94 protein-coding genes, 1 tRNA gene and 3 pseudogenes (1 of these 98 only partly in view) are annotated in these 90,700 nt (G+C 66.4%); 51 read left to right on the top strand and 47 right to left on the bottom strand.

The features are described from left to right. Positions 1-795: 3-hydroxyacyl-CoA dehydrogenase family protein (locus ACZY0B_RS11295; protein WP_463764180.1), on the top strand; the 795-nt coding region annotated here is incomplete at its 5' end. On the opposite strand, the gene ACZY0B_RS11290 is transcribed toward ACZY0B_RS11295, so the two are convergent. From ACZY0B_RS11290 to ACZY0B_RS11280, 3 genes are all read right to left on the bottom strand, one after another. Continuing rightward, entirely contained in the window at positions 792-1,028 is a 237-nt protein-coding gene (locus tag ACZY0B_RS11290; protein WP_463764179.1) for a hypothetical protein, read from the bottom strand. The genes ACZY0B_RS11295 and ACZY0B_RS11290 overlap by 4 nt on opposite strands. Positions 1,029-1,118: 90 nt before the next feature. Further along, positions 1,119-1,736, bottom strand: coding sequence for a TetR/AcrR family transcriptional regulator (locus tag ACZY0B_RS11285; protein WP_463764178.1), 618 nt, complete (start codon positions 1,734-1,736; stop codon positions 1,119-1,121). A gap of 3 nt (positions 1,737-1,739) precedes the next feature. Beyond that, positions 1,740-2,510, bottom strand: a complete 771-nt coding sequence (locus ACZY0B_RS11280) for an SDR family NAD(P)-dependent oxidoreductase (RefSeq protein ID WP_463764177.1) — start codon at positions 2,508-2,510, stop codon at positions 1,740-1,742. 61 nt (positions 2,511-2,571) lie between these two features. Between ACZY0B_RS11280 and ACZY0B_RS11275 the strand changes: the two genes are divergently transcribed. From ACZY0B_RS11275 to ACZY0B_RS11260, 4 genes are read left to right on the top strand one after another with little or no spacing between them, the layout of a single operon-like run. After that, positions 2,572-3,816: an alkyl sulfatase dimerization domain-containing protein gene (locus ACZY0B_RS11275; RefSeq protein ID WP_463764176.1), complete on the top strand. Its 1,245-nt coding sequence runs from the start codon at positions 2,572-2,574 to the stop codon at positions 3,814-3,816. Then, positions 3,813-4,562 carry an SDR family NAD(P)-dependent oxidoreductase gene (locus ACZY0B_RS11270; RefSeq protein ID WP_463764175.1) on the top strand — a complete coding sequence of 250 codons (750 nt, stop codon included), beginning with the start codon at positions 3,813-3,815 and terminating at the stop codon, positions 4,560-4,562. The genes ACZY0B_RS11275 and ACZY0B_RS11270 overlap by 4 nt, the downstream gene beginning before the upstream one ends. Positions 4,563-4,565: 3 nt before the next feature. Continuing rightward, entirely contained in the window at positions 4,566-5,750 is a 1,185-nt protein-coding gene (locus tag ACZY0B_RS11265) for a sulfotransferase family protein (RefSeq protein ID WP_463764174.1), read from the top strand. Next, positions 5,747-6,763 carry a zinc-dependent alcohol dehydrogenase gene (locus tag ACZY0B_RS11260; RefSeq protein ID WP_463764173.1) on the top strand — a complete coding sequence of 339 codons (1,017 nt, stop codon included), beginning with the start codon at positions 5,747-5,749 and terminating at the stop codon, positions 6,761-6,763. The genes ACZY0B_RS11265 and ACZY0B_RS11260 overlap by 4 nt, the downstream gene beginning before the upstream one ends. A 7-nt stretch (positions 6,764-6,770) precedes the next feature. On the opposite strand, the gene ACZY0B_RS11255 is transcribed toward ACZY0B_RS11260, so the two are convergent. Continuing rightward, on the bottom strand, positions 6,771-8,189 hold the full coding sequence (locus ACZY0B_RS11255) for a phytoene desaturase family protein (protein ID WP_463764172.1): 1,419 nt from the start codon (positions 8,187-8,189) through the stop codon (positions 6,771-6,773). 105 nt (positions 8,190-8,294) lie between these two features. On the opposite strand from ACZY0B_RS11255, the gene ACZY0B_RS11250 reads away from it, so the two are divergent. Next, on the top strand, positions 8,295-8,870 hold the full coding sequence (locus ACZY0B_RS11250) for an HdeD family acid-resistance protein (RefSeq protein ID WP_463764171.1): 576 nt from the start codon (positions 8,295-8,297) through the stop codon (positions 8,868-8,870). A gap of 66 nt (positions 8,871-8,936) precedes the next feature. Here the strand turns inward: ACZY0B_RS11250 and ACZY0B_RS11245 are convergent, their stop codons facing one another. Beyond that, positions 8,937-9,455 (bottom strand): hypothetical protein, encoded by a 519-nt coding sequence (locus ACZY0B_RS11245; RefSeq protein WP_463764170.1) that lies wholly within the window; start codon positions 9,453-9,455, stop codon positions 8,937-8,939. A gap of 251 nt (positions 9,456-9,706) precedes the next feature. On the opposite strand from ACZY0B_RS11245, the gene ACZY0B_RS11240 reads away from it, so the two are divergent. Then, the gene (locus ACZY0B_RS11240; RefSeq protein WP_463764169.1) at positions 9,707-10,591 is read left to right on the top strand and encodes a cyclopropane mycolic acid synthase family methyltransferase; all 885 of its coding nucleotides are present in this window, start codon (positions 9,707-9,709) and stop codon (positions 10,589-10,591) included. Positions 10,592-10,614: 23 nt separating this feature from the next. On the opposite strand, the gene ACZY0B_RS11235 is transcribed toward ACZY0B_RS11240, so the two are convergent. Next, positions 10,615-11,463, bottom strand: a complete 849-nt coding sequence (locus ACZY0B_RS11235) for an SDR family oxidoreductase (RefSeq protein ID WP_463764168.1) — start codon at positions 11,461-11,463, stop codon at positions 10,615-10,617. Between the two features lie 161 nt (positions 11,464-11,624). On the opposite strand from ACZY0B_RS11235, the gene ACZY0B_RS11230 reads away from it, so the two are divergent. Together ACZY0B_RS11230 and rsrA are read left to right on the top strand one after the other, a co-directional pair. Beyond that, positions 11,625-12,416, top strand: a complete 792-nt coding sequence (locus ACZY0B_RS11230; RefSeq protein ID WP_463764167.1) for a sigma-70 family RNA polymerase sigma factor — start codon at positions 11,625-11,627, stop codon at positions 12,414-12,416. Beyond that, the gene (gene rsrA, locus ACZY0B_RS11225; protein ID WP_463764166.1) at positions 12,413-12,709 is read left to right on the top strand and encodes a mycothiol system anti-sigma-R factor; all 297 of its coding nucleotides are present in this window, start codon (positions 12,413-12,415) and stop codon (positions 12,707-12,709) included. The genes ACZY0B_RS11230 and rsrA overlap by 4 nt, the downstream gene beginning before the upstream one ends. 30 nt (positions 12,710-12,739) lie before the next feature. On the opposite strand, the gene ACZY0B_RS11220 is transcribed toward rsrA, so the two are convergent. Further along, the gene (locus ACZY0B_RS11220) at positions 12,740-12,814 is read right to left on the bottom strand and encodes a 50S ribosomal protein bL37 (RefSeq protein WP_116645811.1); all 75 of its coding nucleotides are present in this window, start codon (positions 12,812-12,814) and stop codon (positions 12,740-12,742) included. 215 nt (positions 12,815-13,029) lie between these two features. On the opposite strand from ACZY0B_RS11220, the gene ACZY0B_RS11215 reads away from it, so the two are divergent. Continuing rightward, entirely contained in the window at positions 13,030-13,245 is a 216-nt protein-coding gene (locus ACZY0B_RS11215) for a biotin/lipoyl-binding carrier protein (protein WP_108921016.1), read from the top strand. Between the two features lie 49 nt (positions 13,246-13,294). Further along, positions 13,295-14,797 (top strand): sensor histidine kinase, encoded by a 1,503-nt coding sequence (locus ACZY0B_RS11210; RefSeq protein WP_463764165.1) that lies wholly within the window; start codon positions 13,295-13,297, stop codon positions 14,795-14,797. 62 nt (positions 14,798-14,859) lie between these two features. Here ACZY0B_RS11210 and whiB1 read toward each other — a convergent pair whose 3' ends face one another. Further along, complete coding sequence (gene whiB1, locus ACZY0B_RS11205; RefSeq protein ID WP_313862944.1) at positions 14,860-15,114, bottom strand: transcriptional regulator WhiB1; 255 nt, start codon at positions 15,112-15,114, stop codon at positions 14,860-14,862. Between the two features lie 274 nt (positions 15,115-15,388). Then, positions 15,389-16,354, bottom strand: coding sequence for a diacylglycerol/lipid kinase family protein (locus tag ACZY0B_RS11200; protein ID WP_463764164.1), 966 nt, complete (start codon positions 16,352-16,354; stop codon positions 15,389-15,391). 118 nt (positions 16,355-16,472) lie between these two features. Between ACZY0B_RS11200 and ACZY0B_RS11195 the strand changes: the two genes are divergently transcribed. Then, the gene (locus ACZY0B_RS11195; RefSeq protein WP_463764192.1) at positions 16,473-16,901 is read left to right on the top strand and encodes a hypothetical protein; all 429 of its coding nucleotides are present in this window, start codon (positions 16,473-16,475) and stop codon (positions 16,899-16,901) included. On the opposite strand, the gene ACZY0B_RS11190 is transcribed toward ACZY0B_RS11195, so the two are convergent. Genes ACZY0B_RS11190 through ACZY0B_RS11180 form a run of 3 tightly spaced genes read right to left on the bottom strand, consistent with a single transcriptional unit; the run spans position 16,853 to position 19,040 of the window. After that, positions 16,853-17,335 carry an N-acetyltransferase family protein gene (locus tag ACZY0B_RS11190; protein ID WP_463764163.1) on the bottom strand — a complete coding sequence of 161 codons (483 nt, stop codon included), beginning with the start codon at positions 17,333-17,335 and terminating at the stop codon, positions 16,853-16,855. The genes ACZY0B_RS11195 and ACZY0B_RS11190 overlap by 49 nt on opposite strands. Further along, on the bottom strand, positions 17,332-18,432 hold the full coding sequence (locus ACZY0B_RS11185) for an isochorismate synthase (protein WP_463764162.1): 1,101 nt from the start codon (positions 18,430-18,432) through the stop codon (positions 17,332-17,334). Before ACZY0B_RS11185 ends, ACZY0B_RS11190 begins: the two co-directional genes overlap by 4 nt. After that, complete coding sequence (locus tag ACZY0B_RS11180) at positions 18,429-19,040, bottom strand: acid phosphatase (RefSeq protein ID WP_463764161.1); 612 nt, start codon at positions 19,038-19,040, stop codon at positions 18,429-18,431. The genes ACZY0B_RS11185 and ACZY0B_RS11180 overlap by 4 nt, the downstream gene beginning before the upstream one ends. Positions 19,041-19,124: 84 nt before the next feature. Between ACZY0B_RS11180 and ACZY0B_RS11175 the strand changes: the two genes are divergently transcribed. Beyond that, entirely contained in the window at positions 19,125-19,925 is an 801-nt protein-coding gene (locus ACZY0B_RS11175) for a ParA family protein (RefSeq protein ID WP_463764160.1), read from the top strand. Between the two features lie 93 nt (positions 19,926-20,018). Here the strand turns inward: ACZY0B_RS11175 and ACZY0B_RS11170 are convergent, their stop codons facing one another. After that, positions 20,019-21,239, bottom strand: coding sequence for an Rv3212 family protein (locus tag ACZY0B_RS11170; protein WP_463764159.1), 1,221 nt, complete (start codon positions 21,237-21,239; stop codon positions 20,019-20,021). A gap of 24 nt (positions 21,240-21,263) precedes the next feature. Further along, the gene (locus ACZY0B_RS11165) at positions 21,264-22,763 is read right to left on the bottom strand and encodes a DEAD/DEAH box helicase (RefSeq protein WP_463764158.1); all 1,500 of its coding nucleotides are present in this window, start codon (positions 22,761-22,763) and stop codon (positions 21,264-21,266) included. A 247-nt stretch (positions 22,764-23,010) separates the two neighbouring features. Here ACZY0B_RS11165 and ACZY0B_RS11160 point away from each other — a divergent pair, with 247 nt between their 5' ends. Continuing rightward, positions 23,011-23,706 carry a ferritin-like fold-containing protein gene (locus ACZY0B_RS11160; protein ID WP_463764157.1) on the top strand — a complete coding sequence of 232 codons (696 nt, stop codon included), beginning with the start codon at positions 23,011-23,013 and terminating at the stop codon, positions 23,704-23,706. A 3-nt stretch (positions 23,707-23,709) separates the two neighbouring features. Here ACZY0B_RS11160 and ACZY0B_RS11155 read toward each other — a convergent pair whose 3' ends face one another. After that, positions 23,710-24,477, bottom strand: a complete 768-nt coding sequence (locus tag ACZY0B_RS11155; protein ID WP_463764191.1) for an MmpS family transport accessory protein — start codon at positions 24,475-24,477, stop codon at positions 23,710-23,712. Between the two features lie 205 nt (positions 24,478-24,682). Between ACZY0B_RS11155 and ACZY0B_RS11150 the strand changes: the two genes are divergently transcribed. Continuing rightward, entirely contained in the window at positions 24,683-24,955 is a 273-nt protein-coding gene (locus ACZY0B_RS11150) for a DUF3107 domain-containing protein (RefSeq protein WP_463764156.1), read from the top strand. On the opposite strand, the gene ACZY0B_RS11145 is transcribed toward ACZY0B_RS11150, so the two are convergent. After that, a complete protein-coding gene (locus tag ACZY0B_RS11145; protein WP_463764155.1) occupies positions 24,942-25,628 on the bottom strand; it encodes a TetR/AcrR family transcriptional regulator in 687 nt (228 codons plus the stop codon). The two genes, ACZY0B_RS11150 and ACZY0B_RS11145, sit on opposite strands and share 14 nt — an antisense overlap. Positions 25,629-25,827: 199 nt before the next feature. Here ACZY0B_RS11145 and ACZY0B_RS11140 point away from each other — a divergent pair, with 199 nt between their 5' ends. The 3 genes from ACZY0B_RS11140 to ACZY0B_RS11130 all read left to right on the top strand — a co-directional run bounded on the left by ACZY0B_RS11140 (position 25,828) and on the right by ACZY0B_RS11130 (position 29,033). Beyond that, positions 25,828-26,856 carry a DUF3152 domain-containing protein gene (locus ACZY0B_RS11140; RefSeq protein ID WP_463764154.1) on the top strand — a complete coding sequence of 343 codons (1,029 nt, stop codon included), beginning with the start codon at positions 25,828-25,830 and terminating at the stop codon, positions 26,854-26,856. Positions 26,857-26,943: 87 nt separating this feature from the next. Next, a complete protein-coding gene (gene moeZ, locus ACZY0B_RS11135) occupies positions 26,944-28,122 on the top strand; it encodes an adenylyltransferase/sulfurtransferase MoeZ (protein WP_463764153.1) in 1,179 nt (392 codons plus the stop codon). A gap of 56 nt (positions 28,123-28,178) precedes the next feature. Next, positions 28,179-29,033 carry a TIGR02569 family protein gene (locus ACZY0B_RS11130; protein ID WP_463764152.1) on the top strand — a complete coding sequence of 285 codons (855 nt, stop codon included), beginning with the start codon at positions 28,179-28,181 and terminating at the stop codon, positions 29,031-29,033. Here ACZY0B_RS11130 and ACZY0B_RS11125 read toward each other — a convergent pair. Then, positions 29,030-29,332 carry an MGMT family protein gene (locus tag ACZY0B_RS11125; RefSeq protein WP_463764151.1) on the bottom strand — a complete coding sequence of 101 codons (303 nt, stop codon included), beginning with the start codon at positions 29,330-29,332 and terminating at the stop codon, positions 29,030-29,032. The two genes, ACZY0B_RS11130 and ACZY0B_RS11125, sit on opposite strands and share 4 nt — an antisense overlap. Positions 29,333-29,334: 2 nt before the next feature. After that, on the bottom strand, positions 29,335-30,120 hold the full coding sequence (locus ACZY0B_RS11120; RefSeq protein ID WP_463764150.1) for an alpha/beta fold hydrolase: 786 nt from the start codon (positions 30,118-30,120) through the stop codon (positions 29,335-29,337). An 80-nt stretch (positions 30,121-30,200) separates the two neighbouring features. Between ACZY0B_RS11120 and ACZY0B_RS11115 the strand changes: the two genes are divergently transcribed. The 4 genes from ACZY0B_RS11115 to nudC all read left to right on the top strand — a co-directional run bounded on the left by ACZY0B_RS11115 (position 30,201) and on the right by nudC (position 38,757). Then, on the top strand, positions 30,201-33,329 hold the full coding sequence (locus tag ACZY0B_RS11115; RefSeq protein WP_463764149.1) for a PD-(D/E)XK nuclease family protein: 3,129 nt from the start codon (positions 30,201-30,203) through the stop codon (positions 33,327-33,329). Continuing rightward, positions 33,326-36,616: an ATP-dependent helicase gene (locus ACZY0B_RS11110; RefSeq protein ID WP_463764148.1), complete on the top strand. Its 3,291-nt coding sequence runs from the start codon at positions 33,326-33,328 to the stop codon at positions 36,614-36,616. The genes ACZY0B_RS11115 and ACZY0B_RS11110 overlap by 4 nt, the downstream gene beginning before the upstream one ends. An 89-nt stretch (positions 36,617-36,705) precedes the next feature. After that, entirely contained in the window at positions 36,706-37,776 is a 1,071-nt protein-coding gene (locus ACZY0B_RS11105) for a potassium channel family protein (RefSeq protein ID WP_463764147.1), read from the top strand. Between the two features lie 57 nt (positions 37,777-37,833). Next, complete coding sequence (gene nudC, locus ACZY0B_RS11100; protein ID WP_463764146.1) at positions 37,834-38,757, top strand: NAD(+) diphosphatase; 924 nt, start codon at positions 37,834-37,836, stop codon at positions 38,755-38,757. 4 nt (positions 38,758-38,761) lie between these two features. On the opposite strand, the gene ACZY0B_RS11095 is transcribed toward nudC, so the two are convergent. Both ACZY0B_RS11095 and mrx1 read right to left on the bottom strand, forming a co-directional pair. Continuing rightward, positions 38,762-39,349: a sensor domain-containing protein gene (locus ACZY0B_RS11095; protein WP_463764190.1), complete on the bottom strand. Its 588-nt coding sequence runs from the start codon at positions 39,347-39,349 to the stop codon at positions 38,762-38,764. 130 nt (positions 39,350-39,479) lie between these two features. Then, positions 39,480-39,734, bottom strand: coding sequence for a mycoredoxin Mrx1 (gene mrx1, locus ACZY0B_RS11090; protein ID WP_463764145.1), 255 nt, complete (start codon positions 39,732-39,734; stop codon positions 39,480-39,482). Positions 39,735-39,850: 116 nt separating this feature from the next. Between mrx1 and ACZY0B_RS11085 the strand changes: the two genes are divergently transcribed. From ACZY0B_RS11085 to ACZY0B_RS11075, 3 genes are all read left to right on the top strand, one after another. Next, positions 39,851-41,947 (top strand): ATP-dependent DNA helicase UvrD2, encoded by a 2,097-nt coding sequence (locus tag ACZY0B_RS11085; RefSeq protein ID WP_463764144.1) that lies wholly within the window; start codon positions 39,851-39,853, stop codon positions 41,945-41,947. A 120-nt stretch (positions 41,948-42,067) separates the two neighbouring features. Then, the gene (locus tag ACZY0B_RS11080) at positions 42,068-42,220 is read left to right on the top strand and encodes a hypothetical protein (RefSeq protein ID WP_463764143.1); all 153 of its coding nucleotides are present in this window, start codon (positions 42,068-42,070) and stop codon (positions 42,218-42,220) included. Positions 42,221-42,353: 133 nt separating this feature from the next. Beyond that, positions 42,354-42,623 carry a WhiB family transcriptional regulator gene (locus tag ACZY0B_RS11075; RefSeq protein ID WP_463764141.1) on the top strand — a complete coding sequence of 90 codons (270 nt, stop codon included), beginning with the start codon at positions 42,354-42,356 and terminating at the stop codon, positions 42,621-42,623. Here the strand turns inward: ACZY0B_RS11075 and ACZY0B_RS11070 are convergent. The 5 genes and pseudogenes from ACZY0B_RS11070 to ACZY0B_RS11050 form a co-directional block, all read right to left on the bottom strand. Further along, positions 42,620-43,963 (bottom strand): macrolide-binding ATPase MABP-1, encoded by a 1,344-nt coding sequence (locus tag ACZY0B_RS11070; protein WP_463764140.1) that lies wholly within the window; start codon positions 43,961-43,963, stop codon positions 42,620-42,622. The two genes, ACZY0B_RS11075 and ACZY0B_RS11070, sit on opposite strands and share 4 nt — an antisense overlap. Before the next feature lie 102 nt (positions 43,964-44,065). Continuing rightward, positions 44,066-44,926, bottom strand: coding sequence for a cyclodehydratase (locus ACZY0B_RS11065; RefSeq protein WP_463764139.1), 861 nt, complete (start codon positions 44,924-44,926; stop codon positions 44,066-44,068). Between the two features lie 86 nt (positions 44,927-45,012). Then, positions 45,013-46,263 carry a PPE family protein gene (locus tag ACZY0B_RS11060; RefSeq protein ID WP_463764138.1) on the bottom strand — a complete coding sequence of 417 codons (1,251 nt, stop codon included), beginning with the start codon at positions 46,261-46,263 and terminating at the stop codon, positions 45,013-45,015. 148 nt (positions 46,264-46,411) lie between these two features. Beyond that, a pseudogene (locus ACZY0B_RS11055) lies at positions 46,412-46,627 on the bottom strand (cyclodehydratase); the annotation flags it as partial. A 154-nt stretch (positions 46,628-46,781) separates the two neighbouring features. Next, positions 46,782-48,005, bottom strand: coding sequence for a PPE family protein (locus tag ACZY0B_RS11050; protein ID WP_463764137.1), 1,224 nt, complete (start codon positions 48,003-48,005; stop codon positions 46,782-46,784). Between the two features lie 369 nt (positions 48,006-48,374). Between ACZY0B_RS11050 and ACZY0B_RS11045 the strand changes: the two genes are divergently transcribed. After that, on the top strand, positions 48,375-48,785 hold the full coding sequence (locus ACZY0B_RS11045; protein ID WP_463764194.1) for a hypothetical protein: 411 nt from the start codon (positions 48,375-48,377) through the stop codon (positions 48,783-48,785). A 32-nt stretch (positions 48,786-48,817) separates the two neighbouring features. Here ACZY0B_RS11045 and ACZY0B_RS11040 read toward each other — a convergent pair. Beyond that, positions 48,818-48,892: pseudogene (locus ACZY0B_RS11040) on the bottom strand (zinc-dependent metalloprotease); the annotation flags it as partial. Between the two features lie 865 nt (positions 48,893-49,757). Here ACZY0B_RS11040 and ACZY0B_RS11035 point away from each other — a divergent pair. Continuing rightward, positions 49,758-50,258: a DUF6941 family protein gene (locus ACZY0B_RS11035; RefSeq protein ID WP_463764136.1), complete on the top strand. Its 501-nt coding sequence runs from the start codon at positions 49,758-49,760 to the stop codon at positions 50,256-50,258. Here ACZY0B_RS11035 and ACZY0B_RS11030 read toward each other — a convergent pair. From ACZY0B_RS11030 to ACZY0B_RS11020, 3 genes are all read right to left on the bottom strand, one after another. Beyond that, positions 50,242-50,385, bottom strand: coding sequence for a hypothetical protein (locus ACZY0B_RS11030; protein WP_463764193.1), 144 nt, complete (start codon positions 50,383-50,385; stop codon positions 50,242-50,244). The genes ACZY0B_RS11035 and ACZY0B_RS11030 overlap by 17 nt on opposite strands. Positions 50,386-50,438: 53 nt before the next feature. After that, entirely contained in the window at positions 50,439-51,143 is a 705-nt protein-coding gene (locus tag ACZY0B_RS11025; RefSeq protein WP_463764135.1) for a C39 family peptidase, read from the bottom strand. Between the two features lie 177 nt (positions 51,144-51,320). Beyond that, positions 51,321-52,706, bottom strand: a complete 1,386-nt coding sequence (locus tag ACZY0B_RS11020; RefSeq protein ID WP_463764134.1) for a zinc-dependent metalloprotease — start codon at positions 52,704-52,706, stop codon at positions 51,321-51,323. 78 nt (positions 52,707-52,784) lie between these two features. On the opposite strand from ACZY0B_RS11020, the gene ACZY0B_RS11015 reads away from it, so the two are divergent. Together ACZY0B_RS11015 and ACZY0B_RS11010 are read left to right on the top strand one after the other, a co-directional pair. Further along, the gene (locus ACZY0B_RS11015; protein WP_463764133.1) at positions 52,785-53,807 is read left to right on the top strand and encodes a YlbL family protein; all 1,023 of its coding nucleotides are present in this window, start codon (positions 52,785-52,787) and stop codon (positions 53,805-53,807) included. Between the two features lie 70 nt (positions 53,808-53,877). Continuing rightward, the gene (locus ACZY0B_RS11010) at positions 53,878-56,859 is read left to right on the top strand and encodes a UPF0182 family protein (protein ID WP_463764132.1); all 2,982 of its coding nucleotides are present in this window, start codon (positions 53,878-53,880) and stop codon (positions 56,857-56,859) included. A gap of 10 nt (positions 56,860-56,869) precedes the next feature. Here ACZY0B_RS11010 and ACZY0B_RS11005 read toward each other — a convergent pair whose 3' ends face one another. Beyond that, complete coding sequence (locus ACZY0B_RS11005) at positions 56,870-57,841, bottom strand: GlxA family transcriptional regulator (protein ID WP_463764131.1); 972 nt, start codon at positions 57,839-57,841, stop codon at positions 56,870-56,872. A 105-nt stretch (positions 57,842-57,946) separates the two neighbouring features. Here ACZY0B_RS11005 and ACZY0B_RS11000 point away from each other — a divergent pair, with 105 nt between their 5' ends. The 4 genes from ACZY0B_RS11000 to ACZY0B_RS10985 all read left to right on the top strand — a co-directional run bounded on the left by ACZY0B_RS11000 (position 57,947) and on the right by ACZY0B_RS10985 (position 60,051). After that, on the top strand, positions 57,947-58,597 hold the full coding sequence (locus ACZY0B_RS11000) for an HD domain-containing protein (RefSeq protein WP_463764130.1): 651 nt from the start codon (positions 57,947-57,949) through the stop codon (positions 58,595-58,597). Positions 58,598-58,614: 17 nt separating this feature from the next. Continuing rightward, the gene (locus ACZY0B_RS10995; RefSeq protein ID WP_463764129.1) at positions 58,615-59,310 is read left to right on the top strand and encodes a nitroreductase family protein; all 696 of its coding nucleotides are present in this window, start codon (positions 58,615-58,617) and stop codon (positions 59,308-59,310) included. A 47-nt stretch (positions 59,311-59,357) separates the two neighbouring features. Next, positions 59,358-59,894, top strand: a complete 537-nt coding sequence (locus ACZY0B_RS10990; RefSeq protein ID WP_463764128.1) for a cupin domain-containing protein — start codon at positions 59,358-59,360, stop codon at positions 59,892-59,894. A gap of 83 nt (positions 59,895-59,977) precedes the next feature. Beyond that, a tRNA-Met gene (locus ACZY0B_RS10985) sits at positions 59,978-60,051 on the top strand. Positions 60,052-60,103: 52 nt separating this feature from the next. Here the strand turns inward: ACZY0B_RS10985 and ACZY0B_RS10980 are convergent. Further along, complete coding sequence (locus ACZY0B_RS10980) at positions 60,104-60,592, bottom strand: glutathione peroxidase (protein WP_463764127.1); 489 nt, start codon at positions 60,590-60,592, stop codon at positions 60,104-60,106. A 136-nt stretch (positions 60,593-60,728) separates the two neighbouring features. Here ACZY0B_RS10980 and ACZY0B_RS10975 point away from each other — a divergent pair. The 8 genes and pseudogenes from ACZY0B_RS10975 to ACZY0B_RS10940 all read left to right on the top strand — a co-directional run. After that, a pseudogene (locus ACZY0B_RS10975) lies at positions 60,729-62,762 on the top strand (ABC transporter ATP-binding protein); the annotation flags it as partial. 24 nt (positions 62,763-62,786) lie between these two features. Further along, entirely contained in the window at positions 62,787-63,623 is an 837-nt protein-coding gene (locus ACZY0B_RS10970; protein ID WP_463764189.1) for an energy-coupling factor transporter transmembrane component T family protein, read from the top strand. Between the two features lie 67 nt (positions 63,624-63,690). Beyond that, positions 63,691-64,734, top strand: a complete 1,044-nt coding sequence (locus tag ACZY0B_RS10965; protein ID WP_463764126.1) for an alpha/beta fold hydrolase — start codon at positions 63,691-63,693, stop codon at positions 64,732-64,734. An 80-nt stretch (positions 64,735-64,814) separates the two neighbouring features. Then, positions 64,815-65,471: a class I SAM-dependent methyltransferase gene (locus ACZY0B_RS10960; protein WP_463764125.1), complete on the top strand. Its 657-nt coding sequence runs from the start codon at positions 64,815-64,817 to the stop codon at positions 65,469-65,471. A 222-nt stretch (positions 65,472-65,693) separates the two neighbouring features. Then, positions 65,694-67,073 carry an OFA family MFS transporter gene (locus tag ACZY0B_RS10955; protein WP_463764124.1) on the top strand — a complete coding sequence of 460 codons (1,380 nt, stop codon included), beginning with the start codon at positions 65,694-65,696 and terminating at the stop codon, positions 67,071-67,073. Further along, positions 67,070-67,207: an MFS transporter small subunit gene (locus tag ACZY0B_RS10950; RefSeq protein ID WP_463764122.1), complete on the top strand. Its 138-nt coding sequence runs from the start codon at positions 67,070-67,072 to the stop codon at positions 67,205-67,207. Before ACZY0B_RS10955 ends, ACZY0B_RS10950 begins: the two co-directional genes overlap by 4 nt. A 38-nt stretch (positions 67,208-67,245) precedes the next feature. Beyond that, positions 67,246-67,674 (top strand): pyridoxamine 5'-phosphate oxidase family protein, encoded by a 429-nt coding sequence (locus ACZY0B_RS10945; protein ID WP_463764121.1) that lies wholly within the window; start codon positions 67,246-67,248, stop codon positions 67,672-67,674. Between the two features lie 132 nt (positions 67,675-67,806). Beyond that, entirely contained in the window at positions 67,807-68,031 is a 225-nt protein-coding gene (locus ACZY0B_RS10940) for a deoxyribodipyrimidine photolyase (protein ID WP_463764120.1), read from the top strand. Positions 68,032-68,067: 36 nt separating this feature from the next. Here the strand turns inward: ACZY0B_RS10940 and ACZY0B_RS10935 are convergent, their stop codons facing one another. Both ACZY0B_RS10935 and ACZY0B_RS10930 read right to left on the bottom strand, forming a co-directional pair. After that, positions 68,068-68,754 (bottom strand): PAS and ANTAR domain-containing protein, encoded by a 687-nt coding sequence (locus ACZY0B_RS10935; RefSeq protein ID WP_463764119.1) that lies wholly within the window; start codon positions 68,752-68,754, stop codon positions 68,068-68,070. 235 nt (positions 68,755-68,989) lie between these two features. Then, positions 68,990-69,439: an Hsp20/alpha crystallin family protein gene (locus tag ACZY0B_RS10930; RefSeq protein ID WP_463764188.1), complete on the bottom strand. Its 450-nt coding sequence runs from the start codon at positions 69,437-69,439 to the stop codon at positions 68,990-68,992. A 142-nt stretch (positions 69,440-69,581) separates the two neighbouring features. Here ACZY0B_RS10930 and ACZY0B_RS10925 point away from each other — a divergent pair, with 142 nt between their 5' ends. Beyond that, complete coding sequence (locus ACZY0B_RS10925) at positions 69,582-69,938, top strand: MerR family transcriptional regulator (RefSeq protein ID WP_463764118.1); 357 nt, start codon at positions 69,582-69,584, stop codon at positions 69,936-69,938. A 127-nt stretch (positions 69,939-70,065) separates the two neighbouring features. Here ACZY0B_RS10925 and ACZY0B_RS10920 read toward each other — a convergent pair whose 3' ends face one another. Both ACZY0B_RS10920 and ACZY0B_RS10915 read right to left on the bottom strand, forming a co-directional pair. Next, positions 70,066-70,383: a hypothetical protein gene (locus ACZY0B_RS10920; RefSeq protein ID WP_463764187.1), complete on the bottom strand. Its 318-nt coding sequence runs from the start codon at positions 70,381-70,383 to the stop codon at positions 70,066-70,068. Positions 70,384-70,494: 111 nt separating this feature from the next. Next, on the bottom strand, positions 70,495-71,655 hold the full coding sequence (locus tag ACZY0B_RS10915; protein ID WP_463764117.1) for an NAD(P)/FAD-dependent oxidoreductase: 1,161 nt from the start codon (positions 71,653-71,655) through the stop codon (positions 70,495-70,497). A gap of 112 nt (positions 71,656-71,767) precedes the next feature. Here ACZY0B_RS10915 and ACZY0B_RS10910 point away from each other — a divergent pair, with 112 nt between their 5' ends. From ACZY0B_RS10910 to ACZY0B_RS10895, 4 genes are all read left to right on the top strand, one after another. Continuing rightward, positions 71,768-72,949, top strand: coding sequence for a zinc-dependent alcohol dehydrogenase (locus ACZY0B_RS10910; protein WP_463764116.1), 1,182 nt, complete (start codon positions 71,768-71,770; stop codon positions 72,947-72,949). A gap of 83 nt (positions 72,950-73,032) precedes the next feature. After that, positions 73,033-75,207, top strand: coding sequence for a glycogen debranching protein GlgX (gene glgX, locus ACZY0B_RS10905; RefSeq protein ID WP_463764115.1), 2,175 nt, complete (start codon positions 73,033-73,035; stop codon positions 75,205-75,207). A 161-nt stretch (positions 75,208-75,368) separates the two neighbouring features. Next, positions 75,369-77,162 carry a diguanylate cyclase domain-containing protein gene (locus ACZY0B_RS10900; RefSeq protein ID WP_463764114.1) on the top strand — a complete coding sequence of 598 codons (1,794 nt, stop codon included), beginning with the start codon at positions 75,369-75,371 and terminating at the stop codon, positions 77,160-77,162. A gap of 144 nt (positions 77,163-77,306) precedes the next feature. After that, entirely contained in the window at positions 77,307-78,074 is a 768-nt protein-coding gene (locus tag ACZY0B_RS10895; RefSeq protein WP_463764186.1) for an SDR family oxidoreductase, read from the top strand. A gap of 1 nt (position 78,075) precedes the next feature. Here the strand turns inward: ACZY0B_RS10895 and ACZY0B_RS10890 are convergent, their stop codons facing one another. Together ACZY0B_RS10890 and ACZY0B_RS10885 are read right to left on the bottom strand one after the other, a co-directional pair. Next, positions 78,076-79,047, bottom strand: coding sequence for an aldo/keto reductase (locus tag ACZY0B_RS10890; RefSeq protein WP_463764113.1), 972 nt, complete (start codon positions 79,045-79,047; stop codon positions 78,076-78,078). Between the two features lie 38 nt (positions 79,048-79,085). Then, positions 79,086-80,120 (bottom strand): sensor domain-containing protein, encoded by a 1,035-nt coding sequence (locus ACZY0B_RS10885; RefSeq protein WP_463764112.1) that lies wholly within the window; start codon positions 80,118-80,120, stop codon positions 79,086-79,088. 211 nt (positions 80,121-80,331) lie between these two features. On the opposite strand from ACZY0B_RS10885, the gene ACZY0B_RS10880 reads away from it, so the two are divergent. Together ACZY0B_RS10880 and ACZY0B_RS10875 are read left to right on the top strand one after the other, a co-directional pair. Further along, the gene (locus tag ACZY0B_RS10880; protein WP_463764111.1) at positions 80,332-80,892 is read left to right on the top strand and encodes a hemerythrin domain-containing protein; all 561 of its coding nucleotides are present in this window, start codon (positions 80,332-80,334) and stop codon (positions 80,890-80,892) included. 185 nt (positions 80,893-81,077) lie between these two features. Next, entirely contained in the window at positions 81,078-81,353 is a 276-nt protein-coding gene (locus tag ACZY0B_RS10875) for a DUF3349 domain-containing protein (protein WP_463764110.1), read from the top strand. A gap of 16 nt (positions 81,354-81,369) precedes the next feature. On the opposite strand, the gene ACZY0B_RS10870 is transcribed toward ACZY0B_RS10875, so the two are convergent. Genes ACZY0B_RS10870 through ACZY0B_RS10850 form a run of 5 tightly spaced genes read right to left on the bottom strand, consistent with a single transcriptional unit; the run spans position 81,370 to position 85,220 of the window. Further along, positions 81,370-82,134 (bottom strand): endonuclease/exonuclease/phosphatase family protein, encoded by a 765-nt coding sequence (locus ACZY0B_RS10870; protein ID WP_463764109.1) that lies wholly within the window; start codon positions 82,132-82,134, stop codon positions 81,370-81,372. A gap of 24 nt (positions 82,135-82,158) precedes the next feature. Then, entirely contained in the window at positions 82,159-82,779 is a 621-nt protein-coding gene (locus ACZY0B_RS10865) for an SAM-dependent methyltransferase (RefSeq protein ID WP_463764185.1), read from the bottom strand. Between the two features lie 2 nt (positions 82,780-82,781). After that, positions 82,782-83,552: a PIG-L deacetylase family protein gene (locus ACZY0B_RS10860; protein WP_463764184.1), complete on the bottom strand. Its 771-nt coding sequence runs from the start codon at positions 83,550-83,552 to the stop codon at positions 82,782-82,784. A 1-nt stretch (position 83,553) separates the two neighbouring features. Next, positions 83,554-84,498, bottom strand: coding sequence for an acyl-CoA dehydrogenase (locus ACZY0B_RS10855; RefSeq protein WP_463764108.1), 945 nt, complete (start codon positions 84,496-84,498; stop codon positions 83,554-83,556). Continuing rightward, complete coding sequence (locus tag ACZY0B_RS10850) at positions 84,495-85,220, bottom strand: glycosyltransferase family 2 protein (RefSeq protein ID WP_463764107.1); 726 nt, start codon at positions 85,218-85,220, stop codon at positions 84,495-84,497. Before ACZY0B_RS10850 ends, ACZY0B_RS10855 begins: the two co-directional genes overlap by 4 nt. Positions 85,221-85,317: 97 nt before the next feature. Between ACZY0B_RS10850 and ACZY0B_RS10845 the strand changes: the two genes are divergently transcribed. Beyond that, entirely contained in the window at positions 85,318-85,878 is a 561-nt protein-coding gene (locus ACZY0B_RS10845; protein WP_463764106.1) for a nucleotidyltransferase, read from the top strand. Positions 85,879-85,892: 14 nt separating this feature from the next. Here ACZY0B_RS10845 and ACZY0B_RS10840 read toward each other — a convergent pair whose 3' ends face one another. The 3 genes from ACZY0B_RS10840 to ACZY0B_RS10830 all read right to left on the bottom strand — a co-directional run bounded on the left by ACZY0B_RS10840 (position 85,893) and on the right by ACZY0B_RS10830 (position 87,805). Next, entirely contained in the window at positions 85,893-86,150 is a 258-nt protein-coding gene (locus ACZY0B_RS10840) for a DUF7218 family protein (protein ID WP_463764105.1), read from the bottom strand. Positions 86,151-86,223: 73 nt separating this feature from the next. After that, positions 86,224-87,279: a DNA topoisomerase IB gene (locus tag ACZY0B_RS10835; protein ID WP_463764104.1), complete on the bottom strand. Its 1,056-nt coding sequence runs from the start codon at positions 87,277-87,279 to the stop codon at positions 86,224-86,226. A 127-nt stretch (positions 87,280-87,406) separates the two neighbouring features. Further along, on the bottom strand, positions 87,407-87,805 hold the full coding sequence (locus ACZY0B_RS10830) for a heme-binding protein (RefSeq protein WP_463764103.1): 399 nt from the start codon (positions 87,803-87,805) through the stop codon (positions 87,407-87,409). A 366-nt stretch (positions 87,806-88,171) separates the two neighbouring features. Between ACZY0B_RS10830 and ACZY0B_RS10825 the strand changes: the two genes are divergently transcribed. Beyond that, a complete protein-coding gene (locus ACZY0B_RS10825; RefSeq protein ID WP_463764102.1) occupies positions 88,172-88,606 on the top strand; it encodes an SRPBCC family protein in 435 nt (144 codons plus the stop codon). 30 nt (positions 88,607-88,636) lie between these two features. On the opposite strand, the gene ACZY0B_RS10820 is transcribed toward ACZY0B_RS10825, so the two are convergent. Continuing rightward, positions 88,637-88,984, bottom strand: coding sequence for a hypothetical protein (locus ACZY0B_RS10820; RefSeq protein WP_463764101.1), 348 nt, complete (start codon positions 88,982-88,984; stop codon positions 88,637-88,639). 97 nt (positions 88,985-89,081) lie between these two features. Here ACZY0B_RS10820 and ACZY0B_RS10815 point away from each other — a divergent pair, with 97 nt between their 5' ends. After that, entirely contained in the window at positions 89,082-89,936 is an 855-nt protein-coding gene (locus tag ACZY0B_RS10815) for a helix-turn-helix transcriptional regulator (RefSeq protein WP_463764100.1), read from the top strand. A gap of 25 nt (positions 89,937-89,961) precedes the next feature. Here ACZY0B_RS10815 and ACZY0B_RS10810 read toward each other — a convergent pair whose 3' ends face one another. Beyond that, positions 89,962-90,700, bottom strand: the 3' portion of a protein-coding gene (locus ACZY0B_RS10810; protein WP_463764099.1) for a flavin monoamine oxidase family protein. Its footprint extends 608 nt past the window's final position; 739 of the gene's 1,347 nt are visible here — the last part of the coding sequence; its start codon lies beyond the right edge, outside the window — the gene reads right to left on this strand; it ends in the stop codon at positions 89,962-89,964.

Here is a 90,700-nt window from a genome sequence, read left to right as displayed (position 1 = left end):
CTGGGACGCCGCATCGCCCTGATGTTCGCCACCCGCGGCGGAACCGTGCGAATTTACGCGCGGCGCGCCGAACAGCGTGACGAAGCAACGCAGTTCGTGACCCAGGCGCTACCAAAGCTGTTGGCCGACCGAGGATTTGGCGAAGTCGGCCTCGTGACCGCCACCGGGTCACTCGACGAGGCGTTGGACGGCGCATGGCTGGCCGTGGAGTCGGTACCGGAAAAGCTCGAGGTCAAGATTCCACTGTGGGGCGAGATCGACCGGGCGGCGCCGGCGGGCACCATCTTCGGGACCAACTCGTCGTCCCTGCCGTCGCGGCTGATGGGCGAAAACATCAGGGACAAAACACGTTTGTGCAACACGCACTTCTACATGCCGCCGGAAATCAGCGCCGTCGACCTGATGTCGAACGGTCAGACCGACCGCGGCCTGCTCGACACGCTGTTGACCGTCCTGCCCGAATTCGGCGTCCATCCCTTCGAAGCGCGCAAGGAAAGCACCGGCTTCATCTTCAATCGCATCTGGGCGGCCATCAAACGCGAGTCGCTGGCGGTGGTCGCCGAGGGCGTGGCCCGCCCGGAGGATGTGGACGGGATGTTCAAGGTCAACTGGCGCGTGCCGGCAGGGCCGTTTCAGATGATGGACATGGTCGGCCTCGACGTCGTGCTCGATATCGAAAACCACTACGCCGCAGAGTTTCCGCACCTGCCGAAGAACGTCCGCGACTTGCTGCAGTCCTATATCGACGCAGGCAAGCTCGGTATCAAGACCGGCGAGGGCTTCTACACGTACTAGTTGCTCAGAACCAGCTTCCAGTTGCCGTTGACGTTACGGTCCGGGACGCACCAGAAGTTGTTCCAGCCACCCGGCGTCGAAGCCTTCACGCCCGGGCCGGCGTCCTGACAGGCCTGCCGAGTCGGGTAGTTGCCCTCGGTCTGAATCGTGTCGGCGTTGCTGACACCCAGTCCGGCCGTCATCAACCCCGCGAAGGCCAGCACACCAGCGGCGATAAATCGCTTCATTTCCATCCCATCCTCGTGTGGTGCTCCAGCATGGATACCAACCGAGGACAACGTTAGGCCTCGTCAGACGACCGCATGGGTGTTTTCGCCGCGAAACTACGCGCGCTGCAGCGACACCGCGGTGGCCACGGCCTCGAGCAGTCGGGTGAGTTGCTCCGCGTTGCTGATCGTGCGGTCTCCGCCGGCAAGCCGGGTGAACACACCGGCGATGAACGTGGTGACGGCCGTGGTCTGCGCGTCGAGCAGCGCGGCATCGTCGGTGCCGGGTTGCAGGTGAGCGATCGCCTCGTGGGCCATCGCGTTGATCCGCGCGACGAACGCTTGTGACGTCTCGGCGAGACCGGGATCGCGCACCGCCCCCAGCAGCAATTCATGCCGCGCCCGATTCAGCATCAGTCCGGGCCCGTCGGCCTGCGTCATGGTCAGCTCCGCCAGGTGGGCGAATGGCGAGAGCGGGTCGAGCGGCGCGTCGATCACCGATTGCAGGTTGGCGACATCGATTTCGGCCATCCGCCAGCCGACGCCCCGCAACAGCGCCGCTCGGGTGCGGTAGTAGTACGACGTGGTGCCATCCGGCACGCCCGCGCAGCGATCGACCTGCCCGTGCGTCAGCCCGCGAGATCCCTGCTCCGCGAGCACCTGGATTGCGGCGTCACACAGTTCGCGCCGGCGTTCGTCACCGTTGCGCTTGCGGGATCGTGAGTTGGCTGCCATGAGTCACCGAAGGACGGTGCCGCCGTCGATGTTGACGACCTGACCGTTGATCCATTCGCCTTCCTCGGACAGCAGGAAGGCGACCAGCGCGGCGATGTCTGCGGGATCGCCGACCCGTGTTCCGCGAATGCGCTTGAGCGCGCCGGCCTGAAGTTCCGGCCATTGTGGAACCGACCGGATCGCCTCGGTCGCGGTGAACCCCGGCGCGACCGCGTTGCAGCGGATGCCCTCCTTGCCCCACCGGGAGGCGACATGGCGGGTCAGGGCGCCGATTCCGGCTTTCGCGGTGGCATAGGCCGGTCGCGCGGGCTCGCCCTGGAAGGCCGCCGCCGAGGACATGTTGACGATCGCTCCGCCACCGCGTTTGAGCATTTCCGGGATGGCGTATTTCATCGCGGCGACGTAGCCGCGCAGGTTGACGGTCATCACGCGGTCCCACACGTCGAAGTCGATATCGACCACATCGGTGTCGGCGCGGATCGTGCTCATGTCCGCACCGACGTTGAACAGCAGGTCGACCCCGCCGTAAGTCGTTGCGGCGGAGTCGATCAGACCGGAGACCGACGCGGGATCCGCGAGGTCGAAGGCGACGTGGGATGCCGTGCCGCCGGACCCGACGATTCCCGCGGCGGTCTGCTCCGCGGCATCCGCCGCGACGTCGCCGACGACGACCCGGCAGCCTTCCGCCCCGAGCCGGGCGGCCGTCGCGGCACCGATGCCGGTGGCGCCGCCGACCACAACCGCAACTCGTTCGGCCAGGCCGCGTAGTCCCATGAATCACCTCTCGCGTCGAGGATATTGACTTTACCTCTAGAACTGTAGAGGATCGCCAGTCATGGCTGGAATTCACCGGGAGCGTCCCGGGGCCGCCGATCTGGCGGTGGCAACCGACACTCCTGCGACGCCGCTTGGCAACGACATCTGGATGTCGCCCGGCGTCTCCAATTCCTACGCCGTCGCCACCGACGAGGGGCGGGTGATCGTCAACGCCGGACTGGTGTTCGAGGGCCCGTTACACCGCAAGGCTTTTGCCGACGTCCCGGGCCCGGCCCGGGCCATCGTGATCACCCAGGGGCACGCCGACCATTGGGGCGGGGTGCACACGCTGCGCGACGACGGCACCGACGTACTGATGCACCGCAACTACCGGTACTGGCGCGACGACAACAATCTGTTGATGGGCTACCGCGTGCCCAAGACATCGTTCGCCTTCCAGAAGTTCTCCGACGCGGTCCTCGAGCACTTCAAGACTATCGATCCTGCGACGATCGACTTCTCCTTTCCCGAGCCGACCACGACGTTCGACCGCCACCACAAAATGGCCGTCGGTGGCCGGATCTTCGAGCTGGCCTGGACGCCGGGCGGTGAGACCACCGACGCGCTGGTGGTGTGGCTGCCCGAGGATCGAATTCTGTTCAGCGGCAATCTGTTCGGGCCGCTGTTCGGCCACGTGCCGAATCTGATGACGATCCGCGGCGACCGGTACCGCGACCCCATCCTGTACATCGAGTCGCTGAACACCGTGCTGGACTTTTGCCCGCAGCGACTCATCACCGGTCACTTCGCGCCGATCGAGGGTGCCGATCGCATCGCCGAGGAAGTCACCGCGATGCGCGACGCCATGCAGGCCGTACACGATCGCACCGCGGAGCTGATGAACTCCGGCACCGACATCCACACGGCGATGCGCGACGTCAAGGTGCCCGAGCAGCTCGACGTCGGCGAGGGCTACGGCAAGACGGCGTGGAACGTGCGCGCCATCTGGGAGATGTACACCGGATGGTTCCGGCATCGTTCCACCACCGAGCTCTACGGCGTGGCACCGGATTCCGTTGCGGCCGACGTGGTCAATGCCGCCGGCGCCGACGCGCTGGTCGAGGCGGCGCGCGGCCATGTCGACAATGGGCGGCCGCTACAGGCGATACACCTGACCGACCTTGTCCGCACCGCCCACCCCGCGCATCCCGGGGCGCGTGCCGTTGCCGCCGACGCGCACGAGGCGCTGCTCGCCGACACCGAAAACTTCTGGGAAAAGGCCTGGCTCACCAAATCCATCAACGAATTGAGGACCGAGGTATGAACACCATCAGGTTCGACTTCACCGGCGCCAATGTGCTGGTGACGGGCGGCACCAGCGGCATCGGCAATGCGATTGCCGCCGAATTCACCAAGGCGGGCGCCGCCGTCACGGTGACCGGCACCCGCGGATCGACCGCCGACTATCCCGAGACGGACCTGAGCGCATTCACCTACCGCCAATGCCAGATCCAGGATCCCGACGCCGTCGACGCGTTGGCGGGCTCGCTGGGTGAACTCGACGTCTTGGTCAACAACGCCGGTGGTCCTTACCCCGCCGGCGACGAATACGACCCGGACGGCTACGTCGCGTCGGTGACGCAGAACATGTTGGGCCCCATGCGGTTGACGATGCGCTGCCACGACCGTCTGAAGGCGAGCAATGCGCCCGGCGGCGCGAGCGTCGTCAGCGTTGTCTCGATGTCCGCGTTCCGCTCGGCGGTCTTCGTCCCGGGCTATGCCTCCTCGAAGATGGGCCTGATCGCGTTGACGATGAACCTCTCGCGTCGATGGGCCGACGACGGAATCCGGGTCAACGCCATCGCGCCCGGGCTGATCGACACCCGAATGACGCATCTTGCCATGGGAATTCCCGAGGTCATGGACGTCGAGATCGGTTTCCACACACCGTTGGGCCGACCCGGAACACCCCAGGACTGCGCCGGTGCAGCGCTGTTCTTGTGTACCGATGCCGCCTCGTACATCACCGGCACCACCATCGCCGTCGACGGCGGATACCTGACGGTCTGAAACATGAGCGACTACGACAACATCGCGACCGCCGACGACGTCCTCAAGCTGGCGTCGCAACGCACCGGGCTCACCGAAATCGATTCCGACTCTTGGCGTGCCGGACTGCGGCTCATCCTCGACGACCTCAACAACTCGCCGGCGTTCACGCAGTTCGGCCGGGAACGCATCCTCGACGACGCCACCAACGCGCTGGGCCGGCGGCTGCAGGTGCATGGCTACATCCAGGAACATCCCGACGTGCTCGACGCGCCCGTCGAGCGGCCACTGATCGTGCTCGGCATGCCGCGCACCGGCACCACCGTGATCAGCTACCTCCTCGATCAAGACCCGGCCCGCCGCTCGCTGCTGCACTGGCAGTGCGTGGACCCGATCCCGCCGGCGCCCACCGAGTCGCTGCGCACCGACCCGCGCTGCCTGGCCCTGCTGGACGAGCAACGCAAGATCCTGGAGATGGTCACGCAGGCGAAAGTGCCACTGCCACATTGGGAAGACGCCGACGGGCCCACCGAGGACATGTTCATTCACAACCAGGACTTCAAGGGACTGTCCTGGGACTCGTTCCTGTCGAGCGCGCGCTACTCCGAATGGCTGTTCGACGAGACCGATATGGCGAGCACCTACGAGTACCAGAAGCGCTACCTGCAGGTGCTGCAGTCCACCGCGCCGGGCGCCTGGAGCCTGAAGATGCCCTCGCATTCGGTGCACATCGAGGCGTTGCTGAAGGTCTTCCCCGACGCCCGGCTGGTGTGGGCGCATCGCGACCCCTACAAGGCAACCGGGTCGCTGGCCAACCTGTGGAAGCTGCCGAAGGGGATGACACACAACCCCGAGGCCATCGACTCCGAAGCCATGGGACGCAACGCGATGTGGCAGATGCGCTACCACGTGGACCGGCCACTGCGGACCCGCGAGCGCATCGGCGACGACCGCTTCTTCCACATGTACTACCACGAGATGATGCGCGACCCGATGGACGTGATGCGCCGCATTTACGAGTGGGCCGGCGATCCGCTGACCCCCGAAGCCGAAGCGCGCATGCGCAATTGGCTCGCAGCGCATCCGCAGGACCGGTTCGCACTCAATTCGTACAGCCTCGACCAATACGGCCTGAGCGTCCAACAACTCGAGCCGGTCTTCGCCGAATACCTTGACACCTTCGACATCGAACTCGAGGCTGCGCCATGAAAATGTCCATTGTCACCGGACCGGGTAAGGCAGAGGTCATCGACGCCGAGCGCCCACAAGCCGGTCGCAACGACGTCCTCATCCGGATGCGTGCCTGCGGCATCTGCGGTTCCGACGCGTTCTACATCACGATCGGCGGCATCCCGCCGCGCCAGGGACACACGCCGCTGGGGCACGAGCCTGCCGGCGAAGTCGTCGAGGTCGGCGATCTGGTGTCCGGCATCGCGGTCGGGGATCACGTCGTGATCAATCCGATGGCCGCGCCCGGCGGCATCATCGGCAACGGGGGAGCGGCCGGAGCGCTCGCGGATTACCTGCTGATCGAAAACGCCGTGCGCGGAACCAGTCTCGAAGTCATTCCCAGCCACATCCCGTGGGAAGTCGCCGCGCTCAACGAGCCGATGGCCGTCGCCCGCCACGGAGCCAACCAGTGCAGACCCAAGCCGACGGACAAGGTCGTCGTGTTCGGTGCCGGGCCGGTCGGGCTGGGCGCCGTACTGGCCTTCAAATCCCTTGGCGTAAGCCATGTCGTGGTCGTGGACCTGATCCCCGCCCGGCTGGAGAAGGCGCTACAGATCGGCGCCGACGCCGTGATCAACGCCGCCGACGAGAGAGTCGTGCGGCGCCTCATCGAACTGCACGGTGAGGGTGAGACTGTAGTTCCTCGGTCCCCGGGCGCGGCCGGCACCGATATCTACCTGGACGCCGCTGGGGCGTCCGCGGTCGTCGACACCGCGCTGGCCGCCGCCAAGAAGGGCGCCACCCTGGGAATCGTTGGCGTGCACAAAGAGCCGGTGCCCGTCGAGTTCGTCAACATCATGAGCAACGAGATCACCATCGTCGGATCGATGGGATATCCCGACGAGATCTTCGAGGTGACCAAGGACATCGTCGCGAACTGGGAGAAGTATGCGCTGATCATCAGCCACACCATCCCGTTCGACAGTATCGGCGAGGCGCTCGAACTCGCCAGCACGCCCGGCGCCGCCGACAAGGTGGTGGTGACTTTCTGAGCTCGCGCTACTTGGTGCCCAGGTGGTCGAGGGCGAGTTGGGCGGCGTTGGCGCCGCACATGCCGTGCGCGCCGGGTCCGGGCGGGGTTGCCGCCGAGCAGATGTACATGCCCGGCACACCAATGGTGTAGGGCGAAAACGTGATTCGCGGGCCGAATGTGAGCTGGCGAATATCCTTGGCGCCGGTCATGATGTCGCCACCGGCGTAGTTGGCGTTGAAGGTGGCCATCTGCGTCGTCGTGCGAACGGTGTGGCCGACGATGCGCTCGGTGAATCCGGGCGCGAATCGCTCGATCTGGGCGATGATCACCTTTGTCGCATCGCCGGTGTACCCGTTGGGGACGTGTGCGTAGCTCCACACCGGGTGGGTATTGCCCACCGACCGTTGCGGATCGGCCAGGTACTGCTGACCGATCAGCACGAACGGCCGCTCGGGCATCCGACCGGCGTGCACGTCCCGCTCCGTCGCCGCGAGCTCCGCGTAGCTGCCGACCAGATGCACGGTGCCGGCCCGACGCGCGTCCGGGTTAGTCCAGGGCACGCCGCCCTCGACGGCGAAGTCGACTTTGAACGCGCCGGGGCCACGCCGAAACCTGGTGAAGGCGGCCGAAATGCGGCGGGGCAGCCGATCCCCGAGGATGCCCGCGACCGCGCTCGGTGCCAGATCGAACATCGTGACGTCTGCAAGCGGCAGCTGCGACGAATTCTGCACCCGGACACCGGTTTCGATCTTGCCGCCCAAGTCGGTCAGCAGCGTGGCCATCGCGTTGGCGATCGACTGCGATCCGCCCTCGGCCACCGCCCAGCCGTGCCGGTGCCCGGCCGCGAGCAGACCCATCCCGATGGCCGAGGTCATCGGGTAGTGCAGCGGCCGAAAGGCGTGGGCCGCAACACCTCCGAACAACGCCCGCCCTTCATCGGTGCGGAACACCCGCGCGAACGTCGACCCGGGAAGCAGGGTGGGTGCGCCGAACCGGGCCAGCATCAGCGGATGATGCGGGACCCGTAGTAGCGGCCCCATGATGTCGTCGCTCAGCGAGTCGAAATGGGCGGCCGGGTACCCGAACGCGAGGCGCCACAGCGCCCCGTCGCGACCCAGGCCGGCCGCCGTCTGCTCCACCGAGCGGTGCAGCACACCGGCGCTGCCGCCGTCGAGCGGGTGCACGCAATCAATCTCCGGCCAGCGCCACGACAACCCGTACCGCTGCAGATTGAAGCTGCTCAGGAATGGCGAGCCGACGGCCATCGGGTGAATCGCCGAACACTGGTCGTGCAGCAGGCCGGGAATGATCGCCTCGGTGCTGCGCATGCCACCGCCGATTTCGTCGGCGGCCTCGAGCACCGTGACCTGCACGCCCTTGGCGGCCAGGCAGATGGCGGCCGCGAGCCCGTTGGGGCCACTACCCACCACCACTGCGGTACTCATGTTCACTGTGCACGTTACCGCGAGCGTTATGAATACCCGTGCGCGATACTGAATTGTGTCGCCACGGACATATCCTTTTCACCAATTGTGGCTAATGATATTGGGATGACTATTCGCGACGACACCGTTTTCGAAGGTCCTCTTCGGCAGCTTGCCCGCAGTGCATGGCAAGTGCTCCTCCTCACCGGCATCCTGGCGGTCGCGCTGGGTGTCATCGTCCTGGCCTGGCCGGGCCGGACACTGTTCGTGGCAGGTGTCCTGTTCGGCATCTACCTGGTAGTTTCCGGAATCGGCTACGTGTTCGCCTCTTTCGGCTCGCACGCCGGAGCCGCGATGCGAGTGTTGACCTTTATCACCGGCATCGTGTCTCTGGTTCTTGGATTCTTCTGCTTTCGTGAAGAATTCGAGGCGGTCACGCTTTTGGCGATCTGGATCGGCATCAGCTGGCTGTTCCGCGGGATGACGCTGCTCGCCGCGGCGTTGTCTTTGGACCACATGCCCGGCCGCGGCTGGCAGATACTGTCCGGGTTGGTCATTGTGATCGGCGGCGCAGTACTGATCGTCTCGCCGCTTCGCTCCATCGCCGTCCTGGCCCTGGTCGCCGGCTGCTGGCTGATCGCCATCGGCGTCGTCGACGTGATCAGTGCCCTTCAGGTTCGCAGCCGGACCAAGGCTGCTTGACCTGGCAACGAAATCTTTTGGAACACAACGTCGGTCGCCACGCGGCCGACGTTGTGTGTTGACGGCTCACCCCGCGGTGCAGTTGCCGTGCAGACCATCCAGCAGGCCGTAGACGTCGTTCTTCTTCTGGTTCGCGTAATCGATGCTGTCCCAGGTGCTTTGGGTCGGCATGGCCACGGATCCACCAGTTCCACCCGCGGACCAGCCAAAAGAGGTCAGGACTGCTTCCTTTGCATCGCCGGCGGCGACCGCTAAGCGATCGAGCAGAGGCGCCAGCCCGGGCACGGGTGTGCCGGTGTTGATGTCTTGGATGACGTGAACACCATGGTTGACCATGTTGAGCCTGTCTGCGGCGTCCCGCTGTTGGAGCCGCCCGATGCCGTATGGGGAGCTGATAACGGTCCGCACGCCATCGAGGCCGGCGGAGACGTCGTTGTCGAGGCTGCCCCGAATTTGGTCGAGCACGCCGCAGGGGACCGTCGGTTGCGCCGCGGCATGCGGTGCCGATACCGCGCAGGTCGCCAGCAGCGCGACCGCCGCCCAGCCGACGCGTGCCGTGCGCAAAGCAGACCTGGTCCTCGTCACGTGCTGTCCTTCGCTATCTTCTCGTTTGCTGGACGTAGCGGCCGGTGGCCCGGCCTTCGGTGGTGTCCGGCCTGATCGTAGCGATGACCGAGTCCCCCTGGGGTGGTTATCGACGCGGTCGCTCCCGTTCGCTGAGCATGGGCTGGGCTAGGCGCTCCGACGGGCTATATAGACTGGCACACGCAGAAAGTCGACCGAGTTCGATCGCATGCCGCAAAGTCCAGTTAAGCCCCGATATCAAAGGTTGTGCCTTGTCCTCAAAGCAAAGCGAAACTCCTGGCCTGAAGCCGCATTTCGAGGATGTGCAGGCACACTATGACCTCTCCGACGACTTCTTCGCGCTTTTCCTGGACCCGACGCGCACCTACAGCTGCGCCTATTTCGAGCGCGAGGACATGTCGCTCGAAGAGGCGCAGTTCGCCAAGGTCGACCTCTCGCTGGGCAAGCTCGGGCTGCAACCGGGCATGACGTTGCTCGACATCGGCTGTGGCTGGGGCACCACGATCGTCCGGGCGCTCGAACGTTACGACGTCAACGTCGTCGGCCTGACGCTGAGCCGCAATCAGCAGGCACACGTCCAGCGGCGTCTTGACGACCATCCCTCCGCGCGAACCAAGCGGGTGCTGCTGCAGGGCTGGGAGCAGTTCGACGAGAAGGTCGACCGCATCGTGTCAATCGGCGCCTTTGAGCACTTCGGACGCGACCGGTACGACGACTTCTTCAAAGCTGCTTACGAGGCGCTCCCCGCCGACGGCGTGATGATGTTGCACACCATCATCAAGCCCAGCGACGAGGAATTCGCCGAGCGCGGCCTGCCCATCACCATGACCAAGCTTCGGTTCATGAAATTCATCATGGACGAGATCTTCCCGGGCGGAGACCTGCCCAACGCCAAGTCCGTCGAAGAGCACGCCAAGCGCGCCGGTTTCACCGTCAAGCTGGTCCAGCCGCTGCGCCTGCACTACGCCCGCACCCTCGACACCTGGTCGGCCGCGCTCGAGGCGCAGCGTGAGCAGGCCATCGCAATTCAGTCGCAAGAGGTCTACGACCGGTACATGAAGTACCTGACCGGTTGCGCGGACCTGTTCCGCGAGGGTTACACCGACGTCGCGCAGTTCACCCTCACCAAAGGCTGATCGCTAGGCACCCTGGCCAGGGCCTACGGTTGGACGTAGCCCGGCGGGTTGACGCCCTCGACCCAGAAGTCTTCGCCCAGCTGCGAACCGGGGATGCAGTCGTACACCGACAAGTCGGTGACACCCGATTCCAGCAGCACGTCCTCGCACAGCAGCGAATTGCCGGTGTACTCCTTGGACGGCTTGTTGAGGATGACGTAGGCCGCGTCGGAGTAGATCTCGGGTTTGCGGGCCCGGCCCATCGCCTCGTCGCCGCCGAGCAGGTTCTGCACCGCTGCGGTGGCGACCAGTGTGCGCGGCCACAGCGTGTTGGACGCGATGCCTTCGTCGCGCATCTCCTCGGCGATTCCCAGCGCGCACAGCGTCATGCCGAACTTGGCCATCATGTATGCCGTCGGCTTCAGCCATTTGCTCTCCAGCAGCACCGGCGGGGACAGCGTCAGGACGTGTGGGTTCTCCCGGCCCTTCATGTGGGGGAGACACGCCTGGGAGACGGCATACGTGCCGCGCACCTGGATGCCGTTCATCAGGTCGAATCGCTTCATCGGCACCTCGGCGATGGAGCCCAGGTTGATGGCCGACGCGTTGTTGACGCAGATATCGATGCCGCCGAACTGCTCGACGGTCTTGGCCACCGCGGATTCGACGGAATCCGGGTCGCGAACGTCCCCAACGATCGGCAGCGCCTGGCCGCCGGCCTCTTCGAGTTCCTTGGCGGCGGTGTACACCGTTCCCGGCAGCTTCGGGTGCGGCTCGGCGGTTTTGGCGATCAGGGCGATGTTGGCGCCGTCCTGTGCGGCGCGTTTGGCGATTGCCAGGCCGATACCGCGACTCGCGCCGGAGATGAACATGGTCTTGCCATTCAGGGACATGGCGTCACAGTAACGCCACCCGCGATCCGGCCGGATTGCGGGACCGCGCCGGAAATAGCCCGTCGGCTAGCGCTGTTGATTCAAGCGGTCTCTGATGCAGGTGTGGGCGACCCGGCAAACCAATGTCGGCCCCAGCCTCTAGATTGGGAGGAGGGAGTCGGGTGTCAACGGCGACGATTTTGTTGGGCGAAGAGCGGCTGGATCGCTTCTTTGTTGATTCGCTGTCGTTAGCGGTGCTGTCCGGCGCCACCGCAACAGAAGGGACCGTGTTAATCGAGATGGACGACTCAGAACATGGCCCAGCCGAAGCGACCGGTTCAGAAAAGGCTGACCTCGACGGCCAAGTCGAGCTGCCCCGCGAAACCGATGCGGAGCTGACGGCACGCTTCGAGCGCGACGCGATTCCGCTGCTGGATCAGCTCTACGGCGGCGCGCTGCGCATGACGCGCAACCCCGCGGACGCCGAGGACCTGCTGCAGGAAACCATGGTCAAGGCCTACGCGGGATTTCGGTCGTTCCGGGCCGGCACCAACCTCAAGGCATGGCTGTACCGGATTCTGACCAACACCTACATCAATAGCTATCGCAAGAAGCAGCGCCAGCCGGCGGAGTATCCGACCGAGGAGATCACCGACTGGCAGTTGGCGGCCAACGCCGAGCATTCCTCAACCGGGCTGCGTTCGGCGGAGGTCGAGGCCTTGGAGGCCTTGCCGGACACCGAGATCAAAGCCGCCTTGCAGGCGCTGCCGGAGGAATTTCGGATGGCGGTGTACTACGCCGATGTCGAGGGTTTCCCCTACAAGGAGATCGCCGAAATCATGGACACTCCCATCGGAACGGTAATGTCTCGGCTGCATCGGGGTCGACGCCAGCTGCGCACCCTGCTGGCCGACGTGGCCAAGGAGCGCGGTTTCACCCGGGGGCAGCAGACGCACGAGGAGGTGTCGTCATGAGCGAGTTTTCGCCCGATGTCCCCTCGGCAGGTGCGGATCCCCGGACGAAGGCCGAGTGCGCCGAATTGATCGCCGAGGTATGGACGCTGCTCGACGGTGAATGCACACCCGAAACTCGGCAAAAGCTGAAGCAGCACCTCGACGAATGCCCGCCGTGTCTGCAGCTCTTCGGGATCGAGGAACAATTCAAGGCGCTGATCGCGACCAAGTGCAGCGGTGACAAGGCTCCAGAGGGCTTGCGGGAGCGCCTGCGGCTCGAGATCCGCCGCACCACGATCATCCGCGACGTATAGGAACACCCCCGCGAGCGCGGTTACCAGGCGTTACGCGTTGGGACGCTTGCCGTGATTGGCCTTGTTGTGCTTGCGGTCACGCTTCTTGCGGCCACGCTTGGCCATGGGGAGAACCTCCGTCGTTCGTTCATGATCTCCGGCGCTGGGCGCCGTCAGGTTGCCATCCAGTCTCTCACGGCGGGCGCCCCTGCTATTTCACCCCTCCGGCGCGAGCCCGCGCGCCGCTGTGCTCGATGATGTTGTGGTTCGATATACATGAGCTTGATAGAAGCCCGGACCAGCAGCCAGCATGCGGAATGGCCAAAACGAGTGGGGTGAAGATGGCCGAGGATGTTCGAGCCGAGATCGTGGCCAGCGTGCTCGAGGTTGTTGTCAACGAGGGCGACCAGATCGGCAAGGGCGACATCGTGGTGCTGCTGGAGTCGATGAAGATGGAGATTCCGGTCTTGGCCGAAATCGACGGCACGGTCAGCAAGGTGAGTGTGTCGGTCGGCGACGTCATACAGGCGGGCGACCTCATCGCCGTGATCAGCTAGCCGTTCGGCGCTTCGTACCTACCGCCGTGGCACGACACGGGAGTATTTGATGTCCACGCTCGGTGATCTTCTTGCCGAACACACAATGTTGCCCGGCAACGCGGTAGACCATCTGCATGCGGTGGTCGGGGAGTGGCAGCTGCTGGCCGACCTGTCGTTCGCCGACTACCTGATGTGGGTTCGCCGCGACGACGGGGTGCTGGTCTGTGTGGCGCAATGCCGGCCGAACACCGCGCCGACGGTTCTGCAGAGCGATTCGGTGGGGAGCGTGGTGGCCGCCGAGCGGCTACCGCTGGTCGCCGAGACCTTCGCGTCGGGCACCGCCCAGCTGGAAACCGGTGCAAGACAACATGATTCGTGGCAACTGCCCGGGCCGCACGTCGCGGCCTCCCCGGTGCGCTATGCCGATCAGGTGGTGGCGGTGCTCACCCAGCACCAAACCTCGCTGACGGACCACCAGAACCCCGGGCAGCTGGAGACCGCCTACCGCGAATGCGCCGCCGATCTCGTTCACATGCTGTCGGAGGGCACCTTTCCCGACGTGCGCGACGTCGCCATGTCGCGCTCCACGCCACGAGTCGGCGACGGATTCATCCGCCTCGACGTCGACGGCGCGGTCGCCTACGCCAGCCCCAACGCCCTGTCCGCGTATCACCGCATGGGGCTGACGAGCGAGTTGGAGCGCCACAACCTCATTCGGATCACGCGGCCGCTGATCTCCGACTCGTTTGAAGCGCAGGAGATGGCCGAGCATGTGCAGGACCTGCTGGCCGGCGGCAAGAGCATGCGGATGGAAGTCGACGCCGGCGGCGCGACGGTGCTGCTGCGGACCTTGCCGCTGGTCGTGCACGGCGCCAGCACCGGTGCCGCGGTGCTGATTCGCGACGTGACCGAGGTCAAACGCCGCGACCGGGCCCTGATATCCAAGGACGCCACGATCCGCGAGATCCACCACCGGGTGAAGAACAACCTGCAAACGGTGGCGGCCCTGCTGCGCCTGCAGGCCCGCCGGACGGCCAACGCCGAAGGTCGCGAGGCCCTTATCGAATCGGTGCGGCGGGTGTCGTCGATCGCCCTGGTCCACGACGCGTTGTCGATGTCGGTCGACGAGCAGGTGAATCTCGATGAAGTCATCGACCGGATCCTGCCGATCATGAACGACGTGGCCTCGGTGGACCGGCCGATTCGAATCAACCGGGTCGGCGATCTGGGCGTGCTGGACTCCGACCGCGCAACGGCACTGATCATGGTGATCACCGAGCTGGTGCAGAACGCGATCGAGCATGCGTTTGACCCCGCTGCTCCGGAAGGGTCGGTGACGATCCGCGCCGAGCGCTCGGCCCGCTGGCTGGATGTGGTGGTGCACGACGACGGGCGGGGACTGCCCGCCGGGTTCAGCTTGGAGAAATCCGACAGCCTGGGCCTGCAGATCGTGCGCACCCTGGTGGCGGCGGAGCTGGACGGCACGCTGGGAATGCGTCAAGCGCCCCGCGGCGGCACCGATGTGGTGCTGCGGGTGCCGATCGGCCGTCGGTCCAGAATGCCGCTGTAATTGCCCACGCAACAGCGCGGCCCCGACAAATTGTCGGGGCCGCGCTGTCTAGAGAGACTGGATCAGACTCCGCTGCGGGCCTTCGTCCGGGCGTTGCGGCGCTTGAGTGCGCGCCGCTCGTCTTCGCTCATACCGCCCCACACCCCGGAATCCTGACCTGTGTTCAGGGCCCACCCGAGGCAGTCTGTAGTCACAGAACACCGATTGCAGACCAGTTTCGCGTCAGCGATCTGCGCGAGCGCCGGGCCGCTGTTCCCTACCGGGAAAAACAGCTCCGGGTCCTCGTCACGACAGACCGCCTTGTGGCGCCAATCCATAAGTAGTTACTCCTCACTATGTGCGCAGCATCGCGCACTGGCGTTATTTCTTCGGCTCTTAACGCTTGCATCAGTAGGGGTCCGCTCGGTACCCCCACAAATCGCTGCATGCAACCTTTCGATCGTTTCACAGGCACAACAGATGTCAATAGCGTGAGTTAGTGCGTGGTCTATCTCACTTTGATTAAGGCTTCGCCGAGCCCTTACTCCGTTGTACTACACTCGCCGGTTACTCTAGCGAGAATTTCGGGCCGATCCGGCGTATTTTCGCAGCTCAGTGCGCTTTGTTTTGGGGCGGCGCGGCCACCGGAAGCGCATCGCGCACCGCTCGGAACGTCATGGAATCGCGCAGCCCGAGGTACTCGCCGTCGTACTGACTGGCGACGGGCTCGCCGCTGCAAGTGATTCGCAGGCAAGCCGTGTCGTCGTCGCGGACAAGTTGTTTCGCTTCCGGGTTCGGCCGCTTCGAGAGAATCTGGCGCAGTAATCGAAGCGTGGGAATCACCTTCATGCTGGTGACCGCGAACACGCCAAGGCCCGACTCGAAGCTGCAACCCGGGTTGGTCACCATCGGCCGGCTGTTGCTGTAGGTCCACGGAGTCGTGTTGGACACCCAGGCGAATTGCACGCCCGAAACGGGATCGCGGCCAGGCAGCTCCAGCGTCATGTCGGGTGCGTGGCGGCTATAGCGCACCGTGGTCGGCACCGCCACCCGCCAATAGCGCAACGGCGTGACCTTGACGCCCTTGTTGCGTTGGGCTTCCACCGCGGCGACCACCTCGGCATCGACGCCCATTCCGGCGTTGATCACCGCCCACTGCTCGACGCAGTCGATCAGGCTGATGCGCCGCCAGGTCTGGTGGTGTCGGTAATCGTCGATCAGCTGGATGAGCTGGTTGGTGGCGGCGACCGGATCCCGGGCGATTCCCAGCGACCTCGCCAGCACATTCGCCGAACCGCCGGGCACCACCGCGACAGCGGGGACGTGCCCCGACCGCGTCGCACCGGGACGGCCCAGCAGGCCGTTGACGACCCCGCTCACCGTGCCGTCGCCGCCGTGTACGACAACGAGGTCCACCCCGTCCTCGGCGGCCGCGTGGCCGAGTTCGGTGCCGTGACCGTGGTGGTTGGTGTGCTCGACGGTGAGCTCGAGGCGGCTCTTGAGTGCATGCGCCAGCAGATCGCGGCCGGCCGGTGTAGTGGAAGTTGCTGCGGGGTTCACGATCAGCACGGCTCGCATGACGCACGAGCTTATGCGGGACGGTTAAGGCTCCGCTGTGGGGGAACTGCCGCTCCGAGGGTGACGAGGCGGGCGTGGCTACGCTGACGCTGTGAACCGCGGCCCCCGTCACCAGGAGATACCACCGCCCCCGTCCGCCGTTCGTCGCGCGGGATTCATTGTCGCGGCGCAGGGTCTGGCCGCGCTGGTGATGGCCGCGGTCCTGGTGGTGCGCGCGATCGCCGGAGCCGACCAGCGGGTGGTCAACGGGATGGGTACCGCGCTCTGGTTCCTGCTGCTCGGCGGCGCGGTGCTGGCTGCCGGACGCGCGCTGGTGATCGGCAAGCGCTGGGGGCGCGGACTGGCGGTGTTCACCCAGCTGCTGCTGTTGCCGGTGGCCTGGTACCTGGCGGTGGGCTCGCATCGGCCGGCCTTCGGCGTCCCGGTGGCCGCGTTGGCGCTCGCCGCGCTGATCCTGCTTTTCAGCCCCTCAGCGCTGCGCTGGGTCGCCGGTGACGATCACCGCGGGCCGGCCAACTCGCCCAGCGCCGGCCCGGACAGCCGATAGGTGGTCCACTCTGTCTGCGGTTGCCCGCCGACCTCGTCGTAGAGCGCGATCGCGTCGGTGTTCCAGTTCAGCACCGCCCAGGACAACCGCGTGTAGCCGTTGTCGACACACTCGGCCGCCAGAGCGGCCAGCAGTCTGCGGGCCAGGCCGCGGCGACGAAACCTGTTGCGTACGAACAGGTCTTCGAGGTATATGCCCGAGACGCCGTCCCATGTGGAGAAGTTGACGAACCACAGCGCCATCGCGGCGATTTCGCCGTCGACTTCGGCGACGTGTGCGTACGCCGTCGCGGGATGGCCGAAAAGCGCTGCAGAGATTTGCTTTTCGGTGACCGTGCATTGATCGGCGGAGTGTTCGAATTCGGCCAGCGCGTGGATCATGTCGGTGATGTCGGCGGCGTCATCGGGTGTGGCGCGGCGGATTTCTTCGCTCACTGCTCAACTCCCAGCGCGTTGAGTATCGTGGCGAATTTTGTTGTGGTTTCTTCAACTTCGTCGTCGGGATCAGACTCGGCGACAATGCCGCCGCCGGCGCGGGCCAGGGCGCTGCGCCGATCGGCCGACAGCTGCGCGCAGCGGATGGAGACCACCCAATAGCCGTCGCCGTTGGCGTCGCACCAGCCCACCGCCCCGGCATAGAAACCGCGGTCGCCTTCGAGCTCGGCGATGAGTTCGGATGCGGCCTTGGCCGGCACCCCTCCGACCGCCGGGGTGGGATGCAGCGCCAACGCCAGATCGATTGCGGTAGTTGACTTATCACGCAGCTTGCCGCTGATCGGCGTGCACAGATGCCATACCGCCGCGGTGCGGCTCAACTGCGGCTCGGGCGCTATCGTCAGCTCGTCGCACAGCGGCTCCAGGGCGGCTCGCATCGTGTCGATCACCAGCTGATGCTCGTGCCGGTCCTTGGCCGAGGCGGCCAGTGCGGCGCCGTTAGCGGCGTCCCGGTCCGGATCGGCGGCGCGTGGCGCCGAACCGGCGAACGGCTGGCAGGTAACCCGGTCGCCGGAGCGCGCGACCAGAAGTTCCGGGCTGGCACCCACCAGTGCCGCACCCGCGTACTCGGCGCCGGCAGCCGTCAAGTCGACCAGATAGCAGTAGGCCGCCGGGTCCTTGGCGATCAGCCTGCTGAGGATGACGCGGGCGTCCAGGGCGCCATCGGCCGCGAGCTGCAACGCCCGGGCCAGCACCACCTTGCTCAGCGCGGTGTGCGGCGCGGTCAGCTCATCACGGGCTCGGCTGATGCGGGCGCGGTAGTCGGCCGGTGGCGGTACGGCGGCCGTGATCCGCACGCCGGGCACTGGGCCCGTCGGCCAGTCGGGCGGCGAATCACTGCGCTGCACCGTGTCCGGTACCAGTAGCGCGGCGGGTCGTTGCACGTCGAAAGGCAACGCGCCCAAGATGATTGGGGCCGAACCCGACGTCAGCGCGGCTTGCGCGACGCTCACGTCGCAGTAGCGCGTTCGAACCCCTTCGCCGATCAGGGTGCCCCGCGGCCCGCACAGCGCGAATGGCGGCTCGGCGGCGCTCACCCGGGCGCGATCGCCTGCAGCTGGCCGGTCAATCCGAGCGCAGCGAGCTGGCGCACGCCATGCTCGAATCCGCACGCGGCGATCGAGCCGGGGAGCATCCAGAAGCGGCTGCCCTCGACGAGCGGCAGCTCTACCCAGCGGGTGATGACCGAACGGGAGAAGTGGCTGTGGCCCACGAACACCACGTCGCGCGTGCTCATGTTCTCTAACGCCAGTGCGACGGCCCGATCGGCGCGGTCGCTGACCTGCGCCACACTCTCACCGCCGGGGCATCCGTGCGTCCAGACCAGCCAATCGGGATCCGATTCCCGGATCTGCGCGGTCGTCAGCCCCTCGTAGGAACCGTAGTCCCACTCGGCGAGCAGCTCGGATACCTCGTCGACGGCGAGGCCGGCCAACTTGGCCGTGGTCAGGGCACGTATCCGCGGGCTGCTGATCACCAGCGGGTCGGCGAGGTCCAGCTCACGGAACACACGCCCGGCAAGCTCGGCCTGGACCCGGCCGCTATCGGTCAGTTCGATGTCGGTACGTCCGGTGTGCTGGCCGGATTTGGACCACGCGGTTTCGCCGTGGCGGAGTAGGACCAATCGATGGTCGTGTAAGCCCATGTCGACTGATTCTGCCCGACGACATGCCGTCCCCGAAGAGAGGAAGCCGTTAGCGCCCGGCCCCGAACGTGCCAGGATGGCAGGGTGAGTGAGATGCGGGTTTTGGCGGTGGCCAACCAGAAGGGCGGAGTCGCCAAGACGACAACAGTTGCCTCGCTGGGCGCGGCGATGGTGGAAAAGGGCCGCCGAGTGCTGCTTGTCGATCTGGATCCGCAGGGTTGTCTGACGTTCTCCCTCGGGCAGGATCCCGACAAGTTGCCAATGTCCGTGCACGAGGTGTTGCTCGGCGAGATCGAGCCGAGCGCCGCGCTGGTCACCACGATGGAGGGAATGACGCTGCTGCCGGCCAACATTGACTTGGCGGGCGCCGAGGCGATGCTGCTGATGCGGGCCGGCCGGGAGTACGCGCTCAAGCGCGCGCTGGCCAAAGTCTCCGACCAATTCGACGTCGTCATCATCGATTGCCCGCCGTCGCTGGGGGTGCTGACCCTCAACGGGTTGACGGCCGCCGACGAGGTGATCGTGCCGCTGCAGTGCGAGACGCTGGCACACCGCGGCGTCGGCCAATTCCTGCGCACCGTCGCCGATGTCCAGCAGATCACCAACCCGAATCTGCGGCTGCTGGGCGCGCTGCCGACGTTGTACGACTCGCGTACCACCCACACCCGCGACGTGCTGCTCGACGTCGCGGACCGCTACGAGTTGCCGGTGCTCGCACCGCCGATCCCGCGCACCGTGCGTTTCGCCGAAGCCAGCGCGTCGGGCTCGTCGGTCATGGCCGGGCGCAAGAACAAGGGCGCGGTGGCCTACGCCACCCTCGCGCAGGCGTTGCTCAAACACTGGAAGTCCGGCAAACCGCTGCCGACGTTCGCCGTCGACGCGTAGGCGCCGTTCGGTGTGCGGTGACGGCGCCGCTGGTCGGCGTGTCGCCGCCCTGAGCGCACACCGGACCACCATGGGTGCACAGTTGGCCGAGATCTAGCCGAGGGCCACCACGGTGTTGTCCCGCTGCTCGAACACCCTGGAGCCGGACACGGCGGGGACGATCGCGTGGTTGCTCGGCGCTCGGTCCACCGGGATGTAGCGCTCGTTGGCTCCCGTCACGGGGTCGTAGACACCGATCGCGCCGGTGACCGGAATGAGCAGCTTGCCCGCCATCATGGTGCCGGGGCCCAACGGGACCGTCCGCTCGCCCGCGGCGATGGTGTAGCGCAGGGTCAGGCTGCTCGCGTCGAAGACCAGCACGGAATCGCCGGTCCACCAGGTCAGCAGGTTGCCGGCCTGCGACACCGCCGAGTTCGACGGCGCCTTGGGCAGCAGGGTGCTCGCCACCGTGGTGCCCATGTCATCGATCACGTCGACCCTGGGCTGCGCGCCGGATATTCCGGGCAGGTAAACCGCCGTGTTGGTCTCCCAGACGGTCAGCACGCGAGCGCCCGAGTTCGTACCGATCCCGGGCTCGGCGACGAAGTGCTGCTGCGGTTCGTCTTCTTCCTTGCCCGGGCGCAACAACGCGAGTCGCAGGTCGGCCTGGTTCGCGCAGCTCTCCAGCACCGAAACCGCCAAGGAGCTGGCCGCTCCCGATGCCAGCTTGCATCCGGCGTGCAGTCCGCGCGAGGACGGCTTCACCCGGGCGTCGGTCTCGCCGTAGGCGAGCATCCGGACCATGTCCGAGCGCCACAGCTCCAGGCGGGTATCGCCGACCGACAACACCGTCGTGCCGTCGGAGGACAGGCGCACTTGCGGGTCGGCGTAGCTACTGCGGGCGGCCCCGCGGCGACCGGTGGACCCGTCGATGGTGCTGACCTGGCCGCAACCGCGGTCGTCGCGGTAGACCGCGACCGCGTAGTGGTAGACCCAGGACAGGCCGCACAGGTCGGTGTCGCGGGAGTAGCTCCAGCGCGTCTGGCCGGTGCCGGCGTCGCGCCCGTCGACCTCGCGGCCGTCGCCGGTGGTGACCGTTCCGCCGACGATCACGGGTGCCGTGGTGGCCGAACTTGCGGCGGTCCACAGTTGCTTCAAGCTGGCCGGCACCTCGTGGGCCAAACTCGGGTTGGGCGCCGGTGTCGCGGCGGGGCGGCTGATCGTGGCCCGGGCGTCACTGGTCCACCAGATCAGCGACGCGATTGCGGCGACGACGACCGCGATCGCCGCGGCGGCCAACAGATCGCCTTTGGTGCGGCGTTCGGGTTTGACCATGCCTGGGCTGTCGCTTTAGGTGGCTCAGTTGGCGTTGGTGGTGGCTTCCGCCGGCTTGCGGCGACGACGGCGACGACGATTGTTCGTGCCGTTACTGCCATTGCTGGACGCCGAACCCGTCTCCGCCGCGGCTTCGCCGTCGGTGCCGTTGCCGGACGGGTGGCCGCTCACCGGCTCGCCGCCGCGGGTTCGCCGCCGGGGGTTACCCGAGCGGGCCCGCGCCGGCTTCTCCGACGTGGTGCTGCGTTCGGTGTCGCGGCGCTTGACCGGCGACTTGCGCGGCGAACCGATCATGCCGCTGGCCTCGCCCGGAATCCCCATCTCGGTGTACAGGTGCGGCGAGTTGGAGTAGGTCTCGGCCGGATCGGGGGAGCCCAGGTTCAGCGCCTTGTCGATCGCCGTCCAGCGGGGCAGTTCGTCCCAGTCCACCAGGGTGACGGCGATACCGGTCTTACCGGCGCGACCGGTACGGCCGATCCGGTGTACGTAGGCCTGTTCGTCCTCGGGGATCTGGTAATTGATGACGTGGGTGATGTCATCGATGTCGATACCGCGGGCGGCCACGTCGGTGGCTACCAGCACGTCGACGTCGCCGGCCCGAAAAGCCTTGAGTGCCTTCTCGCGGGCGATCTGCCCGAGGTCGCCGTGCACGGCGCCGACCTTGAAGCCGCGCTCGGCCAATTCGTCGGCGACCTTCTGCGCGGTGCGCTTGGTGCGGGTGAAGATCATCGTCGCGCCGCGGCCGTCGGCCTGCAGTATCCGGCTGACCATCTCCACCTTGTCCAGCGCGTGGGCGCGGTAGACGAACTGCTCGGTGGTGTCGTGGGTGGCCGCCGAATGCGGCGCCTCGGCCCGGATGTGGGTGGGCTGAACCATGAACGTGCGGGCCAGCGTGATGATCGGGTCCGGCATGGTCGCCGAGAACAGCATCGATTGCCGGTCGGCCGGTATCTGGCGCAAGATGCGCTCGATGTCCGGCAAGAAGCCCAGGTCGAGCATCTCGTCGGCTTCGTCGAGGACCAGCACCGACAACCCGCCGAGCTGCAGGTGGCCCTGCTGGGCCAGGTCGAGCAGCCGGCCCGGTGTGCCCACCACGACGTCGGCGCCGGTGCGCAGCGCGTCGATCTGTGGCTCGTAGGCCCGTCCGCCGTAGATGGAGACCACCGACAGCCGGCGGCCCTCTTCGGCGATCAGATGTTTGGCAGCGCCGGCCAGGTCCTCGGTGACCTGGAGGCAGAGCTCGCGGGTGGGCACCACGACTAGGGCGCGCGGCGTGCCATTGAGCGGCCGCACCCCGACGCCATTGGTGATGCGCTGCAGCAGCGGGACGCCGAAGGCGAGCGTTTTACCCATGCCGGTGCGGGCCTGGCCGATGACGTCGTCACCGGCGAGGGCCATCGGCAGGGTGAGTTCCTGGATGGCGAAGGCGTGCTCGATGCCCTTTTCGGTTAGCGCCCGGACGATCTCGTCGCGGACGCCGAGCTCGGCAAAGGTCGGTTCAGTTTTGCTGGTCAATGCAGTCATGCGTGGGTGCTGTACCTTTCGGTGACTATTCGGTTGGGGTCGGTATTTCTCTCGCGGTCACGCGCGCACGAGTTCCGACTCCAAGTCGCCGAGTCGCCAGGCCCTGCTGAGATTGGGTGGGCCAGCGGTGCACGCACATTTCGCCGATAGCAGCATTCGAAGAAATACAGCCGCTATCTATCTGCATGATAGCCGGTCGACGGCGCAGACCCATCTTCTTCCAAGTCCGCCTACTAGAGTGATGTGCATGACTTCGGCCTCCTCTGCCGACCAAGTGGACGATTCGCCATCCCCAGCACCGAGCGCGGACCATCCGGGTGTCAACGAACTGTTCGCCGTGCTCGCCTACGGCGAGGTGGCCGCGTTCTACCGGCTGACCGACGAGGCCCGTATGGCGCCTGACCTGCGGGGACGGATCTCAATGGCGAGCATGGCGGCCGCCGAGATGCAGCACTACGAGCTGCTGCACGAGGCCCTGGAAAAGCGCGGCGTCGACGTCGTTTCGGCCATGTCGAGGTACGTCTCCGCGATCGAGAACTACCACCGGTTGACGATGCCCAGCACCTGGCTGGAAGCACTGGTGAAGACCTATGTCGGCGACGCGCTGGCCGCCGATCTCTACCTCGAGCTCGCCGACGGGCTGCCCGACGAGGTCGCCGACGTGGTGCGCGAGGCCCTGTCCGAAACCGGGCACTCGCAGTTCGTCGTCGCCGAAGTTCGCGCCGCGGTGACCGCGAGTGGCAAACAGCGCAGCCGGTTGGCGCTGTGGGCTCGCCGGTTGTACGGCGAAGCATTCACCCAGGCCCAATACCTGCTGGCCGACCATGACGAGCTGGTCGATCTGGTGGTGTCCGGCACCGGAGGCCTGGGGCAGCTCGGCGCGTTCTTCGAGCGTCTGCAGCAGACGCACGACCGGCGAATACGCGAGCTCGGCCTGAGCTGACCTCTATTTCGTGCAGGTCGCCAGGTTCGAGTTGTTGGCCGACGCCACCTCGACCTGACCCTGCGCATTGACGATCGCGCAGTTGAGCCGGCCCACGATGCTGGTCGCGACCACGGATTGGGTCGTCACGCCCGGGTTCAGCACGACCACCTTCGTCCAGGGCAGCGCCACGTTGAACTCGGTCTGCGGGTAGCCACGTGCATCGGTGTAGACGACGTTCACCAGGTCCAGGAGCTGCTTCGTCCCGGTCACGCTGTAGTAGACGGTGCCCGGATTCACTGTGGCCGTTGGTGGTACGAGCGCGGGAGCCGGTGCGGCCAGCGGCGGTCCCGTCGGCGCCGCGCTCGGCGGGGTCAGCGTGGTGACGGTCTCGGGCGGTAGCTGGGGCGCCCGCGAGGTGCTCGGTGTGCTTGTCGAGGGGCGCTGCGACGCGCCCGGCGGGCTGGTGGTTCGCGGTGCGGACGTCACGGAGGTGGGAGCCGGTGCCCCCACCGTGGCCTTCGTCGAAGCGCTGTCGCCGCTGTTGATGATCACGGCAGTCGCGATCGCGCCGATCGCCACCACCGCGCCGAGCACCGCGACCGCCGGGCGCCATCCGCCGAAGGGCCACAGGAGTTCCTTGTACTCGTCGTACTCGTCGTCGGCGTACTCGTCGTAGCCGTCGTAGCCGTCGTAGCCGTCGTAGTCGGCTCCGTCGTACGTCGCATCATCGGGGTGGTCGTGGACGAGGCCGTCGACCAGGCCGGCGCGATCATCGAGCGTGTTTCTGATGATACCGATGTTACGGACGTGAAAGTGCCCGAGCCGGCGACGGGCGCCACCTTGATCTAGCTGGGAGCCAATCGTTATCTGCCGTTAGAAACGGTTTCGCTCACCGCGAACTCGCGTCGGTCACCCTGCACTCGGAGCGAACCGGCCGCGTCCACTAGCCTGCTGCTGACACGCTTGCGACGGAATATCAACGGAAGGGGCCATCGTGGAGGTCAAGGTCGGTATCACGGACAGCCCGCGCGAGCTGGTCTTCTCCAGCGCGCAGACGCCTGCGGAGGTCGAAGAGGCCGTGAGCGCCGCACTGCGTGACGGCTCGGGTCTGCTGAGCCTGAGCGACGAGAAGGGCCGCCGCTTCCTGATCCACACAACCAGCATCGCCTACGTCGAGATCGGTGTCGCCGACTCCCGTCGGGTCGGCTTCGGAATCGGGGCCGATGCCGGTGCGAAGTCCGGCGGAAAGGCCGCTAAGAGCGAGTAAGCGGCACGTGTGACAGCCCGCCCCACGCGAACGCAACGGTGCCGTCGACGGCGTCCGCCTTGGAGATCGGACGGTCGGAGTCCAGCCAGTACCTGGCGCAGTCGACGCTGATGCCGACCAGTCCCACCGCGATCATCCGGGCGCGGTGCGGGTCCAGGCCGGAATCGGCACTGATCAGCGCGAAAACCGCGTCAATGCACGATTCGGTGGCCGCCCGCACCTGCGCGGCGACCTCGGGCTCGGTGACGTAGTCGTTTTCGAAAATCAGCCGGTAGCCCTGGCTGTCGTGCTCGATGAAGTCGAAGAATGCCTGGACCGCCGAATGCAGCCGCTGCCGGTTGTCGGTGGTGGTGCTCAGCGCGTTCTGCACGCCCGAGACCAGGTTCTCGACGTGCCGATCAAGCACCGCCAGATACAGCTCCAGCTTGCTGGAAAAGTGTTGATACAGAACGGGTTTGCTGACTCCCGCCCGGTCGGCGATCTCATCCATGCCGGCCGCGTGGTAGCCGTGGTCGACGAAGACGTCGCTGGCCACGATCAGCAATTGGCCACGACGCTCGTCCCGCGGTAGCCGATTGCCCCGCCGGTTGGAGGTCGCTATGCCGTCACTGGGCCGACCGCGGTCAGTCGATCTGACGGCACGCCGTGCCGCTGCCTTGGCGAGATCGCTCACTTGGTCCTCATTTGAATTGTGGCGGCTGACCATCGGAATATCGACGGGCCAGCCGCGCGCCGCTCGTCGCACAGACACTACTACCCATGGTGTACCTGCGACCGGCATCGGCGCCGTCGGCGCAGGCTGAACCGGCGTCGTGGGGTGTGCTCGGGCGCGCCAGGGACGCCCTCGGTCCCCGCTGTGCCATCCTGGGGCGATGACGTCCGAGCCGCCAGTGCCCGGCACCGGTCGAGTGCCCGTGCTGCGTGACGAGTGGCGAGAACCGCTTCGGGCGCTGCGTGATCCGATCGGGCGAGGCGCCGGACGGCCCCGGGCCGACCGCGAACGTCCCCGCCGGTGGCGAAAGCAATCATGGCTGGGCCGGTTTATCTCCACCTACGGCTGGCGCGCGTATGCGCTGCCAGTGCTGGTGGCGCTGACCGCCGTCGTCATCTACCAGACGGTGACCGGCGTCGGAGCGCCGCAACCGACGGCGAGCAAGCCGTCCATCCAAAGCCCGCCGGCGATCGGGGCGGTGGGCACGGCCATCCTCGACGCACCGCCGCGCGGCCTGGCCACCTTCGACGCCAACCTGCCGGCCGGGACGCTGCCGGACGGCGGGCCGTTCACCGAGGCCGGCGATAAGACCTGGCGTGTCGTGCCCGGCGTCACGCCGCAGATCGGTCAGGGCACCGCCAAGGTATTCAAGTACAGCGTCGAGGTCGAGAACGGTCTGGACCCCGCGATGTTCGGCGGTGACGACGCATTCGCGACGATGGTCGATCAGACGCTGGCCAATCCCAAAGGCTGGACGCACAACCCGCAATTCGCCTTCGTCAGGATCGACAACGGGAAACCCGACTTCCGGATTTCGCTGGTGTCTCCGGTGACGGTGCGCGAGGGGTGCGGCTACGAATTCCGGCTGGAGACCTCCTGCTACAACCCGGTGTTCGGACCGGACCGGGAGGCCCGGGTGTTCATCAACGAGGCGCGCTGGGTGCGCGGGGCGGTGCCCTTCGAGGGAGACATCGGCTCGTACCGGCAGTACGTCATCAACCACGAGGTGGGCCACGCCATCGGCTATGTGCGCCACGAGCCCTGCGACAAGCAGGGCGGTTTGGCGCCGGTGATGATGCAGCAGACGTTCTCCACCGCCAACGACGACGCCGCGAAGTTCGACCCCGAGTACGTCAAGGCCGACGGTAAGACCTGCCGCTTCAACCCCTGGCCGTATCCGATCGCCTAGCTCTGCGGCGGTATGCACCGGGAAGCAATGCCGGCGATCGAAGCGTTGACTGTAGTTGAGTCGCGAAGCTGACCGAGGAGATATCCGGTGTCCCCATCGTTGCCGCCACTGGTTGAGCCAGCCGGCGAGCTGAGTCGCGACGAAGTGGCGCGCTACAGCCGCCATCTGATCATTCCCGACCTGGGTGTCGACGGGCAGAAGCGGCTGAAGAACGCGCGGGTGCTGGTGATCGGTGCCGGCGGACTCGGAGCACCGGCGTTGCTGTATCTGGCCGCGGCCGGCGTCGGGACGATCGGCATCGTCGACTTCGACGTCGTCGACGAGTCGAACCTGCAGCGCCAGATCATCCACGGCGTGGCCGATGTCGGACGTTCCAAGGCGCAGTCGGCGCGCGACTCCATTCGCGCGATCAATCCGCTGGTGCAGGTGCGACTCCATGAATTCCGGCTGGAGGCGAGCAACGCCGTTGAGCTGTTCAGGCAGTACGACGTGATCGTCGACGGCACCGACAACTTCGCCACCCGGTACTTGGTCAACGATGCCGCGGTGCTGGCCGGTAAGCCCTACGTCTGGGGATCGATCTACCGCTTCGAAGGTCAGGTCTCGGTGTTCTGGGAGGACGCCCCCGACGGCCTGGGCCTGAACTACCGCGACCTGTACCCGGAACCGCCGCCGCCCGGCATGGTGCCGTCCTGCGCCGAAGGAGGCGTGCTTGGCATCGTCTGTGCTTCCATCGCGTCCGTGATGGGCACCGAGACGGTCAAGCTGATCACCGGCATCGGCGAACCGCTGCTGGGCCGGCTGATGATCTACGACGCGCTGGAGATGAGCTACCGCACGATCAGGATCCGCAAGGACCCGTCGACTCCGAAGATCGCCGAACTGATCGACTACGAGGAATTCTGCGGTGTGGTGTCGCAGGATGCGGTCGAGGCCGTCAACGGCTCGACGATCACGCCGCAAGAGCTGCGCGCGTTGCTGGACTCGGGCACCAAGCTGGCCCTGATCGACGTCCGCGAGCCGGTCGAGTGGGACATCAATCACATCGACGGCGCGGAGCTGATTCCGACGTCGTTGATCAGCTCAGGTGAGGGTCTGGCAAAGCTGCCGCACGACCGCAGGGCGGTGCTGTACTGCAAGACGGGCGTGCGCTCGGCCGAGGCGCTGGCCGCGGTGAAGAAGGCCGGTTTCTCCGATGCCGTCCACTTGCAGGGCGGAATCGTGGCGTGGGCGCAGCAGATGCAACCCGACATGGTGATGTACTAAACCGCCCATCAGCGCGTCGTAACGACGCGCATCGCCGCCCGGCTAGGCTAACCCCCGTGACTGTCGAACCACCGCCGGAGCACGTGCTTTCGGCGTTTGGTTTGGCCGGTGTCAAGCCCATCGCGCTGGGCGCCAGCTGGGAGGGTGGCTGGCGATGCGGCGAAGTCGTTCTCTCGATCGTGGCCGACCACGCGCGCGCGGCCTGGTCTGCGCGGGTGCGCGAAACGCTGTTCGTGGACGGGGTGCGGCTGGCCCGGCCGGTCCGCTCGACCGACGGGCGCTACGTGGTCTCGGGATGGCGAGCGGACACGTTTGTCGCCGGCACGCCTGAGCCCAGACACGACGAAGTCGTCTCGGCGGCGGTGCGGCTGCACGAGGCCACCGGCAAACTGGAGCGCCCCCGCTTCCTGACCCAGGGACCGACCACGCCGTGGTCAGATGTCGACGTGTTCATCGCCGCCGACCGCTCCGCGTGGGAAGAACGGCCGCTGCAGTCGATTCCGCCCGGCGCCCGCACGGCCCCGCCGAACGCCGACGCCGAGCGGTCGGTCGAGCTGATCAGTCAGCTCGCCACGCTACGCAAGCCGACCAAAAGCCCCAACCAGCTGGTGCACGGGGATCTCTACGGCACGGTGCTTTTCATCGGCACCGCCGCCCCGGGCATCACCGACATCACGCCGTACTGGCGGCCCGCGTCGTGGGCGGCCGGCGTGGTCGTCGTCGATGCGCTGTCCTGGGGTGAGGCCGACGACGGGCTGATCGAACGCTGGAACGCCTTGCCGGAATGGCCACAGATGTTGTTGCGCGCGTTGATGTTTCGTCTGGCGGTACATGCGCTGCATCCGCGGTCGACGGCGGAGGCTTTCCCGGGTCTGGCCCGCACGGCGGCCCTGATTCGGCTGGTGCTTTAGTCCCCAAACGCGTAGCGCACGTCGCCGAGCGCGATCTTGCCTTCGACGGAAAGCACTCCTTCGGCGCGCAGTAGTTCCAGCTGCCGGGTGGTCAAATGCCGTGCCGGGCGTCCCGATGCGGTGATCACCCGGTGCCAGGGCAGGTCGGAGGAGTCGGTGCGCATGATCCATCCGACGATCCGCGGGCTGGAAAGCCCTGCGACAGCGGCGATATCGCCGTAGGTGCAGACTCGGCCGGAAGGGATCGCGGCCACCAGCGCGCGCACCCGCTCGACTTGCTCGTCGGTCACCGGCGCCACGGTCAGCGGGCCTGCAACTGCTTGCGGATCAGCGCGGCGACCTCCGTCGGCTTGGCGCCGGGCACCATGTGGTTGCACTCGAAATCGAGCAGCTCGAAATCTGGTCCCAGGCGTTCCTGCAGTCCGGCGATGAGCTGATCGGTGACATACGGCGGCGTCGTCCACTTCGCCCGCACCAGCGTCGTTGCCGTTCCCGCCGGCGGTAGCACGGTGGGACGGGCCAGCTCGCTCCAGTAGGACATCATCGCCGGCACGCTGACCCGCCAGCCGTAGCGTCCGCTGGGCAGCCGGACCAGATGTTCGTCGAGTTCGGCATCGAGCACGCCCGCATCAACGTCCGCCCAAGAGCCGGTGGCCTTTTCCATGCGAGCTTGGCCGGGATCCGGGTAGTCGGGCGACGAAATCATCGCCTCGGCGATCTCGCGCATCCACCCGCCGTCCAAACCGACGGCGGGGTCGAGCAGGAGCAGCGCCGCCACCAAGTCCGGTCGGACCGCGGCCAAATGCATTGCCAGACCACCGCCGAACGAGTGCCCGACAACCAGCACCGGGGCCTCGGCCACCTCATCGAGCAGCGCGCCCAGCGCAGCGACATTCGCGTCGATGGTCCACGGCGCGGCCCACGACGACCTGCCATGGCCCAGCAGATCAGGGGCGGCGATGGAGATTTCGGGCACATAATCGCCCAACTGTTGCCAGCGCTGGCCGTGTCCGGTCAGTCCGTGCAGGGCGAGCATTTGCACCGGGCCAGACGGACCGAAGCGGTGCACGTGAAGGTCGGTGGTCACGCGTCGATGATGCCAGGCCCCGCGGACACCGCCGGTCGTAGCCGGACCGACTTGTCAGACCCTCGTGATGTCATGCCGGTATGTCATTGACCTGGGGCGCCGAGGCGGGTGCCGTGCTGGCGCCGGGTGCCCGCGGGCTGATCCGTATCCTGGGCGGCCCGGGCACCGGGAAGAGCAGCCTGCTGGTCGATGCCGCGGTCGCCGCGGTCGACGCCGGGGTCGACCCGGAATCGGTTCTGCTGCTTACCGGTTCGGGCCGAATGGGGGTTCGGCAGCGCAGCGCGTTGACGATGGCACTGCTGCGGTCGCGCGGCGGCGACTCGTGCCGGACGGCGATCCGTGAGCCGTTGGTCCGCAGCGTGCACAGCTACGCCTACGCCGTCCTCCGGCGGGCCGCCGAGCGGGCCGGGGACGCGCCGCCGCGGCTGGTCACCAGCGCCGAAACCGACGCCATCATCCGGGAGCTGCTGGCCGGGGACCTCGAAGACGCCGGAACCAGCGCGTGGCCGGCGCATCTGCGGCCCGCCCTGAGCACCGCGGGCTTTGCCACTGAGCTGCGAAACCTGTTGGCGCGCTGTGCAGAACGCGGTGTCGATCCGCAGGAACTGCAGCGTATTGGGCGTCGGTGCCGGCGACCGGAGTGGACTGCGGCGGGCCGGTTCGCCCAACAGTACGAGCAGGTGATGTTGCTGCGCGCGGCGGTCGGGACCGCGGCGCCGCAGGCGACGACGCCGGCGCTGGGCGCCGCCGAACTCGTGGGTGCGGCCTTGGAGGCTTTCGCGGTCGACGGCGAGCTGCTGGCCGCCGAGCGCGCCCGGCTCCGGGTCTTGTTGATCGACGACGCCCAGCAGCTCGATCCGCAGGCGGCCCGCCTGGTCCGGGTGCTGGCGGCCGGCAGCGAACTGGCGCTGATCGCCGGGGATCCCAACCAGGCGGTGTTCGGCTTCCGGGGCGGCGAGCCGGCCGGGCTGTTGGACGGCCAAACGCCCTCGGTGACGCTGATGGAGTCGCATCGGTGCGCGCCGGCCGTGGCGCGCGCCGTCAGCGGCATCGCGCGACGGCTGCCGGGCACCAGCGACGGCAGGCAGATCGACGGCACCGGCGCCGAGGAGGGATCGGTCCACGTGCGGCTCGCGGCCTCGGCGCACGCCGAGGCCGCGATGATCGCCGACGCGCTGCGGCGTGCCCACCTCGTCGACAACGTGCCGTGGTCGCGGATGGCGGTGATCGTGCGGTCGGTGCCACGAGCCGGGGCCCGGTTGCCCCGGGCGCTGGCGGCCGCCGGAGTACCGGTGGCCGCACCCGCGGTCGGCGAGGCGCTGGCCGAGGAGCCCGCGGTGCGCGCGCTGCTCACGGTGCTGGCGGCGACCGCCGAGGGTCTGGACGGCGATCAGGCGCTGGCGCTGCTGACCGGGCCTATCGGTCGCGTCGACCCGGTCTCACTGCGCCAGCTGCGCAGGACGCTGCTGCGCGGCAAAACCGCCGACGTGGCAGGCAGTTTCGGCGACCTGGTGGTGGCCGCGCTGGGCGGGGCGCCGACCTCCGGGTCTCGCCCGCTGCAGCGGGTGCGTGCGGTCCTGGACGCGGCCGAGCGCTGCCATCGCGGCGGCCAAGATCCGCGCTACACGCTGTGGGCGGCGTGGAGTCGGTCCGGCCTGCAGCGCCGCTGGCTGACGGCCAGCGAGCGCGGCGGCACCGCCGGCGCGCAGGCCACCAGGGACCTGGAGGCAGTGACCGCGTTGTTCGACGTCGCCGACCAGTACGTGTCTCGCACGCCCGGCGCGTCGTTGCGCGGTCTCATCGAGCACGTCGCGGCGCTGCAGCTGCCGAGCGTCAAGACCGAACCGCCCTCGCCGGCCGAACAGGTCCAGGTGCTCAGCGCACACGCCGCCCTGGGACATGAATGGGATGTGGTCGTCATCGCCGGCCTGCAGGATGGGCTGTGGCCCAACACCGTTCCGCGCGGTGGAGTGTTGGCCACGCAGCGACTCCTCGACGTCATGGACGGCGTCTTTGGGGACGCCTCGGTGCGTGCGCCGCTGCTCGCCGAGGAACGACGGCTGCTGGTGGCCGCGATGGGCCGGGCCCGGCGCCGACTGCTGGTGACCGCCGTCGACAGCGACACCGGCGGGGCGGACCAAGGAGCCGCACTGCCGTCACCGTTTTTCTTCGAGGTCGCGCAGTGGGCCGACGACGATGTCGATCACGTTGCGGTGCAGCCGGTCTCATCCCCACGTGTGCTGTCGACGGCGGCGCTGGTCGGCCGGTTGCGCGGGGTCGTCTGTGCCCCGGACGGGGCGGTCGACGTTGCCGCACGCCATTGCGCGGCAACGCAATTGGCCCGACTGGCCAATGCGGGCGTGTCGGGCGCCGACCCGTTGAGTTGGTACGGTCTGACCGCGGTCAGCACCAGCGATCCGCTCTGCCAAAGCGGTGATCCCGTCACATTGACGCCATCGACCCTGCAAACCCTCAACGACTGCCCGTTGCGCTGGTTGGTCGAACGGCACGGCGGAACCAACCCACGTGAGCTGCGGTCCACGATTGGCTCGGTGCTGCATGCCCTGATCGCCGAACCGGACAAGAGCGAAGCGCAACTGATGGCCGAGCTCGAACGTGTCTGGGAGCACCTGCCTTTCGACGCTCGATGGCATTCGGCCAACGAGCTGACCCGGCACCGCGCCATGATCGAGGCATTCGTGCAGTGGCGAGCGCAGACGCGGGGCGAGCTGCGGGAGGTTGGCGTCGAGGTCGGCGTCGACGGAGTCCTTGCGACGCCGCGCGATGACGGGGGCCAAGTCCGGTTGCGTGGCCGGGTCGACCGGCTGGAACGCGACGCGGCCGGCCGGCTGGTGATCGTCGACATCAAAACCGGCAAAACACCGGTCAGCAAGGACGATGCCCAACAGCACGCTCAGCTGGCGATGTATCAGCTCGCGGTGGCCGAAGGCCTGATACCCGAAGGTGCGCCCGATATGGAGCCCGGGGGCGCACGACTGATCTACATCGGCAAGAGCGGAGCGGCGGGCGCCACCGTGCGAGAACAGGATCCACTGACACCGGCGGCCCGCGACGAATGGCGCGACCTCGTCATGCGGGCGGCCGACGCCACCGCCAGTCCGCAGTTCGTCGCCCGGCGCAACGACGGCTGCTCGCACTGCCCGATCCGGCCGTCGTGCCCCGCCCACGGCGAAGGGTCCGCGCCATGACCCCGCGCTACAGCCCGCACGAATTAGCCGATGCGCTGGGGCTTTTCCCGCCCACCGCCGAGCAGGCCGCCGTTATCGCCGCGCCGCCGGGTCCGCTCGTCGTCATCGCGGGAGCGGGCGCGGGCAAGACCGAGACAATGGCTGCGCGGGTGGTCTGGCTGGTCGCCAACGGGTATGCCGATCCCGGCCAGGTGCTGGGATTGACGTTCACCCGCAAGGCCGCCGGACAGCTGCTGCGCCGGGTCCGCTCCCGGCTGGCCCGGTTGGCCGGCGTCGGGTTGGGCGCCGCCAGCCCGGGGGCGCTCGAATCGGCGCACACCCCGACGGTCAGCACCTATCACGCGTTCGCCGGCTCGCTGCTGCGTGACTACGGGCTGCTGTTGCCGGTCGAACCCGACACCCGGTTGCTCAGCGAGACCGAGCTGTGGCAGCTGGCCTTCGACGTGGTCAACCGGCATGGCGGGCAGCTGCGCACCGACAAGACGCCGGCCGCGGTCACCTCGATGGTGCTGCGACTGTGGGGCCAGCTGACCGAGCACCTGGTCGACACCGGCCAGCTCCGCGATACCCACCTGGAGCTGGAGCGGCTGGTCCACGCCCTGCCTGCCGGCCCCTACCAACGCGACCGTGGACCGAGCCAATGGTTGCTGCGGCTGCTGGCCGCCCAGACCGAGCGCACCGAACTGGTGCCGCTGCTCGACGCGTTACAAGACCGCATGCATACCGACAAGGTCATGGACTTCGGCGCGCAGATGGCTTCGGCGGCACGGCTTGCCGCGAACTTCCCGCAGGTCGCCGACGACCTGCGCAACCGCTACCGGGTGGTGCTGCTCGATGAGTACCAGGACACCGGTCATGCCCAGCGGGTCGCGCTGTCGGCGTTGTTCGGCGGCGGCGTCGACGACGGGCTGGCCTTGACGGCTGTCGGCGACCCGATTCAGTCGATCTACGGCTGGCGCGGCGCCTCGGCAACCAACCTGCCCCGGTTCACCACCGACTTCCCGCAATCCGACGGCACGCCCGCGCCGGTGCTGGAGCTGCGCACCAGTTGGCGCAACCCGCCCAGCACGCTGCATATCGCCAACGCCATATCGGCGGAGGCGCGACGCCGATCCGTGGCCGTGCACGCGTTGCAACCCCGCCCGGACGCCCCGCCCGGCACCGTCCGAGCCGCGCTGCTCGCCGACGCCCAGGCCGAACGCGGGTGGATCGCCGACCACCTGCACGGCCATTACCAACGTGCGCATGCCGACGGCGTCAACCCGCCGACCGCCGCGGTGCTGGTGCGCCGCAACGCCGATGCCGCACCCATCGCCGATGCGCTTCGCGCGCGCGGAATCCCCGTCGAGGTCGTCGGGCTTGCCGGCCTGTTGTCGATCCCGGAGGTGGCCGAACTAGTGGCCATGCTGCGCCTGGTCGCCGACCCCACCGCCGGCGCGGGGGCGATGCGGGTATTGACCGGCCCGCGCTGGCGACTGGGTGGCCGGGACATCTCCGCGCTCTGGCAGCGCGCGTTGGCTCATGGTGCGGGGCGCTCCGCCGACGCGTCCTGCGCCCAGGCGATCGCGATGGCGGCCGGTCCCTCCAACCTCGAAGCCGACACCGCGTGCCTGGCCGACGCGATCGGTGATCCCGGCCCGGCCGCCGCGTATTCGGCTGCGGGATATCAACGCATCGCCGCGCTGGCCGCCGAGCTGAGCGCCCTGCGCGGCCATCTCGGTCATTCGCTGCCCGATCTGGTCGCCGAGGTGCGACGCATGCTGGGCGTCGACTGCGAAGTCCGCGCCGCCGCGGGCCACGGCGGCTGGGCCGGCGCCGAACACCTCGACGCCTTCGCCGACGTCGTCGCGCGCTACGCGGAAAGAACCAGCGCGACGGACGCGTCCGCGGCGTCGGTCATGGGGCTGCTGGCCTACCTTGACGCGGCCGAGGTGGTCGAAAACGGTCTGGCGCCAGCGCCGTTGACGGTCGCGCGGGATCGGGTCCAGGTGCTCACCGTGCACTCCGCAAAGGGCCTGGAATGGGAAGTGGTCGCCGTGGCGCACCTGTCCGGCGGAACATTCCCGTCGACCGCCTCGCGCAGCAGCTGGCTCACCGATGCCGCCGAGCTGCCGCCGCTGCTGCGCGGCGATCGCGCCTCAGAAGGCGCGCTGGGCATCCCGGTGTTGGACCTCTCGGACGTCAGCAATCGAAAGCAGCTGTCGGACAAGATCTCCGAACATCGCCGCCAACTGGATCAGCGGCGCGTCGACGAGGAGCGCCGGCTGCTGTACGTCGGCATCACCCGGGCCGAGGACACACTGCTGGTCTCCGGTCATCACTGGGGTCCCACCGGGATCAAACCGCGCGGGCCGTCGGAGTTCCTGTGCGAGCTCAAGGACGTCATCGATCGGTCCACGGCGGCCGGTCATCCCTGCGGGGTGGTCGAAGAGTGGGCTCCCGCGCCCGCCGATGGGGAACGGAACCCATTGCACGACAATGTTATCGAAGCGGTCTGGCCCGCCGATCCGCTGTCCGGGCGCCGCGCCGGGGTCGAACGCGGGGCGGCGCTGGTGGCCGAGGCGATGGCAGCGGATACGACGCAGGACTATGTCGACGTCGACGGCTGGGCTGCCGACGTCGACGCGCTACTGGCCGAGCGCGCGCGGTCCGACCGCCGGGTCGCCCGCGTGCTGCCCAGTCAGTTGTCGGTCAGCGGTCTGGTGGACCTGGCCCGCGACCCCGAGGGCGCGCTGCAGCGGTTGGTGCATCGCTTGCCGACCCGACCAGATCCACATGCATTGCTGGGCAATACCTTTCACTCCTGGGTGCAGCAGTTCTACGGAACCGAGGGGTTGTTCGACCTTGGCGACCTGCCCGGTGCGGCGGACTCCGATCTCGGCCGCACCGACGAATTGGCCGCGCTGCAGGAGGCGTTCACCAAATCGCAGTGGGCGGCCCGCACCCCCGTTGCCGTCGAGGTCCCCTTCGAGATGCCCATCGGCGACACCGTGGTGCGCGGGCGTATCGACGCGATATTCGGCGAACCAGACGGCGGCGCCACGGTGGTGGACTGGAAGACGGGCGAACCCCCGCGCGGGCCCGAGGCGATGCGACAGGCCGCTGTCCAGCTCGCCGTCTACCGCCTGGCGTGGGCGGCGTTGTCCGGATGCCCGGAATCCTCGGTGCGAACCGCGTTCCATTACGTGCGCACCGGCGTCACCGTCGTCCCCGAGGTACTGCCCGATCCCACCGAGCTGGCCGGGCTGTTGACCGACTCCGCGGGCGAGCGCGAAGTTGCCGTCTGAGGCGATCAAGTGTCTGCCGACCGGCGATCGTGGTTACATGTGAGTCGTGGGTGCGGCGTGCGGTGGTGTTTTCCCGATGACGGGCCGCTGTGGCCGAGGGTAGGTTGCGACAGCTGAGGGGTCTCGACGAGACACTGACCGCCCAGCCCGGACATCTGCTGGTCGGCGTGCTGCGCATCCCCGAAGACCACGGCAGCCCGGGTCGTGTCATCACCCGCAGGCTGGTCATTGCGCTGGTGCTGTTGCTCGCCGCCGCCGTCACCGTGTACCTGGACCGCACCGGCTATCGCGACGTGCGCGGCGAACCGCTGACCTTCCTGGACTGCCTCTACTTCTCGGCCGTGTCGCTCTCGACGACCGGATACGGCGACATCACGCCGTATAGCGAAGTGGCGCGGCTGGTCAACACCGTGGTCTTCACGCCGTTGCGGATCGCGTTCCTGGTGGTGTTGGTCGGCACCACGCTCGAGCTGCTCTCCGAGCGGTCCCGGCAAGGATGGAAGATCCAGCGTTGGAGGAACAGAGTGCGCAACCACACCGTCGTGATCGGCTACGGCACCAAGGGCAAACGGGCCGTGGCAGCCATTGTCAGCGATGAGGCTGCCCAAGGCGAGATCGTCGTCGTCGACACCGATCGCGGCGCTCTCGAGCATGCCGCGACGGCCGGTCTGGTCACCGTGCACGGCGACGCCACCAAATCCGACGTGCTGCGGCTGGCCGGGGCCCAGCACGCATCGTCGATCATCGTCGCCACCAACCGCGACGACACCGCCGTGCTGGTGACCCTGACGGCGCGAGAGATCGCGCCCAAGGCCAAAATCGTGGCGGCCATCCGGGAAGCCGAGAATTCGCACCTGCTGCAGCAATCGGGCGCGGACTCGGTGGTGGTCTCCTCGGAGACCGCCGGACGGCTCCTCGGCCTTGCCACCACCACGCCCAGCGTCGTGGAGATGATCGAGGACCTGCTGACTCCGGACGCCGGCCTGGCCATCGCCGAACGCGAAGTGGAGCAGAGCGAAGTCGGCGGATCCCCGCGACATCTGCGCGACATCGTGCTCGGCGTGGTGCGCGACGGACACCTGATTCGCATCGGCGCACCCGAAGTAGACGCGATCGAGGCCACCGACCGGCTGCTCTACATCCGAGACGCGGGGCACTAGTGGCGATCGCAAGCGCGGCGAAGCCGGGCGCCGCGGGTCGGCACCGGGAGGCATAGCGTGGACTTTCAGCTGCGGAGCATTCCGTTGCTCTCGCGCGTCGGCGCCGACCGGGCCGATCAATTGCGCACCGATGTCGATGCGGCCACCGTCGGATGGGCGGATGCGGCGCTGCTGCGGGTGGATTCGCGCAACCAGGTGCTGGTCGCCAACGGCCGCGTAGTACTCGGCTCGGCAGCCGAACTGGGCGATAAACCACCGAAGGACGCGGTGTTCCTCGGCCGCATCGAGAACGGCCGGCACGTCTGGGCCGCCCGGGGAGCGCTGCAAGCACCCGAGGACGCGGGAGTTCAGGCCGAAGTGGTGAACCTGCGCAGTCTCGGCCCGATCTTCGACGACACCAGCAGCCAACTCGTGTCGTCGGCCGTCGCACTGCTGAATTGGCATGAGAGAGCACGGTTTAGCGCAGTAGACGGCTCCCCGACGAAGCCGGCCCGGGCGGGCTGGTCTCGCGTCAACCCGGTCACCGGACACGAGGAGTTCCCGCGCATCGACCCGGCGGTCATCTGTCTGGTGCACGACGGCGGCGACCGTGCGGTGCTGGCCCGCCAGGCGGTGTGGCCCGAGCGAATGTTCTCGCTGCTGGCCGGATTCGTCGAAGCCGGTGAGTCTTTCGAGGTCTGCGTGGTCCGGGAGATCCGTGAGGAAATCGGTCTCACCGTGCGCGACGTTCGTTACCTGGGCAGCCAGCCGTGGCCTTTCCCGCGTTCGCTGATGGTCGGCTTTCATGCCCTGGGTGACCCCGACGAGGCCTTCTCGTTCAACGACGGTGAGATCGTCGAGGCGGCCTGGTTCACTCGCGACGAGGTGCGCGCGGCGCTAGACGCCGGTGATTGGAGCAGTTCCACGGATTCGAAACTGCTTCTGCCCGGTTCGATTTCGATCGCGCGGGTCATTATCGAATCCTGGGCAGCGCTCGACTGAGACGTTAACCGACGTGATCGGTGATGATCTGCAAGACGGAGTTCGCGATCTGATCCGCCGAGTCAAGACCCACCACGCCGACCGACACGATCACCGACGATTTGATGCGGTACAGATGGCTCCACTGGTGCGCGCCGATGCTCAGCGTCGATGGATCCGGTTTGTCGAGGGTGAAGGCGTAGTTGGGATCATGCAGATCAAAGCACCCCTGCAGCGACGTCGCCAGCTCACGGAATGCGCCCTGCGCCGCATCGGAGTTCGCATATCGCGCCACCGCCTGAGTAACTCCGTTGATCATGGCCCGGCCCAGCGGCTCTATGTCGTCGGTGACGCCGTGATAGCCGGCACTGCGAAACTCGGTCCAATTGCTACCGAAGGTGAGCTCGTTGTGTCCCACCACCCCGCACGGGCCGGGGGCAGAGGCGTCCGACGGCACGGGTTTATGCAAGTTGGCCTCGGGGTGCGGGGCGAGATCGTCCGCTTTGGCGATTCGCCGGACATCGTCGAGCCCGACGATCATGTCGTCGATACGTGTGACGGTGCTGGGCGCCTTGGCCGGTGTGCTCGAATGCGAGCAACCCGACATCAGCATCACCGCGCAGCAAGCCCAAGCGCATAGCGCCCTACGAATTGCGCCGCTTTTTTGCCACCGCAAATTCGACGCCATGGTAGGTATCGTAAAGCGCTCGAGACGCATCGTTCAGGGTCAAATTTTGCCGCTCTTAGCCGGCGACCTGCGCCAGCTTCGCTTTTACGTCGGCCGCACTCGGGTTGGTCAGTGTCGATCCGTCGGCAAATTTCACCGTCGGCACCGTCCGGTTGCCGCCGTTGACCGAACCCACGAATTCCGCGGCCGCCGAGTCGTGTTCGATGTCGACCGTTTCGTAGGGGATTCCGTTGGACTTCAGCACAGTCATGAGCCGGTGGCAGTAACCACACCATGACGTCGTGTAGACGGTAATCGGAGCGTTGCTCATAACTCGATAACGTAGCCCGGCCGCGATGCGTTCCGGACCCGGGGAGCCAGCCCCGCGCTAGGTTCGGGCGTGGCGAAACACCCGGTTTGTCGGCGACCGCTGCCAAGATGGACGGCATGCCGATGGTCGCTGACCCACTGACCGCCGGACTGGACGACGAACAGCGCGAAGCCGTGCTGGCGCCGCGCGGACCAGTTTGTGTGCTTGCGGGAGCCGGAACGGGCAAGACCCGCACCATCACCCACCGCATTGCCCAGCTGGTGGCCAGTGGTCATGTCGCCGCCGGACAGGTGCTTGCGGTCACGTTCACCCAGCGCGCGGCGGGGGAGATGCGCTCCCGATTGCGGACGTTGGACGCCGCCGCGCAGTCCGGATCGGGCGTCGCCGCCGTGCAGGCCCTGACCTTTCACTCGGCCGCACACCGTCAGTTGCGGTATTTCTGGCCGCGGGTGGTCGGTGACACCGGCTGGCAACTACTGGACACCAAGTTCGCCGTCGTGGCCAGGGCGGCCAGTCGCATCAGGCTCAATGTCAGCACCGACGACGTGCGCGACCTGGCCGGCGAGATCGAGTGGGCTAAAGCATCGCTGATCAGCCCCGAGGCGTACCCGGGTGCGGTGGCCGGCGCGGGCCGCGACATCCCACTGGACGCCGCCAAGATCGCCGACGTCTATACCGCCTACGAGGCCCTCAAGGTCCGCGACGAATCGGTGACGCTGCTCGACTTCGACGACCTGCTGCTGCACACGGCGGCCGCGATCGAGAACGACGTCGCGGTCGCCGAGGAATTCCGCGACCGCTACCGCTGCTTCGTCGTCGACGAGTACCAGGACGTCACCCCGCTGCAGCAGCGGGTGCTGTCGGCATGGCTGGGGGATCGAGACGACCTGACGGTCGTCGGCGACGCCAACCAGACCATCTACTCGTTCACCGGGGCCTCACCGCGCTTCCTGCTCGACTTCTCGCGGCAGTTTCCGGACGCCACGGTGGTGCGCCTGGAGCGCGACTACCGCTCCACCCCGCAGGTCGTCTCGCTGGCCAACCAGGTGATCGCCGCGGCACGCGGCCGGGTCGCCGGCAGCAAGCTGCAACTGTCCGGCCAGCGTGTGCCGGGTCCGGTCCCGACGTTTCACGAGCATCCCGACGAAACCGTCGAGGCGGCCGCGGTGGCGAAGGCGATCGCCGGGCTGATCGAATCCGGCACCGCGCCATCAGAGATCGCGGTGCTCTACCGCGTCAATGCGCAGTCCGAGATCTACGAGGAAGCCCTGACCGAGGCCGGCATCGCCTACCAGCTTCGCGGCGGCGAGGGCTTCTTCAACCGCCAGGAGATCAAGCAGGCGATGGTGGCCCTGCGTCGCGCCGCCGAGCGCGACGCCGAGGGCCCGTTGCCCGAGGTGGTGCGCGCGGTCCTGGAACCGCTGGGACTGACGGCCTCCGAACCCGTCGGCACGCGTGCCCGGGAGCGTTGGGAGGCGCTGACCGCATTGGCCGAGTTGGTGGACGACGAGGTGGCGCAGCGTCCGCAGCTGGAACTTCCTGCTCTGGTGGCCGAGCTGCGGATCCGGGCCGATGCGCGGCACCCACCGGTGGTGCAGGGCGTCACGCTGGCGTCGCTGCACGCCGCCAAGGGGCTGGAATGGGATGCGGTGTTCCTGGTCGGATTGGCCGACGGCACCCTGCCCATCTCGCACGCATTGGCGCACGGCGCCGAGAGCGAGCCGGTTGAGGAAGAGCGTCGCCTGCTCTACGTCGGAATCACAAGGGCCCGAGTGCATTTGGCGCTCAGCTGGGCGCTGTCGCGCAGCCCGGGCGGTCGGCAGAGCCGCAAGCCGTCGCGGTTTCTCAACGGTATTGCGCCACAGACGCGGGCCGACTCGGCGCCGGGTAAATCTCGGCGCAAACAAGGCGCGACCCGCTGCCGGATCTGCAACAAGAACCTGACGACGCCGGCGGCCGTCATGCTGCGGCGTTGTGAGACGTGTGCAGCCGACATCGATGAGCAGTTGTTGTTGCGGCTCAAGGAGTGGCGCCTGGACGTCGCCAAGGAGCAGAAGGTGCCCGCGTATGTCGTGTTCACCGACAACACGCTGATCGCGATCGCCGAACTGCTGCCCGACGACGAAGCGGCCCTGATCGCGATCCCGGGTATCGGCGCACGCAAACTCGAGCAGTACGGGCCGGACGTATTGGAGCTGGTTCGCGGCCGCTAGGGCCAAACGCGCAGGTCAGAAAATCGGTTGTCAGCGCCGTCGGCTAACATTTATTCTCGGATACGCATTCCGCCGCCGGCTGCAGGCCGGCGCATGTCTAGGTGAGAGGAGGTGGCCACGATGATCAACGACGTGTTCGAGGTAGTAGTGGCCGGCGCGGTGCTGACCGCGGGGACCTCCCACGCCGCCCACGCCGCCGCTACGCCAGCGGCCGCGGTCAAGCATCGCGCCGCCGCCACGACTGACGCGTCCGTGGATTGGGGTCTTACCTAACTACCCCGTTTACACCACATGGCCACGGACCCGAAGTCACAAGGATCCGTGGCCATAGTTTTGGGTCGGCAGCCCGCAACCTGGTCCGGATCACCGAAAAAGGACACCCAACCAGGAAGCAGGTGAGCAGGACATGTCGGCACTGACAGTCCCCAGACAGCCGCAGCCGGTGTTGCCATGTCACACCGGCGATCCCGACCTATGGTTCGCCGAGACCCCGGCCGAACTCGATCGCGCCAAGACACTCTGCACGGATTGCCCAGTCCGGCGGCAATGCCTGACGGCCGCGCTGGACCGTGCCGAACCGTGGGGTGTCTGGGGCGGCGAGATATTCGAGCGAGGCTCGGTCGTGAGCTACAAACGTCCGCGCGGACGCCCCCGAAAAGGTGCGGTCGCCGCCTAGATAGCCGCTGTGTCGGGCTCGGCGAAGCCGGGGATCAGCTCTTCGGACAGCGCCCTGATCGGCACGTGGGCGTCCAACTGGCACAGGATCGCGGCCACCGACATGATCACCCGCATCGGGATGACCAGCTTGGGTGGCAGGTCCATCTGCCGGGCCGTCCGGATCTGCGACACCGACCGATCAATCTCGATGGTGGACATCTTCTGCAGCCATTTGCGCGTGTAGTGGAAGACCTCGACCTCGACCGGTTCGACGTACTGGCGCAGCATGTCGTCGATGTCGCGCACCGACACCTGTTGGCCTTTCTGGATGAAACCGGCCTTCTCCATCGTCGGCAATAGCAGGTCGTAGTTCTTCTCGCGGGCCAACCGAATCGTCATCCCGAGCTCGATCGGAAAACCACCAGGCATGGGCGCGACCGCACCGAAGTCGATGACGGCCATCCGACCGTCGGGCAACAGCATGAAATTGCCCGGGTGCGCGTCGCCGTGCAGCATCTGCAGTCGGCGCGGCGCGTCGAAGGTGAGCTCGAGGAGCCGGGTGCCGATCAGGTCCCGTTGTTCGGGGGTCCCATCGCGGATGATCTCGGCCATCGGCACGCCCTGAATCCATTCCTGGACTACCACTTTGGGAGCGCTGGCCACCACGCGCGGCACCGCGAAGTGTGGGTTGTCGTGATACGCCTTGGCGAATGCGCGCTGGTTGTCGGCCTCCAGCCGGTAGTCGAGCTCCATCTCGGTGCGCTCGATCAGTTCGTCGACCACGCCTTTGACGTCGGCGCCGGGTGCGAGCTGTCTGGCCACTCCGACCAACCGCTGCATGGTCTTGAGGTCGGCCCGCAGTGCCTCGTCGGCGCCCGGGTACTGGATCTTGACAGCCACCTCGCGACCGTCGGACCACTCCGCCTTGTGCACCTGGCCGATGCTGGCCGAGGCCACCGGGGTGTCGTCGAACGAGCTGAACCGGTCGCGCCACTTGGTGCCCAGCTGCGCGTCGAGCACCCGGTGCACCTTGTCGGCGGGCAGCGGCGGGGCGTCCTTCTGCAGCTTTGTCAGCGCTTCGCGGTAGGGCTCGCCGAACTCCTCGGGAATGGCGGCTTCCAGCACCGACAAGGCCTGGCCGACCTTCATCGCCCCGCCCTTGAGCTCGCCAAGCACGGTGAACAGCTGGTTGGCGGCCTTCTCCAATAATTCGGCCTGGACGTCGTCTTTTGACTTACCAGTCAGCCGCTTACCGAAGCCCAGCGCCGACCGCGCGGCAAAGCCGACCGGGATGGTGGCCAGCTTCGCATTGCGCGCCGCCCGGCCCCGCTTGATGTCTGCCACACACCCATCATCCATGACGCCGCGCCGGTGCCGGGGTTGATCTAGGCAACAGTGCGGTGAGAGCGCGACCGAGGGTCACATCGAGCCGGGGTTTGGCGGCCACTCGGGTAGTGCGCGTCAACACGGACACAGCGGATGCCTGGTCCACTGCCGCGTGACAATCGCGCCGGCGTTGAGGTCGAACTCCAGGGTGGCGTTCAGCGCCTGGGGCGGCTCGGCGTCGGGCCCCGCATCGTGCCCGCGCACCGCGGCGATCACCCGATTCACCTGGCTGAGCGCCAGTGCCGCGGTAGCCAGCAGAGTGGCTCGATCGGCCACCCCGACGGTCTCGCGCAACTGGGCAGCGACCGCCGGCCATGCGGCGTCGCGGTCGCTGCGGTGTAAGTCGGCGCAGCCCAGGCAGCTGGTGACCCCGGGGATGACCAGTGGCCCCACCAGCCCGGTGCCGTCTCGCACCCGAACCGCCAGGTGCGCGACACCCTGGCTGTGCAGGTCGCGCACTGTGCGCGGGTCGGCGATCAGGTAGTCGGCCAACACCACCAGATCCACCGCCGCGCGCGACACCGTGGCATGCGGCTGGCTGCTGTGCGCGATGCGAGCGCCCGAGCAGCGCAGCGATTCGACGAGCAGGTCCGAGAGCGGTCCGCGACCGTGCACCCGGATCGACGCCGCCCGGCCACCGGATTGCCGGTGCCCGCGGGTCGCCACGCCCGCGGTGACCAGCTTCGTGACGAGGTGCCTCAGGCCGTCGGTGTCGGTCAATCCGCGTTCGACGGCTTGGTGCTGCAGCTCGGTGATCGGCAGGGGTGATCGCATCGAACGCAGCAGCGCCGCCAGCGCCGCGGCGCCCAGGCCGCGCGGTGGACGGACCAGCACCGCCCGGCGGGGATCCCAGCCCACTTGTACGGCGCCGTCAGGGCGCAGTAGCACCGGCATGGCCGGGTCCAGCACATACAGAGGAGACGCGGTCGGCGGCATGAGTCCAGACTGTGCCACGACCGGGGCCACCACCCCGTTCAGTTATCCACAGCACCGCCGTCTGAACCGGGGGTAGCGGCGAAACCTTAGCCGGCCGCCCCCGCCGTTACGTTGGCAGCGAGGTCAGCCCCGGATACGCTGCGAGCCAATTCCAGAAGCCCATCCACGCTGAGCTGAGGTTGGATTCCTGCGGTTCCCGCCAGGCCTGGTGAGCTGCTCGTCGCGGCTGCTGCACCCAACCCGCCGGGGACGCTGGGGACGATGGGGACGACTGGGGTGACGACGGTAGGGCCGGTAATGACGGCGCCGCTGTTGATAGCAGTGACAAGGCCGGCGGCGTTTTCGGTGACCATAGCGCCGCCGCCGCCGGCGGTAATGGCGCCGCCGGGGACGGTGACAGTCGCCCCAACAATGGTGGGGGAATCGTACGTGAAGCTGCCGCTCACGAAGGCGCCGGTTCCGGTTTGAAAAGTAATCAAATAAGTAGTGTTGCCGGAAAGGGCGAAAGGGATTCCGTTGAGGATGCCGGTCGCTCCGGTGTTGCCGGTAGTGATTTCGACACCGCTGGTGAAGGTGACGGGGTAACCGCTGCCGACGGTGACGGTCGCGCCTACGTTGACGGTGGCGCCGCCGGATGCCACGTTGACGGTGCCGCCGGCCGGGATAGCGGGGTCGACGCCGGCGGTGGCGGAGTTGACGGTATGCATTGTGGTGTTGGTCGACGCCTGCTGCACTAACGATTGGGTGCGGGCGCTGGTGGTGTTGCCCGCGTTCTGGGCCATCGCGCGAGTCTGAGCGCCTTGCCCGTCCTCGTTGGTCGTGCGGGGCGGCTCGTTTTGGGGAGTCAGTGTGCTCGCAACCTCGGAGTCCGCGGCGTAGGTGTACATGGCGGTGGCGTCTTGGACCCACATCTGCATGTACTGGGCTTCGGTGGCGGCGATGGCCGGGGTGTTTTGCCCGAAGAAGTTGGTGGCGATCAGCGCCATCAACAGTGTCCGGTTGGCCACGATGACCGGCGGGGGCACCGTCATCGCAAACGCCGCCTCATAGGCCGCGGCCGCCGCATACGCCTGGGCGGAGGTTCGTCCGGCCTGGGCAGCGCTGGCCTGCAGCCACACCACATACGGTGCGGCGGCCGCTGCCATCCGCATGGACGACGGCCCGAACCACAGCTGCCCGGCTAGGCCCGAGATTTCTGAGGAGTAGCCGGCGGCAGCGGATTCGAGCTGGGCGGCGATCGCGTCCCAGCTTGCTGCGGCCGCCAGCATCGGCCCCGCTCCTGGCCCCGAATACATCCGCGCGGAGTTGATCTCCGGCATCAGCAACCCATAATCCACGGCGGGATCCTCCAGATTGAGCACACGTCAGTAAGGAGATTAAACGCCGGTTGCGTAACGTTTTCGCAACATCTAGCTGAAAGTCCACTCGGAACCAGGCCTTCTCGGCCCTTGCCGCGGTTACCGGTGGTTCCGGTTAGTGCCAGCTCAGGCAGCTCGTCACCCTAGGTATGACCAGCGGCCCCGCCAGTCCGGTGCCGTCGCGCACCCGGACCGCCAGATGCGGAACGCGCTGGCTGTGCAGGTCGCGCACCAGACGCGGGTCGGCGACCAGGTAGTCGGCCAGCACCACCAAATCCACTGCGGTGCGGGAGATCGCGGCGTGCGGCTGGCTGCTGTGCGCTATCCGGGCACTCGAGCAGCGTGTCTATCCGCGCCGTATGTGGCGTGCGACCTTCTGCCTTCCGCGTCATGCTGCGAATCGCGAGCAGCAGTCCGAGTTCGGAGTCGATCTCCTCGATATCACGCACGTTTGAAGCGTAGGGGCCAGGCCCGGTTCGATCATCGAGCCGGGGTACTTAACCGGCTGCCACCGTCACGTCAGCAACGAGGTCAGCGCCGGATGCGGTGCGAGCCAATTCCAGAAGCCCATCCACGTCAAGCTGGGGTTGAATCCCTGCGGTCCCCGCCAGACCTGGTGAGCTGCTCAGCGCGGTTGCCGCGGGCGCCGCCGCCAACCCGCTAGACGCGCTCGGGACGACGGGGACGACGGGGACGACGACAGGCCCGGTAATGACGGCGCCGGTGTTGATAGCAGTCACTGCGCCGGCGGCGTTGAGGGTGACGTTGACGCCGCTCCCAACGGCGGTCACGGCGCCGCCGGGAACGGTGAAAGCGCCACCGATAGCGGTAAAGGTGCCGCTAGTAATCGTGCCGCTGGAGAAAAATGTATTGCCGCCGGCAGGTAGGTTAAGGCCGACTCCGAAGATGATCACGTGCAGCGGGGTGAGGGCGTTCACCGAGGCGCCAGAGGTGAAGGTGATGGGGTAGCCGTTGCTGGCGGTAGCGGTGACGCCTAAGTCGAGGGCGGCGCCGGGTGCCACATTGGCGGTGCTGCCCGCTGGCAGGGGCGGGTCGACGCCAGCGGCGGTGGTGGAGTTGACGGTATGCGCGGTGGTGTTGGTCGAGGCGAGTTGCACCACGGATTGGGTGCGGGCGCTGGTGGCGTTGCCCGCGGACTGGGCTACCGCGCGGGCCTGATCACCCTGCCCGGCCTGGTCGGTGGTCTGCGGTGGCTCGTTATACGGGGTTAGAGTGCTCGCGGTCGAGGCAGCAGCGGCATAGCCATACATGGCGGTAGCGTCTTGCGCCCACATCGCCAGGTACTGGGCTTCGGTCGCGGCGATGGCCGCGGTGTTCTGGCCGAAGAAGTTGGTCGCGATCAGCGCCATCAACAGTGACCGGTTGGCCAAGATGACCGGTGGGGGCACCGTCATCGCGAACGCCACCTCGTAGGCGGCGGCCGCCGCGTAGGCCTGGGCGGAGGTTTGCGCGGCCTGGGCGGCGCCGGCGTTCAGCCACGCGATATATGGCGCCGCCGCGCCAGACATCGCCATCGACGACGGCCCGAACCAGGCCAGTCCGGTCAGGTCGGAGATTTGCGAAGAGTAGTCCGCCGCAGCGGATTCCAGCTGGGCGGCGATCGCGTCCCAGGCCGCCGCAGCCGCCAGCATCGGCCCCGATCCGGGGCCGGCATACATGCGACCGGAGTTGACCTCCGGCGTCAGCAACCCATAATCCATAGCCGTTTCGCCCCATTTGGCGTGAGCGCAGTAGTGAGAATCCTCACTACGCTAACTCAAATACCGAGTGACGGCACCCTATTGCCAGGCTCTTCGGGGAGCGCTCATGTAACGGCTTGAAAGTGCCCGTCCCCAGATCAAAGTGATCCCACTTAAGAATTTCCCAGGCAGCTCGTCACGCCGGGGATGGCCAGCGGCCCAACCAGCCCGGTGCCAACTCTAAATCCCCAGTGCCATAGGCACTTTCGCGGGTCCGGCATGTTCAAACCCATCAAACCCATCGACCCACTTTCGCGGCCGCCATGACCTCACAGCGGATCGATAACGAGCGCCCAGGCTGCGGCTAACAATGAGCGACAAACATGATGTATGACAACGACGATCGACCACCAACGCCATGAAATCTACCCAGCCGAGGCTGGGCGTCGACAAATCCGCCTGATGCAAGTGATTTTCGCCGGGGCCGCGACGATCGCGACGCTCGCGCTATTCAGCGCTGCGCAGCCGGGTCACGCCGAAAGCGCTGTCGCATCGGGGTCGTCGGTGCGCCTGGTAGACCAGGCCACTGACCTACCGGCGCCGGCCACTGCTCCCTTGGACCCCCAGTTCCCCCAGGCCGCACCGGACATGGTCGGTAACGGCGGCCTGGCCACCGACGACAACACCAGCACCTCCAACGGTGGCGGCGACGACTACACCCCCGGCAACTACAGCGGCGGTTGGGTCAACAACGATTTTCCTACGGTTGACTCCCCACCTCCCCCGCCGGATTCGCCGTAGTTCTTGAAAGCCTGGCCGATAGTCCCGTGTCTGGCCGGATCGTCGAGATCCTCCGAATCGGGCAGTAGGTCAGGGTGCTGCCACATCGCATCGCGGGCATCGACACCGGCCTGGGTCACGCCGTCCTCGGCGATTGTACCGGGTATCGGAACGCCGTCGAGGATCATGAGCCCGGACGTTGCCGTCAACCTTGAACTGGCCGTGACCTTTTAGTGTTATTCAGCCGGTGCCGGCGGCGGTGGACACGGGTGTGTGTAACGCCATGCCATGATCGTTCCAAACTGCGCGTGCGTATTTACCGGTCCGAACGTGTATCCACAGGGCCAGTTGCGCGTTTCGCCGGGATCGTCCGGATCCGGATCAGCGTGCGCGATTCCAGCACCGAACGCCAGGGCCACTAGCGCCGATCCCGCAGCGATGATTGGTCGTCTGCGCATTTCCCTCACCTCGATCTGTCGTCCGTGGCCAGCATCGCGTTCCTGGCCTAGTGCATCGGGCCGATGCGATCGACCTCTCCGGACGCATACCCACGCTGCCCGTCGATTTTGCATCGATGCCGTGAACAGCGCGCAAATTATCTTGTGCGCGCTAGCGTTTCGTTGTTCGAGCTGGCCGCGACGGCGGCAGCTTGCTGGGCCGGGGTGAGGATGTCACCGCGTTGGGATTCCCGGTTGCGGTTGCAATCTCACGGATCGGACGGCTGCTTCATGTTGTCCGCCGGATGCGGTCGAAGCGTGCCGGGCGTCACTTCACCAAGAGTGGTCCCACTCAAGCGCAGCCCAGACATGTAGTGAAGCCCGGTGGCGTTATAGCTCCCGCCGGGACCGATGCTGACCGACTCCCCGAAGCCGACGGTAACGCGCGGTAACACATCGGGCGGAGTTCTGAGTTCGGCGCGCCACGTCGCGAGGCCTGCTACCGTGTGGCCACCCCGGCCATCAGGTCCCTCTTCCTTGGAGTAGGCGAGCGGTTATGGAGTTGGCAGCCCTGCTTTGCAATCACGTGGAGGTTCAGAACAACCGGCTCTTCCTCATGGGAGGCGGGATTGATCAATCCGTGATTCCGGCGGGCCAGCCCGGCCCTTGGTCGGTGTCACTGGCACTGGGACTGAGCATTGAAGTCCCGTGGATCGAGGCGAACCACGACCACACGATTCACATCGCTTTGCTGGACGCTGATGGCAACGCGGTTGAGGTGCAAACGAATCCGACCGATCGCAGGGCGTTCGGCGTCGACCTCCGGTTCAACGTTGGCCGTCCGCCCCACCTCGAAGCCGGCGCGAGCCAGAATGTTGCGTTAGCCCTTAACGTGCCGATTCTCCCGTTTGAGAAGCTCGGGTCCTACACATTCGCCGTCAGCATCAATGGCACCGAAATGCGGCGCCTGCCATACCGGCTGGTCGGTCAGCAAGGCATGACAATCGCGCCCAGCGGCCCAGACGGCCAAAGTAGGCGTGTCATTCCATCGGTGTAAGTCCGGCGTGGTCGCGGTGGACGGACAGCACCGCCCGGCGGGGATCCCAGCCCACTTGTACGGCGCCGTCGGGGCGCAGCAGCACCGGCATCGCCGGGTCCAGCGCATACACAACGGCCCGCGACATGAGTCCAGACCCTGCCACGGCCGGGGCCTACGCTCCGATCAGTTATCGACAGGTCAGCTGGCCGGCGCTGTAACGATGATCGTTTGCTGCCCGGCTTTCCAAGCGGTCATGAATCTCGTGATGCTGACCTTCGTATCGCCGTAGTCGGCGTAGGGGTCGTTGAGGTGAACGGTCTCATTGTCGGTGTCGATCCCGGTGACAACGAGCAAGTGATCGGCCGTCTTGCGCTGGTCGCTGCTGTCCAAGATGGTTCCGCCATTGACCCAGGCGATGACCTTGCGGTTGGCGCCGAGATCCTGCTCTAGCGCAGAGAGCGTCACCTCATCGGGGTATTTGTCCCAGGTCATGCGCGATTTGATGCCGTAGTGGTCGAGCAGCACGACCGTGTCGGCCGCATCGATGCCACCTTTCTCGGTTTCGTGGCCCGGGTCGCCGGTGGGCAGGTAAATCGGACCGTCGCGGATCACCGACGGAGTTTTCTGTGCCAGTTTGATGATCTGCTGCTCCGTAGCAGGGGTGCCGGTGACCTCACCCACCACATCGGCCACGGAAGCCAGCCCACAGGTGTCCTCCGTCGACTGCTGCACCCAATACTTGGCGGCCGCGACCGGGTCGCCGTACACACCGCCGGCGGCCGTCCTCGCGGTCGCCGGCGGATTGCCGTACGTGCCGCTGGTCGCGGTGATCGGTGAGGGCGTCGCCGCACGCATCGATGGAGGCGCCAGCCCGCACGCCGATACCAGCGAAACGTTGGCCATGGCGATACCAGCGCAAACCAAGGCAGTGCGCACCGCGGTTGCAATCCGGCAGTTGAACATGTTGCCGCCAAGGCCAGTCGGACAATCGGTTGGTCGACAAGGTAGCACTCTCAGCAAACGGCCGGCATCTTATTGGACGTAATTCCAATAAAGCGGATCACCGCCGGCGTTGCCCGTTCAGTTGTCGGCAGAACCGCCGCCTGCGCCCGGGTCCTCTTGTTCGAGGCGGGCGATCGCTTCGTCGATACCGGAGGTGTCGCCGCCGATGACCCGGTCGATGAAACCAGCCGGCTCGTCGAGATCCTCGGCACCCGGCAGCAAATCGGGGTGTTGCCAGATGCCGTCGCGCACGTCGACACCGGCGGCTTCGGTCAGGCGCTCCCAAAGCGCGGCGGCTTCCCGCAGCTTGCGCGGCCGTAATTCCAGGCCGACCAGGGTGGCGAACGTCTGCTCGGCCGGGCCTCCGCTGGCCCGGCGCCGGCGCAGCGTCTCGCTCAGCGCGGCCGCACCCGGAATCCGATCGCCCAGGGACGCGGTCACCACGACCTGCACCCAGCCCTCGATCAGCGCGAGCAGCGTCTCCAGGCGCTCCAGCGTCTGGGTCTGCGCCGGCGTTGCCTTGGGCTCGAAGACACCTTGGCCGAGCAGGTTTTCGATCGCGGCCGGGTCGGACAGCGACGCGGGGTTGAAGTCGCGCGCCAGCTCCTCGATCCCGCTCATGTCGATCTTCATGCCCATGGCGTAGGCCTCGACGGCGCCCAGCAGCTGGCTGGCCAACCAGGGAACATGGCTGAACAGCCGGTGGTGGGCCGCTTCGCGGGCGCCCAGAAATGTCATGATTTCGCTGCGGGGCTGCTCGAGCCCGGCGGCAAACGCCTCGACGGCCTCCGGCATGATCGCCGCCAGGCCCTTGGGCCCCAGCGGCAGACCGATATCGGTCGACGTCAGCACCTCGCGGGACAACCGGCCCAGGGCCTGGCCCAACTGCGACCCGAACGCCATGCCGCCCATCTGCGACATCATCGCCATCAGCGGGCCGGCCATGCCCTTGGCTTCCTCGGGCAGCGAAGACGCCCAGACCGTCGAGATCTGTTGGGCCATCGGGTCGCACAGCCGCTTCCAGGTCTCCAGGGTGTTGTCCACCCAGTCGTTGGGGCCCCAGCCGACCGCCTTGGTGGTACCGGCGGGCAGCGCGGTGACGCCGTCGAGCCAGGTCTCGGCGAGGTGTACCGCGTCGGCGATCGCCGAGCTCGTCGTGGCGGGGATCGGAGCGACAAATCCAATCGAGCTGGACGCGACTTGACGCGCCAGTTCGTAGTTGACGGGTCCCGACGGGGCGCCCCCGGCCGGCGTCGTGCCTGCGTTGCTGAACATCTGACCGAGCTGCGTGAAGATTTGGCCCAGGTCACCCATGTTGAAATCCCCGCCCATGCCGAACGCGCCGAGCGGGTCTGACGCGCCCGAGCCGGACTCGGGATCGTTCTTCCCGTGCTTGTCGCGCTCGGGGTCTTCTCCGTGGGAGAAGCCGAAAGGCAGGTCAGCCATAACCTCAACGGTACCCACCGTAGGAACAGGAGGGTCCATCCGGCGTCACGCTTGCAGCTGAACGAACAACGGTTGGGTCCGGTTAGGGTAAGCGGCGTGAACAGGCGGATTCTCACCTTGATGGTCGCGCTGGTGCCGATCCTGGTCTTCGGTGTGTTGCTCGCGGTGGTGACGGTGCCGTTCGTCTCGCTGGGCCCCGGGCCGACTTTCGACACGCTTGGTGAGGTCGACGGCAAGCAGGTGGTCGCGATCGAAGGCACCCAAACCCATCCGACCACCGGTCATCTCAACATGACGACGGTGTCGCAGCGTGACGATCTGACGCTTGGTGAGGCCCTCACGCTGTGGTTCTCCGGGCAGGAACAGCTGGTACCGCGCGACCTGATCTACCCGCCCGGCAAGTCCCGCGATGACGTCGACAAGGCCAACAACGCCGACTTCAAAGATTCCGAGGACAGCGCCGCCTACGCCGCTCTGGGCTATCTGAAATTCGCGCCCGCGGTCACGATCGCGACCGTCACCGACCCCGGCCCGTCGGCGGGCAAGCTGAAGGCCGGTGACGCCATCGACGCGGTCAACGGGACCCCGGTGGTCAATGTCGAGCAGTTCACCGGACTGCTGAAGAACACCAAGCCCAGCCAGATGGTGACCATCGACTACCGCCGCAAGAACGAACCGGCCGGCGTCGCGCAAATCACGCTGGGCACAAACAAGGACCGCGACTACGGCTTCCTGGGTGTCGCGGTGCTCGATGCACCCTGGGCGCCGTTCTCGGTGGACTTCAACCTCGCCAATGTGGGCGGGCCGTCGGCCGGCCTGATGTTCAGCCTGGCCGTTGTCGACAAGCTGACCACCGGCGATCTGGCCGGCTCGACGTTCATCGCGGGGACCGGAACGATCTCGTCCGACGGCAAGGTCGGCCAGATCGGTGGCATCACGCACAAGATGGTCGCCGCTCAGGAAGCCGGCGCCACGGTGTTCCTGGTGCCCGCGAAGAATTGCTACGAAGCGAACTCGGACAATCCGCATGGTTTGCGCCTGGTCAAGGTCGAGACCCTCGGTCAAGCGGTGGACGCGCTACATGCGATCCAACAAGGAGGTCAGGCACCGAGTTGCTAGCCCGCGATTCCGCGTGCTGCGGTGCGTACAGTTGTGACGTCCAGGTCACATTGATCAGGGAGCGTAGCTAGTGGGGATGCGACCCACCGCAAGGATGCCGAAACTTACCCGGCGCAGCCGGATTCTGATCTTGATCGCGCTGGGTGTGATCGCGTTGTTGCTCGCCGGCCCACGGCTCATCGACGCCTACGTCGACTGGTTGTGGTTCGGGGAGCTCGGCTACCGCTCGGTGTTCACCACCGTGCTGACGACACGCATCGTGGTGTTCCTGATCGCCGGCCTGTTGGTGGGCGGCATCGTGTTCGCCGGGCTCGCGATGGCCTACCGCACCCGCCCGGTCTTCGTCCCGAGCAACGACAACGATCCGGTCGCGCGGTACCGCACCGTGGTCATGTCTCGGCTGCGGCTGGTGGCCATCGGTGTTCCGGCGGCGATCGGTCTGCTGGCCGGCGTCATCGCGCAGAGCTACTGGGTGCGCATCCAGCTGTTCTTGCACGGCCAAGACTTTGGGATCAGGGATCCGCAGTTCGGTAAGGACCTGGGCTTCTATGCGTTCGAGCTGCCGTTCTACCGGCTGGTGCTCAGCTACCTGTTTGTGTCGGTGTTCCTGGCGTTCGTGGCCAACCTGTTGGCGCAGTACATCTTTGGTGGCATTCGGCTGTCCGGCCGCACCGGGGCCCTGAGTCGCTCGGCGCGGATTCAGCTGGTCAGCCTGATCGGCACGCTGGTACTGCTGAAGGCTCTCGCGTATTGGCTGGACCGCTATGAGCTGCTGTCGCACACACGCGGCGGCAAGCCGTTCACCGGCGCCGGATATACCGACATCAATGCGGTGTTGCCGGCGAAGCTGATCCTGATGGCGATCGCGGTGATTTGCGCCGCCGCGGTATTTTCCGCGGTCGTGCTGCGCGACTTGCGGATTCCGGCCATCGGTCTGGTTCTGTTGTTGCTGTCGTCGTTGATCGTGGGCGCCGGGTGGCCGTTGGTCGTCGAGCAGATCAGCGTGAGACCCAATGCCGCGCAAAAGGAAAGCGAATACATCGGCCGAAGTATCACTGCCACGCGGCAAGCGTATGGGCTGACGGCCGACCAGGTGACCTATCGCAATTACAGCGGCGACGGCCAGGCCACCGCCCAGCAGGTCGCGGCCGACCGCGCGACGACCTCGAACATCCGGTTGCTCGACCCGACGATCATCAGCCCCGCGTTCACCCAGTTCCAGCAGGGCAAGAACTTCTACTACTTCCCCGACCAGCTGTCCATCGACCGTTACCTGGACCGCAACGGCTCGTTGCGTGATTACGTGGTCGCGGCCCGAGAACTCAACCCGGACAGGCTGATCGACAACCAGCGCGACTGGATCAACCGGCACACGGTCTACACCCATGGCAACGGCTTTATCGCGTCTCCGGCCAACACCGTGCGTGGCATCGCCAACGATCCCACCCAGAACGGCGGGTACCCGGAGTTTCTCGCCAACGTCGTCGGCGCCAACGGCGGCGTGGTCTCCGACGGGCCGGCACCGCTGGACCAGCCGCGTATCTACTACGGACCTGTCATCTCCAACACCTCGGCCGACTACGCGATCGTCGGACGCAACGGCGCCGACCGCGAATACGACTACGAGACCAACACCGAAACCAAGAACTACACCTACACCGGGCTCGGGGGAGTCCCGATCGGTGATTGGCTGTCCCGCAGCGTGTTCGCCGCCAAGTTCGCCGAGCGAAACTTCCTGTTTTCCAACGTGATCGGCTCCAACAGCAAGATCCTGTTCAACCGGGATCCGGCGGCGCGGGTGGAGGCGGTTGCACCGTGGCTGACGACCGACAGCTCGGTGTACCCGGCGATCGTCAACAAGCGCCTGGTGTGGATCATCGACGGCTACACCACGTTGGACAACTACCCGTACTCCGAGCTCACTTCGCTGGAGTCCGCGACCGCCGACTCCACCGAGGTGGCGTTCAACCGGCTGGGTCCCGACAAGCAGGTGTCCTACATCCGTAACTCGGTGAAGGCCACGGTGGACGCCTACGACGGGACCGTCACGCTCTACCAGCAGGACGAGCAGGATCCGGTGCTGAAGGCCTGGATGCAGGTGTTCCCGGGGACGGTGAAGCCAAAGAGTGACATCAGCCCCGAGCTTGCCGAGCACTTGCGTTATCCCGAGGACCTGTTCAAGGTGCAGCGGATGCTGCTGGCGAAGTATCACGTCAACGACCCCGTGACGTTCTTCTCCACCTCGGATTTCTGGGATGTGCCGCTGGACCCGAATCCGACCGCCAGCAGCTATCAACCGCCGTATTACATCGTCGCGAAAAATATTGCTAAGCAAGATAATTCGTCCTCGTACCAGTTGACGAGCGCGATGAACAGGTTCAAGCGCGATTATCTGGCCGCCTATATCAGCGCCAGCTCCGATCCCGCGACGTACGGCAAGATCACCGTGCTGACCATCCCGGGTCAGGTCAACGGGCCGAAGCTGGCCAATAACGCGATCACCACCGACCCGGCGGTATCGCAAGACCTCGGTGTGATCGGGCGAGACAACCAGAACCGAATACGTTGGGGCAACTTGCTGACGCTGCCGGTTGCTCAGGGTGGGCTGCTATATGTCGAACCCGTGTACGCCTCTCCGGGCGCCAGCGACGCCGCCTCGTCGTACCCGCGGTTGATCCGGGTGGCGATGATGTACAACGACAAGATCGGCTACGGTCCCACCGTCGGTGACGCGCTCACGGGCTTGTTCGGGCCGGGTGCGGGTGCGGCCGCGACGGGGATCGTACCCACCGACGGCGGTGCGCCCCAGGCCCCGCCCGCCGGCCCACCGGCCCCGGCCGCGGCACCGGGCTCTGGGCCGCCACCCGCGGCGGTGCCCCCGGCTCCGGACGGTACGACGACATTGTCTCCGGCCAAAGCCGCTGCGCTCCAAGACATTCAGACGGCAATCGGTGCCGCGCGCGACGCGCAGAAGAAGGGTGATTTCGCCGCCTACGGCGCTGCGCTGCAGCGGCTCGACGACGCCATCACCAAGTACAACAACACGAAGTAGACCGCCGTCTTCACGCACAGGCCGTGCGGAACCTATCCCGGTAGGCTTTCGGGCTGATGCCCAGGTGGTTGACGAATACCCGCCGCAGTGTCTCGATGCTGCCGAAACCCGCGAGATGCGCTGCCTCGGTGACGCTTCGGCCGGCTTCGAGCCCGGCACGCGCGAAATCGATGCGCACCAACTCGACATAGCGCGCCGGTGTCATTCCCAGCTCGGACTGAAACAGCCGGGTCAGCTGACGGGTACTCAACGATGCCGTGGCCGCGAGCTTCTTCACGCTGTGGTCGTGAGCGGGATCGGCCGCGATCGCATCGGTGACCGCGCGCAGCGGCGACCCGGCCGGTGGATCGGCCTCGACCAACACCGAGAACTGTGACTGGCCGCCCGCGCGTTTGAGATACACGACCAGCCACCGCGCCACGTCACGGACCAGCTCGGTCCCGTAATCCAATTCGACCAACGCCAGCGCGAGGTCGATCCCCGACGAAATTCCGGCCGAGGTGAAGACATCGCCGTCGCGGACGAAGATCGCGTCCGGCTCCACGGCGATGTCCGGGAAGGCCCGGGCCAATAGGCGCGTGTCGTGCCAGTGTGTGGTGGCGCGCCGGCCGCGGAGCAGGCCGGCCTGGGCAAGGATGAACGACCCGGTGCAAATGGACGCGAGGCGCCGGGTCCGGGCCGACACCGATCTGATCGCCTCGACAAGCGCGGGGTCGATCGCTTGGCTGGGCAGATTGTCGCTGCCGGCGACCAGCACGGTGTCGGCGGCATCGATTGCCGAAATGCGGTCGGTGACACCCAATCGGGTCCCGATCGAGCTGGTCACGTCGCCCCCGTCCACCGATGCGATTTTGAGTCGGTAGTCGGCGCCGAACCGGTTGGCCTCGACGAAGACTTCACCCGCCCCCGCGACATCCAACAGCGTCACCCCGTCGAAGACGACGATTACCACCACCCGCGAACGCACTCCGGCTTCGGCCACGACGCCATTGTGTCGCTTTCTGTGGAGAAGACGGCTGGAACGACATGGGCCGGTTCGCCCGTGCCCCCGCAAACTGACAACCACGACCAACGAGGAGACGAGATCATGGATATTCAGTTGATGGACACCATTGCCGACATCGCGATACCCGACACCCCCCTGGTACGCGAGATCACCGCGTACATCCGCGACGCCGAAGACGACTTGCTCTTCGATCACTCCCGCCGCGTGTTCCTGTTCGGAGCGCTGCAGGGACGCCGCCGCGGAGTGGACGCAAATCTGGAGCTGCTCTACGCGGGGGCGATGTTCCACGATCTGGGCCTCACCGAGCGCTATCGCACCTCGACGCTGCGTTTCGAGGTAGACAGCGCCAACGCGGCGCGGAAGTTCCTGTTGGAGCATGACGTCGATGAAGCCGACGCCGACAAGGTGTGGCTGAGCATCGCTCTGCACACCACTCCCGGCATCCCCGAGTTCCTGGCACCCGAGGTCGCCCTCGTCACCGCCGGTGTGGAAACCGACGTGCTCGGCATCGACCGCGACGAGCTTTCCCCCGAGGCTCTGGCCGCGATCACCGCTGCGCATCCCCGCCCGAATTTCAAGCAGCGCATCCTGACGGCGTTCAACGACGGGATGAAGCACCGCCCGCACAGCACCTTCGGCACCGTCAACGACGACGTGCTCGCCCACTTCGACCCCGCATTCACCCGCGAGAACTTCGTCGACATCATCTTGAACAACACCTGGCCCGAGTAACTGAAAGGAATGGAGAAATGGACATCCACGAAGCGCTGTACACCACCAGGATGATGCGGCGATTGCAGCCGGATCCGATTCCGCTGGACACGCAGGCCCGCATCCTCGATGCGGCGGTCCGCGCCCCGAACGGGGGAAACACCCAACGCTGGCACTTCGTGGCCGTCGATGATCCGGAACTCATACGCCAATTCGCCCACCTGTTCCGGAAGGCCCGCGCTCTTGAATACGAGAAGTTCAAGACGGGGACGGGACCGATGGTCGCGACGGCGCCCGGCGCGGACCCGGCAGCTCATGCCGAAACGATGCGCCGAATGAAGGGGTCGGGGAATTACCTCGCCGACCATTTCGAGGAAATTCCCCTGTTGCTCTTCGTCTTCGCCATCGACGACCTCGGCGGCGCCAACATCTACCCGGCGATCTGGAGTGCATTGCTCGCCGCCCGGGCTGAGGGCGTCGGCGGCGTCATGACGATGGTGCTCCGCAATTTCGAAGACGAGGTGAACGACTTACTGGGCGTGCCGGTCGAGGAGGGCTGGAAAATGTCGGCCATGCTGACACTGGGTTACCCGCTTGGCAAGTGGGGCGTCGCAGCCAATCGCCATCCCGTGCACGAGGTTTCATCGCGAAACGGCTGGGGCAAGCCATTCGGAATCGAAGTGCCGCAGCCACTCTGGCCGCCACAGAGCGACCTGCCGGCGGCGGTGGGATGACGGCCGAAGCATTGCAGCGCAAGGGATTTCCGAGGAAGGTAGGTCAAATGACCAGTCCGAATGAAATCGGGGTCACCGTCGTGCAGCCGGGGGAGGGCGACGTCGTAACTCTCCCGGGCTTCGGGGCGGTGTTCAAACTGTCCGGCAAGACCAACAACGGCGAGGTGTCCATCGTCGAGCATCCGTTTGAGGTCGGCTTGCTCACCGCGGCGCACCGGCACACTCGCGAGGACGAGCATTCGATCGTGCTGGCGGGTGAGATCGGCTTCCGCTCCGATGACAGCGAAGTGGTTCTCGGTCCCGGCGGCTACATCACCAAGCCGCGCGGGCAGATGCACGCGATGTGGAATGCGGGCAGCGTGCCGGGGCGCATCGTCGAGATCATCACCCCGGGTGGGTTCGAGAACTATTTCCGCGAGCTCGGTGAGCTGCTGGTCGAGCACGCGGACGACCCGGTGGGCATGGCCCTGCACGAATTGCCCGAGTTCGGCGAGCTGGCCGACAAGTACGGGCTGACTTACGGGTCGCCGGCCTGGATGGACGACATCGCGCAGCGCTACGGGTTGAACCCGCCCTCCCACTAGGGAGCATTGACCAGCGCCGCGACCCCCGCTGAGCCCGCGATTTGGTCGGCTCGACACCGGTTCGGTAACCTGGCATTTACCAACGCGGGGTGGAGCAGCTCGGTAGCTCGCTGGGCTCATAACCCAGAGGTCGCAGGTTCGAATCCTGTCCCCGCTACTAGCGAGTGGCCCTCGGAGATTTCTCCGGGGGCCACTTTCGTCCCGCCCGCCTATCGAGGCAGCACGGCCTCGATGGCGCTGATCACCTCGGGGGCGTCGGGCTCGGTGCGGGGCCGGAATCGGTTGACCACCTCACCGCCGGGTCCGATCAGGAACTTCTCGAAGTTCCACTGGATGTCGCCTGACCCGCCATCGGCATCGGGGGCCTTCGTCAGCTCGTCGTACAGCGGGTGGCGGTCATCGCCATTGACGTCTGTCTTCGCCAGCAGCGGGAACGTCACCCCGTAAGTCGTCGAGCAGAACTCCTGGATGTCATCGGCCGTGCCCGGTTCCTGGCCCATGAACTGGTTGCACGGGACGCCGACGACCGTCAGGCCACGGTCGCCGTAGTCCTTGGCGAGTTTCTCGAGTGCCGTGTATTGCGGAGTCAGCCCGCACTTGGAGGCGACGTTCACGACCAGCGTTGCGCCGTCGGACAATTCGGCCAGCGTGGTCGGCTTGCCGTCGAGGGTGGTCAGGGCGATCTCTTTGAGGGTCATGCCGACGACGCTAACGCAACGTGGCCAGGCGGAGGTGAGCGCCGTCACGGTCGTCTCAGTGAGTTCTCAGCGGCGACTCGGACACTGGATGGATGACCGTTGTACATGAGTTGCCCTCGGCGTCAGGTCGGGTCCTATGACGGCCCTTGACGTGCGGCCGATCCGTTCCACCGTGCGTCAGATGGCGCCCGCGCAAATGGGCCAGGCCGCGGTGATCGCGGCCCTGGTGGCAGCCGCGGCGATCCTGGGGTCGGTCATTCCGTTTGCGGGGGCGTTGTCGGTGCTGGGCAGCGTGCCGATGGGGTTGCTGGCCTACCGCTACCGTCTCTCCGTGCTCGTTATCAGCACTGTGGCCGGGTGCACCATCGCGTTCTTGATCGCGGGCACCGGCGGCGTCGCGGCGGTGGCCGGCTGCGGATACGTGGGCGGATTGACCGGGATCGTCAAGCGGCGGGGCCTGGGTGCGCCGACGGTGGCCGCCGTCGGGTTGGGTGCCGGCGCGTTGCTGGGCGTGGGAACCGTTGCGGCACTGGCGGTGCTGGCTCCGCTAAGGAAGTTGGCGTTCGACTCATTGACGGCCAACGTCGACGGCACGGTCGCCGTGATGTCCTGGATTCCCCAGCTGGGCGCCCCGGCGCTGCTGCTCAAATCCGTTTACACCACGGCGATGAGCTATTGGCCGGTGCTGATCGCTGCTTCGTCGGTCGTCGGGATCGGCATCGCCACGCTGATCAGCTGGTGGGCGTTGACGCGGGTGTTGAGCCGGTTGGCCGGTATCCCGGATGTGCACAAGCTGAACGCACCCGAGTGTGAGGGGCCGGTGGGACCCGTGCCGGCACGGCTCGACGATGTGACGTTCCGTTATCCCCGCGCCGACCGCAACGCCCTCGGGCCGGTGTCGCTGACAGTGCAGCCGGGGGAGCACCTCGCGATTACCGGGTCCAACGGATCGGGCAAGACGACGCTGATGCTGGTGCTGGCCGGGCGCGAGCCCACGGCGGGAACGATCGAGCGCGCCGGAGCGGTGGGGCTGGGGTGCGTCGGCGGCACCGCGGTCATCATGCAGCATCCCGAAAGCCAGGTGCTGGGAACACGCGTCGCCGATGACGTCGTGTGGGGATTGCCGCCCGGAACCGCCACCGACATCACTGGGTTGCTGAGCGAGGTGGGACTTGGCGGGATGGCCGAGCGCGACACCAACGGACTGTCAGGAGGGGAGCTGCAGCGGCTGGCGGTCGCTGCGGCGTTGGCGCGCCAGCCGTCATTGTTGATCGCCGACGAGGTCACCAGCATGGTGGATCAGCGCGGGCGGGAGTCGCTGATGGCGGTGCTGTCCGGGCTGACTCGGCATCGGGACATGTCGCTGGCTCACATCACGCATTACCGCCGGGAGGCCGAAGCGGCCGATCGGGTGCTGCGGCTCGACGGCAATGGGGCCGCGGCCGCGGATAATGCCGGGATGGTCCTCGCGGCAGCCACCCCCTCGCCGGGGCTCGCTGCGACCGGTTCAGGCCGCGCGAGAGTTTTTGAACTGGACGGGATTTGGCACGAATACGGCTACGGCGGGCCGTGGGCCAAGACGGCGCTGCGCGACATCAGTCTCACCGTCGAGGAGGGCGACGGCATCCTGATTCACGGCGACAATGGATCGGGTAAGTCCACGCTGGCGTGGATCATGGCCGGCCTGATCGAACCGACGGCCGGACGCTGCCTGATCGACGGGCGACCGGCCTCCGAGCAGGTCGGTGCGGTGGCGTTGTCGTTTCAGGCGGCGCGGCTGCAACTGATGCGTGAACGTGTCGGGCTCGAGATCGCTTCTGCGGCATTGTTCGACGTGCATGACCGCGCGCGTATCGAGTCGGCGCTGATGATGGTCGGCCTGGATCCCGGGTTGGCCGACCGGCGCATCGACCAGCTCAGTGGCGGACAAATGCGCCGAGTTGTGTTGGCCGGCTTGCTGGCCCGCTCGCCGCGAGCGTTGATCCTCGATGAGCCACTGGCCGGATTGGACGCGGCCAGCGCCGAGGGGCTGGTGCGGCTGTTGGCGGAGCTGCGTCGAAAGACAGGTCTGACGGTCGTCGTGATATCCCACGACTTCTCGGGCCTGGAGGAGGTCTGCCCGCGCACGCTGCACCTCACGAACGGCACCGTCTCAGGGGCGGCGTCGAGCGGCGTTCTTGACGCGCGGCCGCCGGTGGATCAGTCGCGGCGACGTGCGCCCCGCTCGCCGGTGTTGTTGACGCCGGTGCCCGGTGATAGCGCGGTGCATCGGATGTGGGCGGGCACGAAAATGGTTGTGGTCGCCGCGATAGCGATCCTGCTGGCCATCTGTCCGGGATGGGCCGCCATCGCGGTGGCCGCCGGTGTGGTGGCAGGTGCGATGCGGTGGGCGCGCATCCCGCGTGGTGCGGCCCCGACGATTCCGCGCTGGGCGTGGGTGACGCTGCTGTTGACCATCGCTTCCGCGGCAATGTCCGGGGGTAGCCCGGTTCTTACGGTGGCCTCCGTCGGGGTGCCGCTCGGTGGCCTGTTGCAATATCTGCAGTTCTTGGCGATGACGGTGATCGTGCTGGGCCTGGGCGCGCTGGTCTCATGGACCACCAACGTCGCCGAGATCGCGCCCGCACTGGCCCGCCTGGGTAGGCCGCTGCGACGCCTGCGGATTCCGGTTGAGGCATGGTCGGTAGCGGTCGCACTGGGTCTGCGGGCGTTTCCGATGCTGGTCGAGGAGTTCCGGGTGCTCTATGCGGCCCGGCGGCTACGGCCGCGACCGGTGGTGTCGGGGAGGCGGGCACGCGCACGGTGGTGGTTCAACGAGTGCGTGGATCTGATGGCTGCGGTGATCACCGTGGCGTTACGACGCGGTGATGAGATGGGTGATGCGATCACCGCGCGAGGCGGGTACGGGCAGCTCTCTGCTGCTCGATCGCGCCCCGGCCGGGTCGACTATTGGGTCATGACGGCGGTGTTGGCGCTATGTGGCGTGACCGCCGTGGTGGAGTTCGTCTATCTGGGTGCCGGCTTAGCCTGACGTCGCAGCGCAGAGGGACAACGCAGCTTCCTTTCTGTGGCCAGAACGCCGTCGTACGCTCGTTGCGATGCTGGCGAAGTCCGAGATCCGGTTCCTGCGCGTTGGCGGCCGCCGCGTGGCGTACGACGTACGCGGCGACGGTCCGCCGCTCGTCGCTCCGGCGTGGTGGGTGAGCCATCTCGAACTCGACTGGGAAAGCGACGGTTTCCGGCGATTCTGGGAAAGTGTCGCCGAGGGATACACGCTGATCCGCTACGACCGGCTCGGCGTCGGCATGTCGGACCGTGCCTTGCGCGATTCGGACCTGACCTTGGACGCCGAAGTGGCGATGCTGCGCGCGCTCCTCGACGAGCTCGGGCTCGAGCGCGTGTCGCTGTTGGGCGGCTCCTGCGGGAGCTGCACCGCAATCGCTTTTGCCGCAACGTATCCCGAGCGGGTCGAGCGGTTGGTGTTGTACGGGTCGTACGCCGATGGCTCGGTGATCACCGAACCGGGAGTGGGCGACGCGATCATCGCGGCGGTCCGCGCGCATTGGGGGCTCGGCTCCCGTTTGCTCAGCAACATGTTCCTCGGCGCCGCCGAATCCGCGGAGCACGAACGCTTCGCGCGGCTGCAGCGAGAGGCGGCGACCGCCGAGGCCGCCGCCGCGTTGTTGGGCCTGGTCTATCGCCTCGACGTCCGCACGTACCTTCCCAAGGTCTGCTCTGCGACGCTGGTCGTGCATCGTCGCGACGACCGGGCCGTGCCGTACCGGCTCGGGCGTGAGGTCGCGGCCGCGATCCCCGGTGCTGCGTTGATCTCGCTGCCCGGGAGCGCGCATTTCCCCTGGCACGGCGACGCGGATTCGGTCGCGCGCGCATGTCGCGAGTCGCTGGGCCCGTCGACGCCGTCGCCGCAGCACGCGAGCGCGCCGGAGCCGGTCCTGCTCACCGCCCGAGAGCGCGAGATCCTCGCCTGCCTGGCGCGTGGTCTGCACGATCGCGAGATCGCCGAGCACCTCGTGCTGAGCCCGCATACCGTGCACCGCCACGTCGCGAACATCCGCCGCAAGCTGGGGCGCACTTCGCGGACCGCCGCCGTTGCCGAGGCCGCGCGCCTCGGACTGCTCTGACGTAGCCGAAACGGGCCATCGGTGAAAGATGGCCGCCCTGGGCGATGCGTACGCCCGGAGGCCTCTTCTACGTTTGCGCCATGACCGAGACCGCCACCGAACTACAAATGCGCCCGCGCTCCGCGGCGTGGCTGCGGATTATGGCCCTGGTGTACGACCCGTTTGTATGGCTCGGGGAGCTCGCGGGCATGCGCCGTCGGAGGCGGGTGCTGGTGAGCGGCGCCCGCGGGCGTGTCGTCGAGATCGGTGCGGGGACCGGCCTGAACATCGCGCACTATCCCGAGGGCATCGAGGATCTCGTGCTGATGGAGCCCGAGCCGGCCATGCGCCGCAAGCTTGCGCGTCGGCTACAGCGGCTTGCCCGCCCGGCTCGGATCATCGACGCGCCCGCCGAGTGCCTACCGCTGCCCGATGAGTCCGTGGACACCGTCGTCTCGACGCTGGTCCTTTGCACCGTCGAGGATCCCGAACGTGCGCTGCACGAGATCGCGCGGGTGCTGCGCCCCGGTGGGCAGTTGCTGTTCGTCGAACATGTACGCGCGAGTTCGCGGTTACTCGCGGCCTGGCAGGACTACCTGTTCCGCCCGTGGCGCGGCTTCGCCGGCGGGTGCTGCTGCAACCGGCCGACCGGGGAGTTGATGCGCGCCTGCGGATTTGCTGTCGTGGCCGATGATGTCGTGTGGCGCGGTATGCCACGCATCGTCCATCCACTGATAGTGGGGCGCGCGACTCGGTAGTCGCCCTTGACTACAAGCGTTTTCATCACAGTTCCTCGACTTCACCGTATGACCTGGGTCGCTAGCATCGGGTGAACTTGCCGAGAATCGTCGGCTGTTACCCCACAAAGCAAAGTGAAGTCGATGCCGGATGTTTCTGTCTTGCTTACCAATTGGTCGCTGACGTGAAACTCCTGGGCGTTCTCATGCCAGAGGGGACCGCTGGGTGGAAAGAGGACAGTGATGTCTGCTGCAGTTCTGTCGCGCGATCGAATCGTTGCTGGCCCCGGATGGAGTAGATGGCTCGTTCCCCCCGCTGCGCTCTCGATACACCTGGCAATCGGCAGCGTTTACTCCTGGAGCGTCTTCAAACTGCCACTGCATGAAACGCTTGGGGCGTCAGGGCTTTTGAGTGCTATGCCATTCACGCTTGGCATTGTCATGCTGGGCGCGTCGGCGGCCGTCTTCGGCACGACGGTCGAGAGGCGAGGGCCTCGGTGGGCGATGTTCGTTGCGACATCGTGCTTCTGCGGTGGGTTGCTCGTCGCCGCCGCAGCGGCCGAGATGGGTCAGATGTGGCTGATCATCGTCGGCTACGGTGTCATCGGCGGTATCGGCCTTGGAATCGGTTACATCTCACCGGTTTCCACGTTGATGAAATGGTTTCCCGACCGGCCGGGCATGGCGACCGGCTTCGCCATCATGGGGTTTGGCGGCGGTGCGCTGATCGCCTCTCCCTGGTCGTCGCAGTTGATGAAATGGTTCGGCACCGACCGGCCCGGGCTTGCCGCGACGTTCCTGGTCATGGGGGTGGCGTATGCCGTCTTCATGTCGCTGGGAGTACTCCTGGTTCGCGTGCCACCGCATGAATGGGAACCACCCATCGTCAGAGTGGCCGCGTCGAAGTTGCCGCATGCCGCCGGCCCCGATCGCAGCGCGAATGAGGCGATCAGGATGCCCCAGTTCTGGCTGTTGTGGATAGTGCTGTGCTTCAACGTCACTGCGGGAATTGGTATCCTGGAGCGGGCGGCACCCATCTACCGGGATTACTTTCCACGCGCGGCGTCGCCCGCGGCGTTGACCGCGGCCGCGGCGGGATTCGTCGCGATACTGTCGTTGGCAAATTCGTTGGGACGCATACTCTGGTCGTCGGCGTCGGACGGGGTCGGCCGCAAGAACATGTACCGGCTCTACCTCGGTCTCGGAGCGGCGCTCTACGTCGTTTTGATCATCGCGCAAAACTCGAGCAAGCCCCTGTTCCTGGTGGTGTGCATCTTGCTGCTGTCCTTCTACGGCGCTGGGTTCGCGACGGCGCCCGCCTACCTGCGCGATCTGTTCGGCTACCTCGAAGTCGGGGCGATCCACGGCAGACTGCTGACGGCGTGGTCGACCGCGGGTGTGCTCGGGCCGGTGATTGTCAACGCGATTGCCGACAACCGTGTTGCTGCCCATGTGGTGGGGCCCGAGCGGTACCGGTGGTCGTTCATGATCATGGTGATCCTGTTGCTGATCGGCGTGCTGTGCAATGAGCTGATTCGTACTCCACGGCCACCCAGCTTCGTTGTGGCAGGGCTCGATACGCGAAAGCCGGCCGGCGTGATTTCCGGTGAGGGCGGACGATGACCGGCCGATCGATCGCGGCGACATCGCCCCACGGCAAGCTGCTGGGCGTCGGCGCCTGGTTATGGGTGGCTGTCCCCTTCGCCTATGGGCTTTACGAGCTGGTCGTGAAGATCCCCGCGTTGTTCACGAATTAGCGGGAATAGGCCGCAGTCCCCGGCGCGTTCACGTCGCCATGACTGCTTTCACCGTGCCCCAACGTCAGGAGTTTCTCGCAGCACTGCACGTCGGTGTGTTGTCCGTGGCTGCCGAAGACGGCCGCCCGCCGGCCAGTGTCCCGATTTGGTATGACTACGTTCCTGGTGGGAACGTCCGGGTCAACACCGGCGCGTCTTCTCGCAAGGCCAAACTCATCGAGCGGGCCGGCGTCGTGACGCTGGTGGTCCAGCGCGAAGAGCCGCCGTATCAATATGTGGTCGTCGAGGGCACCGTCGTCGAGACCACCAACCCGACCCCGATAGAGGTGCGGGAGGAGATCGCGACCCGCTACCTTGGTGAAGAAGGTGGACGCGCCTTCGTCCGCAGCATGGAAAATCAGGACAGTGTGTTGTTCGCCGTGCGCCCGGACCGCTGGATCACCGCCGATTTCTCCGGCGAACTCTGAGCCTTCGTTTGTGGGCTCAGGCAAACGGATCACAGCGGTAAAAGGCGCTATTCCACGGGCAATGGGAATCGCGGTTTGAGGCGCCATCGTGAGGGTATTCCGTAACGACTTCTCACGAGGAAAGGACCTCACATGTTGCACTCGGTAATTCTGGCTAGTTCGGATCCGCTTGCGGCAGGCTTCATTCTGCGTGGGATCAAGGGGATTTTCGTCTTCATCGGCAGTGTGATCGCGGCAATCGTCTGTGGCCTCATTGCCGCCACCAAGGGCCGCAACCCGCTGGGCTGGGGAATTCTCGGGCTGTTCTTCTCGATCCTCACCTTGATCGTCGTTATCGTCATTCCGAGTAAGAAGTAACGCGTTCAAGGCCCCTTTTCCAAGACGACTGCGGTCTTACGATTCCCGTGCGAAAGTCGGGTAGACGCGCTCGTGTGCGGTGAGCAGTAAGTGGTCAAAGTCCGATTGCGATGTCCCGTTGCGGCCCGCGCTGCGAAAGTCATCGCAGATTTGTTCTGCCAGCAGCCGCAGCTTGATATTGGCTTCCTGGGACAGCCATTTGAGTAAGTCAAAGGCCGCGCTGTCACCGATGCCGTAGACGAACATCAGCATCCCTTTGGCCTGCTCGATACAGGCGCGCTGCTCGGTGATCTCGGCGAGCTTCGCGGTGACGAGATCTTCGCGCGTCTGGTCGGGGGCAGGGGAGACGTCCACGTAGAACCCGTGCGTTCCGATCACTGCGCCCTGGTCGTCGTGGAATTGGTCACCGACGACCACGACCTGGCGCACCTGTCCGCCGGTATCAATGATTCGGTGGCGTGTGCTGAACGCCTGGTGGGTATTCAGGATCTGATCGATGGTGGCCGCGACCTGTCCACGGTCGTCCGGGTGTTTGTGTGACAGCACCAGTTCGGTGGTCGGGGTAACGGTGCCGGGCGCATATCCGTGCATGCGTTGCACCTGTTCCGACCACTCCCAGCGCTGGTCGGAAAAGTAGAACCGGAACCAGCCGGCCCGCTGCGGCGCGCCGCCGGCAAGGGCTTGTTCGACGTCGGCCGATTGGCCATTGAGGTCCCAACTCATGTCGACTTCGTCTCCTCGGGTTCAGTTCACTGGCAGGACCGACGAACGTGCGAGCACAGCATCGAATGGCTTCGGAAGGGTGCGGGAACTCGCGAAATGCGTCAGTCCTAGGGGCGCTGACTGTTCAACGCCGAGGACGGCTTCAAATCATGTCACAACAGACGGCGCCGGTTTGTGATTGGCGGCGGGCGGCGGCCGTGAGCGGTTGTGGCCGCCGCCTCCTGCCACCGTTCAATCAGGCGTCTATCACCTCCCGCGTTTCTACGTTGTCGTGGACGGCCTTGAGCCCGTCGCCGCGGCCGATCGTTATTTTGCGCGGCTTGGCTTTCTCGGCGACCGGGATGCGAAGGCGCAGAACCCCTTCGGTATAGGAGGCCTCGATTCTGTCGGTGTCGAGGTTCTCGCCCAGCACGAGTTGTCGACTGAACACCCCGCGCGGTCGTTCGGTGGCCAACATCTCCCGGTTGGGGTCGACGGCCGGACGTTCGGCCCGCACGGTCACCACGTTGCGTTCGATGTCGATGTCCAGCGAGTCGGCGTTGATGCCGGGAAGGTCGAACTCGACGACGAATTCTTCGCCCTCGCGCCATGCGTCCATCGGCATTACGGCCGGTCGGGCGGCCGTGCCCAGTACTTGCTGCGCGAAACGGTCCAGCTCACGGAAGGGGTCGGTACGCATCAGCATTGCAGTCATCTCTGTCTCCAATCTGTTGCTGTCGGCTAGCATTAACCTATGTCAAACGACATAGGTTTTATATAACACCGTCGACGGATCCGTGCAAGTGTGATAAATAATTTTTCTGTGCGAGCAATCGAGGAGGTGCTCCATGACTGAGCCTCCACACGGCAACGGTGCGCCGGCGTCCGACCATGGCGTGTACGGCATCTCGGTCGCCGCCGAACTTTCCGGGGTACCCGTGCAGTCGCTGCGCCTCTACGAGCGCTACGGCCTGCTCGCCCCCGCGCGAAGTGATGGCGGGACCCGGCGCTATAGCGCCGATGATTTGGCCCGGCTGCGGCGCATCAGCGAGTTGGTGGACGCGGGGGTCAACTTGGCCGGTATCGCCCGGGTCCTCAGCCTCGAAGACGACAACGCGGAATTGTCCGCGTCAAACACCGATCTGCGCTCGACGAACCGCACGTTGCGCAACGCCGCAAAATCCAGGCGCAAGGATGCCACCTAGGGTCAGGCGACCACGTGGAATTGCTGCGCCGTCGGATCCTGGGGGGCCAGTGCATCCAGCAAGAGGGCTTGCGACTGCCCCGTGATCAACCGGGTACCCCACGCTGATGGCTCGTACCCGCCACGGGTCACCGTTCGATGTCGAAGAATGAGTCGCCGTCCTCTGGGGTCCCGTCGATCTGGCCGTGTTCCCGCCCGTAATTTGTCGGGTCGATGCGGTCGAGTTCGTTGTCGCTGACCACGTCGATCCCGCCACCTGCGTCTGAGTCGTCTGCCTCGCCAGACGGTCGGTCGTCGCGGGGATTGTCCGAAGTCTCCGCCGCGAGTTTCTCGTCGAGGGACTCATGATCCTCGGCATCGATCCAGCGGTTGGGTGGGTCCACCACTTCGTCGCCGTCGTCGTTGCGAACCTCGTCGGAGTCGAGGCTTTCGGACTGGTCCAGCATCTGGTCGTCGTTGCTATCCACCTTGGCGGATTGCCCGACCCGACATGGGATTAAACGAATCGCCAGCTGTCTTTCGCGATAGGGATGCTTTTGCTGGCTGACAGTGGTGACCTAGCCGTCGATCGGAAAAGGTGTGGGCCGGCGTTCGGCGATGAACCGCTCGCCGAGGTCGTAGTCGTCGTCCGCGTTGTAGGTGAGCACGCCGACCACTGCGTTGCCCGACTCGTACCAGACCGTGAAGCCGTCGGAACGGTTGAGCATCCGGCAGCGTTCGAAGCCATCGCCCCAGGCGTGATACTTCAGCGTCGCCTCACCGATGGTTGTCCAAAACCCTGGCACCCCATCCCATTTCACTTCCTGACCGGCGGCCGTGGCTCCCGCGATCGCACCCTGGTCGGCCGCGTCCTGCCAATGTTCGGTGGCCAGGTGGCGTCCCGCGACCTCGTGCCGCGCCAACGCGACGTCACCCGCGGCAAAGACGTCGGGTACCGAGGTGCCCATATCGGCGCCGACGACGATGCGGGAGTCACGAATCTCCAAACCGGCCTCGGCGGCGATGTGACTCTGCGGCGCGACACCCGTAGCGGCGAGCACGAGATCGCAATCGATGGTGACGCCATTGTCCAGCCGTACGCCGGCGTCGTTGATTTCCTCGACCTCGACCCCGCCGACATGGTGGGCTCCGGTGTGGGTCACCAGATCGCGAAGGCGTTCGGCCGCCTGCCTTCCGAGTCGCTTTTCTTGCGGAAGTGGTTCGGGAGCAACCAAAGTCACTGCCACACCGCGCAGCGCCAAAGATGCGGCCGCTTCGCAGCCGATGAATCCGGAACCGATCACCACCGCGGAGGCCGCGGTATCCGCGGCATCACGCAGCGCGGTGGCGTCGGCCAGCGAGCGCAACAGCAGTGCTCGCTGCCCACCGGGGATCGGCGGGGCCTCTGGAGCCGCGCCGCACGCCAAGATCAAGGTGTCAAACACATATCGTTGGGCACCGACGTAGAGGGCGTGCTCGGAGAGGTCCAGCCGGTCCACTGCCGCACCGGCGGTGAGTTCGATCTCCCGGTCGTCAAACCACTGTGCGTCGTGCAGTGCGACGTCGTTGGCCTTGCCGCGCAGGTACTCCTTGCTCAATGGGGGTCGGGCGTAGGGCAGGTCGACATCAGCAGTGAGGATCCGCACCGGTGTGCGACCGTCGTGCTCGCGGAACGACTCGGCCGCGGCCACCCCGGAGGGTCCGCTGCCCACGACGATCAGTCCGGGCTCGGTCACCATGACGTGATACCCGCGCTCGGCGGACTAAACCGCTGTTCGCCGTTTCGACAGGCGGCAGACGGGTATCAGCCCAGCAATTCCGAAGGGTGCAACTGTCCAAGTAGGAGTGACCATGAAAGCTGTGACCTGGCAAGGCAAACGCGACGTGCGCGTGGAGTCGGTCCCCGATCCGAAGATCGAACAGCCCACCGATGCGATCATCGAAGTCACCTCGACGAACATCTGCGGGTCCGACCTGCATCTCTACGAGATTCTCGGGGCGTTCATGAAGCCGGGCGACATCCTCGGACACGAACCGATGGGAATCGTCCGCGAGACCGGGCCTGAAACCGGTGACCTCCGTGTTGGCGACCGCGTGGTGATTCCGTTCCAGATCTCGTGCGGCACCTGTCACATGTGCCACAAGCAACTCTTCACGCAGTGCGAAACCACCCAGGTGCGCGAACAAGGCATGGGTGCAGCACTTTTCGGCTATTCGGAGCTCTACGGCGAAATCCCGGGTGGCCAAGCCGAACTGCTGCGCGTTCCGCAGGCGCAGTTCACTCACATCAAAGTTCCTGCCGGACCGCCGGATTCGCGGTTTGTCTACCTATCCGATGTGCTTCCGACCGCCTGGCAGGCGGTGGCCTACGCCGACATCCCGGACGGGGGGACCGTAGCCGTGCTCGGGCTGGGGCCGATCGGGGACATGGCCGCTCGCATCGCCGACCATCTGGGCTATCGGGTGATCGCCGTTGACCTGGTGCCGGAGCGTCTGGCCCGCGCCGCGAAGCGGGGCATCCACACGATCGATATGGGGCGTCTCGACTCTTCTCTTGGTGACAAGATCCGGGACCTGACCGATGGCCGCGGTCCGGATTCGGTGATCGACGCGGTGGGCATGGAGGCGCATGGTTCTCCGGTTGCGAAGTTCGCTCAGCAGGCCACCGCGGTACTGCCGGATGTGGTCGCAAAACGGATGATGCAGACCGCCGGTGTGGACCGGCTCAGCGCGCTGTACTCCGCGATCGACATCGTGCGGCGCGGCGGGACGATCTCGCTGATCGGGGTCTACGGGGGGATGGCCGACCCTCTCCCGATGCTCACGCTCTTCGACAAGCAAGTGACGCTGCGGATGGGGCAGGCCAACGTGAAGAGATGGGTCGACGACATCATGCCGCTGCTGACCGACGACGACCCACTCGGCGTTGACGACTTCGCCACGCACGTGTTGCCCCTCGACCAGGCCCCGCACGCCTACGAAATCTTCCAGAAGAAGCAGGACGGAGCCGTCAAGATCACCCTCAGGCCATAAGGCTTGAGTAGCGAAATAGCAAGTCCACTATGGTGTTTCGCACAGTTGTTTGATCGCGGCAAGTCTCGGGTATCAAGTGCGCCATGACCAGAGCAGACGTGGCCAGAGCAGACGCGCCTGCTCCGACGCCCACCGGTGAACTGTGGCCGGGCAAGGCATACCCGCTGGGCGCCACATACGACGGCGCCGGCACGAACTTCGCGCTGTTCAGTGAGGTCGCCGAGCGGGTCGAGCTGTGCTTGTTCGCCGCCGACGGTGCCGAGACGCGCATCACCCTGCCCGAAGTCGACTACTTCGTCTGGCACGGATACATACCGGCCATCGAACCCGGCCAGCGTTATGGCTATCGGGTCTACGGCCCATACGAGCCCGCCGAGGGGCTGCGATGCAACCCGAACAAGCTGCTGCTGGACCCGTATTCGAAGGCCATCGACGGCACGTTCGACTGGAACCAATCGCTGTTCAGCTACACCTTCGGCGAGCCCGACAGCCGCAATGACGACGACTCCGCGACGAGCATGCCCAAGTCGGTGGTGATCAACCCGTACTTCGACTGGGGCAACGACCGCCCGCCCGACCACGAGTATGCCGACACGGTCATCTACGAGGCGCACGTCAAGGGTCTGACCCAGACTCATCCGGACATTCCCGAGCAGATACGCGGCACCTACGGGGCCGTGGCGCATCCGGTGATCATCGACCACCTCAAAAGCCTGGGCGTCACCGCGATCGAGCTGATGCCCGTGCACCACTTCGCCAACGACTCCACCCTGGTCGAGCGAGGCCTGTCGAATTACTGGGGCTACAACACAATTGGATTTCTCGCGCCCGACTTCAAGTACTCCACCGGCACCTCCCCGGGGGTACAGGTGCAGGAGTTCAAGGCGATGGTGCGCGCCCTGCACGAAGCCAATATCGAGGTGATCCTCGACGTCGTCTACAACCACACCGCCGAGGGCAACCACCTGGGTCCCACCTTGTCGATGCGCGGTATCGACAACTCCGCGTACTACCGGCTGGTCGACGACGACAAGCAGTACTACATGGACTACACGGGCACCGGAAACAGTCTCAACGTCGGGCACCCGCACTCCCTGCAGCTGATCATGGACTCGCTGCGTTACTGGGTGACCGAAATGCACGTCGACGGCTTCCGGTTCGACCTGGCTTCCACACTGGCCCGCGAGTTCTACGATGTGGACAAACTGTCCACGTTCTTCGAACTGGTGCAACAGGATCCGACCGTCAGCCAGGTCAAGCTCATCGCCGAACCGTGGGACGTCGGACCCGGTGGCTACCAAGTGGGTAATTTCCCGCCGCAGTGGACGGAGTGGAACGGAAAGTACCGCGACACCGTCCGCGACTTCTGGCGCGGTGAGCCCGCCACGCTTGACGAGTTCGCCTACCGGCTGTCCGGATCGGCCGACCTCTACGAGCACACCGGGCGCCGGCCGGTGGCCTCGATCAACTTCGTCATCGCCCACGACGGGTTCACGCTGCGTGATCTGGTCTCCTACAACGAGAAGCACAACGAGGCCAACGGCGAGGACAACAACGACGGCGAGAGCCATAACCGCTCCTGGAACTGCGGTGCCGAAGGACCGACCGACGACGCCGGCATCAACGAACTGCGCGCCCGGCAGCAGCGCAACTTCATGACGACGCTGCTGCTGTCGCAGGGCGTCCCGATGATCTGCCACGGCGACGAGCTCGGTCGCACCCAGAGCGGCAACAACAACGGCTACTGCCAGGACAGCGAGCTGACCTGGATCGATTGGGCCGCTGCCGACACCGGCCTGCTGGAATTCACCCGCACCGTGTCGGCGTTGCGCGCGAACCACCCGGTGTTCCGCAGGCGGCGATTCTTTTCCGGCAAGCCGGTGGGCCGTCGCGGCCAGGACGGGCTGCCCGACATCGCCTGGTTCGCTCCCGACGGGGACGAGATGACCGACGAGGACTGGGGTGCAAGCTTCGCGAAATCCGTCGCGGTGTTCCTCAACGGACACGGCATTCCCGACCGCGATGCGCGGGGCCAGCGGGTCCTCGACGACTCGTTTCTGCTGTGTTTCAACGCCCACTACGAGATGATCGAATTCACTCTTCCGCCAAAGGAATTCGGCGCCGCGTGGAACCTTGTGGTGTACACCGGACCGCAGGAGACGACGCCCGCGGACGAAGTGCCCGGGGGAGGCAAGCTCACGGTCGAACCGCACACCGCCGTGGTACTGCAAGCCCTACCCGATAACGAGACGCGATAGTCCGCTGGCATCGGCCAGCAGCGATTTACTCGATCTCGATGCGGTTTTCTTGTCGAGACCTCGACGTGGGTCAGCATTTTCATACAAGATGTTGGGGCTGAACCCTTCGGCGTCACCGCGGGACCACCACCAGACGCCACCCGGGGAGGAAGGCGCAGCTGATGGACGGGTCCGGCCCCGATACGCGTCTGGAAACGGCGCTCCCGCGGTTGGCTCGCGCAGCGGTGATCATCGTCCTCGCTGTGGCCGCAGCAGTATGGGTGGGCTGGACGACTGATATCGAGCCGTTGACGCGGCTCTATCCGGCCTGGCCGGTGATGACACCGTGGACCGCGTTGTGCCTGGCAACCTTGGGGGCGGCGACGCTGGCGCAGTTGGGGCATTCGTCGCGCGGGCGCGTGTGGGTCGGCCGAGGCCTGGCTCTCGCGGTGGTTGCCTTCGCCGTCGTCGTGCTCGCGGAGTACGCGACCGGTAGGTCGTTCGGCCTGGACCAGCTGTGGTTTGGCGAAGCTGTGCGGATGCGGCAATCCTCTTGGCCCGGGCGTCCGAGCCCGCAGACGGCCGCGTCGCTGCTGCTCATCGGTGCCACGGTTGGGCCGATACGCCTGGATCGCGGTGTCCGCCTGCTCTGGCCCCTCTGCGTGGCGGCCGGGGCGGCGATCCCGCTCGTCACAGTCGCGGCCTACTTGTTCGATGCCATGGTTCTCACTGGCGTGTCGCCGTCCACCGGCCAGGCGATCGCGACCGCCTCAGCTCTGCTGCTGCTCGTCGTCACGGCGTCGCTGGCGCGCCCTGACCGGCCACCGCTCGCTTTGCTCCTCAGCCGACCCGACTGGCGCTCGCTGGTCCGGTTGGCGGGCATCCTGGCCGCTTTTCCGCTCGTCGTGGCGCTGTCCAGGGCGACCTTCCTGGCTTTTGGCCTCCGCGGCGAGCACGCGGAGTGGACCCTCTCGATCGTGGTCGGCACGCTCATTGTCGGGGCGGTCACGTTTTACCTGAGCCAGCGCGAGCAAAAAGAGCTGATACAAAAGGAGGCGGTCAGCAACCTGCGCGCGGACGCCGAGATGCGCTATCGGATCCTTGCCGACAACGCCGTGGACGTCATCGTTCACCTGCGCGGCAGTGAGGCCGCGTGGGTGTCGCCGTCCGTCGCGGGCGCGCTGGGCGGGCCGCCGCAGCGGTGGCTTGGCTGGGGCTTCAGCAGCCGCATTCATCCCGACGACCTCGAAACGGTCACCACCACGTTGCAGGGGATCGGCGACGGCGATTCGGTCATCCACCGGTTCCGGGTCCGCTCCGTCGACTCCGGGTACCGATGGGTCGACGGCCACGCGAAACTTTATGTCGACGCCGAGGGCAAAGCCGACGGGCTGATCGCGGCGCTGCGCCTCGCCGACGATCAGGTCGAGACCGAGCAGCGACTCGAACGGTTGGCCCGTTTCGACACGCTCACCGGGCTGGCGAACCGGGCCGAGACCATGGGGCGTCTCGAGTCCGAGCTGCAGCAAGTGCGACCTGCCGGAATATATGTCGGCGTCCTGTTCTGCGACGTCGACCACTTCAAGGACATCAACGACACCTGGGGACACGGCATCGGCGACGTCGTGCTGGCAACCTTGGCGGCACGCATCCGCGAAAGCGTCCGACGCGGGGACACGGTGGGGCGGACGGGAGGCGACGAAATGCTCGTCCTGCTGCCCGGCATCCACGGCATCGACGAGGTCGCCGAGATCGCCGAAAAGATTCGCCGGCATGCCGCCGAACCGATCGACGTTGCCGGAAACGCGATCTACGCGACCCTGAGCATCGGCGCCACTATTGCGCACACCGGCGAGCCCATTTCCTCGGTGACGGCCCGTGCGGACACTGCGATGTACCAGCAGAAATTGGGAGACAGGAACGCCGTCAGTCGATTTTCGGTGGAGCGATCCCTGCGGCGGACACGCCGAGCGTGATGGTGATTCATTTCTCAAGGCGCGCAACATCTTTGGCGCCACGCCCAACCGAAGATCGGCCCTTCGGTTACCTGTCTCATCCCTGATCGATACGCTGTGCGTGCACCGGGCTCGTTACAGGAGAGGGCAAATATGTCAAGGACAGTGGTTGTCGGCGCATCGAGCGGGCTCGGGCGCTGCATAGGTGTGGGACTCGGCCAGCGCGGGGAGAACGTCGCGCTTCTGGCCCGGCGTCGTGAACGCATCGATGCCGCGGCGAAGGCCGCGGGACCTAATGCCATCGCCATCGAATGCGATGTCACCGACCAGGCATCCTGTCGCGCCGCCATCGACCGGGCAGCCGAGGCGCTTGGCGGCATCGACAACATCGTCTACACGCCCGCCGTCGGGCCGCTGGTCCGCATGGTCGATACCGACGCCGACACGTGGCGGCGCATCTTCGACACCAATGTCATTGGCGCGTCGTTGGTGACGGCCGCTGCGGTCCCGTACTTGACCGCGTCGGCCGGCAAGGCGGTGTACCTCTCCTCCGACGCCGGCACGTTCGGGCCGCCGTGGCCGGGTTTGGGCGCGTATGGCGTCAGCAAGGCGGCCCTGGAACGTCTCGTGGAAGCGTGGCGGGCCGAACACTCCGACATCGGCTTCACCAACCTGATCGTCGGGGAGTGCGCGGGCGGCGAAGGCGACGGACAAACCGGAATGAACGAGGGCTGGGATATGGATCTCGCGATGAAAGCGGTTCCACTGTGGTCGGCGCGCGGCTGCATGCCCGGCAAGCTGATGCCCGTCGAAGATCTCATCGACGTGGTGCACACGATCCTGCGCACCAACGCCTCGACGTCGATGCCGCTCGTCGTTGCCCGTGGTGCGCCCGCCAGCCCCGCCGCGTTTGTCGAGGCCAACCAGTCCTAGGTCAGCGACGGAGGACCCTCTCCCGGACCAGTTCGGTGATGAAGCGCCCCGCCGAGACAGGCCGGAACGCCAGGGCCGCCTCGGTGAGCGCGTCGCGGGATGCGGTGGGCAGCTCGATGTCGCCGGCGGCGACGTTGAACTCGAGCTGTTCGACGCTGGACGCCCCGGGAATGGCGACGACGCCCGGATAGCTGATCAACCAGGCCAGCGCCACCTGCGCCGGCTTGGCGTCGACGTCGTTGGCGACGTCGCGCAACAGCTGCAGCAGCGGCTCGAGGCGACGCAGGTTTTCCGTGCCGAACAGTGAATTTATCGCACGGACCCCGCCGGGACGGTTGTCGACTCCGTACTTGCCGCCCAGCAGCCCCTGCTCCAGCGGGCTGTAGGCGATCACGACGCGATTCTCCCGCTCGGCGAACGGCACCAGATTCTTGAGCGCCTTGGGGAAGGCGAGCGAGAAATGGACTTGATTGCTGATGACGGGACGCCCCAGCGCGGCATCGGCCTTCTGCCAACGCTCCAGCGAATAGTTCGAGACGCCGGCCGCGCCGATGTCGCCGCTGTCGAGGAGGTCACGCATTCCCGGCATGATCACCGAATCGGGGACCAGCGGGTTGGACTGGTGGATCTGGTAGAGCGGGATGCGGTCCAGCTGCAGCCGGCGCGCGCTGGCGCGCTCGCGCTGCTTGATCACCGCGGGGAAGGGCGCGACCGGCATGATCTTGCTGGCCACCGCAACGTCGGCGCGCTCGTCGCCGAGTGCCTCGCCCAGGATCCGCTCGCTTTTGCCCAGCCCGTACACCTCGGCCGTATCGAACAGCGTCACTCCCATCGCGCGAGCGCGTTGCACGATATCGCGGGCGGCGCCGGCGGCGTACTCGTCCCCGTAGCCCCATTCGCGCGAGCCGAACTGCCAGGTGCCCAACCCGATCCGGCTGACCTGTCCCACTCCGTCGACGTCGAGATATTTCATGTGCCCACCGTACTGGGCCGGGTGATCACGCGTGGGGGTCAGTCGGGGATCTTGTTGAGGACGTAATTGGCGATGCTCACGGCCGTCTGCCGGGGGCCGCTGGCATCGGTCGTGCCCAGGCTGACGACGTACAGGTCGACAACGACGTTGGCTTTGGCCGCCGCCGCCCGGACAAAACACACCTTGAGGCCCTTGGGCAGCAGATCCATCGTGGTGATGCCGTTGCCGGCGTCGGCGGGAGGGCTGAGCGACAGTGTGTACGTCGGCCCGCCCGGGGCGGTCAGGGTCACGGGAGCGCCACCGCACTGACGCCATCCGTCGATCAGCTTCGTGACTTGTGATTGGGCGGTGGGCGGATCACGAAATGCGATGACGGCTTGGATGATCTGGGTCGACTTCAGCAAGGTTTGCGTGTCGGAGAATTCTTCCCCGCGGTACCGCTGGATCGCGTCCACGGTGTAGGCCTCGGGCGCCCCGGGGGTCATGCTTCCCCAGCATTGCGGACGATCGATGGATGCGGCCTTGTCGTTCTTGGTGGGATGGTCCCACGTTTCGCCGGCCTCTAGATTCTGGTCGTTGGTGATGGCTTTGAGGGCATCCAGCTTCGGCAGGAGCTTGATGATGTCGTCCGGCGCCACCGCGGGCGCTGTCGGTGACTCGCTGGTGGTGACGGGGGCGGCGGTGGTCGCGGGCGCCGCTGTCTGGCTGGGCCGAGAGACTGCCAGGGTGGTGATCGTCGCCCATCCGGTCAGCGCGACGATGGTGAGCACGATGAACGCATAGGACAGCGACAACCCGACCAGCGCGCGGTCACGTCCGAGCTCACCGGTACGGCGGATTTGAGCGAGGCCGAGATGTCCGAGAATCGCACCGACGGGCGCGAATACGAACGCGAACACCACCGACAACGTGGCGAGGGTATTGACCGGCGGGCGATGTGGCGGCGGGGGCGGCGCCATGTTCAGCGGCGGTCCCGCCGGCGGCCCGGCGTAGGGGACGCGGCCTAGCGGATCGTAGCTAAGTGCCTCGTAGCTAAAGGGACTGTGCCCGAACGGATCCTGAGGGTTCGTCACCGGCCTCCTTAATCTCGGATCCTGCCCAAACTGTAGTACCGGAACCAGGTCATCGGTAGGTAACCCCCGCGCGAGAACATAGACGACCTGGTCTGATCACGCCCGCCCTGACCTGGCGAATGTTTGGTGACGGCGGTGACGGGTAGCCGCTTGCATGCGCGTCAAACAGCCGGGCGCGCGCAAATCCACGGTCTATTTTGGGGAGGACTCCATGGCGGAGACCGCCAACACGTCGCCCACCGATGTGGTCGACTTTCTCATCGGTCAGCACGAACAGATCAAGTCTTCGTTCGCCAAAACGATTGCGGCGTCTGGCGAAACACGTGAAAAGGCCTTCATCGACCTGCGTCGACTGCTCGCGGTTCACGAGACCGTCGAGGAGGAAATCGTTCACCCGCGCGCCAAACGAAAGATTGCCAACGGTAACGCGGTGGTTGGGCAGCGACTGGAGGAAGAGCGCGAAGCCAAAGCGGTCCTGCAGAAGCTGGAGAAGCTCGACGTCGACAGCGACGAGTTCACCCGGCTACTTACCGAACTGCGCGACGCGGTTCTCGAGCACGCCGAGCAGGAAGAGAAGGACGAGTTCGCCAGGCTGGGACAGGAATTGAGCAGCCACGAGCTCGAAACCATGGGCCGCGCCGCCAAGCTTGCCGAAGCGATCGCGCCGACCCGGCCGCATGCCGGTGTCGAATCGCAACTGGCGAACCTGGTCGCGGGCCCGTTCGCGGCGATGCTCGACCGCGCCCGCGACGCCATCGTCGGCAAAGGCTAGCCCGGCTGAATAAGGCCGACGCCCAGCGTGAGGCGGCTAAGAAGGCAGGTTCATCGCTGCCCGGTGCTCGATCGGCCATAAATACGCCCCAGTTCGCCGACCGAGGTTTCAAGTCGTCCCGCGAGGCTATACCTGGCATTGACTGCCGCTGATGCTTGGCCGCGGCGGGACTACGGAGGTCGGCGATGGGTTTAGGCGAACGAGTCTCAAGCCTTCTCACGTATTTCCGCGCCCGTTACCCTGCCGGCGCGCCGGCCGTCGGTTACGCGCCGTTGTTGGCCCTCCTGCCGCGGCGGGTTTCCGAAGAGGAAATCTCGGTGATCGTGGGCAAGCTCCGGATGTTGAGGCGTCGCTCGATCGACCGCGCCGATGCGGGGGTTGAGATCACTCTGGTCACCGACGAGATGCCATTGCCGGACGACATCGATCGGGTCCGAGGTCGATTCGTCCCATTTGAGTAGCCGCGGTCAGTTGCGCTCACGCGCGGTCGAGGTCGACAACCAGTGGTCGGTGGTCGGAGATCGGCATGAGTTCCGCGTCGGTTGCGCCACCACGCAGTTCGGGGTCATCGGTCAGGATGTGGTCCAGCTGGCGGTGGGGGGCGTCGGCCGGAAATGTCTCGGCTACCGCCAACGGCCGCATGCGCGACCAACGGCGCACCGCGGCGGGCGTCATATTGAGGTCGCCGGTCAGCAACCGCGGACCGGGGAAGCCACGTAAGTCATGGATCAGATGGCGCAACTGACGCCGGTTCCAGCCGGGCACGAAGGACAAATGCGTATTGGCCACCGTCAGCGGACCTAGCGGTGTGTGTAGCCGCGCAATGACCGCCGCTCTCGGTTCCTCGTCGACGATCATCACCCGGTTGGGGCCGGGCAGATACATCGGAAATCGCGTCGGAATGCGGGGCAGTCGCACCACTTGCCAACTGGCGACCGGGAATCGGGACAGCAGCGCGATCCCGTACGCCGCGGTCCCGGGTTGCTCATCGCCGGTAGCGGCCATCCAGGTGGCTCCGGGAGTGCCGGAGATCGCGGCCACAAACCGATGCGCCACCGCCCCCATCGCTTCGGCCGCCATTGCGGTGAGGTCGGCGCGAGAGGACCGCACTTGGTCACAGTCGACTTCCTGCAAGGCCAGTACGTCGGGATCCAGAAGCCGCACACACTCCCGCAGCCGCCGCGGGTCCACGCCGTCGCCGACGGTGCGGCCGTGCAGGATGTTAAAGGTCGCTACGCGCATAGGGTTTCGATACCCACTTTTCGGCTAGCCGGCTCCGGGTACGTCTTCGCGCGCCGCTACCGAACGGCCATCGGCCGTGTCGAATACCTCAACGATGACGTCGTCGTCCCGGTAGCGGCCCAGCGAGGTCAGTCCCGGCGTTCCCGCGATGACGGCGTGGGCCGCGTCGCCGGTGAGCGGATAGTCGGACACGGGGTGACGCCAATGCGCGGCAACAACATTCGCGCCCGGCTGCAACCGAACGCATTCACGCTCCAGCACCCCGGCCAGCGAGTCGGCTTCCAGGTAGTAGGCGACCTCGCTGAGCACCAGCAGATCGAAGGGCGCGGATGGCCACGTCGCATCGAGAGAAGACCGGCCCAGCGTCACGCGGTCGCGGCACCCGGCTTGGCGCAGCCGCGCATCCGCGCCTCGCAGCGCGGCATCGGCCACGTCCACGGCGGTCACGTGATCGCAGCGCTGTGCCAGCAGCGCGGTGAGGGTGCCGATCGAACAGCCGGGCTCGAACGCATGCCGATAGCGGCGATTTGGCAACAGGGCCAGGGTGATCGCGTACTTGCGCTGCTCATACCACCGCGTCGCCAGCTGCCACGGATCGTCTGAGCTGGCGTACATCTGGTCGAAGTAGGCGTCGGGCAGCCGCATGGTCACCGGAACACCACCTCTCCCACCGCCATCAGTCGCGGAAACACGAACGGCGGCAGCACGGGCGGTGAGCCGGCCCTCGATTCGAATTGGCTGCGAAAGCATTGCACGGCACGGTGCTTGCGAATTCGCGCCCAGTTGGAAGCGGGTAACGCGTGGGCGCGGTCCCACGGCACCGCCCCATCAGTGGGAGTAGCCCAGTGCCACATCCAGATTGGATATTCGAGCAGGGTGGCGCCGGTGCGTTCGCACGCTGCGGCCGCTGCACGCCCGACAGCTTCGTGATCGGGATGCCCGTCGCCTCGCCATGTGGCGGCACACCACGGCGGGGCGCCGACTGCGCCGAGCATATCGACGATTGAATCGGCGATCTTATTTTGGTGATCAGCGAGTAGGCCGTCGGGAAGATCCAGTGATCGCGGCTTGGGAATTCCTAAAACACGTGCTGCTCTGCCTAATTCGTGCCTTCGCGTGGTTTCCAGACGAATCCTGCCCGACGATGTCGCACCCGGCTGGGCGCCGCCGCCGTCGCTGACCGAGACCACCCGGACCGGGACGCCCGACGCGACAAGTTGTGCAATTGTCGCGCCCAGGCCCAGAGTTTCGTCATCGGGGTGCGCAGCGACGACGAGCAGGCCGGGGCATTCGGTCAAATCCAGTGCCGGCAGGGGTGTCCGGTCGAGGGAGGCCATCCACACCGGTGCCGGAGTACCGCTGCCGGTCAGCGGCCGAGCCGCAAACCTGGCGCAGTTACTTATCGGTGCGGTCCGCAACTTATCCCCCACGCCCCGCCAGCCTTCCGAGCTCGGCCAGGTCTCGTTCGGCGTGGCTTTGTCGTATGTAGATGCTCAAGTCGGCGACCCGCTGAGCATGCCGGCCGTCCTGACACAACGGGCCCGGCCCCAACGCGCGGCCGGTGCGGGTGATGGCTTCATCGGCCGCATGTTCGACGATGGCCCGGACTCGGCGGGCCAGCAGTTGAGCTGTGTTGGCCCGGTCGAAAGGATCGGAATCGATTTGGGCTGCGGCGGCGTCCAGCATCGCGTCGCCTGCCGCGAGCGCTGCGTCGACGGCGCCCAGGTGTGCGAGCGAGTACGCGTCGGCGGATTTGCTTGCCGCACAGCGATATAGCGGCTCGGCAACTCTGCGTGCACCACCGAGCCAGCACGCCGCCACGCCGATAGCTCCGTGCCAAAACCCGGGCCGACTCAGGTAGTCACCGGGATCGCCGACGGCCACCGCGTGCGCGTTGGTGAATTGCACGGACCGGGTGTCACTGCCGGCCATTCCGGCGTTCCACCATGTGCTCGGCAACGCTTTGACCGCGGGGTCGACGAGTGTCACTGCGAACAGGCCCCGGATTTCGTCATCCAGCCGGGCAGTGACCAGCGCATGCGTGCAAAACCCGGCCCCTGAGCACCACACCTTGGTGCCACTCAGGGTGAAGGCGCCGTCACCGACATCGGTGGCCCGCAGCATCGCGTCAGGGGATTCGGCCGCCCACACGCCCCACAGCTGACCGGGGTCGGGCGGTTTGCCGCCTAGCTCGTGGAGTATCGCGACGGCGTCACCATGCGCCTCGGCGATCCGGGCCGCAACGATGTCCTCTTCGGCCAGCAGCGCCAGACGTAGCCAGCGTTCCCGGGTGCATCCCGACGCGGGCAGTGGCAAGTCGAGCCGTCCCGACTCCATCCAGTGCTTGACCAATCCCGCCGTCACGCGCAATCACCTGCCGCCGATCTCCCCAATTGCCTGAGGTGATGCGCGAATCCGCGCGGGGCCCGGCCCTGGGTGCGTGCTGAGGTGATCACCGACAATTCGGTGTCGCGGTGAACGGTGTAGCCGGCGGCCTCGAAGCGCTCGACCAGGTCGACATCTTCACCCGAGGACAGGGCGCGAAAGCCGCCGACCCGCCAGTACGCCCGAGCGCTGAAACCCATGTTCGCGCCGTGAACGTGCTGGTGCTGACCGTCCTCGTACGACGGATCAGCGTGGTAAGAGTTCATGTAGCGGCTGGCGACATCGGCGGAATGCTGGTGCCAGTTCTCGACACGGACCACGCCCAGAACCATGTCGGCACCGAGTCCCAGTTGATGGATCAGCCAGCCGGGGTCCACCCGGCTGTCGGCATCGGTGGTGGCATACCAGCACTCGTCGTCATCGGAGGTCAGCGAGCGCGCGTACCCGAAGCCGACCGCCCGGGCGGCACCGACATTGTGGGCGTCGACGCTGACGAAGTGCACATCGGGTCCGTACTGGCCGGCCAATTTTGCGCTGTTGTCATCGCTGGAATCCAGCACCACCACGATCCAGACGGGAACCGGTACGCACAAGGCGGCGGTCAGCACCGCGCGCAAACAGGCCGGGAGATCTGCTTTTTCGTTGTGGGCAGGAATCACTACGACAGCCCGGTCGTATATCCGGAGCGCTGACGTTGACATACCCTGCGATTGCCCGTTTCGCCGCTCCTTAAACAGATGGCGAATGGCGGGCCGCGCTCGGTTGCTTGACTGGCCGGCCGGGTATGCCCTATGCACCATGGCATCCACCGAGCACCCGTGTGTCACACCGTTGCGCGAGGCGTTGCGTCGCGCCGCGTCGGCACTCAAGGAGAACGGGCCGCGCTTCGCGTTGGCGGGCAGCTACGCGTTATGGGCTTACGGCGCACCAGAACCCAGTCATGACGTCGATCTGGTGGTCTGCGAATCCGATGTGGCGAGCGCGGCCGCCACACTGGGCGATGCGGGATTCGACATCGAACATCCGCCGGAGGACTGGCTGTTCAAGGCCCGCGCCGGCGACACTGTCGTGGACGTGTTGCACCGGGTGAACGGCGCGCGGGTGGAGCCGTCGACGCTGGATCGCGCCGAACAGCGTGACGTGCTGGCCATCCCGATGCCGGTGCTGCCGCCGACCATGGTGGTCATCCAGCAGCTTCGCGCCCTGCACGAGCATTATTGCGATTTCGCGAAGCTGCTTCCGGCCGTGCGCGCCGTGCGCGAACGGCTGGATTGGGAGGACATCCGGCGACAGACCGGCGACAACGACTACGCCGCCGCCTTCTTGTTCCTCGTTGACCGGCTTGGCCTTACCGGTTGACCGCCGATATCGACTCAGTGGTTGCGCAGCTTGGCGACCAATTTGTCCTTCGTCAGACCCGAATATCCGGACATACCAAGCTCTTTGGCGCGCCTTTTGAGCTCCGGCACCGTCCAATCGGTGTACGAGCCGGCCTTGCCGCCCTTGCGGCCGACCGCGGATTTACCCCGCGCCGCGGCGGCGTTGGAGATCCGCGCCGCTTTCTCCTCGGAGTTACCCTGCTTGCGCAAATCGCGGTACATCTTCTCGTTTTTGATCGATGGATTCGGCACGATGGTCATCCTCCTTTAATCGATAGCACGCTGTTTTGCCAGGATGCCCGGCCAAGCGGCGATGAAACCTGAGTCACGCGCTTTTAGCCAGGTCAGACGGCGCGGATGTGCTGCCGCGCTTGGCCACCCGTCGGATCAGGGCGCGGGTGGCCTTTTCCAGTGTTTCCTGGGCGGCCTCGGGGCCACGGGCGCGCTCGGCGCGCGGCGCGGCCGCCGCGATCGTCAGTCCCTGCTCGTAGCCGGCCACGACACGCGGATCCACGTAGGAACCCCGCGCCACCGCGGGAGTGTTGCCCAGCTCCTCGGCGACCTCGCGCATAACCGCCGCCTCAACACGTTTGGCGACCCGCTGCGAGACGGCAGGGTCCGCGTCCACGAACGCCGCGGCGGCCAGCACGGTGCCGTGCCAGGTCCGCAGGTCTTTTACGGTGTAGTCGTCGCCGACGAGCTCCTTGAATCGGGCGTTTAGGTCGTCGGCGCGAACGTCCACCCAGCCCGATGAGGTGCGACACGACAACAACCGCTCCGTGCGTTCGGGACGGCGCATCAGCGAACGCACCGCCCGAATCACCTCGGCGTCTTCGATTTCCACTGTGCGTCGCACCCCACTCTTGGCGGGATAGTCGAATTCGACCGCATCACCGCGCAGCGTCACATGCTCACACAGCAGGGTGGCGATTCCGTATGACTCGTGTTCGTCGGCGTACTGTTCGCCGCCGGCGCGGAAGTAGCCACGATCGAGCAGGCGTAATGCCAAGGCCAGCACCCGCTTCCGGGTCAGGCCGCGGCGCGTGAGGTCGGCGGCGAGCTTAGCCCGGAAATCCGGCAACCGGGTGGACAGTTCCAGGACGCGATCGAACTTCTCCTCGGCTCGCTCCTGCTGCCACGCGGAGTGGTAAAGATATTGGCGGCGCCCCGCCGCGTCAGTGCCGACGGCCTGGATGTGGCCATTGGGGTGCGGCGAGATCCACACCTTTTTCCATGCCGGTGGAATCACCAGGTCCTTGATCCGCTGCAGGGCGGCCTCGTCCGCCAGCGGGTCGCCATCGGGTCCGTAGTAGGCGAAGCCTTTGCCCCGGCGTTTGCGCGCGATCCCAGGCCCGCTGAGCGCGCTTCGGCGCAGCCGCATCGTCACCTCCCAGTTCCGCTGGTTGACTGGGAATTACCCGCCGACGGCGCAATTCACACCGGGTTGTTGTGCGCCGCGAACGCAAAACGACCCGCCACGGCTTTGTGGCGGGTCGCTGCTGACGGAATCAGCCGGCCATGAACTCGTGGTAGGCGGACTCCAGATTCCCCGGCAGCGCCGACACGTTGCACTGACGCTCGGTGTCACCGATCGGCGCCAGGATGCCGCGCAGGTCGTAGTACTCCTGCGGGTGCGCGGTGAAGTAACCGCGCAGGTTGGACGCAGCCTCCGGGCGCTGCTGTCCGTAGGCGGCCATGACTGCTTGGTTGGCGCCCGGGTGAGCCGCGAGATACTGCTCTGCTGCGCCCTGCGCCGAGGAGACCGTGGCGTTCACACCCGCCGGACTGCAGTCGGGTGCGGCGGCCGCTGACGGCGCACCGACGATGCCCAAGGCCATTCCCCCGAGCAGAGCGCCGGCACTGATGCCGGCCACTCGCCGACGCGCGACGATACTGCTGAAATTCATGATTGATATTGCCCTTCGAATCGATCCGTAGTGATTCGCGGGGATTCCCGATTCCCCAAGATCCAAAGTAGCTGAGGGCAACGCCGGCAACGCCCGACCGGAGCGCGCAGCTAACGGCCGGATCGGCGGCAGTTTTCGTTGCGCCCCCACCCTTCCAGTCAACATCCGCACGTTGTGACCAAATCGTTATCAGGTGAACCGGGTACCAGCAAACTCTCTTTAGGTTTCTTGACGGGTACCAATTGTGGTGTCCTGCGTCACCGCAAAGATATTCGTCGTTGCCAGCTGCAGCGAGCCGGCACGCGGCCTGGCCCGGCGGCTAGCATGGGCGGGGGTCAATGCCGGTACTGCCAGGCGGGAGTTCTGATGGTCGAGATTCACTTGGAACGCACGATCGCGGCGCCTGTCGACCAGGTCTTCGACTGGCTGGCCGACCCGGCGAGTCTGGCCGCCGCTCCGCTGGCTCTCAGGGGCGTTTGGGCCAAGGGCACGGCGGGCGCCGGCACGGGGGCGGTGCGCGAGGTGATCGGGGTCGGCACCTGGTTCCGGGAGGAACTCACGGCCTACGACCGGCCGCACAGCTACACCTACCTGATCGTCAAGTCGTTCCCGCCGTTCAATCACGAGGGCGGCACCTTGACCTTTACCCCCGCCGGCGACGGGACGCACGTCGACTGGCTGACCAACTACACCCATCCGGCGGCGGCCGGCGGCAAAGTGCTGGAGGCGGCCAGTCGCCGAATGCTGCGTTCGAGTTTCCTGGCGATCCTGAACGCCTGCGCGAAGGCACTCGAGAAATAGCAAGTAGCACAACGCTTTAACGCGCAGCGGTCAATGATGTGGAACGACCGAGTTGGCGAACAGTGCACCAATCACTACCGCGACGATGATCAGCACCAACGCGATGGTCGGCCACACCCACATGACCCGCTTGCGCGCCGCTGCGATGATGATGCCGCCGACGGCAATGATCGCCGCGACCCCGACACCACCCCACGTCACGGCGTAAGCCCAATCGAGCCCGGACGTGTCGCAGTTGTCCGAGCACGAATCGGTGGCCATCACGAAGAAGAACGAAAACGAAACCGAGAGCGCTCCGGCGATCGCGGCGAGCACGAACATGATGACGGTGGCGATGGTGTCGCCCGTCGAGCGCTGGTTTGACTGCGATGCCGTCATGTATCAGCTATGCCCAATCCCCGCCTCAGTAATCGCACGGTGAGGCCGCCACCATTCCCGCACGGGTGGTTGCCCGCTATCGGGGTATTCGGGGGAAATGGACATTGCCAAGGACATCAAGGATTTCTTGATGAGCCGACGGGCGAGAATCACCCCCGAGCAGGTGGGCCTGCCGCCGGGATCGCGGCGGCGCGTGCCCGGATTGCGGCGTGCAGAAGTCGCCCACCTGGCCGGCGTGAGCATCGAGTACTACACCCAGGTCGAGCGGGGAAACGTGACCGGTGTGTCCGAGGAGGTCCTGGATGCCGTCGCCCGAGCGCTGCGACTCGGTGAGGCAGAGGAAGCCCACCTGTTCGATCTTGTTCGTGCCGCCACCGGCAAGGGCGATCGAACCCGATCGGCGCAGCCCGCGGGCCGGACCATCCCCGATGGCGTTCAAGCATTGCTTGACAGCATGGTCACCGCGCCGGCGATCGTGATCAACGGCCACCTCGACCTCGTCGCCGCCAACGCGCTCGGGCGTGTGCTGTACGCACCCGTGTACTCCGGTGCGAGGGCGACGCCAAACCTGGCACGCTTCATGTTTTTCGACGCCGCCGCCGACCAATTCTTTCCCGATTGGGCCCGTGAAGCCGACGATGTCGTTGCGCTGCTGAGAGCCGAGGCCGCACGGTCGCCCGACTCGCTTGCGGTCACCAGCCTTATCGGTGAGCTCGAGACCCGCAGCGAGAAGTTCCGCACCAGTTGGGCGGCCCACAACGTCAAAGCACATCGCCACGGTGTCAAGCGATTCCGGCATTCGGACGTCGGTGAACTGTCGCTGACCTACAACGTCTTCGATATCACCAGCGTGGGTGGGTTGTCGTTGATCGGCCATACCGCCGAACCACATTCGCGCTCTGACGAAGCGCTGCGGCTGCTGGCCAGCGATGTAGCGCTGGAAAAATGCTGAACGCCTTCATGTTTCGCGATTCGCGTTAACCCTTCAAGCGGTGCATCAATTGGTCGGCGGCATTGCGGCCGCTGAGCACGGCGCCGATGACGGTGGACGGATTGTCGACGCCGACCGCCTCGCCCGCCAGGTAAAGCCGATCGCTAATCGGTTCCTGCAGGCGGCGCCGGTCGTCTGGCCCCGAGCCGGGCGCGTGGAATGAGTAGCTGCCCCGCGCGTACGGGTCGGTGGCCCAACTCGACGTCCGGACCTCCACAGGCGAGATGTCATCGCCAAACAGCTGGCGCGCGATTGGCAGCGCCCGGGCGGTCACATCGGCAGGAGAAGACGACTCCACCGACCGGCCGCGGTCGCCTGCGTTGAATGCCACCACGATCGGGCCCGCCGCGCCGGACAAGGTGAACCACTGTGCCCAGGCGCCCGGGTCGGTACCCAGGTAGAGATAAAAGGCGTTGTCCGTCTTCCACGTTCGCCGGTCGAATCGGAAGAAGCTCTTGGACAGCACGCCGAAGCCGAGTGCATTCACCGCGCGGGTGTGTCCCTCGGGAAGCGGCGGGTCGAACGCTATGGATCCGGCTTTGAGCACCCCGAGCGGAACCGTGACGATCGCGGCGGGTCCTTCGAACGACTGGTTCCCGGCGTGCACGATGACGGAGCTTTCGCGGCGAGTGATGGCGGTGACCGGTGTGTTGAGGACGATCTGAAGTCCGTCGGCGAGCAGCTTCGGCAGTGCGTCGTAGCCGTTCGTGATGACGGCTTGGTCG

This window comes from Mycobacterium sp. IDUB_19 (assembly GCF_055419445.1).
Note: the sequence above shows the minus strand (reverse complement) of the source record. Positions and strands in the feature narration are given on the sequence as shown.

Coding starts and splice junctions, on each gene's coding strand:
- ACZY0B_RS11290 (WP_463764179.1), bottom strand. CDS start 1,028: ATGGAAATGAAGCGATTTATCGCCGCTGGTGTGCTGGCCTTCGCGGGG.
- ACZY0B_RS11285 (WP_463764178.1), bottom strand. CDS start 1,736: ATGGCAGCCAACTCACGATCCCGCAAGCGCAACGGTGACGAACGCCGG.
- ACZY0B_RS11280 (WP_463764177.1), bottom strand. CDS start 2,510: ATGGGACTACGCGGCCTGGCCGAACGAGTTGCGGTTGTGGTCGGCGGC.
- ACZY0B_RS11275 (WP_463764176.1), top strand. CDS start 2,572: ATGGCTGGAATTCACCGGGAGCGTCCCGGGGCCGCCGATCTGGCGGTG.
- ACZY0B_RS11270 (WP_463764175.1), top strand. CDS start 3,813: ATGAACACCATCAGGTTCGACTTCACCGGCGCCAATGTGCTGGTGACG.
- ACZY0B_RS11265 (WP_463764174.1), top strand. CDS start 4,566: ATGAGCGACTACGACAACATCGCGACCGCCGACGACGTCCTCAAGCTG.
- ACZY0B_RS11260 (WP_463764173.1), top strand. CDS start 5,747: ATGAAAATGTCCATTGTCACCGGACCGGGTAAGGCAGAGGTCATCGAC.
- ACZY0B_RS11255 (WP_463764172.1), bottom strand. CDS start 8,189: ATGAGTACCGCAGTGGTGGTGGGTAGTGGCCCCAACGGGCTCGCGGCC.
- ACZY0B_RS11250 (WP_463764171.1), top strand. CDS start 8,295: ATGACTATTCGCGACGACACCGTTTTCGAAGGTCCTCTTCGGCAGCTT.
- ACZY0B_RS11235 (WP_463764168.1), bottom strand. CDS start 11,463: ATGTCCCTGAATGGCAAGACCATGTTCATCTCCGGCGCGAGTCGCGGT.
- rsrA (WP_463764166.1), top strand. CDS start 12,413: ATGAGCGAGTTTTCGCCCGATGTCCCCTCGGCAGGTGCGGATCCCCGG.
- ACZY0B_RS11215 (WP_108921016.1), top strand. CDS start 13,030: ATGGCCGAGGATGTTCGAGCCGAGATCGTGGCCAGCGTGCTCGAGGTT.
- ACZY0B_RS11210 (WP_463764165.1), top strand. CDS start 13,295: ATGTCCACGCTCGGTGATCTTCTTGCCGAACACACAATGTTGCCCGGC.
- whiB1 (WP_313862944.1), bottom strand. CDS start 15,114: ATGGATTGGCGCCACAAGGCGGTCTGTCGTGACGAGGACCCGGAGCTG.
- ACZY0B_RS11200 (WP_463764164.1), bottom strand. CDS start 16,354: ATGCGAGCCGTGCTGATCGTGAACCCCGCAGCAACTTCCACTACACCG.
- ACZY0B_RS11180 (WP_463764161.1), bottom strand. CDS start 19,040: ATGGGCTTACACGACCATCGATTGGTCCTACTCCGCCACGGCGAAACC.
- ACZY0B_RS11170 (WP_463764159.1), bottom strand. CDS start 21,239: ATGGTCAAACCCGAACGCCGCACCAAAGGCGATCTGTTGGCCGCCGCG.
- ACZY0B_RS11165 (WP_463764158.1), bottom strand. CDS start 22,763: ATGACTGCATTGACCAGCAAAACTGAACCGACCTTTGCCGAGCTCGGC.
- ACZY0B_RS11160 (WP_463764157.1), top strand. CDS start 23,011: ATGACTTCGGCCTCCTCTGCCGACCAAGTGGACGATTCGCCATCCCCA.
- ACZY0B_RS11140 (WP_463764154.1), top strand. CDS start 25,828: ATGACGTCCGAGCCGCCAGTGCCCGGCACCGGTCGAGTGCCCGTGCTG.
- ACZY0B_RS11115 (WP_463764149.1), top strand. CDS start 30,201: ATGTCATTGACCTGGGGCGCCGAGGCGGGTGCCGTGCTGGCGCCGGGT.
- ACZY0B_RS11110 (WP_463764148.1), top strand. CDS start 33,326: ATGACCCCGCGCTACAGCCCGCACGAATTAGCCGATGCGCTGGGGCTT.
- ACZY0B_RS11095 (WP_463764190.1), bottom strand. CDS start 39,349: ATGCTGATGTCGGGTTGCTCGCATTCGAGCACACCGGCCAAGGCGCCC.
- mrx1 (WP_463764145.1), bottom strand. CDS start 39,734: ATGAGCAACGCTCCGATTACCGTCTACACGACGTCATGGTGTGGTTAC.
- ACZY0B_RS11085 (WP_463764144.1), top strand. CDS start 39,851: ATGCCGATGGTCGCTGACCCACTGACCGCCGGACTGGACGACGAACAG.
- ACZY0B_RS11080 (WP_463764143.1), top strand. CDS start 42,068: ATGATCAACGACGTGTTCGAGGTAGTAGTGGCCGGCGCGGTGCTGACC.
- ACZY0B_RS11075 (WP_463764141.1), top strand. CDS start 42,354: ATGTCGGCACTGACAGTCCCCAGACAGCCGCAGCCGGTGTTGCCATGT.
- ACZY0B_RS11070 (WP_463764140.1), bottom strand. CDS start 43,963: ATGGATGATGGGTGTGTGGCAGACATCAAGCGGGGCCGGGCGGCGCGC.
- ACZY0B_RS11065 (WP_463764139.1), bottom strand. CDS start 44,926: ATGCCGCCGACCGCGTCTCCTCTGTATGTGCTGGACCCGGCCATGCCG.
- ACZY0B_RS11050 (WP_463764137.1), bottom strand. CDS start 48,005: ATGGATTATGGGTTGCTGACGCCGGAGGTCAACTCCGGTCGCATGTAT.
- ACZY0B_RS11045 (WP_463764194.1), top strand. CDS start 48,375: ATGACAACGACGATCGACCACCAACGCCATGAAATCTACCCAGCCGAG.
- ACZY0B_RS11035 (WP_463764136.1), top strand. CDS start 49,758: ATGGAGTTGGCAGCCCTGCTTTGCAATCACGTGGAGGTTCAGAACAAC.
- ACZY0B_RS11030 (WP_463764193.1), bottom strand. CDS start 50,385: ATGTCGCGGGCCGTTGTGTATGCGCTGGACCCGGCGATGCCGGTGCTG.
- ACZY0B_RS11025 (WP_463764135.1), bottom strand. CDS start 51,143: ATGGCCAACGTTTCGCTGGTATCGGCGTGCGGGCTGGCGCCTCCATCG.
- ACZY0B_RS11000 (WP_463764130.1), top strand. CDS start 57,947: ATGGATATTCAGTTGATGGACACCATTGCCGACATCGCGATACCCGAC.
- ACZY0B_RS10995 (WP_463764129.1), top strand. CDS start 58,615: ATGGACATCCACGAAGCGCTGTACACCACCAGGATGATGCGGCGATTG.
- ACZY0B_RS10990 (WP_463764128.1), top strand. CDS start 59,358: ATGACCAGTCCGAATGAAATCGGGGTCACCGTCGTGCAGCCGGGGGAG.
- ACZY0B_RS10980 (WP_463764127.1), bottom strand. CDS start 60,592: ATGACCCTCAAAGAGATCGCCCTGACCACCCTCGACGGCAAGCCGACC.
- ACZY0B_RS10965 (WP_463764126.1), top strand. CDS start 63,691: ATGCTGGCGAAGTCCGAGATCCGGTTCCTGCGCGTTGGCGGCCGCCGC.
- ACZY0B_RS10960 (WP_463764125.1), top strand. CDS start 64,815: ATGACCGAGACCGCCACCGAACTACAAATGCGCCCGCGCTCCGCGGCG.
- ACZY0B_RS10955 (WP_463764124.1), top strand. CDS start 65,694: ATGTCTGCTGCAGTTCTGTCGCGCGATCGAATCGTTGCTGGCCCCGGA.
- ACZY0B_RS10950 (WP_463764122.1), top strand. CDS start 67,070: ATGACCGGCCGATCGATCGCGGCGACATCGCCCCACGGCAAGCTGCTG.
- ACZY0B_RS10945 (WP_463764121.1), top strand. CDS start 67,246: ATGACTGCTTTCACCGTGCCCCAACGTCAGGAGTTTCTCGCAGCACTG.
- ACZY0B_RS10940 (WP_463764120.1), top strand. CDS start 67,807: ATGTTGCACTCGGTAATTCTGGCTAGTTCGGATCCGCTTGCGGCAGGC.
- ACZY0B_RS10935 (WP_463764119.1), bottom strand. CDS start 68,754: ATGAGTTGGGACCTCAATGGCCAATCGGCCGACGTCGAACAAGCCCTT.
- ACZY0B_RS10930 (WP_463764188.1), bottom strand. CDS start 69,439: ATGCTGATGCGTACCGACCCCTTCCGTGAGCTGGACCGTTTCGCGCAG.
- ACZY0B_RS10925 (WP_463764118.1), top strand. CDS start 69,582: ATGACTGAGCCTCCACACGGCAACGGTGCGCCGGCGTCCGACCATGGC.
- ACZY0B_RS10920 (WP_463764187.1), bottom strand. CDS start 70,383: ATGCTGGACCAGTCCGAAAGCCTCGACTCCGACGAGGTTCGCAACGAC.
- ACZY0B_RS10915 (WP_463764117.1), bottom strand. CDS start 71,655: ATGGTGACCGAGCCCGGACTGATCGTCGTGGGCAGCGGACCCTCCGGG.
- ACZY0B_RS10910 (WP_463764116.1), top strand. CDS start 71,768: ATGAAAGCTGTGACCTGGCAAGGCAAACGCGACGTGCGCGTGGAGTCG.
- glgX (WP_463764115.1), top strand. CDS start 73,033: ATGACCAGAGCAGACGTGGCCAGAGCAGACGCGCCTGCTCCGACGCCC.
- ACZY0B_RS10900 (WP_463764114.1), top strand. CDS start 75,369: ATGGACGGGTCCGGCCCCGATACGCGTCTGGAAACGGCGCTCCCGCGG.
- ACZY0B_RS10890 (WP_463764113.1), bottom strand. CDS start 79,047: ATGAAATATCTCGACGTCGACGGAGTGGGACAGGTCAGCCGGATCGGG.
- ACZY0B_RS10880 (WP_463764111.1), top strand. CDS start 80,332: ATGGCGGAGACCGCCAACACGTCGCCCACCGATGTGGTCGACTTTCTC.
- ACZY0B_RS10875 (WP_463764110.1), top strand. CDS start 81,078: ATGGGTTTAGGCGAACGAGTCTCAAGCCTTCTCACGTATTTCCGCGCC.
- ACZY0B_RS10870 (WP_463764109.1), bottom strand. CDS start 82,134: ATGCGCGTAGCGACCTTTAACATCCTGCACGGCCGCACCGTCGGCGAC.
- ACZY0B_RS10865 (WP_463764185.1), bottom strand. CDS start 82,779: ATGCGGCTGCCCGACGCCTACTTCGACCAGATGTACGCCAGCTCAGAC.
- ACZY0B_RS10850 (WP_463764107.1), bottom strand. CDS start 85,220: ATGTCAACGTCAGCGCTCCGGATATACGACCGGGCTGTCGTAGTGATT.
- ACZY0B_RS10845 (WP_463764106.1), top strand. CDS start 85,318: ATGGCATCCACCGAGCACCCGTGTGTCACACCGTTGCGCGAGGCGTTG.
- ACZY0B_RS10835 (WP_463764104.1), bottom strand. CDS start 87,279: ATGCGGCTGCGCCGAAGCGCGCTCAGCGGGCCTGGGATCGCGCGCAAA.
- ACZY0B_RS10830 (WP_463764103.1), bottom strand. CDS start 87,805: ATGAATTTCAGCAGTATCGTCGCGCGTCGGCGAGTGGCCGGCATCAGT.
- ACZY0B_RS10825 (WP_463764102.1), top strand. CDS start 88,172: ATGGTCGAGATTCACTTGGAACGCACGATCGCGGCGCCTGTCGACCAG.
- ACZY0B_RS10820 (WP_463764101.1), bottom strand. CDS start 88,984: ATGACGGCATCGCAGTCAAACCAGCGCTCGACGGGCGACACCATCGCC.
- ACZY0B_RS10815 (WP_463764100.1), top strand. CDS start 89,082: ATGGACATTGCCAAGGACATCAAGGATTTCTTGATGAGCCGACGGGCG.